This window comes from Bradyrhizobium sp. CCGB12 (genome assembly GCF_024199845.1).
GTDB lineage: Bacteria > Pseudomonadota > Alphaproteobacteria > Rhizobiales > Xanthobacteraceae > Bradyrhizobium.
This window is the reverse complement of record NZ_JANADO010000001.1, coordinates 6,599,890-6,711,693: the sequence shown is the minus strand read 5'-3', so window position 1 is coordinate 6,711,693 and position 111,804 is coordinate 6,599,890. Positions and strand designations below refer to the sequence as shown.

The 111,804-nt window shown below is 64.5% G+C and carries 105 protein-coding genes, 1 tRNA gene, 1 pseudogene and 1 riboswitch (2 of these 108 cut by a window edge); of the genes and pseudogenes, 66 read left to right on the top strand and 41 right to left on the bottom strand.

Annotated features, from left to right (window positions below):
- Nucleotides 1-685, top strand: the 3' portion of a protein-coding gene (locus NLM27_RS30755; RefSeq protein WP_254146840.1) for an ABC transporter substrate-binding protein. 527 nt of this gene lie to the left of the window's left edge; the window shows 685 of its 1,212 coding nt (coding positions 528-1,212); its start codon lies off the left edge, out of view; it ends in the stop codon at nucleotides 683-685.
- A 172-nt stretch (nucleotides 686-857) separates the two neighbouring features.
- On the opposite strand, the gene NLM27_RS30750 is transcribed toward NLM27_RS30755, so the two are convergent.
- Both NLM27_RS30750 and NLM27_RS30745 read right to left on the bottom strand, forming a co-directional pair.
- Complete coding sequence (locus tag NLM27_RS30750; RefSeq protein WP_254146839.1) at nucleotides 858-3,299, bottom strand: hypothetical protein; 2,442 nt, start codon at nucleotides 3,297-3,299, stop codon at nucleotides 858-860.
- 491 nt (nucleotides 3,300-3,790) lie between these two features.
- Nucleotides 3,791-5,056, bottom strand: a complete 1,266-nt coding sequence (locus NLM27_RS30745; RefSeq protein ID WP_254146838.1) for an NAD(P)/FAD-dependent oxidoreductase — start codon at nucleotides 5,054-5,056, stop codon at nucleotides 3,791-3,793.
- Nucleotides 5,057-5,355: 299 nt separating this feature from the next.
- Here NLM27_RS30745 and NLM27_RS30740 point away from each other — a divergent pair, with 299 nt between their 5' ends.
- Complete coding sequence (locus tag NLM27_RS30740) at nucleotides 5,356-6,528, top strand: ABC transporter substrate-binding protein (RefSeq protein ID WP_254146837.1); 1,173 nt, start codon at nucleotides 5,356-5,358, stop codon at nucleotides 6,526-6,528.
- 499 nt (nucleotides 6,529-7,027) lie between these two features.
- On the top strand, nucleotides 7,028-7,255 hold the full coding sequence (locus NLM27_RS30735) for a hypothetical protein (protein WP_254146836.1): 228 nt from the start codon (nucleotides 7,028-7,030) through the stop codon (nucleotides 7,253-7,255).
- A gap of 40 nt (nucleotides 7,256-7,295) precedes the next feature.
- Here the strand turns inward: NLM27_RS30735 and NLM27_RS30730 are convergent, their stop codons facing one another.
- From NLM27_RS30730 to NLM27_RS30685, 10 genes are all read right to left on the bottom strand, one after another.
- The gene (locus NLM27_RS30730) at nucleotides 7,296-9,167 is read right to left on the bottom strand and encodes a bifunctional sugar phosphate isomerase/epimerase/4-hydroxyphenylpyruvate dioxygenase family protein (protein ID WP_254146835.1); all 1,872 of its coding nucleotides are present in this window, start codon (nucleotides 9,165-9,167) and stop codon (nucleotides 7,296-7,298) included.
- The gene (locus NLM27_RS30725; protein ID WP_254146834.1) at nucleotides 9,164-10,222 is read right to left on the bottom strand and encodes a Gfo/Idh/MocA family protein; all 1,059 of its coding nucleotides are present in this window, start codon (nucleotides 10,220-10,222) and stop codon (nucleotides 9,164-9,166) included. The genes NLM27_RS30730 and NLM27_RS30725 overlap by 4 nt, the downstream gene beginning before the upstream one ends.
- On the bottom strand, nucleotides 10,219-10,956 hold the full coding sequence (locus NLM27_RS30720) for an ABC transporter ATP-binding protein (protein ID WP_254146833.1): 738 nt from the start codon (nucleotides 10,954-10,956) through the stop codon (nucleotides 10,219-10,221). Before NLM27_RS30720 ends, NLM27_RS30725 begins: the two co-directional genes overlap by 4 nt.
- 11 nt (nucleotides 10,957-10,967) lie before the next feature.
- A complete protein-coding gene (locus tag NLM27_RS30715) occupies nucleotides 10,968-11,711 on the bottom strand; it encodes an ABC transporter ATP-binding protein (RefSeq protein WP_254146832.1) in 744 nt (247 codons plus the stop codon).
- Nucleotides 11,708-12,706, bottom strand: coding sequence for a branched-chain amino acid ABC transporter permease (locus tag NLM27_RS30710; protein WP_254146831.1), 999 nt, complete (start codon nucleotides 12,704-12,706; stop codon nucleotides 11,708-11,710). Before NLM27_RS30710 ends, NLM27_RS30715 begins: the two co-directional genes overlap by 4 nt.
- A complete protein-coding gene (locus NLM27_RS30705) occupies nucleotides 12,703-13,578 on the bottom strand; it encodes a branched-chain amino acid ABC transporter permease (RefSeq protein ID WP_254146830.1) in 876 nt (291 codons plus the stop codon). The genes NLM27_RS30710 and NLM27_RS30705 overlap by 4 nt, the downstream gene beginning before the upstream one ends.
- A 234-nt stretch (nucleotides 13,579-13,812) precedes the next feature.
- Nucleotides 13,813-14,943 (bottom strand): ABC transporter substrate-binding protein, encoded by a 1,131-nt coding sequence (locus tag NLM27_RS30700; RefSeq protein WP_254146829.1) that lies wholly within the window; start codon nucleotides 14,941-14,943, stop codon nucleotides 13,813-13,815.
- Nucleotides 14,944-14,999: 56 nt separating this feature from the next.
- A complete protein-coding gene (locus NLM27_RS30695) occupies nucleotides 15,000-15,878 on the bottom strand; it encodes a shikimate dehydrogenase (protein WP_254146828.1) in 879 nt (292 codons plus the stop codon).
- Nucleotides 15,879-16,010: 132 nt separating this feature from the next.
- Nucleotides 16,011-16,949 (bottom strand): LysR family transcriptional regulator, encoded by a 939-nt coding sequence (locus NLM27_RS30690; RefSeq protein WP_254146827.1) that lies wholly within the window; start codon nucleotides 16,947-16,949, stop codon nucleotides 16,011-16,013.
- Between the two features lie 221 nt (nucleotides 16,950-17,170).
- On the bottom strand, nucleotides 17,171-17,347 hold the full coding sequence (locus tag NLM27_RS30685; protein ID WP_254146826.1) for a hypothetical protein: 177 nt from the start codon (nucleotides 17,345-17,347) through the stop codon (nucleotides 17,171-17,173).
- A gap of 168 nt (nucleotides 17,348-17,515) precedes the next feature.
- On the opposite strand from NLM27_RS30685, the gene NLM27_RS30680 reads away from it, so the two are divergent.
- From NLM27_RS30680 to NLM27_RS30640, 9 genes are all read left to right on the top strand, one after another.
- Complete coding sequence (locus NLM27_RS30680) at nucleotides 17,516-18,253, top strand: LuxR family transcriptional regulator (RefSeq protein WP_254146825.1); 738 nt, start codon at nucleotides 17,516-17,518, stop codon at nucleotides 18,251-18,253.
- Between the two features lie 86 nt (nucleotides 18,254-18,339).
- The gene (locus tag NLM27_RS30675; protein ID WP_254146824.1) at nucleotides 18,340-18,999 is read left to right on the top strand and encodes an acyl-homoserine-lactone synthase; all 660 of its coding nucleotides are present in this window, start codon (nucleotides 18,340-18,342) and stop codon (nucleotides 18,997-18,999) included.
- A 1-nt stretch (nucleotide 19,000) separates the two neighbouring features.
- The gene (locus NLM27_RS30670; protein ID WP_254146823.1) at nucleotides 19,001-19,219 is read left to right on the top strand and encodes a hypothetical protein; all 219 of its coding nucleotides are present in this window, start codon (nucleotides 19,001-19,003) and stop codon (nucleotides 19,217-19,219) included.
- Nucleotides 19,220-19,507: 288 nt separating this feature from the next.
- Complete coding sequence (locus tag NLM27_RS30665; RefSeq protein ID WP_060737326.1) at nucleotides 19,508-20,425, top strand: branched-chain amino acid ABC transporter permease; 918 nt, start codon at nucleotides 19,508-19,510, stop codon at nucleotides 20,423-20,425.
- Nucleotides 20,422-21,366, top strand: coding sequence for a branched-chain amino acid ABC transporter permease (locus NLM27_RS30660; protein WP_254146822.1), 945 nt, complete (start codon nucleotides 20,422-20,424; stop codon nucleotides 21,364-21,366). The genes NLM27_RS30665 and NLM27_RS30660 overlap by 4 nt, the downstream gene beginning before the upstream one ends.
- Entirely contained in the window at nucleotides 21,359-22,126 is a 768-nt protein-coding gene (locus NLM27_RS30655) for an ABC transporter ATP-binding protein (protein ID WP_166812443.1), read from the top strand. Before NLM27_RS30660 ends, NLM27_RS30655 begins: the two co-directional genes overlap by 8 nt.
- Nucleotides 22,119-22,832, top strand: coding sequence for an ABC transporter ATP-binding protein (locus NLM27_RS30650; RefSeq protein ID WP_254146821.1), 714 nt, complete (start codon nucleotides 22,119-22,121; stop codon nucleotides 22,830-22,832). The genes NLM27_RS30655 and NLM27_RS30650 overlap by 8 nt, the downstream gene beginning before the upstream one ends.
- Nucleotides 22,833-23,087: 255 nt before the next feature.
- On the top strand, nucleotides 23,088-23,867 hold the full coding sequence (locus NLM27_RS30645; RefSeq protein ID WP_254146820.1) for an AraC family transcriptional regulator: 780 nt from the start codon (nucleotides 23,088-23,090) through the stop codon (nucleotides 23,865-23,867).
- A 187-nt stretch (nucleotides 23,868-24,054) separates the two neighbouring features.
- Nucleotides 24,055-26,346, top strand: coding sequence for a TonB-dependent siderophore receptor (locus NLM27_RS30640; RefSeq protein WP_254146819.1), 2,292 nt, complete (start codon nucleotides 24,055-24,057; stop codon nucleotides 26,344-26,346).
- A gap of 675 nt (nucleotides 26,347-27,021) precedes the next feature.
- Here the strand turns inward: NLM27_RS30640 and NLM27_RS30635 are convergent.
- Nucleotides 27,022-28,458: a glutamine synthetase family protein gene (locus tag NLM27_RS30635; RefSeq protein ID WP_254146818.1), complete on the bottom strand. Its 1,437-nt coding sequence runs from the start codon at nucleotides 28,456-28,458 to the stop codon at nucleotides 27,022-27,024.
- A gap of 161 nt (nucleotides 28,459-28,619) precedes the next feature.
- Nucleotides 28,620-29,978, bottom strand: a complete 1,359-nt coding sequence (locus tag NLM27_RS30630; protein WP_254146817.1) for an aromatic ring-hydroxylating dioxygenase subunit alpha — start codon at nucleotides 29,976-29,978, stop codon at nucleotides 28,620-28,622.
- 325 nt (nucleotides 29,979-30,303) lie between these two features.
- On the opposite strand from NLM27_RS30630, the gene NLM27_RS30625 reads away from it, so the two are divergent.
- From NLM27_RS30625 to NLM27_RS30610, 4 genes are all read left to right on the top strand, one after another.
- The gene (locus NLM27_RS30625) at nucleotides 30,304-31,089 is read left to right on the top strand and encodes an IclR family transcriptional regulator C-terminal domain-containing protein (RefSeq protein WP_254146816.1); all 786 of its coding nucleotides are present in this window, start codon (nucleotides 30,304-30,306) and stop codon (nucleotides 31,087-31,089) included.
- A gap of 61 nt (nucleotides 31,090-31,150) precedes the next feature.
- The gene (ybaL, locus tag NLM27_RS30620) at nucleotides 31,151-32,884 is read left to right on the top strand and encodes a YbaL family putative K(+) efflux transporter (RefSeq protein ID WP_254146815.1); all 1,734 of its coding nucleotides are present in this window, start codon (nucleotides 31,151-31,153) and stop codon (nucleotides 32,882-32,884) included.
- Complete coding sequence (locus NLM27_RS30615; RefSeq protein ID WP_254146814.1) at nucleotides 32,838-33,098, top strand: hypothetical protein; 261 nt, start codon at nucleotides 32,838-32,840, stop codon at nucleotides 33,096-33,098. Before ybaL ends, NLM27_RS30615 begins: the two co-directional genes overlap by 47 nt.
- A 111-nt stretch (nucleotides 33,099-33,209) precedes the next feature.
- A complete protein-coding gene (locus NLM27_RS30610) occupies nucleotides 33,210-33,542 on the top strand; it encodes a PRC-barrel domain-containing protein (RefSeq protein ID WP_254123896.1) in 333 nt (110 codons plus the stop codon).
- 21 nt (nucleotides 33,543-33,563) lie between these two features.
- Here NLM27_RS30610 and NLM27_RS30605 read toward each other — a convergent pair whose 3' ends face one another.
- Together NLM27_RS30605 and NLM27_RS30600 are read right to left on the bottom strand one after the other, a co-directional pair.
- Nucleotides 33,564-33,959 (bottom strand): group II truncated hemoglobin, encoded by a 396-nt coding sequence (locus tag NLM27_RS30605; RefSeq protein ID WP_254146813.1) that lies wholly within the window; start codon nucleotides 33,957-33,959, stop codon nucleotides 33,564-33,566.
- A gap of 2 nt (nucleotides 33,960-33,961) precedes the next feature.
- The gene (locus tag NLM27_RS30600; RefSeq protein ID WP_254146812.1) at nucleotides 33,962-34,870 is read right to left on the bottom strand and encodes a helix-turn-helix transcriptional regulator; all 909 of its coding nucleotides are present in this window, start codon (nucleotides 34,868-34,870) and stop codon (nucleotides 33,962-33,964) included.
- A 133-nt stretch (nucleotides 34,871-35,003) separates the two neighbouring features.
- Here NLM27_RS30600 and NLM27_RS30595 point away from each other — a divergent pair, with 133 nt between their 5' ends.
- From NLM27_RS30595 to boxB, 5 genes are all read left to right on the top strand, one after another.
- A complete protein-coding gene (locus NLM27_RS30595) occupies nucleotides 35,004-36,545 on the top strand; it encodes a benzoate-CoA ligase family protein (RefSeq protein WP_254146811.1) in 1,542 nt (513 codons plus the stop codon).
- Between the two features lie 252 nt (nucleotides 36,546-36,797).
- Nucleotides 36,798-37,616: an alpha/beta fold hydrolase gene (locus NLM27_RS30590; RefSeq protein ID WP_254146810.1), complete on the top strand. Its 819-nt coding sequence runs from the start codon at nucleotides 36,798-36,800 to the stop codon at nucleotides 37,614-37,616.
- A gap of 21 nt (nucleotides 37,617-37,637) precedes the next feature.
- Nucleotides 37,638-38,162: a DUF309 domain-containing protein gene (locus tag NLM27_RS30585; RefSeq protein WP_254146809.1), complete on the top strand. Its 525-nt coding sequence runs from the start codon at nucleotides 37,638-37,640 to the stop codon at nucleotides 38,160-38,162.
- A gap of 120 nt (nucleotides 38,163-38,282) precedes the next feature.
- Nucleotides 38,283-39,971: a 2,3-epoxybenzoyl-CoA dihydrolase gene (boxC, locus tag NLM27_RS30580; RefSeq protein ID WP_254146808.1), complete on the top strand. Its 1,689-nt coding sequence runs from the start codon at nucleotides 38,283-38,285 to the stop codon at nucleotides 39,969-39,971.
- 98 nt (nucleotides 39,972-40,069) lie between these two features.
- The gene (gene boxB / locus NLM27_RS30575) at nucleotides 40,070-41,521 is read left to right on the top strand and encodes a benzoyl-CoA 2,3-epoxidase subunit BoxB (RefSeq protein ID WP_254146807.1); all 1,452 of its coding nucleotides are present in this window, start codon (nucleotides 40,070-40,072) and stop codon (nucleotides 41,519-41,521) included.
- A gap of 207 nt (nucleotides 41,522-41,728) precedes the next feature.
- On the opposite strand, the gene NLM27_RS30570 is transcribed toward boxB, so the two are convergent.
- The 3 genes from NLM27_RS30570 to NLM27_RS30560 form a co-directional block, all read right to left on the bottom strand.
- The gene (locus NLM27_RS30570; protein ID WP_254146806.1) at nucleotides 41,729-42,529 is read right to left on the bottom strand and encodes an SDR family oxidoreductase; all 801 of its coding nucleotides are present in this window, start codon (nucleotides 42,527-42,529) and stop codon (nucleotides 41,729-41,731) included.
- A 352-nt stretch (nucleotides 42,530-42,881) separates the two neighbouring features.
- The gene (locus tag NLM27_RS30565; protein ID WP_254144077.1) at nucleotides 42,882-43,919 is read right to left on the bottom strand and encodes an IS110 family transposase; all 1,038 of its coding nucleotides are present in this window, start codon (nucleotides 43,917-43,919) and stop codon (nucleotides 42,882-42,884) included.
- 214 nt (nucleotides 43,920-44,133) lie between these two features.
- The gene (locus NLM27_RS30560; RefSeq protein ID WP_254146805.1) at nucleotides 44,134-45,192 is read right to left on the bottom strand and encodes a polysaccharide deacetylase family protein; all 1,059 of its coding nucleotides are present in this window, start codon (nucleotides 45,190-45,192) and stop codon (nucleotides 44,134-44,136) included.
- 166 nt (nucleotides 45,193-45,358) lie between these two features.
- Between NLM27_RS30560 and NLM27_RS30555 the strand changes: the two genes are divergently transcribed.
- The 10 genes from NLM27_RS30555 (at nucleotide 45,359) to phoB (ending at nucleotide 55,330) form a co-directional block, all read left to right on the top strand.
- The gene (locus NLM27_RS30555; protein ID WP_254146804.1) at nucleotides 45,359-46,753 is read left to right on the top strand and encodes an OmpA family protein; all 1,395 of its coding nucleotides are present in this window, start codon (nucleotides 45,359-45,361) and stop codon (nucleotides 46,751-46,753) included.
- A gap of 2 nt (nucleotides 46,754-46,755) precedes the next feature.
- On the top strand, nucleotides 46,756-47,058 hold the full coding sequence (locus NLM27_RS30550) for a hypothetical protein (RefSeq protein ID WP_254146803.1): 303 nt from the start codon (nucleotides 46,756-46,758) through the stop codon (nucleotides 47,056-47,058).
- 453 nt (nucleotides 47,059-47,511) lie between these two features.
- Nucleotides 47,512-48,567 (top strand): lysylphosphatidylglycerol synthase domain-containing protein, encoded by a 1,056-nt coding sequence (locus NLM27_RS30545; protein ID WP_254146802.1) that lies wholly within the window; start codon nucleotides 47,512-47,514, stop codon nucleotides 48,565-48,567.
- Nucleotides 48,568-48,599: 32 nt separating this feature from the next.
- Nucleotides 48,600-49,901 carry an ATP-binding protein gene (locus NLM27_RS30540; RefSeq protein ID WP_254146801.1) on the top strand — a complete coding sequence of 434 codons (1,302 nt, stop codon included), beginning with the start codon at nucleotides 48,600-48,602 and terminating at the stop codon, nucleotides 49,899-49,901.
- 145 nt (nucleotides 49,902-50,046) lie between these two features.
- Nucleotides 50,047-51,060: a phosphate ABC transporter substrate-binding protein PstS gene (pstS, locus tag NLM27_RS30535; RefSeq protein WP_254146800.1), complete on the top strand. Its 1,014-nt coding sequence runs from the start codon at nucleotides 50,047-50,049 to the stop codon at nucleotides 51,058-51,060.
- Nucleotides 51,061-51,220: 160 nt separating this feature from the next.
- Complete coding sequence (pstC, locus tag NLM27_RS30530; protein ID WP_254148972.1) at nucleotides 51,221-52,210, top strand: phosphate ABC transporter permease subunit PstC; 990 nt, start codon at nucleotides 51,221-51,223, stop codon at nucleotides 52,208-52,210.
- A 1-nt stretch (nucleotide 52,211) separates the two neighbouring features.
- On the top strand, nucleotides 52,212-53,057 hold the full coding sequence (gene pstA / locus NLM27_RS30525; RefSeq protein WP_254146799.1) for a phosphate ABC transporter permease PstA: 846 nt from the start codon (nucleotides 52,212-52,214) through the stop codon (nucleotides 53,055-53,057).
- Nucleotides 53,054-53,872: a phosphate ABC transporter ATP-binding protein PstB gene (gene pstB, locus NLM27_RS30520; RefSeq protein ID WP_254146798.1), complete on the top strand. Its 819-nt coding sequence runs from the start codon at nucleotides 53,054-53,056 to the stop codon at nucleotides 53,870-53,872. Before pstA ends, pstB begins: the two co-directional genes overlap by 4 nt.
- Nucleotides 53,873-53,883: 11 nt before the next feature.
- A complete protein-coding gene (phoU, locus tag NLM27_RS30515; RefSeq protein WP_254146797.1) occupies nucleotides 53,884-54,600 on the top strand; it encodes a phosphate signaling complex protein PhoU in 717 nt (238 codons plus the stop codon).
- Between the two features lie 22 nt (nucleotides 54,601-54,622).
- Nucleotides 54,623-55,330 (top strand): phosphate regulon transcriptional regulator PhoB, encoded by a 708-nt coding sequence (gene phoB / locus NLM27_RS30510; protein WP_008143479.1) that lies wholly within the window; start codon nucleotides 54,623-54,625, stop codon nucleotides 55,328-55,330.
- A gap of 248 nt (nucleotides 55,331-55,578) precedes the next feature.
- Here the strand turns inward: phoB and NLM27_RS30505 are convergent, their stop codons facing one another.
- Entirely contained in the window at nucleotides 55,579-56,091 is a 513-nt protein-coding gene (locus NLM27_RS30505) for a GcrA family cell cycle regulator (protein WP_008541008.1), read from the bottom strand.
- A 469-nt stretch (nucleotides 56,092-56,560) separates the two neighbouring features.
- Between NLM27_RS30505 and NLM27_RS30500 the strand changes: the two genes are divergently transcribed.
- The 3 genes from NLM27_RS30500 (at nucleotide 56,561) to NLM27_RS30490 (ending at nucleotide 59,956) form a co-directional block, all read left to right on the top strand.
- The gene (locus NLM27_RS30500; protein WP_254146796.1) at nucleotides 56,561-57,769 is read left to right on the top strand and encodes an aspartate aminotransferase family protein; all 1,209 of its coding nucleotides are present in this window, start codon (nucleotides 56,561-56,563) and stop codon (nucleotides 57,767-57,769) included.
- Nucleotides 57,769-58,692, top strand: a complete 924-nt coding sequence (gene argF / locus NLM27_RS30495) for an ornithine carbamoyltransferase (protein ID WP_254146795.1) — start codon at nucleotides 57,769-57,771, stop codon at nucleotides 58,690-58,692. The genes NLM27_RS30500 and argF overlap by 1 nt, the downstream gene beginning before the upstream one ends.
- Before the next feature lie 244 nt (nucleotides 58,693-58,936).
- Entirely contained in the window at nucleotides 58,937-59,956 is a 1,020-nt protein-coding gene (locus NLM27_RS30490) for an Hsp33 family molecular chaperone (protein WP_254146794.1), read from the top strand.
- Between the two features lie 226 nt (nucleotides 59,957-60,182).
- Here NLM27_RS30490 and apaG read toward each other — a convergent pair whose 3' ends face one another.
- Nucleotides 60,183-60,575 (bottom strand): Co2+/Mg2+ efflux protein ApaG, encoded by a 393-nt coding sequence (apaG, locus tag NLM27_RS30485; protein WP_254146793.1) that lies wholly within the window; start codon nucleotides 60,573-60,575, stop codon nucleotides 60,183-60,185.
- Between the two features lie 183 nt (nucleotides 60,576-60,758).
- Here apaG and NLM27_RS30480 point away from each other — a divergent pair, with 183 nt between their 5' ends.
- Genes NLM27_RS30480 through NLM27_RS30470 form a run of 3 tightly spaced genes read left to right on the top strand, consistent with a single transcriptional unit; the run spans nucleotide 60,759 to nucleotide 63,778 of the window.
- Nucleotides 60,759-62,000: an OpgC domain-containing protein gene (locus NLM27_RS30480; protein ID WP_254146792.1), complete on the top strand. Its 1,242-nt coding sequence runs from the start codon at nucleotides 60,759-60,761 to the stop codon at nucleotides 61,998-62,000.
- Complete coding sequence (locus tag NLM27_RS30475) at nucleotides 62,000-62,779, top strand: SGNH/GDSL hydrolase family protein (protein WP_254146791.1); 780 nt, start codon at nucleotides 62,000-62,002, stop codon at nucleotides 62,777-62,779. The genes NLM27_RS30480 and NLM27_RS30475 overlap by 1 nt, the downstream gene beginning before the upstream one ends.
- Nucleotides 62,780-62,791: 12 nt before the next feature.
- Nucleotides 62,792-63,778, top strand: coding sequence for an SGNH/GDSL hydrolase family protein (locus tag NLM27_RS30470; protein WP_254146790.1), 987 nt, complete (start codon nucleotides 62,792-62,794; stop codon nucleotides 63,776-63,778).
- Nucleotides 63,779-63,970: 192 nt separating this feature from the next.
- On the opposite strand, the gene NLM27_RS30465 is transcribed toward NLM27_RS30470, so the two are convergent.
- Nucleotides 63,971-65,158 (bottom strand): O-succinylhomoserine sulfhydrylase, encoded by a 1,188-nt coding sequence (locus NLM27_RS30465; protein WP_254148971.1) that lies wholly within the window; start codon nucleotides 65,156-65,158, stop codon nucleotides 63,971-63,973.
- Between the two features lie 74 nt (nucleotides 65,159-65,232).
- A riboswitch (SAM riboswitch) is annotated at nucleotides 65,233-65,312 on the bottom strand.
- Between the two features lie 80 nt (nucleotides 65,313-65,392).
- Here NLM27_RS30465 and NLM27_RS30460 point away from each other — a divergent pair.
- From NLM27_RS30460 to NLM27_RS30445, 4 genes are all read left to right on the top strand, one after another.
- Nucleotides 65,393-66,529, top strand: a complete 1,137-nt coding sequence (locus NLM27_RS30460) for a 2'-deoxycytidine 5'-triphosphate deaminase (protein WP_375142286.1) — start codon at nucleotides 65,393-65,395, stop codon at nucleotides 66,527-66,529.
- Nucleotides 66,530-66,644: 115 nt separating this feature from the next.
- Nucleotides 66,645-67,049: a PAS domain S-box protein gene (locus NLM27_RS30455; RefSeq protein WP_254146788.1), complete on the top strand. Its 405-nt coding sequence runs from the start codon at nucleotides 66,645-66,647 to the stop codon at nucleotides 67,047-67,049.
- A 155-nt stretch (nucleotides 67,050-67,204) separates the two neighbouring features.
- Nucleotides 67,205-68,257 (top strand): hypothetical protein, encoded by a 1,053-nt coding sequence (locus tag NLM27_RS30450; protein WP_254146787.1) that lies wholly within the window; start codon nucleotides 67,205-67,207, stop codon nucleotides 68,255-68,257.
- A 166-nt stretch (nucleotides 68,258-68,423) separates the two neighbouring features.
- Nucleotides 68,424-69,866: an MATE family efflux transporter gene (locus NLM27_RS30445; RefSeq protein ID WP_254146786.1), complete on the top strand. Its 1,443-nt coding sequence runs from the start codon at nucleotides 68,424-68,426 to the stop codon at nucleotides 69,864-69,866.
- Here the strand turns inward: NLM27_RS30445 and NLM27_RS30440 are convergent.
- The 7 genes from NLM27_RS30440 to NLM27_RS30410 all read right to left on the bottom strand — a co-directional run bounded on the left by NLM27_RS30440 (nucleotide 69,863) and on the right by NLM27_RS30410 (nucleotide 73,716).
- Nucleotides 69,863-70,339: a hypothetical protein gene (locus NLM27_RS30440; protein ID WP_254146785.1), complete on the bottom strand. Its 477-nt coding sequence runs from the start codon at nucleotides 70,337-70,339 to the stop codon at nucleotides 69,863-69,865. The two genes, NLM27_RS30445 and NLM27_RS30440, sit on opposite strands and share 4 nt — an antisense overlap.
- A gap of 113 nt (nucleotides 70,340-70,452) precedes the next feature.
- Nucleotides 70,453-70,854, bottom strand: a complete 402-nt coding sequence (locus NLM27_RS30435; RefSeq protein WP_254146784.1) for an SRPBCC family protein — start codon at nucleotides 70,852-70,854, stop codon at nucleotides 70,453-70,455.
- 174 nt (nucleotides 70,855-71,028) lie between these two features.
- Complete coding sequence (locus NLM27_RS30430; RefSeq protein WP_254146783.1) at nucleotides 71,029-71,388, bottom strand: VOC family protein; 360 nt, start codon at nucleotides 71,386-71,388, stop codon at nucleotides 71,029-71,031.
- Between the two features lie 119 nt (nucleotides 71,389-71,507).
- Nucleotides 71,508-71,786: a hypothetical protein gene (locus NLM27_RS30425; protein WP_254146782.1), complete on the bottom strand. Its 279-nt coding sequence runs from the start codon at nucleotides 71,784-71,786 to the stop codon at nucleotides 71,508-71,510.
- 12 nt (nucleotides 71,787-71,798) lie between these two features.
- Entirely contained in the window at nucleotides 71,799-72,158 is a 360-nt protein-coding gene (locus NLM27_RS30420; protein WP_254146781.1) for a hypothetical protein, read from the bottom strand.
- 130 nt (nucleotides 72,159-72,288) lie between these two features.
- Complete coding sequence (locus tag NLM27_RS30415; protein WP_254146780.1) at nucleotides 72,289-73,128, bottom strand: helix-turn-helix transcriptional regulator; 840 nt, start codon at nucleotides 73,126-73,128, stop codon at nucleotides 72,289-72,291.
- Between the two features lie 9 nt (nucleotides 73,129-73,137).
- Nucleotides 73,138-73,716, bottom strand: coding sequence for a methylated-DNA--[protein]-cysteine S-methyltransferase (locus NLM27_RS30410; RefSeq protein WP_254146779.1), 579 nt, complete (start codon nucleotides 73,714-73,716; stop codon nucleotides 73,138-73,140).
- A gap of 173 nt (nucleotides 73,717-73,889) precedes the next feature.
- On the opposite strand from NLM27_RS30410, the gene NLM27_RS30405 reads away from it, so the two are divergent.
- The 12 genes from NLM27_RS30405 to NLM27_RS30350 all read left to right on the top strand — a co-directional run bounded on the left by NLM27_RS30405 (nucleotide 73,890) and on the right by NLM27_RS30350 (nucleotide 85,970).
- A tRNA-Gly gene (locus NLM27_RS30405) sits at nucleotides 73,890-73,963 on the top strand.
- 206 nt (nucleotides 73,964-74,169) lie between these two features.
- Nucleotides 74,170-75,654 carry a metallophosphoesterase gene (locus NLM27_RS30400; protein ID WP_254146778.1) on the top strand — a complete coding sequence of 495 codons (1,485 nt, stop codon included), beginning with the start codon at nucleotides 74,170-74,172 and terminating at the stop codon, nucleotides 75,652-75,654.
- 393 nt (nucleotides 75,655-76,047) lie between these two features.
- Nucleotides 76,048-76,629: a helix-turn-helix domain-containing protein gene (locus NLM27_RS30395; protein WP_254146777.1), complete on the top strand. Its 582-nt coding sequence runs from the start codon at nucleotides 76,048-76,050 to the stop codon at nucleotides 76,627-76,629.
- 52 nt (nucleotides 76,630-76,681) lie between these two features.
- The gene (locus NLM27_RS30390; protein ID WP_254148970.1) at nucleotides 76,682-77,143 is read left to right on the top strand and encodes a GNAT family N-acetyltransferase; all 462 of its coding nucleotides are present in this window, start codon (nucleotides 76,682-76,684) and stop codon (nucleotides 77,141-77,143) included.
- Between the two features lie 92 nt (nucleotides 77,144-77,235).
- Nucleotides 77,236-78,294: a LacI family DNA-binding transcriptional regulator gene (locus NLM27_RS30385; RefSeq protein WP_254146776.1), complete on the top strand. Its 1,059-nt coding sequence runs from the start codon at nucleotides 77,236-77,238 to the stop codon at nucleotides 78,292-78,294.
- Between the two features lie 81 nt (nucleotides 78,295-78,375).
- Complete coding sequence (gene xylB / locus NLM27_RS30380; protein WP_254146775.1) at nucleotides 78,376-79,830, top strand: xylulokinase; 1,455 nt, start codon at nucleotides 78,376-78,378, stop codon at nucleotides 79,828-79,830.
- Entirely contained in the window at nucleotides 79,831-81,153 is a 1,323-nt protein-coding gene (xylA, locus tag NLM27_RS30375; RefSeq protein ID WP_254146774.1) for a xylose isomerase, read from the top strand. It abuts the gene before it with no gap.
- Between the two features lie 12 nt (nucleotides 81,154-81,165).
- Nucleotides 81,166-81,924: an ATP-binding cassette domain-containing protein gene (locus NLM27_RS30370; protein ID WP_254146773.1), complete on the top strand. Its 759-nt coding sequence runs from the start codon at nucleotides 81,166-81,168 to the stop codon at nucleotides 81,922-81,924.
- Nucleotides 81,924-83,006 carry an ABC transporter permease gene (locus tag NLM27_RS30365; protein WP_254146772.1) on the top strand — a complete coding sequence of 361 codons (1,083 nt, stop codon included), beginning with the start codon at nucleotides 81,924-81,926 and terminating at the stop codon, nucleotides 83,004-83,006. Before NLM27_RS30370 ends, NLM27_RS30365 begins: the two co-directional genes overlap by 1 nt.
- Nucleotides 83,007-83,100: 94 nt before the next feature.
- On the top strand, nucleotides 83,101-84,033 hold the full coding sequence (locus NLM27_RS30360) for a sugar-binding protein (protein WP_254146771.1): 933 nt from the start codon (nucleotides 83,101-83,103) through the stop codon (nucleotides 84,031-84,033).
- A gap of 106 nt (nucleotides 84,034-84,139) precedes the next feature.
- Nucleotides 84,140-85,117 (top strand): aldo/keto reductase, encoded by a 978-nt coding sequence (locus NLM27_RS30355; RefSeq protein ID WP_254146770.1) that lies wholly within the window; start codon nucleotides 84,140-84,142, stop codon nucleotides 85,115-85,117.
- Nucleotides 85,118-85,121: 4 nt separating this feature from the next.
- On the top strand, nucleotides 85,122-85,970 hold the full coding sequence (locus NLM27_RS30350; protein WP_254146769.1) for an amidohydrolase: 849 nt from the start codon (nucleotides 85,122-85,124) through the stop codon (nucleotides 85,968-85,970).
- Between the two features lie 187 nt (nucleotides 85,971-86,157).
- Here the strand turns inward: NLM27_RS30350 and NLM27_RS30345 are convergent, their stop codons facing one another.
- The 4 genes from NLM27_RS30345 to NLM27_RS30330 form a co-directional block, all read right to left on the bottom strand.
- Nucleotides 86,158-86,523 carry a nuclear transport factor 2 family protein gene (locus NLM27_RS30345; protein WP_254146768.1) on the bottom strand — a complete coding sequence of 122 codons (366 nt, stop codon included), beginning with the start codon at nucleotides 86,521-86,523 and terminating at the stop codon, nucleotides 86,158-86,160.
- A 150-nt stretch (nucleotides 86,524-86,673) separates the two neighbouring features.
- Nucleotides 86,674-87,024, bottom strand: coding sequence for a RidA family protein (locus NLM27_RS30340; protein ID WP_027575148.1), 351 nt, complete (start codon nucleotides 87,022-87,024; stop codon nucleotides 86,674-86,676).
- Nucleotides 87,025-87,137: 113 nt separating this feature from the next.
- The gene (locus tag NLM27_RS30335) at nucleotides 87,138-88,055 is read right to left on the bottom strand and encodes a PHB depolymerase family esterase (RefSeq protein WP_254146767.1); all 918 of its coding nucleotides are present in this window, start codon (nucleotides 88,053-88,055) and stop codon (nucleotides 87,138-87,140) included.
- 3 nt (nucleotides 88,056-88,058) lie between these two features.
- Nucleotides 88,059-89,717: an FAD-binding dehydrogenase gene (locus tag NLM27_RS30330; protein ID WP_254146766.1), complete on the bottom strand. Its 1,659-nt coding sequence runs from the start codon at nucleotides 89,715-89,717 to the stop codon at nucleotides 88,059-88,061.
- 251 nt (nucleotides 89,718-89,968) lie between these two features.
- Here NLM27_RS30330 and NLM27_RS30325 point away from each other — a divergent pair, with 251 nt between their 5' ends.
- The 5 genes from NLM27_RS30325 (at nucleotide 89,969) to NLM27_RS30305 (ending at nucleotide 94,445) form a co-directional block, all read left to right on the top strand.
- On the top strand, nucleotides 89,969-90,490 hold the full coding sequence (locus NLM27_RS30325; RefSeq protein WP_254146765.1) for a hypothetical protein: 522 nt from the start codon (nucleotides 89,969-89,971) through the stop codon (nucleotides 90,488-90,490).
- A 103-nt stretch (nucleotides 90,491-90,593) separates the two neighbouring features.
- Nucleotides 90,594-90,788 (top strand): hypothetical protein, encoded by a 195-nt coding sequence (locus NLM27_RS30320; RefSeq protein WP_254146764.1) that lies wholly within the window; start codon nucleotides 90,594-90,596, stop codon nucleotides 90,786-90,788.
- A gap of 23 nt (nucleotides 90,789-90,811) precedes the next feature.
- Entirely contained in the window at nucleotides 90,812-91,402 is a 591-nt protein-coding gene (locus tag NLM27_RS30315) for an SCO family protein (RefSeq protein ID WP_254146763.1), read from the top strand.
- A gap of 242 nt (nucleotides 91,403-91,644) precedes the next feature.
- Nucleotides 91,645-92,580 carry a transporter substrate-binding domain-containing protein gene (locus NLM27_RS30310; RefSeq protein WP_254146762.1) on the top strand — a complete coding sequence of 312 codons (936 nt, stop codon included), beginning with the start codon at nucleotides 91,645-91,647 and terminating at the stop codon, nucleotides 92,578-92,580.
- Nucleotides 92,581-92,801: 221 nt separating this feature from the next.
- Nucleotides 92,802-94,445 (top strand): lysine--tRNA ligase, encoded by a 1,644-nt coding sequence (locus NLM27_RS30305; protein ID WP_254146761.1) that lies wholly within the window; start codon nucleotides 92,802-92,804, stop codon nucleotides 94,443-94,445.
- Nucleotides 94,446-94,615: 170 nt separating this feature from the next.
- Here the strand turns inward: NLM27_RS30305 and NLM27_RS30300 are convergent, their stop codons facing one another.
- Entirely contained in the window at nucleotides 94,616-95,269 is a 654-nt protein-coding gene (locus NLM27_RS30300; RefSeq protein ID WP_254146760.1) for a helix-turn-helix transcriptional regulator, read from the bottom strand.
- Nucleotides 95,270-95,563: 294 nt separating this feature from the next.
- On the opposite strand from NLM27_RS30300, the gene NLM27_RS30295 reads away from it, so the two are divergent.
- Entirely contained in the window at nucleotides 95,564-95,908 is a 345-nt protein-coding gene (locus tag NLM27_RS30295; RefSeq protein WP_254146759.1) for a DUF952 domain-containing protein, read from the top strand.
- Nucleotides 95,905-97,002 carry a quinone-dependent dihydroorotate dehydrogenase gene (locus NLM27_RS30290; RefSeq protein WP_254146758.1) on the top strand — a complete coding sequence of 366 codons (1,098 nt, stop codon included), beginning with the start codon at nucleotides 95,905-95,907 and terminating at the stop codon, nucleotides 97,000-97,002. The genes NLM27_RS30295 and NLM27_RS30290 overlap by 4 nt, the downstream gene beginning before the upstream one ends.
- Nucleotides 97,003-97,091: 89 nt before the next feature.
- On the opposite strand, the gene NLM27_RS30285 is transcribed toward NLM27_RS30290, so the two are convergent.
- From NLM27_RS30285 to NLM27_RS30265, 5 genes and pseudogenes are all read right to left on the bottom strand, one after another.
- A complete protein-coding gene (locus tag NLM27_RS30285) occupies nucleotides 97,092-98,471 on the bottom strand; it encodes an MATE family efflux transporter (RefSeq protein ID WP_254146757.1) in 1,380 nt (459 codons plus the stop codon).
- Nucleotide 98,472: 1 nt separating this feature from the next.
- Nucleotides 98,473-99,206 (bottom strand): annotated as a pseudogene (locus tag NLM27_RS30280) (MBL fold metallo-hydrolase).
- A 30-nt stretch (nucleotides 99,207-99,236) separates the two neighbouring features.
- Entirely contained in the window at nucleotides 99,237-99,539 is a 303-nt protein-coding gene (locus NLM27_RS30275) for a DUF6460 domain-containing protein (RefSeq protein ID WP_254123835.1), read from the bottom strand.
- A gap of 277 nt (nucleotides 99,540-99,816) precedes the next feature.
- A complete protein-coding gene (locus NLM27_RS30270) occupies nucleotides 99,817-101,478 on the bottom strand; it encodes a cisplatin damage response ATP-dependent DNA ligase (protein WP_254146756.1) in 1,662 nt (553 codons plus the stop codon).
- The gene (locus tag NLM27_RS30265; RefSeq protein WP_254148969.1) at nucleotides 101,475-102,512 is read right to left on the bottom strand and encodes a ligase-associated DNA damage response exonuclease; all 1,038 of its coding nucleotides are present in this window, start codon (nucleotides 102,510-102,512) and stop codon (nucleotides 101,475-101,477) included. Before NLM27_RS30265 ends, NLM27_RS30270 begins: the two co-directional genes overlap by 4 nt.
- Nucleotides 102,513-102,646: 134 nt before the next feature.
- Here NLM27_RS30265 and NLM27_RS30260 point away from each other — a divergent pair, with 134 nt between their 5' ends.
- The 4 genes from NLM27_RS30260 to pdeM all read left to right on the top strand — a co-directional run bounded on the left by NLM27_RS30260 (nucleotide 102,647) and on the right by pdeM (nucleotide 108,589).
- Nucleotides 102,647-103,573, top strand: coding sequence for a class I SAM-dependent methyltransferase (locus NLM27_RS30260; RefSeq protein ID WP_254146755.1), 927 nt, complete (start codon nucleotides 102,647-102,649; stop codon nucleotides 103,571-103,573).
- Nucleotides 103,574-103,688: 115 nt separating this feature from the next.
- A complete protein-coding gene (locus NLM27_RS30255) occupies nucleotides 103,689-104,918 on the top strand; it encodes an ABC transporter substrate-binding protein (protein ID WP_254146754.1) in 1,230 nt (409 codons plus the stop codon).
- A gap of 234 nt (nucleotides 104,919-105,152) precedes the next feature.
- Nucleotides 105,153-107,735: a ligase-associated DNA damage response DEXH box helicase gene (locus tag NLM27_RS30250; RefSeq protein WP_254146753.1), complete on the top strand. Its 2,583-nt coding sequence runs from the start codon at nucleotides 105,153-105,155 to the stop codon at nucleotides 107,733-107,735.
- Nucleotides 107,736-107,890: 155 nt separating this feature from the next.
- Complete coding sequence (pdeM, locus tag NLM27_RS30245) at nucleotides 107,891-108,589, top strand: ligase-associated DNA damage response endonuclease PdeM (RefSeq protein ID WP_254148968.1); 699 nt, start codon at nucleotides 107,891-107,893, stop codon at nucleotides 108,587-108,589.
- 161 nt (nucleotides 108,590-108,750) lie between these two features.
- Here the strand turns inward: pdeM and NLM27_RS30240 are convergent, their stop codons facing one another.
- On the bottom strand, nucleotides 108,751-109,614 hold the full coding sequence (locus NLM27_RS30240; protein WP_254148967.1) for a LysR family transcriptional regulator: 864 nt from the start codon (nucleotides 109,612-109,614) through the stop codon (nucleotides 108,751-108,753).
- A 99-nt stretch (nucleotides 109,615-109,713) separates the two neighbouring features.
- On the opposite strand from NLM27_RS30240, the gene NLM27_RS30235 reads away from it, so the two are divergent.
- A complete protein-coding gene (locus NLM27_RS30235; protein WP_254146752.1) occupies nucleotides 109,714-110,625 on the top strand; it encodes a DMT family transporter in 912 nt (303 codons plus the stop codon).
- Between the two features lie 12 nt (nucleotides 110,626-110,637).
- On the top strand, nucleotides 110,638-111,411 hold the full coding sequence (locus tag NLM27_RS30230; RefSeq protein ID WP_254146751.1) for an MBL fold metallo-hydrolase: 774 nt from the start codon (nucleotides 110,638-110,640) through the stop codon (nucleotides 111,409-111,411).
- Nucleotides 111,412-111,518: 107 nt separating this feature from the next.
- Here NLM27_RS30230 and NLM27_RS30225 read toward each other — a convergent pair whose 3' ends face one another.
- Nucleotides 111,519-111,804: the 3' portion of a TIGR02186 family protein gene (locus NLM27_RS30225; protein ID WP_375142285.1), read on the bottom strand. 485 nt of this gene lie beyond the right edge of the window; only the last 286 of its 771 coding nucleotides appear in the window; its start codon lies off the right edge, out of view — the gene reads right to left on this strand; its stop codon occupies nucleotides 111,519-111,521.

The window sequence follows — 111,804 nt, the reverse complement described above, 5'->3', positions numbered from 1 at the left end:
CAAGGGCATCGAGGCCGAGGCGCAGAAATACATCGAAGGACACGGCGGCAAGGTGCTGGGCTCGTCCAAGCATCCGCTCGGCACTTCCGATTTCGCGTCCTTCCTGTTGCAGGCGCAGAGCTCGAAGGCGCAGGTGATCGGGCTCGCCAATGCGGGCGGCGACACCATCAACGCCGTGAAGCAGGCCGCCGAGTTCGGCATCCAGCAGAGCGGCCAGAAGCTCGTCGCCTTCCTGCTCTTCATCAACGACGTCCACGGCATGGGCATCAAGGTCGCGCAAGGGCTCCAGCTCATGGAAGCCTTCTACTGGGACATGAACGACGACACCCGCGCGTTTGCAAAGCGCTTTGCTGCGCGTCCCGGCATGAACGGCAAGATGCCGAGCGGCAATCAGGCCGGCGTCTATGCTTCCACGCTGGCTTATCTCAACGCCGTCGCCGCCACCGGCAGCGACAATGCCAAGAACGTCGTGCCCGAGATGAAGAAGTTCAAAGGCAAGGATAGGCTGTTCGGCGACACCGCGATCCGCCAGGACGGCCGCGTCGTGCACCCGATGTATCTGTTCGAGGTCAAGAAGCCGGAAGAGTCAAAATATCCGTATGACTATTACAAGCTGGTCTCGACGATTCCGGCCGATCAGGCGTTCCGCCCGTTGGCGGAGGGCGGGTGTGAGTTGGTGAAGTAGCGGAGGCGTCTCATCCCTTGTGTCCCCAGGGAAGAGAGCTCGCAAGGCGCGAAATGGCTTCACCTCGCCCCGCTTACGGGGAGAGGTCGGATCGCATCGTGCGATGCGATCCGCGTGAGGGGCCTCGGCGGGGCCGTCTCTCACCCTGGGGAACTAGCCGCTCATCCCCTTATCATGCGAACAAGAAGTCCTGGGCGGAGAGCGCGACCTGGCTATGGACGACGAGGTCATTGCCGGCACTGAACGTGATCGTCGTTTCCTGGGTTGTTGGATCGAAGGCCGAGATGTCGAGCTGACTGAAATTCACGATACCCAGCGCCGAGACATCGATCCTGTCGGTTCCCAGGTCTGATCCTGCACCACTGACGCCCTGACCAAAATCCTCGATCGTGTCGTGCCCATTGCTGAAGTTGAACGCGAAGTTGTCGTTTCCGCCTTTGGCATTGCCAAGCATAGTCTGGGCATCGCCCCACATGTCATCGTTTCCCGTGCCGCTGATCAGCGTGTCGTTCCCGCCGCAAGCGTTGCCGGACATCGTTTGGGCATCGCCGATGAGCGTGATGGGGCCTACCTGCTGAGCCGGGCTGGTTACGCTGAGAATGTCGTCGCCGCCATGGGTGTTGTCCGACATGGTTTGAGCGTCGCCTACGAGCGTGCTGGTTCCGAACAATTGCGACGCAATCAGCAGCTTGTCGTTGCCACCGTGGGCGTTGCCCGACATGCTCAAGCCGTCGCCATAGGCCAGAACGGGTCCATCGGGAGTGCCCGTCAAGGTGTCATCGCCCCCAATGGCATGACCGCCTAGCTCACCACCCGCGTCGCCGTAGAAGGTTGTTTCGTTTTCGGTCCCTGCATTGAAGGTGTCATTGCCGCCATGGGCGTAACCGGACAAGTTTCCGCCGGCATCGCCGTAGAACGTCACAAATCCTTGTCCGGCTGTGTCGGTGACCATGTCGTTGCCGCCAACGGCACGATCGCTCATGTTGCCGCCGGCGTCCCCGTAGATGGTGAAGTTGTTCTGAATGCCTGCGAGCTTGAACGTATCATCTCCTCCCGCCGCTTTCCCGGACATGTCCTTACCGGCGTCGCCATAGAGCGTGAAATTGCCACCCGCATGGATGCCAATATCGAAACTATCATCGCCACCGTGAGCAAAACCAAAAATGCTCCCACCGGCATCACCATACATCGTCACCGGCTCGCCGCCGAGCAAAGCTCCGGGACCGGGAAATGGAAACGAGAATGTGTCGTGACCACCGACCGAATGGCCGGACATGTCGCCGCCAGCGTCGCCATACATGCTTATACTGAAGGGAAGGGTAGTGATGGTGACACTGAGCGTGTCGTCACCGCCGTGAGCGTAGTCGGATATGTTCCCGCCGGCATCCCCATACATGGCAAGATTGATGGGCGTCGAACCTGGAGCAATCGACGCGTTCAGCGAGTCATCGCCTCCGAGCGCATATCCGGCGATGTTGCCGCCGGCATCGCCGTACAAGTTCGCGGAGCCGTGTGTTGTCAGCGTATCGTTCCCTCCGACGGCGTGATCGAGCAGACTTTTTCCAGCATCGCCGTAAGCCACGTCGATTCCACCTGGTAAGGTCCGATCGCTGCCTTCGAACGTATCGTTGCCTCCAACTGAACGATCGGACATGCTTCCGCCGGCGTCGCCGTAGAATGTACCCGCTCCAATTCCGGTCTTCGTGAAGGTGTCATTCCCGCCTTTGGCGAAATCGAACATGTTTGCGCCGGCGTCGCCGTAGAAGATGTTCAGGTCTGCCGAAGTAAAGTCGCTCGCGTCATTGAAAGCATCATTGCCGCCCCTGGCGCGATCGGACATGCTTCCGCCGGCGTCGCCGTAGACAAAATTGAAAACATTGGAGCCGCTCACGGTGAAACTGTCGTTACCGCCGGCGGCGCGACCGGACATATTGCGTCCGGCGTCGCCATAGAAGAAATTGTTGCTCTCAAAACCGCTCGTCACGAAGGTGTCGTCGCCGCCACGGGCGGAATTGGAGAGGCTTCCGCCAGCATCGCCATAGAACCGCAAATCCGTGTTGGGGCCCGCCTGGCCGTTGAACTCGTCGTTGGCGCCGACAGCTTGATCGGATATGTTTTTCCCGGCGTCGCCGTACGCAGCGATTTTGTTGGCGCCACCAGCGGTGAAAGTAAACTTGTCAACGCCTCCACGGGCGCGATCGGACAGGTTTTCGCCGGCGTCGCCATAGGTGTTCACCGTTATTCCCGGGTCGAGTGTGGCGGGTAGCTGAACGTTCAGCGTATCGTTGCCCGCTGCTGCGTCGTCGGAGATGTTCGCTCCCGCATCCCCGAAGAGGTTGAGCGTGACAGGATCCAGGTTCGTGGTTGTAATCTGCGCCGTAAGCGCATCATCGCCGCCGGTTGCGTGGTCGGTGATATTCCTGCCGGCATCGCCAAAGAGACTTCCAGAGCCGAATGTCGTAAGCGTGTCATTCCCGCCAGCCGCATGATCGCGCACGTCTTTGCCGGCATCGCCAAAAAGCATGTTGGAAGGGTCCGGCCCGATAAGGGTTTGGTCTCCGCCATGTTGCTTCTTGATGAGAGAGCCGCTGGTGTCACCGAACAGGATAGCCATGTGGTTTCTCCACTTCTTTGCAATGGACGATCCGAAATGAGAGGTGCATCAAGTAAGGGTTACAATGTTTCGTTGATCAATTTAAATCACTTTTTAATAATTTAATGCGCGATTTAAATATATATCTCAATACCTCCGCTGATCCCGATTGCCAAAAACCCCCTTAATGCTGTGGGAATAACCAGTTCCGTCACTGCTCCGGCTGGAGCCACGGACAGCCATTCACCGTCCTTGGTGAAGCGTGGAGTAGCACCGTGCTGAGTAATCTTCGAACCAAGATGGAAAGGTAAGAGGGCAGAGCCGCCCATTGCGCCAAGGAAGTCTAAGAGGCGAGCGACGAGCGCATTCGTGCATTGTATGATGAGCTCGCGCTACTACAGCCCGCTCGTGGCGGACTCCCGGCAAGTCATCGAAAAGTGCAAGGCTGCATAATTGGCGGCTGCGATCCGTGCCGTCGCCGGTACTCTCAGATGCGGCGGCAGTGAGGAAAACTACCCCACCACCTTGCTGCTGCCCTGCGTGATCAGCCGCGCAGCCCGCTGGTCGCGGGCATAGATCCAGAGCCAGCTCAGTGCGACGCTGAGCCGGTGGCGCAGGCCGATCAGGAAGTAGATGTGCGCGATGCCCCAGATCCACCACGCGATGGCGCCGCGCAGCTTGACCTTGCCGAAATCGATCACGGCGAGGCGCTTGCCGATCTGCGCGAGGCTGCCGGCGTGCTTGTAGCGAAACGCGCCCTTGGTCTCTCCACGTAGTCGCGCCCTTATGGTCTCGGCGACATGCTTTCCCTGCTGCTTCGCGGCTGGCGCGATGCCGGGCACCGGCTTGCCTTCCCAGGCGTTGATGTTGATGGTGTCGCCGATCGCGAAGATTTCGGGGTGGCCGGGGATGGTGAGATCAGTCTCCACCTGCACGCGGCCGGCGCGATCGGCCGGCGCGTCGAGCCATTCGGCGGCCGGCGAGGCGCGCACGCCCGCGGCCCAGATTCGTGTCTTTGCCTCGAGCAGCTTGCCGCCGAACACCACGCCCTCGCGATTGATCTCGGTGACGGGCTGCCCCAGCACGACTTCGACGCCGATCTTTTCCAGCGACGCCTGCGCATAGGCCGAGAGATCATCTGCGAATCCCGCGAGCACGCGCGGGCCTGCCTCGATCAGCACAACGCGCGCTTTGGTCGTGTCGATGTTGCGGAAATCGCCGGGCAAGGTGTGGTGCGCCATCTCGGCGATGGTGCCGGCGAGCTCGACGCCGGTCGGGCCGGCGCCGACGATGACGAAGGTCAGCCGCGCTGCGCGCCTGGCCGGATCGGTCTCGCGCTCGGCGCGCTCGAACGCCACCAGAATGTGGCGGCGCAGCGTAGTCGCGTCCTCCAGCGTCTTCAGGCCCGGCGCCCATGCCTCCCATTCGTCGTGGCCGAAATAGGCGTGCCGCGCGCCCGTGGCGAGCACGAGCGTGTCGTAAGGCACCTCGCTGCCGTCGTCGATCAGCACGCAGCGCCTTGCCGCATCGACGCCGTTCACCGTCGCAAACAGCGTCGTCACCTCGCGCCGGTCGCGCATGAGATGGCGGACCGGCCAGGCGATCTCGCTGGTCGCCAGTGAGGCGGTCGCGACCTGGTACAGCAGCGGCTGGAACAGATGATGATTGCGGCGATCGATCAGCGTGATCTCGACCGGCGCGCCTGCGAGCCGGTAGGTCGTCTCCAGCCCGCCAAAGCCGGCCCCGACGATGACGACGCGATGCGGTGTCGTGGTCATGATGCGCCCTCGAATCTCGCTGCTCTTCCTCTTCATTTAAGTGCGGATTGGGCGCCGCGGTCCAATAGCCGTCATCAATCGGGGAATAGGCAGAATGTATCGATATCCCGCGAAAAAGCGCCGCAGCATTGGCCGAAGTAAGTAGAATTATATTTCTTGCCATCCCCGATTAGGGCGAAATATGGTGCAGGGACGGGCGCTGAGCCATTGGCGGCTCGACAGATTTTGCGTTCAATAGAGACAGGCCCGGGGCGGCGATCACCCCGTTTCCGGGACCGATAATAAGGAGGGGAGTGGTTATGAGGACGGCATTCTGGCTGGCGGGCGCAGCGGCGCTGGTGCTGGCAGGTCCGGCATCCGCCGGCGACACCATCAAGATTGGCTTCGTTTCGACCTTCAGCGGCCCGACCGCCGTGATCGGCAACGACATGCGCAATTCCTTCGAGCTCGCGCTCGATCATCTCGGCCGCAAGATGGACGGCAAGCCGGTCGAGGTCATCTACGAGGACGACGGCCAGAAGCCTGATGTCGGCAAGCAGAAGACCGAGAAACTGGTGCAGTCCGACAAGGTCGATTTCATCGTCGGCTATATCTGGTCGAACGTGCTCCTGGCCTCGCTCAAGACCGCGGTGGATTCGCAGACCTTCCTGATCTCGGCCAATGCCGGTCCGTCGCAGCTCGCGGGCGAGCTGTGCTCGCCTTACGTGTTCTCGACCTCCTGGCAGAACGACCAGACGCCGCAGGCCATGGGCCTCTACATGAACCAGAAGGGCGTCAAGAGCGTGTTCCTGATCGGGCCGAACTACGCGGCCGGCAAGGACATGCTCGCGGGCCTGAAGAGCACCTTCAAGGGCGAGGTCAAGGGCGAGGAATACACGGTCTGGCCGAGCCAGCTCGACTTCTCGGCCGAGCTCTCCAAGGCGCGCGCCTCCGGCGCCGAGTCGATCTTCGTGTTCTACCCCGGCGCTGCCGGCGTGCAGTTCCTCAATCAATATGCCCAGGCCGGCCTGAAGAGCACGATGCCGCTCTACACCGCCTTCACGGTCGACGAGCTGTCGCTGCCGCTCCAGAAGGAGAACGCGCTCGGCGTGCCCGGCGCGCAGGAATGGGTCAACGATCTCCCCAACGAGCAGAACAAGCGCTTCGTCGCCGACTACCGCAAGAAGTACACTGGTCTGCGTCCGACCTATTACGGCGCGCAATCTTATGACGCAGCCCAGCTGATCAACAGCGCGGTCGTCGCGGTGAAGGGCGACACCAGCAAGAAGGACGCGATGAAGGCCGAGATGGAGAAGGCCAACTTCAAGTCGCTGCGCGGCGCGTTCAAGTTCGGCAACAACCACATCCCGGTGCAGAGCTTCTATCTCCAGGACGTGGTCAAGGATTCCGAAGGCCAGCTCGCACTGAAGACCGTCGCCACCATCGTCGAGAACGACCAGGATCGTTTCCACGACAAGTGCAAGATGAAGTGAGGTCTCGCTTCTCCCTCTTCCCGCTTGCGGGGAGAGCGTTGGGATGAGGGGGAGTCTCCGCGAATCGGGAGCAACGCTCTCTCAACACGTCATTGCGAGCGCAGCGAAGCAATCCAGAATCCCTCCGCGGAAAGACTCTGGATTGCTTCGCTGCGCTCGCAATGACGATGTGGTGAGGGGGGCGAGCTCCACTTCTTCCTTCCCCGCGGAGAGCCCCTCGCCCGGATTGCATCTTCGATGCATCCGAGCTCTTCCCGCAGGCCGGGAGAGGCGAAGGTCGGCGCCGCCGTCCAGCGCTGCGACCGATTTATGACGGCTTTCGTTCAAGCCGCCTGCGCACGGTCGCGCGGCGGTCCGATTTCAGACTCAAATCCGCCCGCGACTCACTCGAACCTGCCTGCATAAGGCCGGGGGCATGTCCTTGGGGGACTTGCCAATGACTGATAAAGATTTGCCGCACTGCAAGACGCGGAAAATGAATTCGACTGCGGACGACGTTATGTCCGGTGATGCTCTCGAACGTCTGTCGCCACAGCTTCTGGAAGAGTTCGACGACGATGAATCGCCGTCGAACGAAGTCATGCGGTTGCTCGAGGAGAATGCGCGGCTTCGGGCGCTCGCAGTCGAGCTCTCGAACCTGCTCGGCAATCTGCCTGATGGCGAGTGGCGTGCTGCGTTGACGTCAGCGGACGCGATCCGCTCCATTCGCCGAAAGGCCGCGACATAGCCGTTGCAGCGGGGGCGGCGCGACGGCCCCCGCACCCGCTTCACATCCGCGGCACGCTCGCGGGCCGCACTTCGCGGGCTTGCGCCGCGAGCCTGATGCCGGCATTGGCGGCGCCAAAGCCCTGATAGCTTCTCCGCTCGACGATCTCGAAGAAGAAGCGCTCGTCGAAGATGTGGGTGTAGACCTGAAAGAACTCGCCGTCACCCTCGCGGTCGTAGAGGATGTGGTTGGCGCGCAGCTGCGCCATCAGCTCGGGCGCAAGGTCGTATTTGGCTTCGATGTCGTCGTAGTAATTGTCGGGGATGTCCAGGAAATCCGCGCCGCGCTTGCGCATCTGCGCGACCGTCGCAAAGATGTCCCGGCAGGCGAACGCGACATGCTGCACGCCCGAGCCGAAGAATTCCGAGATGAAGCGCGCCGGCAGGGTGCGGTTGGCGGAGGAGCCGTTGAGCACGAAGCGCAGGCTCTGGTCGGCGTTGATGATGGCCTGGCTCTGCACGAGGCCTCTGGGATCGGCGATCTCCATCTGCGGCAAACGCTTGAGGTCGAGAATGCCGGTGTAGAACAGCAGCCAGGACAGCATCTCGTCATAGGGCATCGACTGCGCGATGTGATCGACCGCGAGCAGGGCATCCGCGGCGGCGTCGCTCGCAACGGGCTCGAAATCCGTGTCCCAGTTCTTGCCGGCCTGATCCAGGAAATAGAGCAGGCTGCCGCCGACGCCGTGGATCGCCGGAATCTCCAGTTCGCCCGGCCCGACCGGCTGGTAGAACGTGCGCGCCTTCAGCGCCTCGGCGCGCTGCATGGCAAGGCCCGCATTGTCGACATCGAGCGCGATCGCGCAGACGCCAGGGCCGTGCGTGACGTAGTGCGAATGAGCAAAGCCGTCGGTCTCGCAATTGATCACGAGCTCCACCTTGCCTTGCGACCAGCGCTCCACCGCCTTGCTGCGGTGCTTGCCGCTTCTGCGGAAGCCGAGCTGCGCGAACAGGCGGGCCAGCTCGCCGGCCTTGGTCTCGTTGACGGCGAACTCGATGAAGCCGGTACCGTGGCTCCTGGCCATGGGCGCCAGTGGCTCGCGGACGAGCTTTGGCCAATCCGGCGCGAGCTGGTCTTCCAGCAGGATCAGCGAGCGCAGGCCGTCCACCGCGGTCTGCGCGGCGGAGCCGGCGCGGAACTGGTCGTTGAAGATCTCGAGCGACAGCGGCCCGGCATAGCCGGTTGCTGCGATCGCAGCCATGAACTCGCCGACCGGCAGGTCGCCCTGGCCGGGGAAGGAGCGGAAGTGCCGGCTCCATGACAAGATGTCGAGTTCGAGCTTTGGCGCGTCCGCAAGCTGGACCAGAAAGATCTTGTCAGCGGGGATCGAGGCCATTGCACGGGTCGGAAAGCCGGGCGCCAGCGCGTGAAAGCTGTCGAGGATGACGCCGATCGCGGGATGATCGGCGCGGCGCACGATCTCCCAGGCATCGCGGTAGTCGTTGACATGGCGGCCCCAGGCCAGCGCCTCGTAGCCGACGCGCAAGCCGCGTTTCGCGGCGCGCTCGCCGAGCTCGCGAAAATCATCGGCGGCGCGATCGATGCCGCCGAGCGAAGCGGGCGAGACGTTGGAGCAGATCAGCAGGAGATCGGTGCCGAGCTCCTGCATCAAATCGAACTTCCGCTCCGCGCGGGCAAAATTGCGCGCGCGCTGCGGCTCCGGCATGCCCTCGAAATCGCGAAACGGCTGGAACGCGCAGATCCCGAGATTGAGATCCTTGCAGAGCCTTGCGATGTCGCGCGGGCCTGCGCCGAACGACAGCAAATCGTTCTCGAAGATCTCGACCGCGTCGAAGCCGGCGGCGGCGATGGCGCGGAGCTTTTCGTCGAGGGCGCCTGAGAGGGAGACGGTGGCGATCGAGCGTTTGTTCATGCAGCCTGCTCCATGATTCTGGCCGGCGATACTTTTTGGCCCGTGCGTGCGGCCTCGCTGACGGCCTCGACGACGGCGAGCGTGCCCATCGCGTCCTCGACCGAGATCAACGGCTGCTCGCGGCCGGCGATCACGGCGAGGAAATGCCGGAGCTGCTCGACGAGTGGATCGTATCCAGCGAGTTCGACGGGCCTGCGCGACAGCGGGGCGTGCCAGCCCGGATTTTGGGGATAGGACCACAGCTCCATGGTCGGGACCGAGAGGGAGCCGTTCGTTCCCGCGAAGACGTAGCAGGGCTGATCCTGCCTGGGATAGACCGCGTTCTCGCCCGCGGTCAGCTCCCAGCTCCACGGCGCCGGCGTCGCATCGGAGACCGTCACCGTTCCCAGCGCGCCATTTGCAAAGCGCAGCAGCAGCGCGGCAGTGTCCTCGACCGGGAAGCCGCGCACCTTGTTCGAGGTCAGCGCCTGAACTTCGACGATCTCGCCGCAGACGAAGCGGAGATTGTCGATGTCGTGGATGAGGTTGATCAGCAGCGGCCCGCCGCCGTGCTCGCGCCGCCAGGCGACCTCGAAATAATCGTCGGGCTTCTTCAGGAGCCACAGCCCGACCACGGCGGTGAGCTGGCCGAGTTTGCCTCTCGCCACGGTCTCACGTGCGGTCTTGATGATCGGATTGTGTCGGCGGTGGTGGCCGACCAGCATCGGCACGCCGGTGCGTCTCACAGCCGCGCACAAGCGTTGCGCGGTGGCAACCGTCTCGGTCACGGGCTTCTCGATCAAAGCCGGCACGCCGGCTTCGGCGCAGTCGAGTGCCATCGGCAGGTGCAGCGTGTTGGGCGAGGCAATGACGAGGCCGTCAGGCTTCTCCTCTGCCAGCAAGGCGCGATGGTCCGCGTAGCAGCGCACGTTGCGCGCCAGCGCATACTCTTTCGCGGCGGGCGAGGGGTCCGCGATGCCGGCGAGCACGCAATCCCTGGAGGACTCGATCAATTCAATGTGGCGGCGGCCGATCAGACCGGCCCCGGCCACGGCGATGCGCATTTGCGCGCTCATGCCGCGCTCTCCTCCATGGCGCCGCCCAGGAACAATTGCCCGATGCGGGGATCGTTGAGAATGCGCTTGGCGTCATCGACCATGCGGGTCTGGCCGAGCTCGAGCACGATGCCGATGTCTGAGATTTCCAGCGCCGAGCGTGCGTTCTGCTCGATCATCAGGATCGTGACGCCGCGGTCGCGCAAGCTCTTGAGGATGTCGAAGGTCTGCTGCACCATCAGGGGCGACAGTCCGATCGAGGGCTCGTCGACCAGCACCAGCTTCGGTTCGAGCAGCAGCGAGCGGGCGATCTCGAGCTGCTTCTGCTCACCGCCCGAAAGCGTGGAGGCCTGCTGCGCCGACTTGCGGCGCAATGCCGGGAACAGGTCGAGCGCGGCCTCGATCCGCTTGGGCAGGTCGATACCTTTGTTCGCCGAAACGCCGCCGAGCTCGATGTTATGGCGCACGGACAGCTCGGGGAAGATGTTGCGGCCCTGCGGCACGTAGCAGATGCCGGCATTGAGCAGCGCGCGCTGGCTCAAATTGGTGACGTCGCGGCCGGCAAAGCTGATCTTGCCTTCGCGCAGCCTGAGCAGGCCGAAAATGGCCTTGAACACGGTGGACTTGCCGGCGCCGTTCGGGCCGATGATGGTGGTGATGGTTGCCTGCGGCACGGCGAACGTCGTGCCGTTCAGGATCGTCATCTTGCCGTAGCCGCCGACGAGATTGTAAACCGAGAGGATCGGGTCGCTCATGGTCCGCTCCTTCAATGACCCAGATAGGCTTCGATCACGGCGGGGTTCTTGCGGACCTCGTCCGGCCGGCCCATCGCCAGCACCTTGCCCTCCGCCATCACCATCACGCGCGAGCACAGTGACATCACGAATTCCATGTTGTGCTCGATCACGACGAAAGTGGCGTTCTTCTCGCGGTTGATCGCGACGAGGCGGTCCTTGAGGTCGGCCAGCATCGACGGGTTGACGCCGCCGGCGGGCTCGTCGAGCAGCACCAGGCGCGGGCCGCCCATGAAGGCCATGGCGGCATCGAGCAGCTTCTGCTGGCCGTAGGAGAGTCCGCCGGCCGGTTCGTCGGCGAGATGGTCGAGCTTGAAGAAGCCGATCATCTGGTTGGCGGCCTCGGTCAGCCCGGCATCGGAGCGGCCGACCAGGCGCGAGGCCATGTTGCCCTGGTGCTCCTGTCCGGCGAGGATCAGGTTCTCGCGCACCGAAAGCTTCGGGAACACCTGCAGGAGCTGGAAGGTGCGGCTGACCCCGAGCTTGTTGAGCTCCGCGGGTCGCAATCCCGTGACCAGCTTGCCGTCGAGCTTGACCTCGCCGCCTGATGGCGTGAGCTGGCCGAGGATGCAGTTGAACAGGGTCGACTTGCCGCAGCCGTTCGGTCCGATCAGGCCGAGGATCTCGCCCTCGCGCACGTCGAAGGAAACGCCGTCGACGGCGCTGATGCCGCCAAAATTCTTCTTGATACCGGTGACTTCGAGAACCGCACTCATTGCGCCGTTTCCAGGCGGGATTTTGCGACGGCGCGCAGTGCGGACGCCGCCTTGGTGCGGCGTTCGGCGAGATAGCGATCGAGGATTCCCAGAATGCCGGTCGGTGACCAGATCAGGAGCAGCATCACCGCGACCGCGTAGAGCATCAGATAATACCCTTCCGTGAAGCGCAGCCATTCCGGCAGCAGCACCGCGATCATCGCGCCCAGGAACGGGCCGAAAAAGAAGCCGGCGCCGCCGACGATCACCATCATCAGGAGGTCGAGCGAGAGCGACAGGTTGAACGGCACGGGATCGATATATTGCGTCAGCGGCGCGTAGAGCGCGCCGGCGACGCCGCCGAGCGCGGAGCCGATCGCGAAGGCCATCAGCGTGTAGCGCCGTGTGTCGACGCCGAGCGACTGCGCGCGCAAGGGATTTTCGCGCAACGCCATGAAGGCGCGGCCCCAGGGCGAGCGGATCAGCCACCATACCGCCAGCGACACGATCGCGAGCGTGCCGAGGCAGACATAGTAGAAGGGCAACGGCTTGTTGGTCGCGATGCCGAAGACGTGCGGGCGCGGGATGTTGGAGATGCCGTAGATGCCGCCGGTAAGCCAGCTCTCGTTGCGGAACACCAGGAAGGCGAGGGTGGAGAAGGCGAGCGTGACGAAGGCGAGGTAGTGGTGCTGCACGCGCAGCGCGGGATAGCCGAGCACCCAGCCGACCGCGAAGCTCAAGGCGATCGCGACCAGGATCGCCGCCGGCAGCGGCCAGCCATGCGTGGTCATGATCGCGGCGGCATAGGCGCCGATACCAACGAACGCGCCCTGGGCCAGCGAGACCTGGCCGGCATAGCCGAGCGTGAGGTTGAGCCCCATGGCAGCGATGCTCATCACCGCCCATTGGCTCAGGATGAACAGGCCATAGCGGTTGAAGTTCATGGGGATGACGATCAGGCCGGCGATGACGATCAGGCCGAGCGCGATCTTCAGGGGTTTGCCAAAGCGGATCATACCGTGCGCTCCTCGGCGCGGCCGAGCAAGCCCTGCGGCCGGAACAGGATGACGGCGATCAGGAAGATCATCGGCACGGCAGCGCGATACTGCGTCGAGACATAGGCGGCCGCGAGATTGTCGAGCACGCCGATCAGGAGACCGCCGGCGATCGCGCCGCGCACCTGGTTGAAGCCGCCGACGATCGCCGCGATGAAGGCGGCCTGGCCCAGCACCTCGCCGGAGGAGAACTTTGCGAGATAGATCGGCGTGATCAGCAGCGAGGCCAGCGCGACCAGGAAGGCGTTGATCAGGAAGGTCAGCAGGATCATGCGTTCGACCGGCACGCCGATGATGCGCGCCACCGTCGGATTCTGGGCAGCCGCCTGCATCTGGTGGCCGAGCGAGGTGCGGTTGAGCAGCGTGGTCAGGCCAAGGACGGCGAGGATGGCGACGACGAGCACGCCGATGCTTTGCAGCGATACCGCATGGCCGAGAATGGAGATGTCGCCGGTCGGCACGATCGAGGGGAAGGGCGATGCTTCGGCGCTGAAGAACTGTTTGACGGCTTCCTTGAGGCCGATCGCGAGCGCCATCGTCGCGATCGCGAGCGGCAGCACGCCATGGCGCATCATTGGATCCACCAGCAGCAGCTTGAAGGCGAGGCCGAGCAGGATCATCGACAACAGGATGCCAAGGATGATCGCGAGCCAGAACGGCGCCCCGACATGCATTGCCGCGAGCATCAGGAACGCCGGCAGCATCACGAACTCGCCTTGCGCGAAATTGATGGTCTGCGAGGTCTGCCACAGCAGCGTGAATCCGACCGCGACCAGCGCATAGATCGCGCCGGTGGCGAGCCCCGCGACCAGAAGATCGAACAGATTGGACATTTTCCCCTCTCGTGTCCCTAGCGCTCGCTCTATCGTCCTCCTCGCCCCGTTCTTACGGGGAGAGGGCGGGGTGAGGGGCTCTTTTCACGGGCTCATCTCTCACCGTCTTCGCAGAAGCACCCCTCACCCCGACCCTCTCCCCGCGAAGAGCGGGGCGAGGGAGCGAGAGATCCCTCCCCGCATCCGCCTTCGCTAAAGCTTCGGCGAGACAGGCGCGGGGAGAGGTGAAGAGCTTCACTTCACCTTGGGCAGCACCTGCTTCACTACCTGCTTGCCCTCGACCACCTCGACCAGGAAGCTCTGGCGGTCGATGTCGCCGGTATCGCTGAAGGTGACGTCCATCAGGATGCCCGGCTCGTCCGCGGCCTTGATGGTGAGGCCGTGCAGCGTGTCGGCAAACTTCTTGGGGTCGACCTTGCCCATCTTCTCGGTGGTCGCCTTCACCATGTAGACCGCGAGATAGCCCTTCAGGCCGTTATGATCAGGCACGTAATTGTACTTCTTGGAAAACTTCTCGCGGAACGCCTTGATCAGGTCGACCGGCGCGTCGGTGGTAAGGCCGACATGGCCGCGCGCGCCGTTGGCGGCGTCGCCGGCCAGCTCGATCACCTTCTGGCCGATCAGCGTGGTCTCGCCCATCAGCGGCGCGGTGACGCCCTGGCGCTTCAGCTCCTTGAGGATGCGCGCGCTCTCTTCTTCATTGAGATAGACGAACACGGCGTCGGGATTGGCTGCCTTGATCTTGCCGACGTCGGCGGCGAAATCGGCCTGGCCCGCTTCGGTCGAGAGATCGGCGACCACCTTGGAGCCGAGCCGGTCGAGCTCCTTGACCATAACGTCGCGCCCGCCGCGGCCGAAGTCGTTGTTGACCCAGACCACCGCAACCGTCTTCGCCTTCATCTCGTCGTGGATGTACTTTGCGACCTTCGGCATCGATGACTGCTGTCCGAACGAGGTGCGGAACAGGAACTTGTTGCCTCCTTGCGTCAGTTCGGCGGCCTCGCCACCCATGATCTGCGCGATGCCGGCTTCGGCCGCGAGCGGGGCCGTGACCTTCACTGAGCCGGAATAGCCGGGCCCGAGCAGCACGTAGGGTTCGGCGTCGAGCGCCTTCTGCACCTGCGCGCGGGCGACGCCGGGGTTGGACTGCGAGTCGGCGTGGGTGACTTCCAGCTTGCGGCCGAGCACGCCGCCCTTGGCATTGATCTCCTCGATTGCGAGATCGATGCCGTTCTTCCAGTTGGTACCGACAGTGGCGCCGCCGCCCGAGAGCTCGGCGACGTCGGCGAGCTTGATCGCCTGGGCAAAGGCGCTCGTTGCCGTCATGGCGGTGAGCAGCGCGCCCACGAGTAGCGTTGATTTCATCGTCCTCTCCTCCCGTTTCAAATTCTGTAAGCGGCCTTGTGTCCGGCCGCTTCGTCTCATGCTGCCTGATAGGCGGCACTGCGTGCAGCCATCACGGCATCAAAGGCCTCTCCCATGACTTCGGTCGATGGAGCAAGGCCGGTGAACAGTTCGAAGGCGTCGGCGGCCTGGTAGATCGCGAGCTCGCGGCCGGTCATGATCCGGGCGCCTTTCTCTCGCGCTGCGGCAAGCAGCGGCGTGATCAGCGGCGAATAGACGGCGTCGGCGACCCACAGGTCTGCCCCGAGCAGTACCGTCGGCACTGGCGTGTCCCGGTTCGGCAGCATACCGACCGGGGTGCCGTTGACGAGGCCGGTCGCACCATCGAGTGCATCCTCGACGCTTCCGGCCACCCGCGCGCCACCATGCCGCGCCAACAGCGTGGCGAGTTTTTCGGCGCGTGCCGGCTCGCTGTCGAAGATTCGGAGGTCCGTCACCTTCAGGCTCGCCAGCGCAAAGGCGATCGCCTTGCCGACGCCGCCGGTGCCGATCACGGCCACCGCATTTCCGGAAGAGGCCAGCAGCGGCGCGACGGCGCGGGCAAAGCCTGTCGTGTCGGTGTTGTGGCCGATCAGGCGGCCGTCCTTGACGACGACGGTGTTGACCGCGGCCATGGTTGCTGCAGCCGGTGCCAGCTCGTCGAGCAGCGGGACCACCGCCTCCTTGTAGGGAAAGGTAACGTTTACGCCGGCAAAGCCGAGCCGTCGCACGCCTTCGAGCATCATGGCAAGTCCGGCCGCATCGGCGCCGGCGACCTCGATGAGCTGGTAGTGGCCGCGCAGACCAAGTGCCTCGGCGGCGGCCTCATGCATGGCGGGGGACGCCGAATGCGCGATCGGGGCGCCGATCAGGCCCGTGAGAAGCTTCTTGCTGGCAGCGTATCCGCGCTTCGACATGGTTCGCTATCGTCTCATTGGGAGTGTTCGGTCCCGGCCAATAGCGGGGAAATCCGCGCAATTCCAGCTATGACGATAGCCTTTCCCCCGCCTAACACAATTACCCTTTTATCGGGCAAACCTAACATAATGTTATTTCTTCCGCCCGCGTCCCGGGACGGCCTTGCCGTTGCCGCGGGACGGCTCGACCGCGCGCATCTCGGTGCGCAGGGACTCGATGAAATATTCGACGTGGAGCGACAGCGGCGCGCCGCGCTTCACGGCGATGTAGGTATCGAACCGCGTCGGCTCGGTGATCTTGAGCAGCTCGATCCCGGGATAGCCGCCATGGGCCACCGTGAACTGGTCGATGATGGCGATGCCGAGCCCCGCCTTCACCAGCGCGCAGACCGTAGTGCCGAAGCGCGCGCGGATGGTGATGTTGTAGTCAAGCCGGTTGCGCGCAAAGATCTCGGCCATGATCCGGCCGTAGGGATCGTTGGGATCGATGCCGATCAGCGGATAACGGGTGATCTCGGTGGCCGAGACCTGCTTGCGGCCGGCGAGCGCGTGGCCCGGCGGCACGATGCAATAGAGCTCGCCCGAGGCAAGCGGCATGAAGTCCAGCCCGGAATGCTCCAGCCGGTAGCTCATCGCCACGCACTCGCCGCGGCCGAGCATCAGGTAGTCGATGGCTTCCTCGAGCTTGAGGATGTTGATGTCGATGCCGAGATCCGGATAGCGGCGGCGGACGCGCTCGATCGCGCGCGGCACCATGACCTGCGAGATGCTCGGCACCGAGCCGATGCGCAGCTCCGACAAGCCGCCCCGGCCGATCTTGGAGATGAGCTCGGAGAGGTCGTCGACCTTCTTGTAGACGCCATTGATCTGCTCGAAGATGTTCTCGGCTTCCGGCGTCGGGAAATAGCGGCCGTTCTGGCGCTGGAAGAAGCGGATGCCGAGCGAGCGCTCGGTATATTTGACCAGGCGGCTGATGCCGGGCGCCGAGACGTTGAGCAGCTTCGCCGCGCCGCCAATGGTGCCCGTCACCATCACGGCACGGATCACTTCAACCTGGCGCAGCGTCATCATGTCCTGGGCATCCGAAAGAGGATCTGGCGGCGATCATCTCACGACAGCGGTGCCGTCATCCAGCGGCAAGTGTCCGAGGTAACATGGACGCTGTCTTCCCCTCTCCCACAAGGGGAAGGAAGCTCAGTTTCGCTGTCAGATCGTGTCGACCAAAATCAGCGCGTTCAAATGGAATGGCGGCATCGTCGCGCGATCTGCATCGGCGTCGATTGCTGCAAGCGCTAGCTGGCCGGGCCCTCGGGCAAGAGGCTGTTCACCGACTCCGCGCGCTCGCTTTGCAACACCTCGCGCGCGAACTCGATGATCTTCTGCTTGTTTGCCGTTTGGCGGACGGCGAAAAACACGCGGTTCAATTCCAGGCCGAGCACGCTGTTGAGGGCGATGTCCTCATCTTTCATCGTGGTTTTCCCGCTGCGGACGTGTTCAGGTGTAACTTGACGTCACTTCCTCCACAAGTAGATTAAATCTTCGGAGCAGACGGAACACCGGCAAACTACGGGAGCAGCGAATTGAGGCAGCCCCCAAACCCGTGCTATACGGGAGAGCGAGGTTCAGGAAACGTACCGATGTCCGCCGCAGATGCCGTTGATTATGGCCGGGAGGCGCTCGACTTCATCGAAGGACTCGGAGCCTACACCAAGGTTCCGGACGCCATGGACGCGCTTGCAACCGCGTTCGGCCGGTACGGCTTCGAACATATCATCGTCACGGGCCTGCCGAATCCTGATCAGCGCTTTTCCCAGATGGTGCTCGCCAAAAAGTGGCCGGCGGAGTGGTTCAGCCTCTATACCGAAAAGAGCTACGACCGTGTCGATCCGGTGATCCGCAAATGCCGGCAGACGGTGAACCCATTCGAATGGTCTGAAGCGCCTTACGATCCGGAGTCGGAACCGGGCGCGGTGGAGGTGATGCGGCGCGCCGCCGATTTCCGCATGTCGCGCGGCTTCGTCGTGCCGATCCACGGCTTGACCGGCTATGAGGCCGGCGTCTCGCTCGGTGGCGTCCACCTCGACCTCAATGCGCGCAGCAAGCCGGCGCTTCACCTGATCGGGATGTACGGCTTCGATCATATTCGCCGTCTGCTCGATCCGGCGCCGCATCCGTCGACGCGCCTCACTCCGCGCGAGCGGGAGGTGATCGCCTGGGCCTCGCAAGGCAAGTCCGCGTGGGAGATCGGCGAAATCCTGCACATCACGCAACGCACCGCGGAAGAGCATCTTGCAACTGCCGCGCGCAAGCTCGGCGCTGTCAACCGGACGCATGCGGTCGCGATCGCGATCCGCCACAGAATCATCAATCCCTGAAAACTTCGCCTACTGGGAAATTTCCCAATAGTCGGCTTTGCCGTTTTCGCTGAGGCTCCCCCTCTTTTCGAGCCAAGGGGGAGTTCATGATTCATGTGATTTCTGCCGACAATCGGCACCTCTACGAGGACGTCCTCGAACAGCATTTTCGGCTCCGTCACGAGATCTTTGTCGAGGAGCGGAAATGGGAGGCGCTACGCAAGCCCGACGGCCGCGAGATCGACATTTACGACAATGAGGATGCGGTCTACCTGCTGGCTCTCGAAAATCGCAGAGTCCTTGGTGGATCCCGCCTGTATCCGACCACGAAGCCGACGATGACGAGCGAGATTTTCCCGCATCTCGCCGCGGTGCGCGGTTGCCCCTCGGACGCGCTGGTCTGGGAGTGGTCGCGTTTCTTCGTGTCGCGCGAGCGCCGCGACGGCGCGTTCAATCTGCAATTGATGGCGGCCGCGCAGGAGTTCTGTCTCGACCAGGGCATCGAGCGGCTCTGTCTGGTCATGGAGACCTGGTGGTTGCCACGTTTCCACGACATCGGATTCGTCGTGACGCCGCTGGGATTGCCGGCGCTGGTGGAAAATTCCTGGACCATGGCGGCAACGATCGAGGTCCGCCAGGAGTCGCTGGATGTCGTGCGTGACCGTATCGGAATGACGAGCGTCGTTCAGCAGGACGGTCCGCGGATCGATTGCATTGCCCGTGCCAACCTCCGCGGCCTCCCCGCCGCGCAACGAAAGAGCGCCTGAGATGTCGAACATGATGCGGGACAGCCAGATCATGGCGCAAACCAAGGACGAGAATCTCGGCTACATGTCCGACATGGCGCTCGAACTGGCGCAGATGGCGGAAGACACCGGGTTGGCGACGCTGGCCTATCTGTTCCGGATGGCTGCGCTGGAGGCCTCGACCGCCAACAGCGTGCTCGCCGATCCGGATGATCTTCCCCGGCAGATGACGTCGCACTAGACGCTCACACGCCAACGAAAGTTGCACCCTCCCTCGGTCATCCGGGGGAGGGTATTCTTTTGGGTGCGACAGGACGCCCCATGCTCCGCGGCTGCCTTCTTGCTTCGCGGGGCTGGCCGCATGCGCTGAGATGCAACAAAGTGCATGTTTGGCGTAGAATCGCTCTTGCCTCGGAACGATACTGCCATTACCCATTTTTCCGCCTTGAACAGGCAGGGGGAGCTCTTTCACTGATGGCGACTGTGTTCGAACATCGGCGCGACGCTGCGTGCGCCTGAAAGAGTCTTGATGCTGCTCGTCGTCGAACAGTTCTTGAACGGATTGCAGTTCGGCCTGCTGCTGTTCCTGCTCGCTGCCGGCCTGACACTGGTGTTCGGGATCATGGATCTCGTCAACCTCGCGCACGGCTCGCTCTACATGATGGGCGCCTATTTTGCCGCGACCTTCGCGGCGTGGACCGGCAGCTTCCTGCTCGGTGCGCTGATGGCGCTTGGCGCCACGCTGGTGCTCGGCATCGTGCTCGAGGTCTCGGCACTGCGGCATCTCTACGGCCGCGACCATCTCGACCACGTGCTCGCGACGTTCGGCCTGATCCTGTTCTTCAATGAAGCGGTACGTCTGATCTGGGGCCCGGCAGGCCTTGCGCTGCCGCTGCCGGCCTGGCTTACGGTGCCGGTGCCGATCCTGCCCGGCATCCACTATCCCGCCTATCGCCTCGCCATCATCGCTGTGGCGCTGCTGGTCGCGCTCCTGCTCTATCTCGGCGTGATGCGCACCCGCATCGGCATGCTGATCCGGGCTGGCGCCTCCAACCGCGAGATGATCGGCGCGCTCGGCATCAACATCAAGCTGCTCTACACCCTGGTGTTCGGCCTCGGTGCCGCACTTGCGGGCCTCGCCGGGCTGATGCAGGCGCCGATCCTCACCGTGCAGATCGGCATGGGCGAGAACATTTTGATCCTCGCCTTCGTCATCATCGTGATCGGCGGCATCGGCTCGATCCGCGGTGCGTTCCTTGCCGCGATCTTCGTCGGCATGATCGATACGCTCGGCCGCGCCTTCCTGCCGAACCTGCTGCGGCAGGTGCTGAGCGGCGCCGCCGCCTCTACCGCCGCGCCAGCGCTGTCCTCCATGCTGATCTACCTCCTCATGGCGATCGTGCTGGTGGTGCGGCCGGAGGGGCTGTTTCCGGCCAATCGTCGATGAAGGCTTTCACCCTGAGCAAGGCCGTCACGGCCCTGATGCTGGCGGGCCTCGTGCTGCTGCCGCTCTATTCGCATGCGTCCGGCAACATCTTCATCCTGACGCTGTTCACCCGCATCATCATCCTGGCGCTGGCGGCTGCGAGCCTCAACCTCATCATGGGTTTTGGCGGCATGATGAGTTTTGGTCACGCCGCCTATCTCGGCATCGGCGGATACGCCGTGGGTATGCTAGCGCAAGAGGGTGTGGGCTCCGGGTTCATTCAGTTTCCAGTCGCACTCGCAGCCTCCGCCATCTATGCGCTCGTGATCGGCGCGCTCAGCTTGCGCACCCGCGGCGTCTATTTCATCATGATCACGCTGGCCTTTGCGCAGATGGCCTATTACGTCGCCTCGGGCCTCGCGCGCTACGGCGGTGACGACGGCCTCACCGTCTACAAGCGCAGCGACTTTTCCGGGCTGATCAACCTGTCGAACCGCACGCAGTTCTATTATCTCTGCCTCGCCTGCCTGTTCGCCGTCATCTTCCTGATCTGGCGCATCGTCAATTCGCGCTTCGGGCTCGTCGTGCAGGGCCTGCGTTCCAACGAGCAGCGCATGCAGGCGATCGGCTTCCCCGCCAAGCGCTACCAGCTGGTCTGCTTCGTCATATCGGGCACCATGTGCGGCCTTGCCGGCGCGCTGCTCGCCAACAACACCGATTTCGTCAGCCCGGCCGTGATGTACTGGACCCGCTCCGGCGATCTCATGGTGATGGTGATCCTGGGCGGCATGGGCACGCTGTTCGGCCCGATCATGGGCGCGGTGGTATTCCTGCTGCTGGAAGAGTTCCTGTCGCAGATCACGGAATATTGGGCGCTGATCATGGGCCCGCTGTTGCTGCTCATCGTCCTGTTCGGCCGCGGCGGCATCATGGGTGCGCTCGGGAGGGCTGGCCGTGGCTGAACCCTTGCTCCGCGTCGAGAAGCTGGTGCGCCGCTTCGGCGGCATCATCGCGACCGACAACGTCTCGCTGGACGTCGCCAGCGGCGAGCTGCATGCCATCATCGGCCCGAACGGCGCCGGCAAGACCACGCTGATCAGCCAGCTCACCGGGCATCTCGAACCGCATTCCGGCAGCGTCTCGCTGGCCGGGCGCGACATCACCTATCTGCCGGCCTATCGCCGTTGCGCGCTGGGCCTGGCCCGTTCGTTCCAGATCACCTCGCTGCTGCTCGATTTCACCGCCGCTGACAATGTGGCGCTGGCGGCGCAAGCGCATGCCGGTACCTCGTTCCGCTTCTTCGCCGATGCGCGCAAGGAGAAGGGCCTGCGCGATGCCGCCCATGCCGCGCTCGATCGCGTCGGCCTGTCGCATCGCGCCGACGTCGTGGTGTCCAGGCTCAGCCATGGCGAGCGGCGCCAGATCGAGCTTGCGGTGGCGCTCGCGAGCAAGCCGAAGCTGTTGCTGCTCGACGAGCCGATGGCCGGCCTCGGGGTCACCGAATCCCAGCGCATGGTGAAGCTGCTCCAGGAGCTGCGGAAAGAAGTGTCGATCGTGCTGGTCGAGCACGACATGCCGGCGGTGTTCGCACTCGCCGACCGCATCTCGGTGCTGGTCTATGGCCGTGTCATCGCCTCCGGCGATCCGGCCGCGATCCGGGCGAACGAAGACGTCAAGCGCGCCTATCTCGGCGATCAGCATGTGGTGACGCATCATGGCTGACACGCTGCTCGACGTCGACGGCATCGAAACCTGCTACGGCCTGTCCCAGGTATTGTTCGGCCTGTCGCTGGCGATCAAGCCGGGCGAGATGGTCTCCCTGATGGGCCGCAACGGCATGGGCAAGACCACCACCATCCGCTCCATCATGGGACTGACGCCGGCGCGGGCAGGCGCGATCCGCTTCGCGGGCGCCGAGGTGCGACAGCTTCCGTCCTACAGAATTGCAAAACTCGGTGTCGGCCTCGTTCCTGAGGGGCGCCAGATCTTCCCGAACCTCACCGTGCGCGAAAACCTGGTCGCGGCCGCGGCCGATCGTTTCGGCAGCTCCAATCCCTGGACGCTGGCCGCGATCTACGTGCTGTTTCCGCGCCTCGCCGAGCGCGCCGCCAACATGGGCAATCAGCTCTCCGGCGGCGAGCAGCAGATGCTCGCCATCGGCCGCGCGCTGATGACCAACCCGAAGCTGCTGATCCTGGATGAAGCGACCGAGGGCCTCGCGCCCCTGATCCGCGAAGAGATCTGGAACTGTCTGTCGCTGCTCAAGAGCCGGGGACAGTCGATCCTGGTCGTCGACAAGAACGTCGATCATCTCGCCCGCATCTGCGACCGCCATTACATCATCGAGCGCGGCAAGACGGTGTGGAGCGGCACCTCCGACCAATTGATGGCGGAGCCGGATCTCCAGCACAAATATCTGGGAATCTGACGCGTCCCCTGATCGATCGTCTGCGCCGATCTGCCGCACGCGCTGGCCCGGATCGAACAAACGTCAGTTTCGAAGCTCTCCAAACTGCGCGCAGAGATCTTGAGCGCGCCGTCGCCATCGGTCAAAGAAGCCGCGGTATAAGCGGATGCGATGCGGGACTTTTACAATCAAATTGTCGGATGGCCTGGAGACGAGATCGGTTCCGCAGAGCGAGGCGCTTCAACGGCCGCGCAATGGCTGGATTTCCCGGGCTGCGTGTTTGTCAGAGGCGGGTTTCGAGCCGACGCCGACGAGCCCGCGATCGTAGCGCCGGGCCTGTTCATCTCCGTGGCGTTCGGCGACGGCGCGAGCCGCGGCACTCTGACGCGTGCGCCCGGCGGCGAAAGGCAGATGACGGCAATTGCTGTGCGTGAGGCCGTCGCCACGGGACGCTCGGTCCAGTGTGACAAGCGTCCTGCGATAGGCTTGGCACTCCCCCAGGCCTCCATCGATCGGCTTGGGCTTGGCGACGAGTTTCGGGCGCTGTTCAAGAACGATGAGGCCGGTGCGGCCGTCGTCTCTCTCGCTGCGTCTCCGCGCGTGCAGGCCGTCGCGGCGGAAATGTTCTCGCCGCCGGTCGCCGGAAACGCGGCGCAATTGTTGCTGTCGGCGCATGCCGCCGAGATCGTTGTCCACGCATTGTTCAGCGAGAGCGGCCGGATTGAGGTCGATCCGGCAGCCGATCTTCAGCGGATGCGCTTGCAATCGGTCAAGGAGCAGATGGACGCCGATCTTGCTTACCCCTGGAGCATCGACGAACTGGCGCGGAACGCAGGGCTGAGCCGGCGGTCCTTCAATCAGAAATTCCAGATGGCGTATGGCGAGAGCGCGATCGACTATTTGCGGGCCCGGCGGCTCGATGCCGCACGTGACCTTCTGATTCATCAACGGTTGTCAGTCACCGAGGCGGCCTTTCGGGTCGGCTACGCCCATCCGGCCAATTTCGCGACGGCCTTTCGCAGGCACTTCGGCTATTCGCCCCGCCGCTGTCAGTAGCGGCGAGAGGATTGCGCGCCTGCCGAAATGTTTCGCGATGTGTCTGCGTCGTTCGCGATGAAGTCTCCGTCCGCAATCTTGAAAGGCTCCACCTGGAATCAAAGACGATTTGCGCAGCCGCAAAGGCGGTGCGCGCCCCGATCTGATTACTCCCGGGTTTGCTTGAAGACGGAACTCGGGGAAGGTGATGCGGCGCGACGACGGACAGACGTTCGGTTGGGAACGGGTGGTGAAGGCGGGACTGGGCGTGGCTGGCCTGGGGGTGGTGCTGCATGCAACACCATCGCTCGCACAGGTCTCCGGGACCAATTCGGGATCGACGGCGGGGACATTGCCTCCCGTCACAGTGGAGGCACCGAAGCAGGCGCGCCCGCGTGCCCAGTCTGCCCAGCGCAATTCCCAATCGCAGCGCGGCCGCGTCGCGGCGCAGCGCAATGCCGCATCCGGGCAAGCCAGAAATCCGGACGCGCGCGAGGTAGGTGCCGGCCGCGGTATTTTGCCGAGCGAGAACAGCTATGTTGCGAACAGCAGTTCCGCCGGCACCAAGACCAACACACCGCTGCTCGAGACGCCGCAGTCGATCTCGGTCGTGACGCGCAAGGAGCTCAACGATCGCGCCGTGCAGACGCTGACCGAAGCGGTCGGCTATGAACCCGGCGTCCGCATCGATGCGTCCGGCTACGATCCGCGCTTCGACGCCATCTCGATCCGTGGCTTCGACATCACCTACAATGGCATCTATCTCGACGGCTTGCGCCTCGTCGGTGCCGGTCTCAGCGTGTTCAAGACCGAGCCTTATGGGGTCGACAGCATCACCGTGGTCCGCGGGCCGAGCTCGGCCCTCTATGGCCTCGGCTCGCCCGGCGGACTGATCGACCTCCAGAGCAAGCTGCCGACCAGCCAGCCGTTTCACGAAGTGCAGACGGTGTTCGGCGATCGTGAACGCGCCCAGGGCAATTTCGATCTGTCCGGCCCGGTCGATGCCAACGGTCAGTTTTCGTACCGGCTGACCGGCGTGATGCGCGACGCGAACGTGTTCGTGCCCGGCGGCAAGGACAACAGGACCTACATCGCGCCCGCCGTCACCTGGAAGCCGGATCAATCGACGACGCTGACGATTCTCGGCTCCTATCAAAAGTCGAAGACGCCCGGGTCGATGTTCACTTATTCCACGGGCACCGGCACCACCACGGACATCTACACGGGCAGCCCGTCCTACAACTCGCTCGACCAGGAGCAGGGACGTGTTGGCTATTTGTTCGAGCACGCGTTCAACAACGCCGTGACTGTTCGCCAGAAGTTCCGCTATGTCGATGTCGACGCGGTCACCCGCTATGTCGGCTTTCTCGGCGCTCCCGTGGGCAATGTCGTCTCGCGCTACACCGGCTTAGTTCACGACACGTTGCAATCGGCCATCATGGACAACCAGGTCGAGGCCAAGCTGTCGACCGGGCCCGTGCAGCACACGCTCCTGGTCGGCACCGACTACACCGCGTCGAAGTTCAACGACAGGCAGGGTTTTGGCTTCGGCGTCTCCGATCTCAGCCTGGCCGCGCCGGTCTACGCGCCGGAATCCATTCCCGATCCTGCGATCTCGTCCTCGACGGCGCAGCGGCAAACCCAGTCCGGCATCTATGCCCAGGACCAGGCCAGGCTCGACCACTGGATCCTGACACTGAGCGGCCGCAGCGATTGGGTCCGCACCACCGGTGAGGATCTGTTCGCGTTGACGCGGCAGCAGCAGTCCGATCAGGCCTATAGCGGCCGAGCCGGGCTGACCTACGTGTTCGATTCCGGCGTAGCGCCCTATGTCGCCTATTCGACCTCGTTCTTTCCCAATCTCGGCGTCGATCCCTCGGGCACCTTCTTCAAGCCGACCACCGGCAAGCAGACCGAGGTCGGCGTGAAGTATCAGCCGCTGGGGACGAGGAGCTTCATCACCGCGGCGGTCTTCGACCTGACCCAGGATGGCGGTCTGGTCACGACGGGCACGGGTGTGACGGTCCAGCGCGGCGAGATCCAAAGCCGCGGCTTCGAATTGCAGGGGCTTGCGAGCCTCGGCGGCGGTTTCGACATCACCGCGTCCTACACCTATCTCGACATGGTGACGAAGCAGGCCGCGGACAGCACGACGATCGGCAAGTTTCCGTCCGGCAATCCGCCGCACACCGCGACGCTGTGGGGCAATTACGCCCTCCCGCTGGCCGGCCCGTTCGCAGGCCTCAGCGTCGGCACCGGCGTGCGCTATATGTCCTCGAACTATGGCGATGACGCCAACACGTTCAAGAACAGCTCGGTAACCCTGGTCGACGCGGCGCTGAAATATGATTTCAGCCAGGCGGCGAAGGAGCTGAAGGGCCTCACGTTCCAGGTCAATGCCAAGAACCTGTTCAATCTGCACTACACGACGTGCCAGGTCGGATATTGCTACCGCGGCGCACCGCTGACCGTCATCGCCACGCTCGGCTATCGCTGGTGAAGGCTTGGCGAGCCGATCACCAATAGATCCCGTGGCGGTGCAACTCGCGGACCACGCGGGCCTCGAGCGACGGCGCGCGGCGCTTCGGCTTGGTCGTGGCCTGGGTCGGCGCGGTTGAGGCGGCTGTCGCTGTCGTAGCGGTTGGCGTAGCTGCGGCGGACGGAGCCGAAGTCGTCGTCGTTGCCGTTTGCGTGGTCGCAGGCTGTGCCGCTGCCGGCGACTGCACCGCTTGTGGCGTGCCTGTCGTTGGTGTGGCTGGCTGGTCGTTCGCCGCTTGATTTGCGGTGCTCGCCGCAAGGCTCAGGCTACGCGAGCCACCGGCATCGGCTTGGGTCGCAAGCACTGACATAACGGCGATCAGGATGAGTTTGCGCACGGCCATCCCCGTTATCCGGTCAATCCGTCTTACCTAAATCGCACCCACCGGCCGCTAACGCGCCAGCCGATGCCCGCCAATCTCGATCAGGGTCGTCCGGCAGGACAAGCGATAGATCAGGCTGAACAATTGATCCCACATGATCGAACTCCACTGTTGATCATGGGGCGCCAGCCTAGACCCCGCGTCTTTCCGGCGGTTTTCGTGGCGCGTGGAAAACGGCTTCGTCCGACGGCAGCGAGATGTCGTCGGAACAGGGAGGACGAAGCCGCTTCACGCCGGCGTGAGACCTATCTCCATCAAAACACTTCGAAATATTCGCGGTGCTCCCAGTCGGTCACCTCGGCGAGGAAGCGGTCGATCTCGGCATTCTTGATGTGGGTGTAGTAGTCGACGAACTCAGGCCCGAGCTTCTCGCGGAAGAACGGATCGTCCTTCAGCGCGCCGACGGCGTCGCGCAGCGATTTCGGCAACAGCGGCGCCTTGGCCTCGTAAGGGGTATCGGCCGACGGACCCGGATCGAGCTTGCGGTCGACGCCGTCGAGGCCCGAAAGAATCTGCGAGGCCATGTAGAGATAGGGGTTGGCGGCGGGCTCACCGATCCGGTTCTCCAAGCGCGTTGCGGCATCGCCGGCCGCGCCGAGCACGCGGATCATCACGCCGCGATTGTCGCGGCCCCAGATCGCGCGGTCCGGCGCCAGCGAATAGGAGCGGTAGCGCTTGTAGCCGTTGATGGTCGGGGTGGTGAACACAGTCGACGCACGGGCGTGGTCGAGCAGGCCGGCGAGGTATGAACGGCCGAACGCGCTGAGCGGCTCGCCGCCGTCTTTCGCCATGAACAGATTGTCGCCGCCCGCGCGCGAGACGATCGACTGGTGCAGATGCCAGCCGCTCGCGAATACGTTCGGCAGCTTTGGCCGGCACATGAAGGTGGCGTGATAGCCGTGGCGGCGCGCGATCTGCTTCACGGCTGAGCGGAACAGCACCATGTTGTCGGCAGGCTCGAGGCCCTTCTTCGGAGCGAAGGTGAACTCGCACTGGCTCGGCCCGAACTCGACCTCGACCGAGCGCAAGGGCAGCCCAAGCGCGACGATGTCGCGCCGCAAGATCTCCAGCACCGGCTCCATCTGATCGAACCGCTGCTCGGTAAGATATTGATAGCCGTGGCTGAGCAGGCTCACCGAGGGCGGCGTGCCGGGCTGGCCGGCGTCCTCGGGCCGCATGTGCGCGTCGTCGAGCTTGAAGATGTGGAATTCAACCTCGAGGCCCGCGACGAAATCGTGGCCGCGGCCTACGAGATCATCGAGAACCTTGCGATAAAGCCCACGGGTGGCGAACGGAACGGCGCGGCCGTCGCCAAAATAGAGATCGCACAGCACCCAGCCCGTGGTGGGTGCCCACGGTAGCACGCGAAACGTGCTGGGATCGGCGACCATCAGCACGTCGGCCGCGCCCTCCATCTCCTTCATGCCGAAGCCGCCGCCCGATGTGAACACCGGGAACACCGTGCGGTGCGAGGTGTCCTTGGCCAGCATGGTGGTGGTGATGGAGCAGCCGCTCTCCAGCGAGGCGATCGCTTCCGAGGCGATGATGGTCTTGCCGCGCAAGATGCCGTGCTGGTCGGGGAAGGCGAGGCGGATGACCTCGAGGTTCTTTTCCTCGGCGACACGGCGCATGCGCGTCGCCGCACCCTTCTGTTCATCCGACCACAGCGCATGACGCGCGACGAAAGTCACTTTGGCTGCTCCTCAATCACCGCTGCTCGACGTGTGCAAAACACCTGCCACATCCTCCGTCATTGCGAGGAGCGTAGCGACGAAGCAATCCAGAGTCTTTCCGGAAAAGCAGTCTGGATTGCTTCGCTGCGCTCGCAATGACGGTGGAGAGAGTTTCATCCTCACTCCGCCGCCGTCAGCCGATGCACGTTTTCGGCAATGTCCTTCGGCACCGGAGCCGTCCACGGCGCGCCGCGGCGGCGCTTGACGTCGATTTCCATCCAGTAGGTCTCCCAGCCCCGGGTCGGCCCGATGCCGTCCATGGTCGCCGGACCCTGGATGCTGCGCGCATTGGCTTCGTCCAGAAACAGCATCGGCCTCTCGCCGCCCGAGACCTTCTCGATCTCCTGCCGGAGCAGGCGGCGATATTGCACGATCGCCTTGTCGCTCGAACCGAGATGCTCCTTGGTGCGGTCCTGGATCGCGCCCATGGATTCCACCGCCCACTGGTCGTGGACGTTGATGTCGGTGCCCATGCCGGTATAGGTCGCGGTCTGCTGCTCGTGCGGATCGAAACCGTAATCGTTGCTGCGATTCTTGCGCGAGACGTAGTCGGGCAGCTCGTAGAGCTCGAGGCGCTGCGTGCGCATCTTCTGCTTGTCGACCGCGTTCGCGTAGCTGGTGAAGATCGCGTACCAGTAGCAGTTTTCGTCATCAACCGGCACGTGCCACTGCGTGATCGTCATCTCCGTGCTCATGGGGATGACGAAGCCGTGCGGGAAGAGCTGGTTGGTGACACGCACATGGGTGCGCTCCTCGTCAATCTCGCGCAGCGCGATCAGCCTGAGTCCATATTCGGTGTGCTCGACATTGATGATCGGGCGGTCGTACTCGCGCAGGATTTTTGTCATCGGCAGGTCCGAGCCAGCCGAGGCGCCGCGGAATTGCTTGCCGTAGGCGGTGGAGGTGTCCTCGTCCTCGAAGAAACGATGCAGATAGGAAGCGTGCGCCGGATCGATGCCGACCTCCAGCGCCTGCAGCCAGTTGCAGGCCATGTGGCCCTTGAACGCAAAGGTATGCGTGCCGGGCGCGACGAAGCAGTCGAGCTCCGGGAATGCCGGCGGCTCACCCTCGCCGGGATAGGCCCAGAGGATGCCGCTCTTTTCCACCACGGGATAGGAGCGCTGGCGGATGTTCTGGCAGAGCTTTGAATCCTTCGGCTCGGCCGGCGTCTCGATGCACTGGCCGGTGGCGTCGAACAGCCAGCCATGGAAGGCGCAGCGCAGGCCGCCATGTTCGAGCCGGCCGAAGGCGAGATCGGCGCCGCGATGCGCGCAATGACGATCGATCAGGCCGTAGCGCCCTAGCTCGTCGCGGAACAGGACCAGATTCTCGCCGAGCAGCTTGACGGGGCGGATCGGCCGCGCGCCCTCGAGCTCGTCAACCAAAGCCGCCGGTTGCCAGTAGCTCCGCATCAGCTTGCCGCAAGGGTCCTTGGGGCCGGTGCGGGTGATCAGGTCGTTCTGCTCCTGGCTCATCATGGCGGTTGCGTCCTTCTTGATGAGGATCGTTGTCTATCGGCGAAGCACATTCTTCTTCGCCTCTCCCCGGGTGCGGGGAGAGGCCGGAGCGCATCGCAAGATGCGATCCGGGTGAGGGGGATTCTCCGCGAGGGCAGTTATCACCGTCCCTGTGGAGACTCCCCCTCACCCCACCCTCTCCCCGCAAGCGGGGCGAGGGAGCGTGAGAGCGTGCTCAGCTAACCGAAACTATCCAAAGCGTGTGTTCGCCTATTGAACGAATGGGCGAATTATGACATGCCTTGAAGCGGCAGCAAGCACTATTTTGCAGGATTGTCCCGAGATCATGCCCAAGCTGAAGCGAAGCGAGAGCGACGAGCGCGCGACGGATTTCGTCGAGAGCCTCGACCGCGGCCTGCGCCTGCTCCAGTGCTTCGGCGCCACCGCCGGCCCGATGACGCTGAGCGATCTCGCCCGGGCCGCCGATCTGCCGCGCGCCACCGCGCGGCGCATGCTGTTCACGCTCCAGCGCGGCGGCTACGTCAGCGGCGACGGCAAGCTGTTCTCGCTGACGCCGCACGTGTTGACGCTTGCGGCGTCCTATTTGCGCTCGAGTCAGCTCGTCGCCGTGCTTCAGCCCGTGCTCGATCGCGTCGCGACCGCGGCAAACGAAATCTCCTCGCTCGCCGTGCTCGACGGCGATGATGTCGTGTTCGTCGCACGCAGCAGTCCGGCGCGGATGTTCTCCGGCGGCCTCGAGATCGGCTATCGTCTCCCGGCCTTCTGCACCTCGGTCGGCCGCGCCATGCTCGGCCAGTTCGACGATGCCGAGCTCGCCGCGCGGCTGAACGCGATGACGCGCGAGGCGTTGACGCCGCAGACGGTGACGGACACGAAGGCGCTGCTCGCGCGCATCGCTTCCGATCGCGCGCAAGCCTATTCACTGGTCGATCGCGAAGCCGAGCCGCATTTCCGCTCGATCTCGGTTCCCGTGCAGCGTTACGATAATGTGATCGTCGCCGCCGTCAACATGGGCGCCCACGTCGATCGCGTGACGGAACGGGAATTGATCGATCGTTTTCTGCCGTTGCTGCGCGCCGGCGCAGACTCCGTGCGCTCGCAATTGCTGTGAGCTGCGACCCGCGCGCACAGGTCGCGGTGCGCACCCGTGCTCGCTGTGTCAAAAGGCAAAAATGCCGCATGACACACCTCTCATCGCCACCATCGTCGTTGGACTTGGATTAGCCTTCGTACTTGGAACAATTGCGCAGCGGTTTCGCGTGCCGCCGCTGGTCGGTTATCTTCTCGCCGGCGTTGCGGTCGGCCCGTTTACGCCAGGCTTCGTTGCCGACCAGGCGCTTGCCACCGAGCTCTCGGAACTCGGTATCATCCTGCTGATGTTCGGCGTAGGCCTGCACTTCTCGCTGCAGGATCTGCTCAGCGTCCGCAACATCGCCGTGCCCGGCGCCGTCGTGCAGATCGCGGTAGCGACATTGATGGGGCTCGGCCTTGCGCTGCTGATGGGCTGGAGTGTCAGCGCCGGCCTCGTGTTTGGTCTCGCCCTGTCGGTCGCGAGCACTGTCGTCCTGCTTCGCGCACTGCAGGAGCGGCGTCTGATGGAAACCGACCGCGGCCGCATCGCTGTCGGCTGGCTCATCGTCGAGGACCTCGCCATGGTGCTCGTGCTGGTGCTGTTTCCAGCAATCGCAAGCCTTCAGGGTGCCGTCGCCGATGGCACGCCTGCTTTCGGACCGTTAGCTTCGCAGCTGGGCCTTGGGCTTGCCGGCGTCGTGATGTTGACCATCGTCAAGATCGTCTTGTTCATCGGCCTGATGCTCGTGGTCGGGCGCCGGGTGATCCCCTGGATTCTGCACTACATTGCGCATACCGGTTCGCGCGAATTGTTCCGGCTTGCCGTGCTCGCAATTGCGCTGTGCATCGCGTTCGGAGCGACAAAGCTGTTCGACGTCTCGCTGGCGCTCGGCGCGTTCTTCGCCGGCATGATGCTGCGGGAATCGCCGCTCAGCGCGCGGGCCGCGCAGGAATCGCTGCCGCTGCGCGATGCCTTCGCCGTGCTGTTCTTCGTCTCGGTCGGCATGATGTTCGATCCGATGAGTGTGGTCGGCGAGCCCTGGCCGCTGCTCGCCACGCTCGCGATCATCATGCTCGGCAAATCGCTCGCCGCCTTCCTGATCGTGGTGCTGTTCCGGCATCCGGTCGCGACCGCGCTGACGATCTCGGCGAGCCTGTCGCAGATCGGCGAGTTCTCCTTCATCCTCGCCGAGCTCGGCGTCGCCTCGCAGATTCTGCCGAGGGACGGCCGCGACCTGATCATGGCCGGCGCGATCCTGTCCATCATGCTCAATCCGCTGATGTTTGCGGCCGTCACCTGGCTCGCGCCGCTGCTCGATCCGCGCCGGGACAACCCGCAAGCCACCGCCGTGCCCGAGCCGATCCGCAGCACCGACCTGACCGACCATACGATCCTGATCGGCTATGGCCGGGTCGGCGCGCTTGTTGGCGAGGCCTTGAAGCAACGGCGATGGCCGTTTCTCGTCGCGGAGGTCGGGGAGAGCGCGCTCAAGAAGCTGAAGCAGGGCGGCATCGAGACCGTCATGGGCAACGCTGCGCAACCCGAAATCCTCGGCGCCACCAATCCATCAGGTGCACGGCATCTCGTGATTGCGATCCCCGAGGCGTTCGAGGCGGGGCAGATCGTGCAGCAGGCGCGCGCCGCCAATCCTGATATCCGCATCATCGCGCGGGCGCATGCGGATGCCGAGGTCGATCACTTGAAGGGGCTCGGGGCGGATATCGTCATCATGGGCGAGCGGGAAATCGCGCGCGGCATGATCGAGGAGTTGGAGAGGAGATATCCGGATGCTGCCCAAACTCCCGGTACGCTCGCGGTCGGTTCGGTCGTTTGACGTGATCACGCCTGCGGGACGGATCTACCGGTTTCCGCCGCCGACCTTGTTGCAGCGGCTGCTGCGGTGGGGGCTCGCACATGCGGAAACGGTGGCGATCTCGGCGGCAATCCTGGCCTTGATCTATGTTGCGGGCTTTACCGCCGAGGCCTTGGATCGGTCGATGTTTGACGCATGCAACGATCGGGTCGGGCAGCCCGTTGGAATGTCGTAACCCGGGCAAGCGAACCGATACCCGCGAAAGTGTCGCAAGACACCGGATGTCGCTTCGCTCATCCGGGCTGCAGGCCTATAATCCGCTCAGACAAGTCCAAGGGAGCACGCCATGCAACACACCATGGTTCCCAGTGACCGCGTTGAGCACGTCGCCGTCTATGGTTGCGACGGCAGCAAGCTCGGCACGATCGAGCGATTGATGCTCGACAAGGTGAGCGGAACCGTCGCCTACGCCGTCATCAAGACCGGGCGGCTGCTCGGCACCCATCACCACTACCCCGTGCAGTGGAGCGCGCTGAAATATGATCCGGGACGTCAGGCCTTCCAGGTCGAACTGACGCCGGAACAATTGAGCAGCGGCCCCTGCGAAGTCGATGGCGATGAATTCGACTGGGGCGACCGCTCGCGGCCGTACCAGCATCCGAATTACTGGTCGATTTGATTGGCTCGATCCGGGCTGCGGTCACTGCCTGTTGCGCATCCAGTCGGCGAGGCCGGACAGCGCCTTGTCGAGATCCTGCCGCGCGGCGCTATCTGCCACGGTCTCCTCCAGCGCGCCGCGCATGCAGATCATCCAGGCGTCGCGCTCGGCATCGCCGATGGCAAAGCCGATGTGTCGCTGTCGCAGCCGCGGATGGCCCTTCTCGACGGAGTAAAGCCGCGGGCCGCCGGTCCATTCGGTGAGATAGCGCTTCAGCACGTCCCTGATCAGGCCGAGATCGTCTGCGTGCATCGCGCGGATGATTTTCGCCTCTGGCAGGGTGTCCATGCGCTCGTAGAAGCGATCGACCAGCCGGTCGATCGTGGCGCTGCCGCCGATCCGTTCGAACATGGAGATTGCGACGTCGCTATCGGTCATCTCTACAGCGCTACGCTGCGCAGCCCGAAGCTGCGCGCCTCGTTCTGCAGCACCGGTCGCACCGCATCGATCAGCCGCGCGGCGGCCGCATCGACGGACAGGCCCGCGGTATCCACCACGGCTGTCGCGCGCGAATAGAGCGGCTCGCGGCTGAGCAGGATGTTGCGCAGCTCCGCCATCGCGGAGCGGTCGTCGGCCATCGGGCGAAGGTCGCCCTGGCGGCGCACGCGCGCCATATGCTCCTCGGGTTCGGCCTTCAGCCAGATCGTGTAGAACGAGGTCAGAATCTGGTCGAAAGTCAGCGGCTCCGAGACGATGCCGCCGCCGGTCGCCAGCACCATCAGCTCGTTGCGCGCGAGCAGCTGCTGCAATGCCGCCTGCTCCATGCGGCGAAAGCCTTCCTGGCCGTAGAGCGCGATGATCTCGGCGACCGAGAGGCCGTTCTGCTGCTCGACCTCCTTGTTGAGCTCGACGAAGCTCCAGCCGACCTTCTTTGCCAGCATCCGGCCGAGGGTGGATTTGCCGGCGCCGCGGAGGCCGATCAGGGCGATGCCGCAGAACGGTGCGCGTCGCGGCGCGGTTGCGCTGCCGCCGGCGAGCAGGTCCTTGGCCTGCGCGATCTGCGCCGGCGTCGCCTTGCGCAAGAGATCGCGAAACATCTGCCAGTCCGGCGTCGGATCGGCCGAGGGCAGCAGATCTTCCAGATGCGCGCCCATCGCGTCGGAGACGCGGCGGAGCAGCACGATCGAGACATTGCCCTTGCCGCTCTCGAGCTGCGCGATGTAGCGCTCCGAGATTCCTGATACCTTGGCGAGCACTTTGCGCGACATGCCACGCAGCGCGCGCATGGTGCGCACGCGCTGGCCGAGCTGTTCGAGGAATTGGGATTCGGCGTCGGGACTGTCGGTCATGAGGCTTCTTTAGCGGATGCCAGTAAGGAGGTCCTGCGGCGCGTTTTAATGAAACATAGTGCCTGATGGCATTGACAGCAAGCCGCTGCAGTGTCTTTCTATGAATTATAATTCTAAATTCGGGGAGACGTCCGTGAGCGAGGGATCCTACAATGCGGTGACCTGGCTGCTCGACCGTAACGTCGAGGAGGGGCGCGCCAACAAGCTCGTCTTCGACGACACCGTCTCGCGGCTCACCTATGGCGAGCTCGCGCGCGAGACGCGGCGCGCCGCCAACATGCTGCGCCGGCTCGGCGTCCGCCGCGAGGAGCGCGTGGCGATGATCATGCTGGATACGGTCGATTTCCCGATCGTTTTCCTGGGTGCGATCCGCGCCGGCATCGTGCCGGTGCCGCTCAACACGCTGCTGACGGCCGACCAGTATGCCTACATCCTCGCCGATTGCCGCGCGCGCGTGCTGTTCGTGTCCGAGGCGCTGTACCCCGTCATCAAGGATGTCGTCGGCCGCATGCCCGATCTCGAGCATGTCGTGGTGTCCGGGGCCAAGCAGAATGGCCACAAGCAGCTCACTGAGGAGATTGCCGGTGAGAGCGATCAGTTCGCCACCGCCGCGACGCATCCCGATGAGCCGGCGTTCTGGCTCTATTCGTCGGGCTCGACCGGCATGCCCAAGGGCGTGCGCCATCTACATTCGAACTTGCAGTCGACGGCTGATACTTATGCGAAGCAGGTGCTCGGCATCCGCGAGAGCGACGTCTGCCTGTCCGCGGCAAAACTGTTCTTCGCCTATGGTCTCGGCAACGCGCTGACCTTCCCGATGTCGGTCGGCGCCACCGTGGTCCTCAACAGCGAGCGTCCGACGCCGGCGCGGATGTTCGACCTGATGAACAGGTTCAACCCGTCGATCTTCTACGGCGTGCCGACGCTGTTCGCGGCGATGCTCAACGACGAGACGATGAAGGCCGAGCGCGGTGGCAAGGCGCTGCGCATCTGCACCTCCGCCGGCGAGGCGCTGCCGGAATCTGTCGGCAACAGCTGGAAGGCACGCTTCGGCGTCGACATTCTCGATGGCGTCGGCTCGACCGAGCTCTTGCACATCTTCCTGTCGAACGCGCCCGGCGACATCAAGTATGGCTCGTCCGGCAAGCCGGTGCCGGGCTATGCGGTGCGGCTCGTCAACGAGGTCGGCCAGGACGTCGCCGACGGAGAGGTCGGCGAGCTGCTGGTCGATGCGCCCTCCGCCGGCGAGGGCTACTGGAATCAGCGCCACAAGAGCCGCCGCACGTTTGAGGGACCGTGGACCCGGACCGGCGACAAATACGTTCGCGACGGGGAGGGCCGCTACACGTTCTGCGGCCGCGCCGACGACATGTTCAAGGTGTCCGGCATCTGGGTCTCGCCCTTCGAGGTCGAGAGCGCGCTGATCACGCACCCGGCGGTGCTGGAGGCTGCCGTCGTGCCCGAAGCGGATCCGGAAGGGTTGCTGAAGCCAAAAGCCTTTGTCGTGCTGCGGCCCGGCGCCAAGACAAGCGACCTGCAGGAGATGTTGAAGGAGCACGTCAAGCAGAAGATCGGCCCTTGGAAATATCCGCGCTGGATCGACGTGGTGGACTCGCTGCCGAAGACCGCGACGGGAAAGATCCAGCGGTTCAAATTGCGCGAAGGGGCGAATTGAGCGCAACTGTACGGCATATGACTGACGCCATGGCGGCAAGCTCCGGTGCGCTCCTCCCCCCTTGTGGGGGAGGGCGGGGGAGAGGGGTAGCCCAGCAAACGGTCTGTATTATCGCGCGCCAGATATTCTTCGTCACACCGGGAGTCTCCGTGTGGCACCCCTCTCCCTAGCCCTCTCCCACAAGGGGGGAGGGAACGACTGAGCCAGCGGACGCATCTCGTTCCAACTGCGCGATCGAAGAAGAGTGACAGCATGACCAACCTCACCCCCACCGGCTTCCTCAGCATCGGCAACGCCAGCCTCGAATACAAATGGCTCGCGCCGTTAAATCCGGACGCGCCCACTATCGTCATGCTGCATGAAGGCCTCGGTTCGGTCGGGCAGTGGGGCGATTTTCCGGAGAAGCTTCGAGAGGCGACCGGCGCCGGCATCTTCGTTTATTCGCGCGCGGGCTATGGCCAATCGAGCAGGGTGACGTTGCCGCGTCCGCTCGACTACATGCAGCGCGAGGCGCTGGACGTCCTGCCCAGCCTGCTCGACGCCATTGGCTTCAAGCGCGGCCTCCTGCTCGGCCATTCCGACGGCGCCTCGATCGCGACGATTTATGCCGGCGCGCATCAGGATTATCGGCTAAGCGGCCTCGTGCTGATTGCGCCGCATTTCATCGTCGAGGACGTCTCGGTCCAGTCCATCGCAGCGATCAAGACCGCCTTCGAGACCACCGACCTCAAGGCAAAGCTCGCGCGCTGGCACCAGGATGTCGACAACGCCTTCTACGGCTGGAACGGCGCCTGGCTCGATCCGAAATTCCGTGACTGGGACATCTCCGAATCCCTCGCCTATATCCGCGTTCCCATCCTGGTCGTGCAGGGCGAGGATGATCAATATGGGACACTGCGTCAGGTCGAAATTGCGCAGGAAGAATGTTATTGTCCGGTAGATTTTAAAGTCATTTCAGGCGCGGGGCATTCCCCGCATCGTGAAGCGCCGGGGGCGACGCTTGACGCTATTGAGCAATTTGCAAGAGCGGCCCTGCGCGACGATCAGGGACTTCAGGGACGCGCCGCATGATGTTGCGGAGGCGCACCTTCAATGAGTGTGCCTTCGAACGCGAGCGGGCCGCTGCCGTGGCCGCAATGGGCCTATGTGCCGGGCGAGCCCGGTGCAGCGGACGCCGATTACCAGACGCTGGACCTGGCCAAGACGCTGGTGCCTTCGGCGTTCCGCGGCTATGTGCCGGCGCGCCATCCGGCGCTGCGCTACGGACTTACGCTCAACGACCGCGGCTTTTTCTGGGAAGCGCAGGAGGTGCTGGAGGCGGTGTGGGCCGCAGCACCGCAAGGTGGCCGCGAGCGCATTCTGCTGCGCGCCTGCATCCATATCGCCAATGCCAATTTGCGGCTGCGGATGCAGCGGCCGCGCTCGGCCGTACGCCTGTTCGGGGATGCGCTCGGCGAACTGCGGGCGCTGAACTCGCGCAAGGCGGCTGCGGCCGGCGACGGCTTCGTCGAAACCTTCCCTGTCCCGGCCCTGATCGCGCTGTTGCAAGCCAAGCTCGGCCGTCCAGAGCTCTCCAAGGCTGACTGGATCGGGCTCGGGGCTATCGTGCGGTCGTAAACGTACTCATGAAACAAAGTGCATGTGACGGCCGTTAAGGACTAGACGCGTTCAAAAAGATGCATTATTGTGCATCTAACGCTACGGCGGCAATGTAAAACCAAGCTCAGGGGATGACCCATGGCCGGGGAAGATCGGCGCCTCGCAGGCGGCGCGACATTCATCGATTTCCAGACCGAACCGTCCCGCTACAAGCACTGGAAGCTTGCGGTCGAAGGCAACGTCGCGACGTTGACCATGGACGTCGACGAGAACGGCGGCCTGTTCGAGGGCTATCTTCTCAAGCTCAACTCCTACGATCTCGGCGTCGACATCGAACTGGCCGACGTGGTCCAGCGGCTGCGCTTCGAGCATCCGGAGGTGAAGGTCGTGGTGATGCGCTCTGCCAAGAACCGCGTGTTCTGCGCCGGCGCCAACATCCGCATGCTCGCGGGCTCGACGCATGCTCACAAGGTCAATTTCTGCAAATTCACCAACGAGACCCGCAACGGCATGGAAGACTCCTCGGAGAATTCCGGCCAGCGCTTCATCACTGTCGTGAACGGCTCCGCCGCCGGCGGCGGCTATGAGCTGGCGCTCGCGACCGACCACATCATCCTCGCCGATGACGGCTCGTCCGCCGTGGCACTGCCCGAAGTGCCGCTGCTCGCGGTGCTGCCGGGCACCGGCGGGCTGACCCGCGTCGTCGACAAGCGCAAGGTGCGCCGCGACCACGCCGATTTCTTCTGCACCATCGAGGAGGGCGTGAAGGGCAAGCGCGCCGTGCAGTGGCGCCTCGTCGACGAGATCGCGCCGAACTCGAAGCTGGAGGCCAAGATCGCCGAACGCGCCAAGGAGTTCGCGGCCGCCTCGTCGCGCAAGGGCAGCGGCAAGGGCGTTGCACTGAGCCCACTCAGGCGCATGATCGACGAAAACAGCATCCGTTACGGCTTCGTCACGGTCGACATCGATCGCACGGCGCGCATCGCCACCATCTCGATCAAGGCACCGGAGGCGGCACCGCCGGCCGACATCGACGGCATGATGGCGCAGGGCGCCGCGTTCTGGCCGCTCCAGGTTGCGCGCGAGCTCGATGACGCCATCCTGCACCTGCGCATCAACGAGCTCGAGATCGCGATGTTGGTGTTCAAGAGCCATGGTGACCGCGCCCATGTGCTCGGCAGCGACGCCTTCCTGGAAGCCAACAAGGCGCACTGGCTGGTCAACGAAATCCGCCACTACTGGAAGCGCGTGCTCAAGCGCATCGACGTCACCTCGCGCACGCTGGTGACGCTGGTCGAGCCCGGCTCGTGCTTTGCCGGCACGCTCGCCGAGCTCGTGTTCGCCGCCGACCGCTCCTACATGCTGATCGGCACGCGTCAGGGCGACAACCGTCCGCCGCCGTCGATCGAACTGTCCGCGATGAATTTCGGCTCCTATCCGATGAGCCACGGCCTGACGCGGCTGGAATCGCGCTTTCAGGCCGATCCATCGGACGTGGAGCGCGCGGAGGCGACGCTGGGCACGACGCTCGACGCCGAACAGGCGGAAGAGCTCGGCCTCGTCACTTTCGCGCTCGACGACATCGACTGGGACGACGAGGTCCGGGTCTTCCTCGAGGAGCGCGCCAGCTTCTCGCCCGACAGCCTCACCGGCATGGAAGCCAGCCTGCGCTTCGTCGGCCCGGAGACGATGGAGTCGAAGATCTTCGCGCGCCTGACGGCGTGGCAGAACTGGATCTTCCAGCGCCCGAACGCGGTCGGCGAGGAAGGCGCGCTGCGCCGCTACGGCAGCGGGCAGAAGCCGAAATTCGATATGACGCGGGTGTAGCGAGTAGGGAGTGGCGAATAGCGAATAGGGATTTCCATTCGCTACTCGCCATTCGCCATTCGCAGGAAACGATCAGGTTCAACGCGGGAGAGCTCCCAATGAATATGAACATCATGAACGTCGACTACTCGACCAAGATTCCGAACAACGTGAACCTCGCCGAGGACCGCCAGGTGCTCAAAGCGCTGGAGGGCTGGCATCCCGGCTACATGGACTGGTGGAGCGACATGGGCCCTGAGGGCTTCCAGGAGTCGCTGGTCTATTTGCGCACCGCTTACTCGGTCGATCCGCGCGGCTGGGCCAAGTTCGACTATGTCCGCATGCCCGACTATCGCTGGGGCATTTTGCTGGCGCCGCAGGAAGAGAACCGCGTCGTGCCGTTCGGCGAGCATTATGGCGAGCCGGCCTGGCAGGAAGTGCCGGGCGAGTATCGCGCCATGCTGCGCCGCCTGATCGTGATCCAGGGCGACACCGAGCCGGCCTCGGTCGAGCAGCAGCGCCATCTCGGCAAGACCGCGCCCTCGCTCTACGACATGCGCAACCTGTTCCAGGTCAATGTCGAGGAAGGCCGTCATCTCTGGGCGATGGTCTACCTGCTCCAGAAGTACTTTGGTCGCGACGGCCGCGAGGAAGCCGACGATCTCCTGCGTCGCCGCTCGGGCGATGCCGATGCGCCGCGCATGCTGGGCGCGTTCAACGAGGCGACGCCGGACTGGCTGTCCTTCTTCATGTTCACCTATTTCACCGACCGCGATGGCAAGATGCAGCTGCACTCGCTCGCGCAGTCGGGCTTCGATCCCTTGTCGCGCACCTGCCGCTTCATGCTGACGGAAGAAGCGCACCACATGTTCGTCGGCGAGACCGGCATCACTCGCGTCGTGCAGCGGACCTGCGACGCGATGAAGGAAGCCGGCATCACCGATCCCTCCGATATCGCCAAGGTCCGTGCGCTCGGGGTGATCGACCTGCCGACCATCCAGAAGAAGCTGAACCTGCACTATACGCTGTCTCTTGATCTCTTCGGCTCGGAGGTCTCGACCAACGCGGCCAACGCCTTCAACACCGGCATCAAGGGCCGCTATCACGAGACCCAGATCGAGGACGATCATCAACTCAAGAACGCCACCTATCCGGTGCTCAAGTTCATCAACGGCGAGATCAAGCTGGTCGACGAGCCCGCGCTGACCGCGCTCAACATGCGTCTGCGCGACGATTACAGCCAGGATTGCGTCAAGGGCATGCTGCGCTGGAACAAGGTGATCTCGACTGCGGGCTACGACTACAAGCTGACCTTGCCTAATGTCGCGTTCCATCGCCACATCGGCGAGTTCAAGGACATCCATGCCACGCCCGACGGCATTTTGATCGACGAGGCCACCTGGGCGAAGCGCAAGGACGAATGGCTGCCGTCCGCGAGCGACGGCGACTTCATCGCCTCCCTGATGCAGCCTGTCACCGAAACCGGCAAGTTCGCCTCTTGGATCTCGCCGCCGAAGGTCGGCATCGACAACAAGCCCGGCGATTTCGAGTATGTGAAGATCGAGTCGTAGGGGTTGCTCGCGAGACGCGACGCCCCCGCCAAATACTCACCTGTCGTCCCGGCGAAGGCCGGGACCCATAACCACAGGGAGCAGTTTGGCGAAGATAAGCTGTTCGGTACTCATACCGATCACCGTCGATAGAGTCCGCGGTCTGGGTCCCGGCTTTCGCCGGGACGACGCTGGTGTTCCGCGTGGCTGCCCTATCGCCCCGCGGTCTTACCCCGCAATCTCCAGCCCCGCATTCGCGTACACCACGCCGCCGTCGACGGCGATGGTGTTGCCGACCACGTAATCGCCCGCGCGCGAGGCGAGATAGATCGCCACGCCAGCCATGTCCTCGTCGGTTCCGATCCGCCGCGCCGGGATGCGCTTTGCGACCTCGTCCGCGTGGTCGCGCGCGGCCCGGTTCATGTCGGACTTGAAGGCGCCCGGCGCGATCGCGGTGACGTTGATGTTGTCCTTGATCAGCTTCGTCGCCATGCGCCGCGTCAGATGGATCACGGCGGCCTTGCTGGCGGCGTAGGAATAGGTCTCGCTCGGATTGACGAAGATGCCGTCGACCGAGGCGATGTTGATCACCTTCGCCGGCCGTTCTGCGCTTGCCGCCGCGCGCAGCGGCTTTGCCAGCGCCTTGGTCAGGAAGAACAGCGACTTGACGTTGAGGTCCATCACCTTGTCCCAGCCGCTCTCGGGGAATTCGTCGAACTCCGCGCCCCAGGCCGCGCCGGCATTGTTGACGAGGATGTCGAGCTTCGGCTCCAGCTTGATGATTTCGCCGGCGAGCCTGTCGCAGCCTTCGACGGTCGAGATGTCGATCGGTAGTGCGATGCAGTCGCCGTCATATTGCGCGGTGAGTTCCTTGGCGGTCGCCTCGCACGGGCCGGCCTTGCGCGCGGTGATGTAGACCTTTGCCGCGCCTTGCGCCAGGAAACCGGCTGCGATCATCTTGCCGATGCCGCGCGAGCCGCCAGTCACGACCGCGATGCGGCCTTTGAGTGAGAACAGATCGTTGAACATGGTGCCTCCCTTGGTTGCCGCTGGTTTTGAGCGGGGCCGGGAGGGGAGTCAATCTCTGCCGTCGTCCTGGCGAAAGCCAGGACCCATATGTGGACGGCCCCCGTGGCACAAGAGCTTTGTGAGGTTTGATCGGATCGCTTGCATCCATATGTGCGGCCTGTTGATGCAGCTTTGTAGCCGCTGGCCAAGATGGTTTCCGCAACACGAGTTCCAATCACCGCTGCGACCTTGCTCGGCCAATGGGTCCCACGGATTTGCTCGCGTCTCGGGTCGACCGATCACACCATCTCCTCTGCTCCTGCAGCTCCGGTTCGGTCGGCGGACTAAGTCGCCGGCCGGCCGAATCTCTCAACTACGCGGCAACGGCCATTTGGGCATCGATCCGCGCGCTATCGTAGCTTTCCCCCGTGGTCATCAGTTTCCAGGCGATGCGAGCCATCTTGTTGGCCAGCGCCACTGCGGCCAGCTTCGGCGTCTTGCGCTTCAACAGCTCGATCAGCCAGCGAGGCCCGCGATCTCGGGTTTTGGCCATCTTCACCACCGAGGTTGCCCCGACCACCAGCAGCTGACGTAGCCTCTCATCACCTGCCCGGGTGATCTTGCCGAGCCGGGTCTTTCCCGCAGTGGAATGGTCCTTGGGCGTCAGGCCGAGCCAGGCTGCGAACAGCCGCCCCGAGCGGAAGGCGTGTGGGTCGGGCGCCTTCATCACCAGCGCCGCCGCCGTGACCGGACCGATCCCCGGGATCTGCGCCAATCGCCGGCTCGTGGCATCGGCCCGGTGCCAGGCCAGCAGCTTGGCCTCGACCGCCTTCAGCTCGACCTGCACCTGGTCATATTGGCGAGCCAGCATCGCAAACAGCTCGCGGGCCAGCGCCGGCACGCCTTCGTCCTGGCTGATCGCCGCCAGGAACGCGGCGAGCTTGTCCAGCCCCTTGGCCGCGATCAGACCGAACTCCGCCGCATGCCCGCGGATCGTGTTGGAGAGTTGCGTGCGACGCGCGACCAATTGCTCGCGGACGCCCAGCAGCATCAGTGCAGCCTGCTGCTCCGCCGTCTTCACCGCCACATACCGCATCCGCGGCCGGCTCGCCGCCTCGCACAGCCCTTCCGCATCGCGCCCGTCGTTCTTGTTGCGCGGCACGTAGGGCTTCACCAGCTGCGGCGCAATCAGCTTGAACGTGTGTCCCAGCCGGCCGAGCTCGCGTGCCAAGTGGTGGGCGGCCCCGCAAGCCTCGATCACGACCACCGTCGGCGGCAGCTTGGCAAAAAACTCCAGCATCGCCTTGCGGCTGAGCCGCTTGCGCAACACGACCTGCTCGGAGGCGTCAACGCCATGGAGCTGGAAAATATACTTCGACGTATCCATTCCAATGCGGATAATCTGACCCACGGACGGCTCCTGTGAATGAGTGTGTGACAACCTCATTCTGGCACACTGATGCCGTAGGGGGCCGTCCACCCCATCACCCCAGGAAGCGGTCGTTGAAATGAGCTGTGGCCCGCGCGCTTCGCAAAATGGAAGGCGGTGGTAATGGGTCCTGGCTTTCGCCAGGACGACTGCGGAGTTTGTGCCGATAGTGGAGGACCACAGCGGAGCTTGGGGATCAGGCCGCCGCGATGCGGCGAAAACCGTTCCACATCGCGGTCGCCGCGCCCGAGGTCAGGACCGGCAGAATCCGTGCGTCCTGATAGTTGCCGTTGAGCGAGACACGCGGCAGCGCGGTCATGTGGCCGGCATTCTCGGCGAACAGCATGCCGGGCCGTGTGGTCACTGCGGTCTTGAACCCGGCTGCCGCCGCGAGCGCGAATTCGCGATCGCCCGCCGCTTCACGGTCGCCATAGGGATAGGCGAAATGCAGCACGGGGCGTTCCAGCGCCTGCTCGATCCGGACGCGGCTCGCCGCCATTTCCTGCGTGGCGATCTCTTCGGCCTGTTTGGCGAGATTGCAATGGCTGATGGAATGGGCGCCGATCGTGACCAGGGGATCGGCGGCCAGTGTCTTCACCTCGTCCCAGGACAGGCAGAGGCTGCGGCACAGCGCTTCCATGTCGACGCCGTAAGTCGTGCAGAGGGCTTCGATCTCGCGCTTCAGGTCGTGCTCGCCCGGCAGCGCACGCAGCCAGTCGTGCAGGCGCTCGAACGCCGCCCGCTTGGCAGCGGGCGTCGTCGTATCGAGCCGCAGCGCGGAGTGGCCGATTTTCACGTCGATCTGCTCGGTCTTGGCGATCACCGCTTCCAGTGCGATCCACCACAGACGTCCGGTGCCCTCGGCAAAATCGCTCGCGACATAGACGGCCAAAGGCGCGTCAAATTCGCGCAGAACCGGCAGCGCATAGTCCAGATTGTCGCGATAGCCGTCGTCGAGGGTGAAGGCGGCGAAGCGCCGGTCGAACCGGCCCTGCGCCAGCCGCTCATGCAGCTCGTCCATGCTGACGATGTCGATGTCGCGCGATCGCAAATGGCACAGCGTCGCGCGCAGGAAATCCGGGGTGACTTCGAGATGCCGGTTCGGCTGGAACGCAGCCTCGCGGGCCGGCCGCACGTGATGCAGCATGAAAATGGCGCCGACGCCGGACAGCAATGGGCGCAACAGGTGGTGCGCCCCGCTGAAATAGAGCGCTTCCAGCCCGGCGCGGATGACGTTGTTGCGGAGTTGTTTCATTGCAGGCTGGCCGACCCCCGGGCATTCCACCCACAACTTACGGAAGGACCCTTGAAGAAAAAGTTATTCCAGTTGTCCACGTAGGGCCTCCAGAAGGGCACTATTTCCGGTTTGACAGCCCGCCAAGGGTTTGTTTTGTCTCCGGTTCCAGAGTTCGGGTCGTCGAATGCAGAAGCTTTTCAGGTGGGCCAGCAAATGGTGGCCGGGGCTGATCCCCCTGGCCGTCATGTGGGGATTTGCGGCCTGGAATAACACCTTGCCGGTCGAGGCGGATCTGTCGGCCCGAAGCTCGGCGGCGCTTAAGGATACCGTCCTGGACAAGACCCGGATCGCGGTCGATGGCCGCGATGTCAGTCTTGCCGCGGACGCCTTCTCCGAGGAGGGGCGCCGCGACGCCGTGGCGGCCGTCGAAACCGTCCCCGGGGTGCGGCTGGTCGACGACCGGACCCGCCTTGTTCCCGAGGCCAAGCCCTTCGTCTGGAACGCCGAACGTGACGTGGTGCGGGTGACCCTGTCGGGCTCCGCGCCGCTGCCCTCGATGCGGGCGCGGCTGATCGAGGCGGCGCGCAAGGAAGTCGCCGGTGTCGAGGTGGCCGATCAGATGGGTCTGGCACGCGGTGCGCCGCCACGGTTCGAGGTCGCCGCGATGTTGCTGCTCGACCAGATCAGCAAGCTCAAGGACGGCAAGATTACGATCACGGACACCAAGGTCAATCTGTCGGGCATGGCGCGCGAGCTCGGCGGCCGTGAGGCGATTGCCGCCGCATTGAAGAACCTGCCCGAGGGCTTTTCGATTGCTGCCAACGACGTCAAGGCGCCGCCCTACATCTTCCAGGCCTACAAGGATCCGGTGGCCGCGACGGTGACGCTGACCGGCTACGTGCCGGACAACACCGTCCACGCGGCGATCGCCACCAGCGCCTCGCGAAAGTTCTTCAACGAGAAGGTCGTCGACAATCTCAAGGCCAGCATCGGCGCACCCGGCTCGTTCAACACCGCCGTGGTCGCAGCGCTCGGCGCGCTGTCGCGACTGTCTACCGGCACGCTCGTGGTCTCGGATCGCGAGGTGAAGCTGTCGGGTGATGCGCTCTACGAGGGTGCCGCCAACGACATCCGCGCAGGCCTTGGCAAGGACTTTCCGAAGAACTGGCAATACAAGCCGGAAATCACGGTGAAGCCCGCGGCCGGCCCCGTCGACGGCACCGTGTGCCAGCAGCTGTTCTCGGACCTCCTCGCCAAGGGCAAGATCCGCTTTGCAGCCAAGCGCGCGGACATCGATCCGGATTCCGCGGGCATTCTCGATCATCTGATCGAGACGGCGTTGCGCTGCCCCACAATCAATATCGAGGTCGCCGGGCATACCGATGCCGACGGCGAGGACTCCTTCAACCAGGCTCTCTCGGAGAAGCGCGCGCAGGCGGTGATCGATTATCTGGTCAAGTCCGGCCTGCCCGCCAGCCGGTTCACTGCGGTCGGCCACGGCAGCACGCAGCCCCTCGCCGGCAACGACACGGACGAGGGCAAGGCGCAGAACCGCCGCATCGAATTTCTGGTGAGGTGACGATGCCCTATCTCGTCTCGTTCCATATGGGTTGGCTGATCGGCTCGCTGTTGCTGGGCTTTTGCATGGGCTGGATCTCGGTAGTCCAGCGCGGCAACGGCACCTCCAAGGTGACCGCGCGGTGGCTCGCCGCGCTTGCCGCCGGTCTGGTCGCAGCTTCGTTCGCGCATGTGGTCCCTGGCCGTTTCGGCTATTGGCTCGACCTCGGCCTGATCATGTTCGCCTGCTATCTCGTCGGCTGCACCATCGGCGCGTGGCTGCGCGACCGGGTGGTGTCGCGGACCGCGCCGCCGGCCGCCCTGTGATGTTGCCGTGCACCCTCGCGCGAGGGGACTGGGGTGCGCGTCGCCGCGGCCTTTCGGCGCATCAGAAATCCGTGACCCCGCCGCTGCAATGATCCCTCTTTCAACAGGCGGGCGTGCCCCATAGATTGATGTCGGCTTAAGCCGTCACGGAACATTGTGCCGTCGAAATCATCAAAACTTCATGGCGTCTGCGCAGGATTGAAGGAGATTCGGGTCAAGCCTTGCCGCCGAAAGTGCCAAACCGTGCATCAGGAGCCCGCGACCCTGCCTAAAATATTGAAGGCACGTGTTTTTGTTCGAATTGGCGAATTCCACTTCGCCCGAAAACGCGCTAGTGGAGGGGCAGGGTGCATGCGCGATGCCGGAGCCGGCGGCGAGGGTTCGTTGAGTGCCTGTGTGTCGTCCGCCTGTCTGCCGGCCACCCTGGCCGCTGAAGCGTTGTTCGAGGTCTAGATGCTGGAAGCCATACGCAGGGCGACGTCGTTTCTGCGCCAGAAGCAAATCCTGCATAAGCTTGGAGTTGTGACCAGCATCGCGGTCATCGGCATCGCTTGCTATGTGCTCTACCACATGCTGCGCGGCATCGATCGCAACGAGGTGATCGAGGCGATCAAGAGCACCGAGCCGAGCCAGATTGCTATGGCGGCCCTATTCGTCGCTGCGGGCTATTTCACCCTGACCTTCTACGACCTTTTCGCCACGCGCGCGATCGGCCACGCCCACGTGCCCTACCGGATTAACGCGCTCGCCGCCTTCACCAGCTATTCGATCGGTCACAATGTCGGCGCCAGCGTCTTCACCGGCGGCGCGGTGCGCTATCGCATCTACTCGGCCTATGGGCTGAACGCGATCGACGTCGCCAAGATCTGCTTCCTCGCCGGCCTGACCTTCTGGCTCGGCAATGCCGCCGTGCTCGGCCTTGGCATCGCCTACCATCCGGAGGCCGCCGCCTCGATCGACCAGCTGCCGGCCTGGCTGAACCGGACGCTGGCGATGATGATCATCGTGGGGCTGGTCGCCTATGTGGTCTGGGTCTGGACCCAGCCGCGGGTGGTGGGACGCGGGCCCTGGACCGTGGTGCTGCCGGGCGGGCCGCTGACGCTGCTCCAGATCGCGATCGGCATCGTCGATCTCGGTTTCTGCGCGCTCGCCATGTACGTGCTGGTCCCGGACGAGCCCAATCTCGGCTTCGTCGTGGTCGCGGTGATCTTCGTCTCGGCGACCCTGCTCGGCTTTGCCAGCCATTCGCCCGGAGGTCTTGGTGTGTTCGACGCCGCCATGCTGGTTGGCCTCTGGCAGATGGACCGGGAGGAGCTTCTGGGCGGAATGCTGCTGTTCCGCGTCCTCTATTATCTGTCCCCCTTTGTCATATCTGTAATCTTGCTGACGCTTCGCGAAGTTATAATCGGCGCACGTTCGAAGCGCCTGCAGCAGGCGGCGCTCAAGCTAGACCCCGGCCCGGCGCGTGAGGCCGCCTATGTGAGAGAGCGCAGCGACAGCGGCGCCTGACCAGCGCAAGCCCCAAGGAGAAGCCCTCCCCGATGGCGATCGACGCCCCATCTTCTCCCAACACCCAGCCCTGGTCCGATCGGCTGCGGCACTCGACCATCATCCTGATCGCTGCGGCGCTGGCGCTGTCGGTGCTCGTCTCGCTGGGCGAGCTGTCGGCGCTGCCCGCCGCCATCGTGTTCCTCTGCATTGCGGCGGCGGCGCTGATCCCCTGGCGCCTGCACGATGCCGCCGCATCGCGCGACGACGTCAGGCGCATCAACAACCCGGTCGAGAGTGCGGCGGTGGCCGCCGTCGTCGCCGGCATGCCCGATCCCGCGGTGCTGCTCGACCGCGCCGGTCGCGTCATCCACCTCAACGCCGCTGCCGCTCAGCTCGCGCCGGCGCTGCGCAGGAACGAGCTCGCCCAGTTCGCGCTGCGCTCGCCGGAGATCATCACGGCGCTGCGCGAGGCGATCGCGACCACCGAACCGCGGCGCGCGACCTATCTCGACCACGTTCCGGTCGATCGCTGGCTGGAGCTCATGATCACGCCGGTGCCGGTGCCGACCACCTTCGGCGGCGCCGACAAATGCATGCTGATGACCTTCCACGACCAGACGCCGCTGCGTCGCGTCGAGGAGATGCGGGCCGATTTCGTCGCCAATGCCAGCCACGAGCTGCGCACGCCGCTCGCCGCCCTGTCGGGCTTCATCGACACGCTCCAGGGCCAGGCCAAGGACGATCCAAAGGCGCGCGAGCGCTTCCTCGGCATCATGCACAACCAGGCCACCCGCATGGCGCGCCTGATCGACGATTTGCTGTCGCTGTCGCGGGTCGAGCTATCGGCCCATGTCCGGCCGGACACCCTGGTCGACCTCTTGCCGATCATCCTCCAGGTCGCCGACGGGCTCGAGCCGCTGGCGCGGGAACGCCAGGTCGATGTCGAGACTCATCTGCCGGATGCCCCGGTGATGATCGCGGGCGACCGCGAGGAGCTGCTCCGCCTGTTCGAGAACCTGATCGAGAACGCGCTCAAATATGGCGCCTCGGGCGGTCGCGTCATCGTGTCGCTGACCCCAAGCACGGCCACTGATGGAGCTCAGGAAATTCGGGTCATGGTTCGCGATTTCGGCCCCGGCATCGCGCCCGAGCACCTGCCCCGGCTGACTGAACGCTTCTACCGGGTCGACGTCGGCGACAGCCGCTCGCAGGGCGGGACAGGACTCGGATTATCGCTGGTGAAACATATTCTTAACCGTCATCGCGGCCGGCTTCTGATCGAAAGCGTGCCCCGGCAGGGTGCCACTTTCACGGCCTGTTTTCCCCAGGCCAAGACTCCGGCTCTCACCTGAAAATCAAGCGATTTTAATCGCTTGAGGGTGTCATCCAGCTGTCACGAAACCTTCGTAAAAGCACAGCCGACCGCTCCTAAAGGGGGCGGCGCGGGGAGCGCGATCGGGCGCGGATGGCGCTTCGCTCCCCTGTATGGAGACCAGCATGAATTTCCTCAAAACTATCGTCGCTGCTGGCTTGGTCGCCGCATCGACGACTGCGGCCTTTGCGGCCGACATCACGGGAGCCGGCGCGACGTTCCCGTTCCCGATCTATTCGAAGTGGGCTGACGCCTACAAGAAGGAGACCGGCAACGGCCTGAACTACCAGTCGATCGGTTCCGGCGGCGGCATCAAGCAGATCCAGGCCAAGACCGTGACCTTCGGCGCCAGCGACGCGCCGCTCAAGGCCGAGCAGCTCGAGAAGGACGGCCTCGTCCAGTGGCCGATGGTGATGGGCGCGATCGTCCCCGTGGTCAACCTCGAGGGTGTGAAGCCGGGCGAGCTGGTGTTCGACGGCGAGACGCTGGCCAATATCTATCTCGGCAAGATCACCAAGTGGGACGATGCCGCGATCAAGAAGCTCAATCCGAACGTGAAGCTGCCGTCGGACGCCATCACCGTGGTCCGCCGCTCGGACGGTTCGGGCACCACCTTCAACTTCACCAACTACCTCTCCAAGGCCAGCGCGGACTGGAAGAGCAAGATCGGCGAGGGCACCGCGGTCGAGTGGCCGGTCGGCGTCGGCGCCAAGGGCAACGAAGGCGTGTCGGGCAACATCAGCCAGACCAAGAACTCGATCGGCTATGTCGAGTACGCCTATGCCAAGCAGAACAAGCTGACCTACACCGGTCTCGTCAACAAGGCCGGCAAGCCCGTGCAGCCGACCGTCGAGGCCTTCCAGGCGGCCGCCGCCAACGCCGACTGGTCCAAGGCTCCCGGCTACTACGTCATCCTGACCGACCAGCCCGGCGACAAGTCCTGGCCGATCACGGCGGCGACCTTCATCCTCATGCACAAGTCCGCCACTGACAAGGCGGCCTCGCAGGAAGCCATCAAGTTCTTCCGCTGGGCCTTCAAGAACGGCGGCAAGATGGCCGAGGAGCTCGACTACATCCCGATGCCCGACAGCGTCGTCCAGCAGGTGGAGAAGACCTGGGCTGCCGAGATCAAGAGCTGAGCGCTCGCTCTCGCGTCCCGGACACGGCGCAGCCTGAAGTGCTGCGCCGCTGAGCCGAGCCCACAAGAACCAAGCCCCGGATGGGCGAGCGCCGCATCCGGGGCACGGGGCCAAAAACAAGCGTATACATAAACGGGTACAGGGGATCGGCGTGGCAGAGATGGCCGTTCAGAGCGATGTAATCGACGACGCCGGACCGTATGATCGTGCCAAGGCTTTGAGCGCGTTCAAGCTCGGCGACGTCACCTTCTACTGGATCACGCGGCTTTCCGCGATCTCGGTGCTGCTGATCCTCGGCGGCATCATCATCTCGCTGGTCGTCGGTGCTTTCCCGGCGATGAAGGAATACGGCCTGTCGTTCCTGTGGACGCAGCGCTGGGCGCCGTCGGCCGATCCGCCCGTGCTCGGCGCGCTCGGACCGATCTACGGCACGCTGGTGACCTCGTTCATCGCGATGGCGATCGCCATTCCGGTCGGTCTTGGCATCGCCATCTTCCTCACTGAGCTCTGTCCGCAATGGGCGCGCCGCCCGATCGGCATGGCCATCGAGCTGCTCGCCGGCATTCCCTCGATCATCTACGGCATGTGGGGCTTCTTCGTGTTGGGCCCGTTCCTCGCCAACACCTTCCAGCCTTTCATGATCAAGATCTTCGACGGCGTTCCCGTGCTGGGCGCGATCTTCGCAGGTCCCCCGTCCTATCTCAGCCTGTTCAACGCCGCGCTGATCCTCGCCATCATGGTGCTGCCCTTCATCACCTCGATCTCGGTCGACGTGTTCAAGACGGTGCCGCCGGTGCTGAAGGAAGCCGCCTACGGCGTCGGCTGCACCACCTGGGAAGTCGTCCGCAGCGTGGTGATCCCCTACACCCGCGTCGGCGTGATCGGCGGCGTCATGCTGGCGCTGGGCCGAGCGCTCGGCGAGACCATGGCGGTGACCTTCATCATCGGCAACTCGTTCCGTATCTCCTCGTCGATCTTCGCACCGGGCACCACGATCTCGGCGGCGATCGCATCGGAGTTCGCCGAAAGCGACGGGTTGCACCAGTCCGGCCTGATCCTGCTCGGCCTGCTGTTGTTCGTGCTCACGTTCTTCGTGCTCGCGGCCGCGCGGCTGATGCTGCTGCGACTCGAAAAGAAGGCGGGAAAGTAACATGAACCCGATTTATGCACGCCGCCGCCGCGTGGATGTCGTCATCCGCGCGCTCTGCCTGGCTGCCGCCGCCTTCGGCGTCACCTGGCTCGCGCTGATCCTGCTGACGCTGCTCTACAACGGTCTGGCCGGGCTCAACCTCCAGGTCTTCACCGAAAATACCCCGCCGCCCGGCTCGAACGAGGGCGGCCTGCTCAACGCCATCGTCGGCTCGCTGATCATGACCGTGCTTGGCGTCGGCATCGGCGCGCCCCTCGGCATGTTCGCCGGCACCTATCTCGCCGAGTACGGCCGCAACGACAAGCTGACCTCGGTGATCCGCTTCATCAACGACATCCTGCTCTCGGCGCCCTCGATCATCATCGGCCTGTTCATCTACGGCGCGGTCGTGGTGCCGATGCGCGGCTTCTCGGCGATCGCAGGTGCGCTCGCGCTCGCCGTGATCGTCATCCCGGTGGTGCTGCGCACGACCGAGGACATGCTGCTGCTGGTGCCGAATGCGCTGCGCGAGGCGGCCTCCGCGCTCGGTCTGCCGCGCTCGCTGGTGATCAAGCGCATCGCCTATCGCGCTGCGCGCTCCGGCCTCATCACTGGCGTGATGCTGGCGACCGCCCGCGTCGCCGGCGAGACCGCGCCGCTGCTGTTCACCGCGCTCTCGAACCAGTTCTTCAGCCTCGGCCTGAACAAGACGATGGCGAACCTGCCGGTGACCATCAACAATTTCGTGCAGAGCCCTTACGCCTACTGGAAGCAGCTCGCCTGGAGCGGTGCCCTGCTGATCACTTTGACCGTACTTGCCTTGAATATTGGCGCGCGCATCCTTAGCGCCGAGAGGACCGCAAAATGAGCGATATGTCTATTTCCGTCAGTACGCCCGTTCAGCCCGGCTCGCATCCGCTGCCGGAGGCGCCGGCCAAGGTGACGGTGCGCAACCTCAACTTCTATTACGGCGAGCACCACGCGCTGAAGAACATCAACCTGACGCTTGGCACCAACCGCGTCACGGCGTTCATCGGCCCGTCGGGCTGCGGCAAGTCGACCCTGCTGCGCATTTTCAACCGGATGTACGACCTCTATCCGGGGCAGCGCGCCGTGGGACAGTTGATGTTGGATCAGACCAACATCCTCGACCCCAGGCTGGACCTCAACCTGCTGCGCGCCCGCGTCGGCATGGTGTTCCAGAAGCCGACGCCGTTCCCGATGACGATCTACGAGAACATCGCGTTCGGCATCCGCCTCTACGAGAAGATCTCGAAGTCCGAGATGGACGACCGCGTCGAGAAGGCGCTGCGCGGCGGCGCGCTGTGGAACGAGGTCAAGGACAAGCTCAACGCCTCCGGCCTGTCGCTCTCCGGCGGCCAGCAGCAGCGCCTCTGCATCGCCCGCACGGTTGCGGTGCGTCCTGAGGTGATCCTGTTCGACGAGCCCTGCTCGGCGCTCGACCCGATCTCGACCGCCAAGGTCGAGGAGCTGATCCAGGAGCTGTCCGAGAACTACACGATCGCGATCGTCACCCATAACATGCAGCAGGCGGCGCGCGTCTCCGACAAGACCGCCTTCATGTATCTCGGCGAGCTGATCGAGTTCGACGACACCAGCAAGATCTTCACGTCGCCGAGCGATCGGCGCACGCAGGACTACATCACCGGCCGGTTCGGCTGAGGAGACGGGACATGGGTACTGAACATACCGCTAAGGCCTTCGACACCGACCTCCAGGAGCTCACTCGCCTGGTCGCCGAGATGGGCGGCATTGCCGAGCGCATGATCGTCGACTCCGTCGACGCGCTGATCCGCCGCGACGTTGCGCTCGGTCAGCGCGTCGTCACCATCGACGCCGAGCTCGACGCGCTCCAGAAGCGCATCGAGGAGCGCGCCGTGCTCACCATCGCCCGCCGCCAGCCGATGGCGGTGGATCTGCGCGAAATCGTCGGCGCCATGCGCGTCGCCACCGATCTCGAGCGTATCGGCGACCTCGCCAAGAACATGGGCAAGCGCGTCGCAGCGCTGGAGACGGACTTCCATCCGCTGAAACTGTTCCGCGGCCTGGAGCACATGACCGACCTCGTGGAGCAGCAGGTCAAGTCGGTGCTGGATGCCTATGCCGCGCACGACCTACCGGCGGCGATGGCAGTCTGGAAGGGCGACGAGGAAGTCGACGCCATCTGCACCTCGCTGTTCCGCGAGCTCCTCACCTACATGATGGAGGATCCGCGCAATATCTCGTTCTGCATCCACCTGATGTTCTGCGCCAAGAACATCGAACGGATCGGCGACCACGCCACCAACATCGCCGAGACCGTGTTCTACATGATCGAGGGGCAGGCGATCACCGACAAGCGGCCGAAGGGCGACATGACGACCTTCGCCACGACGGTCCCGAATACCTGATTACGTAAGGAGCGACGACCACATGGGCGCACGCATTATGGTGGTTGAAGACGAGGAAGCTCTCACCGAGCTTCTTCGTTACAACCTCGAAGGCGACGGCTATGACGTGGAGACGGTGATGCGCGGCGACGATGCCGACACCCGCCTCAAGGAACACATCCCCGATCTGATCGTGCTCGACTGGATGCTGCCGGGACTGTCCGGCATCGAGCTGTGCCGGCGGCTGCGCACCCGTCCCGAGACCAAGCAGCTTCCGATCATCATGCTCACCGCGCGCGGCGAGGAGAGCGAGCGGGTGCGGGGTCTTGCGACCGGTGCCGACGACTACATCGTCAAGCCGTTCTCGGTGCCGGAGCTGTTGGCGCGCGTGAAGGGTCTGTTGCGGCGCGCAAGCCCGGAGCGGCTTGCCACCGTGCTCGCCTATGGCGACATCGAGCTCGACCGCGACAAGCGCCGCGTGGCGCGCTCGGGCCGGCCGATTGATCTCGGCCCGACCGAATATCGCCTGCTGGAGTTCTTCCTGGAGCATCCCGGCCGCGTGTTCTCACGCGAGCAGCTGCTCGACAGCGTCTGGGGTCGCGACATCTACATCGACGAGCGTACCGTCGACGTCCATATCGGCCGCCTGCGCAAGCTGCTCAATCTCGGCCGCGAGCAGGACCCGATCCGCACGGTCCGTGGCGCAGGGTACGCGCTGGATGATCGCTTTGCGAAGGCGGAGCAGACGTAAGCTCTTTTGGCGATCTGTCGTCGTCACGCACTCAGGTGTCGTCCCGGACAAGCGTAAGCGCAGATCCGGGACCCATAGCCACAGGGAGTAGTTTGGCGAAGACTCGGAGTGACCACTTCGCGCGACAATTGCGCCCTGTGGCTATGGGTCCCGGATCTACGCGCGCTTGAGGCGCGCTTGTCCGGGACGACACCGAATGTGCGGAGCCGTCATCGCGTGACGGCTGCCGTCTTGATCTCAGAAAATTCTCACCGCGTGCTCGGCTTGGCCGGTGCACGCCGGCGATCCGCGGCCGGCTGATAGGCGACGCGCGAGTGCTGGGCGCAGTAGGGCAGGCCGGACAGCGCCTTGCCGCCGCAGAAGAAGAAATCCGGGCTCGAGGGATCGCCGACCGGCCAGTGGCAGGTCGCCTCGTTCAGCTCCAGCAGCGACAGCCGCTGGCTCATCGGCACCACGTTGTCGTAGGTGACCGGCTCGGCCTCCACCTCGACCTCGAAGGCCTGCGCGAGCGCGGTGTTGCCGCGCGAGATCGGGCGGGTCACTCGCATCATGTGCTGCGCCGGACGCGCCTTGCGCGGCCGGGGCGCGGCCGAGGAAGGACTTTTGGCGCGGCCGGACAGGCCGAGCCTGTGCACTTTGCCGATCACGGCATTGCGGGTCACATTGCCGAGCTCGGCCGCGATCTGGCTGGCCGAAAGTCCGGCCTCCCAGAGCTTTTTCAGCTGCTCGACGCGATCGTCGGACCAGGTCAAAACCGTCATTGCACCCTTTCCCTCGCTGCCGGCCAGCCATCCTGGGGCCTCACAACGAATGCCTAAGCCTTGAAAAACCCGTGCCGCCAGAATCCCTTAAGGCTCGCCGGGCGCGTGACTGACGCCCGAACGTTTACGCCGGTACATAAGGACTCTTGGGATCAGAACCGCTGCACGAGATGTCGTATCTGACAGGCCAAACGCTACAATATGGCGTGACTCCCGCGCAAGAGTCCGCCGACTCGCTTCCACATGTTCCGTGGTGAAAACCCCGCAAAATCGGCACCGCAAGACTACGGATTCAGCGTTTCGCGAGGCTTTTCGGGCGGCATTGACACCCGTCTTGCCAGGCATAAGATAGTGACGCGTGCCGCCCTTAAAAGGCGGCACGTTTCGTTTTCCGGACCGGTCAATGGTGCGCTGCGTAAGGCACGCCAGGCAGGTCTCAACATCCAAGTGCAACATCCAAGTGATGGTCATGACCAACAGCGCCGCGCCGCATCTGCTTCCCGTTTTCGCCAGGACCGACCTTGGTTTCGAGCGCGGCGAAGGCTGCTGGCTGATCGCGACCAATGGCGATCGCTACCTCGACTTCACGTCGGGCGTTGCGGTGAATGCGCTCGGCCATGCCCATCCCGCGCTGGTCAAGGCACTGCAGGAGCAGGCAACGAAGCTCTGGCACATGTCCAACCTGTTCCAGAGCCCCGATGGCGAGAAGCTCGCGGCCCGTCTCTGCAATGAGAGCTTTGCCGACTTCGTGTTCTTCTGCAATTCCGGCGCCGAAGCGCTGGAGGGTGTGATCAAGCTGGTCCGCCATCATCACTTCTCCAAGGGGCATCCGGAACGTTATCGGATCATCACCTTCGAAGGCGCCTTCCACGGCCGCACGCTGGCGACGTTGGCTGCGACGGGATCGGCAAAATATCTCGAGGGCTTCGGTCCGCCGATGGACGGCTTCGACCAGGTCCCGCATGGCGACATCGAAGCCGTGAAGAAGGCGATCGGTCCGCAGACCGCCGGCATCCTGATCGAGCCGATCCAGGGCGAGGGCGGCGTGCGTTCGTCAACGCCCGCTTTCCTCAAGGCGCTGCGTCAGCTCTGCGACGAGAAGGGCTTGCTGCTCGCGTTCGACGAGGTGCAGACCGGCATGGGCCGCACCGGCGATCTCTTCGCCCACAGGCGCACCGGCGTCACACCCGACGCGATGTCGCTGGCAAAGGCGCTCGGCGGCGGCTTCCCGATCGGCGCGGTGCTGGCGACCGCGGAGGCGGCTTCCGGCATGGGGCCCGGCTCGCACGGCTCGACCTTCGGCGGCAATCCGCTCGCGATCTCCGCTGCGAACGCCGTGCTCGACGTCATGCTCAAGCCCGGCTTCTTCGACCACGTGCAGAAGATGTCGCTGCTGCTCAAGCAGAAGCTCGCCTCCGTGATCGATCGCCATCCCGATGTCGTCAGCGAAGTTCGCGGCGAGGGTCTCCTGATCGGCATCAAGGCTGTCGTGCCTTCGGGGGATCTCGTTGCCGCCTTGCGCAACGAAAAACTGCTCACCGTCGGCGCCGGCGACAATGTCGTGCGCTTCCTGCCGCCTCTGATCGTCACCGAAGCGGAGATCGAGGACAGTGTCGAGCGGCTCGAGCGTGCCTGCTCCGCGCTGTCGGCCGGCCAGAGCAAGCGGACGGCCAGCTGATGAGCAAGTCGCCAAAGCACTTCCTCGATATCAACGAGCTCCCGCTGTCGGAGCTCAAGCGCATGCTCGCCGCATCCTCCGCCATGAAGGCGAAGCAGAAGGCGCAGCAGCCGGTCAGGCCGCTCGAAGGCAAGACGCTGGCGATGATCTTCGAGCGCCCCTCGACGCGGACACGGGTGTCGTTCGACGTCGCCATGCGCCAGCTCGGTGGCGAGCCCATCATGCTCACCGGTGCCGAGATGCAGCTTGGTCGCGGCGAGACCATCGCCGACACCGCACGCGTGCTGTCGCGCTATGTCGACGCCATCATGATCCGCATCCTCAATCACGAGGCGCTGCTGGAGCTTGCGGCCCATGCGACCGTGCCCGTCATCAACGGCCTGACGCGCCGTTCGCACCCTTGCCAGGTGATGGCCGACCTCATGACCTACGAGGAACATCGCGGCCCGATCGAAGGCAAGACGGTGGCCTGGACCGGCGACGACAACAACGTGCTGGCGTCGTGGGCCCACGCCGCCGAGCGCTTCAAGTTCCAGCTCAACGTCGCAACGCCCCCGGAGCTCGCACCGAAGAAGGTGATGCGCGACTGGATCAAGGCGACGAATGCGCCGATCGTGCTCGGTACGGATCCCGAGGCCGCCGTGAAGGGCGCCGATTGCGTCGTCACCGACACCTGGGTGTCGATGGGCGACAAGGAAGGTGAACATCGCCACAACGTGCTCAAGCCCTACCAGGTCAATTCCAAGCTGATGTCGCTGGCCAAGCCCGACGCGCTGTTCATGCATTGCCTGCCGGCCCATCGCGGCGAAGAGGTCACCGATGAGGTGATCGACGGCCCGCAATCGGTCGTGTTCGACGAGGCCGAAAATCGCCTGCACGCGCAAAAGGGCATTCTGGCCTGGTGCTTTGACGCGGTGAAGTAGGGCGGCGTAGTCGCATAAAATCGGATCGTCGTCCTGGCGAAGGCCAGGACCCATTACCACCGGCTTTGGTTTGGCGACGATTGGTCATTGCCAGCTCGCGCCACAACTTCTCCCTGGGGCAATGGGTCCTGGCTTTCGCCAGGACGACACTGAGTTTGTTGTATCGTATGTGATCAAATCAGCATCCGGAACACGCCGGCTCACGCCCCCTTCCATTCCCGCTCTCCGACACCAGATAACGCCCATGGTTTCCCAATCCCCTGACATGAAAACCGGGCCTGAAGGCCCGGTTCGCGCACCATCAGCGGTTCCGATCGATGACGCCGTGCTGCCCTACGAGGTCGACGCGCTCGACGTGCGCGGCCGCCTGGTGCGGCTCGGTCCGGCACTCGATGAGATCCTCACCAAGCACGATTATCCCGCCCCCGTCGGCAAGCTGCTCGGCGAGGCCATCGTGCTGTCGACGCTGCTCGGCTCGGCGCTGAAATTCGAGGGCCGCTTCATCCTTCAGGCCCAGACCGACGGTCCGGTGTCGTTCCTGGTCGTCGACTACATGGCGCCGGATCGCCTGCGTGCCTACGCCCGTTACGATGCCGCGCGTCTCGGCGATGCCAAGGATTCGGGCATGCATTCCGGCGCGCTGCTCGGCCGCGGCCATCTCGCCATGACCATCGACCAGGGCCCCGACATGAGCCGTTACCAAGGCCTGGTCGCGCTCGACGGCGGCGGTCTGGAAGAGGCCGCCCACGAATATTTCCTGCGCTCCGAGCAGATCCCGACCCGCGTGCGCCTTGCGGTCGGCGAGGAATGGCGCTCGAGCGACGGCGGCAAGCATCGCTGGCGCGCCGGCGGCATGCTGATGCAGTTTCTGCCGAAAGCGCCCGAGCGCGCGCGGCAGGCCGATCTGCATCCTGGCGATGCGCCCGAAGGCACCGAGGTGCACAGCATCACCGAGGACGACGCCTGGGTCGAGGCGCGTTCGCTGATCGAGACCGTCGAGGACGTCGAGCTGATCGATCCCGAGCTCTCCGGCGAGCGGCTGCTTTTCCGCCTGTTTCACGAGCGCGGCGTGCGCGTGTTCACTCCGCTGTCGCTGAGGGCGCAATGCTCCTGCTCGCGCGATGCGGTCGCCTCCATGCTCAAGAGCTTCTCGTCCGACGATCGCGCCGCGATGGTCAAGGACGACAAGGTCGTCGTGACCTGTGAGTTCTGCAGCTCGGTCTATCAGTTTACGCCGGATGAGGCGGGCGTGGAGAACGCGTAAGCCTATCGTCCGTCATTGCGAGCGCAGCGAAGCAATCCAGGGTCTTTCCGCAGAGGGATTCTGCATTGCTTCGCTGCGCTCGCAATGACGATGTGGAAGCAGCATGCCATATACGCAGACATCGTAGGGTGGGCAAAGCGCAGCGTGCCCACCATCCTCGCACCGCGATTGAAATGGTGGGCACGGCGCGTTGCGCCTTTGCCCACCCTATGGCGGCCCGCCTGCCCTAATTCAACACCCGCTTGTTATCGGGGCTGTCGAGCGAGAACGTCGGCACGTCGATCTCGAAACGTTCGCCGCTTTCGTTGACCATCTGGTAGCGGCCGGTCATGAAGCCGGAAGCGGTCGTGAGCGGCACGCCCGAGGTGTATTCGAAACGCTCGCCGGGGGCCAGGATCGGCTGCTCGCCGACGACGCCCTCGCCCTTCACCTCCTGTTGGCGGCCGGTGGCGTCGGTGATGATCCAGTGCCGCGTCTTCAACTGCACGGTCTCGTCGCCCGAATTGGTGATGACGATGGTGTAGGACCAGAAATAGCGGGAGCGATCGGCCGACGACTGCTCCGGAACAAAGTTCGGCTCGACGGTCACTTCGATCTGGCGGGTCACGGCGCGATACATGGCGGCCATCATAACGAAAAGCGGGCCGGGAACCAAACGCCGCGCTGGGCGGCTTTCGTGACATCGTCCCGCCCGAATTGGATCGGAAGTACGCCCAATGTGATCCGGTGCGCTTTGCGAGACAACGGCCGGACCTGTACACTCCTTGATGCGTCGCGAGTGAGATGAGGGTTTCTGGCCCCGATGACCATTGCCGACCAAGTGACGGGATCGACGATCGCGGGGAACGCGGGCGTAAGGCCGCGAGCGGCTGCGCCGGCCATCACACTGCCGGCCATCGGCGAGCGTGAGCTCCGGCTCGATCTGTTCCGCGGGTTGGCGCTGTGGCTGATCTTCATCGACCACCTGCCAACCAGCCTGCTGACCTGGTTCACCATCCGCAATTACGGCTTCAGCGATGCCACCGAGATCTTCATCTTCATCTCCGGCTACACCGCCGCCTTCGTCTACGGCCGTGCGATGCTGGAAAGCGGCGTCGTCATCGCCACCGCGCGCATCCTGCGGCGCGTCTGGCAGATCTACGTCGCCCACGTCTTCCTGTTCACGATCTTCCTCGCCGAGATCTCCTATGTGGCGACCAGCTTCGAGAACCCGCTCTACACCGAAGAGATGGGCATCATGGATTTCCTCAAGCAGCCCGACGTCACCATCGTGCAGGCGCTGCTGCTGCGCTTCCGTCCCGTCAACATGGACGTGCTGCCGCTCTACATCGTGCTGATGCTGGCGCTGCCGCTGATCCTGTGGTCGATGAAATGGCGTCCCGACGTGACGCTCGGCCTCTCGGTGGTGCTCTACGCGGTGACCTGGGAGTACGACCTCTACTTCTCCGCCTACCCGAACGGCTTCTGGGCGTTCAATCCCCTGGCCTGGCAATTGCTCTTCGTCTTCGGTGCGTGGTGTGCGCTCGGCGGCGCGCGGCGCATGTCGCGCATCCTGGCGTCACCTGTGACGATGTGGATATCGATCGCCTATCTCGCGGCTGCGTTCTATGTGACGCTGACCTGGTATGTGCCGCAACTCGGCCACCTGATGCCGAAGCGCATCGAGCAATGGATGTATCCGATCGACAAGACCGATCTCGACGTGCTGCGTTTCACGCACTTCCTGGCGCTGGCCGCGCTCACCGTGCGTTTCCTGCCGCGGGACTGGCCGGGCCTGAAATCGCGCTGGCTGCGGCCGCTGATCCTATGCGGCCAGCACTCCCTCGAGATCTTCTGTCTCGGCGTCTTCCTGGCCTTCGCCGGCCATTTCATCCTGGCTGAAGTCTCCGGCGGCGCAGCCATGCATGCGTTGATTAGCCTCTCTGGAATCCTGATCATGTGGGGGGTGGCCTGGGTAATTTCGTGGTACAAGCGCGTAGCTGACAAGAGCGGTGCGAAAACCAAAAACGCCGTCGGCAACGCCGATCTGGCGGGAGGGGGCTGATGAAGGCGAAGGTTCTCCTGAGCCTGATCCTGCTATGCGGTGGCCTCGCCGCGCCCACGGCGCGCGCGGGCGATGCTGCGCCTGCTGCCCCGGCCGGGCCCCCCGCGTGCGAATTGCCGTCCTATCTGCTCACCAGCGAAAGCCAGCTTCCCAAGGTCGCGGACGCCGTCAAGGCCGGCAAGCCGCTCGATATTCTGGTCATCGGCAGCCGCTCGACCACGATTCCATCCTCGGAGAGCAGCTCATATCCGGCGCGCATGGAGGCGATCCTCAAGGACAAGCTGCCACCCTCGGAGGCGGTGCACGTCTCCGTAGAAATACAGAGCAAGAAAACGGCAGAGGAGACCGCAGCCACCTTCGTTAAGCTGATGGAAGCAAAAACGCCTACTTTGGTCATCTGGCAGACCGGGACCGTGGATGCTATCCGAGCCATCGATCCCGACGATTTTCGCGGCGCAGTGACCGAAGGGGTTATTGCGTTGCAAAAGGCAGGGGCCGACGTCGTCTTGATGAATTTGCAGTACAGCCCGCGTACCGAAACCATGATCTCGGTGCCGCCATACCTCGACAATCTGCGGGTGGTGGCGCAGGAGCATGACATCCCGCTGTTCGACCGTTTCGCGATCATGCGGCAATGGAATGATCAGGGCCAGTTCGACCTGTTCAATCCGTCCCGCGGCACTGAGCTGGCGAAACAGGTCCATGATTGCCTTGGCCGGGCGTTGGCACAGTTCGTGATCGACGCAGCCCATCTGGAGCCGGCCCAGCAGCAAAATTGAGGTCTAGCGTTAATGAGTTCTCTCCGCCCTTTTTGTTTGAAACCATGGCTGGCTGCGCCCGCGGCGGCGGCGCTGCTGTTGCTGGCGCCCGCTTCGCCGTCTCGCGCGCAGACGCAAGCCGCACAGGCGACGCCCGCGCAACCGGCTGATCCCGCCTCCGCACCGCGGCCCCAAACCACCGTCGCCGCGACGTCCCCCGAACATCGCGGCATCACGGCGCGCGCCATCGACAAGGTGAAGGAGGTCGCAAAGTCCGCCGGCGACATCTTCAGCCGCGTGCCCTGCCTGCCGTCGAAGGGCGGCGCGAAGGCGATGGGCTCGCTACCGCATGTCGCAAGCAAGCTCGTCGCCGGCCAGCCCGTCGTCATTGTCGCGTTCGGCTCGTCGTCGACCGCGGGATTCGGTGCGAGCTCGCCGGAGTTCAACTATCCGAACCGTCTCGCTGCACAGCTGCGCAAGCATTATCCGACCGCCGACATCACCGTCGTCAATGCCGGCGTCGGCGGCGAAGATGCGCCGGAGATGATGAAGCGCCTTCAGACGCAGGTGATCGACGTACATCCGGATCTCGTGATCTGGCAGGTCGGCACCAACGCTGTGCTACGCAACCTCGATCCCGGCGAGACGGCAAAACTGGTCGAGGACGGCATCGGCCGCATCCAGGCTGCGGGCGGCGCCGACATCGTGCTGGTCGATCCGCAATATTCGCCGGCCGTCAACCAGCGCGGAGAGAGCGCCGGCAAGATGGTGAAGCTGCTCGGCAAGGTCGCCGAGCTCCGTCACGTCGGCATCTTCCCGCGCTTCGAGGTGATGCGCGACTGGCACGAGACGCAGTCAATCCCGGTCGAGAGCTTCGTCATCGCCGACGGCCTGCACATGAACGACTGGGGCTATGCCTGCTTCGCCCAGCTGCTCGGCGACGACATCATCCGCTCGGTCGGCCAGATCAAACTGGGTGTGAATGTGCCGGCCGATGTGAGGACGTATCGGCCGATGTAGTGCTTACTGCTTACCCCCCTGGAGGGGGAGGGTCGATCGCGCGAAGCGCGAGCGGGGTGGGGTGATCTCTCCACTCGGGCAGTGCCGTAGGGTGGGCAAAGGCGCAAAGCGCCGTGCCCACCATCCATCGGCATCGAGATCGCAAATGGTGGGCACGCTTCGCTTTGCCCACCCTACGAGACCTCAATCGCCTCACGCCTTCTCCAGCGCCGCGGTCAGATCCTCGATCAGGTCATCGGCGTGCTCGAGCCCTGTCGAGAAGCGAATGAACCCCTCGCTGATGCCGAGCGCGGCGCGGTCTTCCGGCTTCAGCCGCTGGTGCGTCGTGGTGGCCGGATGCGTGACGAGGCTCTTGGCGTCGCCGAGATTGTTCGAGATCTTCGCCAGCTTCAATTCGTTGAGCACGCGGAACGCCGCCTGCTTGCCGCCCTTGACCTCGAAGCCGACCAGGGTCGAGCCGCCGCGCATCTGCTTCTTCACCAGAGCTGCCTGCGGATGATCGGCGCGGCCGGGATAGACCAGCCGCGAGACCTTCGGATGGCACGCCAGCACCTCGGCGATACGCGCGGCGGTATCGGTCTGCGCGCGCACGCGCACGCCCAGCGTCTCCAGGCCTTTGAGCAGGACCCAGGCGTTGAACGGGGAGATCGAAGGACCGGTCTGGCGCATGAAATTGTGGATGTGCTCGGCGATGAAGGCTTCCGAGGACAGGATGATGCCGCCGAGACACCGGCCCTGGCCGTCGATGTGCTTGGTCGCGGAATAGACCACGACGTCGGCCCCTAACGCGAGCGGGCTCTGCCAGATCGGCGTTGCGAACACGTTGTCGACGACGAGCCGCGCGCCGCCCTTGTGCGCGATCTCGGCGATGCCGGGAATGTCGAGCACATCGAGCGTCGGGTTGGTCGGGCTCTCCAGGAAGAACGTCTTGGTGTTCGGCCGCAAGGCCCGCTGCCACTGGTCGAGATCGAGCCCGTCGACCAGCGTGGTCTCGATGCCGTAGCGCGGCAGCAGATCCTGAACGACGTAGAGGCACGAGCCGAACAGCGCCCGCGACGCCACCACGTGATCGCCGGCCTTGAGCGGCGCCAGGATCGCGGTCGTCACCGCCGCCATGCCTGTTGCCGCCGAGCGGGCGGCTTCTGCGCCCTCGAGTTCGATCATGCGGCGCTCGAACATCGCGATGGTGGGGTTGGAGTAGCGCGAATAGATGAAGCCGGGGTCCTCGCCCTTGAACCGCGCCTCGCATTCCTCGGCGCTGTTGTAGACGTAGCCTTGGGTCAGGAACAGCGCCTCCGACGTCTCGCCATATTGCGAGCGCAGGGTGCCGGAATGGACCAGGCGGGTTTCGGGGCGGTAGTTGGCGGTCGACTTCGACATAGGTACCTCCGACATGACCGTCTCGTCGAAAACGGTCACAAAAAAACCGGCCTGGATATCTCCACGGGCCGGGATCACAGAGGTCCCCGGCCTGTTTAGCGACTTATTTAACGTGGCTGCAAGCCGGCCGGCTCAAATCACCACGGGATAAGTGATGCTCATATTCCGCAATGGCCTTTCCGTCAAGGCGTCCATCGGATAGCCGTAAAAGGCTCGTATTTCCCGCATGTCGGGATGCGTTTGACCCCTGATGAGGACCCCCGGTTGAGTTTCACGGTCGCTGCCGACGCCAATGGTATCCTGCCCGACCGCATGATCGCGGCGATGGCGGAGGCGGGCCTCATCCTGCCTGAATACGACTTCGTCGAAAGCCAGATCCAGCCGGCGAGCCTCGATCTGCGCCTCGGCGACATCGCCTATCGCGTCCGTGCCAGCTTCCTGCCGGGCCCGGGTGCCACGGTTGCCGAGCGCATCGACGAGTTGAAGCTGCATGAGTTCAGCCTCGCCGACGGCGCGGTGCTGGAGACCAACTGCGTCTACATCGTGCCGCTGCTGGAAAGCCTCGCGCTGCCGCCGGAGATCGTCGCGGCCGCGAACCCCAAGAGCTCGACCGGCCGTCTCGACGTCTTCACCCGCGTGATCGCCGACGGCACCCGCCGCTTCGACATGATCGGCGCCGGCTATCACGGCCCGCTCTATGCCGAGATCAGCCCGAAGACGTTCCCGGTGCTGGTGCGCGAAGGCTCGCGCCTGTCGCAGGTGCGCTTCCGCACCGGTGATGCCATCCTCAATGCCGACGAACTCGATGGCTTGCATGCCGCCGAGCGCCTCGTCGATATCGACGATGCCGACCTGTCCGGTGGCGTCGCCGTCTCCGTCGATCTCTCCGGCGAGAAAGCGAACGGCTTCGTCGGCTATCGCGCCAAGCGCCACACCGGCGTCGTCGACGTCGATCGTCGCTCCGGCTATGCGGTGGAGGATTTCTGGGAGCCCATCTCTGCCCGCCCCGACGGCAGCCTGATCCTCGATCCCGGCGAGTTCTACATCCTCGCCTCGAAAGAGGCGGTGCAGGTGCCGCCCGACTATGCCGCAGAGATGGTGCCGTTCGATCCCCTGGTCGGTGAATTCCGCGTGCACTATGCCGGATTCTTCGATCCCGGCTTCGGCTATGCCGGCGCCGGCGGGCAAGGCGCGCGCGCCGTGCTGGAGGTACGCTCGCGCGAGGTGCCGTTCATCCTCGAGCACGGCCAGATCGTCGGCCGCCTCGTCTACGAGAAGATGCTCGCGCGTCCCGACGCGATGTACGGCCAGCGCATCGGCTCCAACTACCAGGCCCAGGGCCTCAAACTATCGAAGCATTTTCGGGTGTAGCCCGATCATGTAGCCCGGATGGAGCGCAAGCGTAATCCGGGAGTTCTCTCGCTTGTGGCACCCATCCCGGATTGCGCTGCGCTCCATCCGGGCTACATTCCGGCGAGGTGACGAGATGACCGACGCACTCGACGCCCACATCATCGAAGACGTCGCGGACGCGCTGATCTATTCCGATCGCTCCGGCACGATCATGCGCTGGAATCGTGCGTCGACCGCGCTGTTCGGTTTCGCCGCCGATGAAGCGCTCGGCCAGAATCTCGACCTGATCATTCCCGAGCATCTGCGGCCCGCGCACTGGAAGGGCTTCGAGGCCGCGCTCGCCAGCGGTACGATGAAGCTTGCGGGTCGGCCGACACTGACGCGCGCGCTGCACAAGAGCGGGCGCAAGCTCTACATCGAGATGACCTTCGCGCTGGTGCGTGATGCCGCTGGCGCGGTGCAGGGATCGGTGGCGATGGCGCGCGACGTCACCGAACGCGTCGAGCGCGAGCGCGCGGCCAAGGCTTCACATAATTAAGTCTTCACATAATTAAGGCTTCACCTAACTAAGGCTTGGCAAAATTCGTGATGCGGAATTGACGGGCCGTCGTGCAGGGCGGTCTGCATCTGCGTCAGGTTGCCTGTCACCGGGCGCAGTGACACACTCGATCAAAATAACGATCGGGAGCGAACATGACCGCCGCATCGGATCTCGCGCAGGAAGCCCAATGGAAGCGCTGGCGCGCGGTCGCCGATCTCTATCACGCCTATTTCACCGGTCTCATCCTCACCGTCGTCACGCGGCGTGGCACCGCGGATGCCGCCGAGTTCGTCTTCCGCGTGTTCCGCCGCCAGCAGCAGGAGCGCTTCCTGCTGGGGCTCGAAAAGCTCGGCCTCGATCATCTGCCGCCGGCGGTGGCCGCTGCGCAGTATCACTATCTCTCCAACTGGATCGGCGGCGTGCACGTCGAATACATGTATGAGAGCGACACCAAGGCCTGGATTCGCTATCCGCCGCCGCGCTGGATCTGGAAGGGCACCGCGATCTGCGGGGTGCCCGGCGAGGTCAGCTGCGCAATGCTGCGCGGCTGGCACGCCAACAACGGCGTCGCCCTCGGCGATCTGCGCCTGGGTTTCGTCTGCACCAAGCAGAGCGTCGACGGCCAGGATGGCCTCGAAGGCTACTACCACCAATACGAACACCCGCTCGAGCTCGATCAGCGTTTGGTGTTCGCGCGTCACCTCGAGGCGCCGCTGTTCGACGCGAAGACCGCGCCGGCGCTGCCGGTCGCGAGCTGGCCGAAGCAGCGGCTCGAAAAAGCCTATCGCAACTACGCGATGGAATATGTCCGCACCGCCGCGCCCGTCATGGTGCAGCTGTTCGGTCCGGAAGACGCCGGCTATCTCCTGCGCCTCACCGGCAAGCTGATCGGCATGCAATATTTCGACGAGGTCGCAGCCGCACTTGCGATGAGCCGCGGCGGCGCGGCCGAATTCGCAGCGTTCCTCGGCGCGCTGTTCGCCGCCCAGGATGATGCTGTCGAGACGGTGCAATCGGAGGGCACGTTCGAACTACGCCAGCAGAGCTGGAAGCTGATGGATGACGTCGCCGACCATCATCCGGCCTGCGCTAGCGTGCTGGAAGGGCTGTTCGAAGGGCTGGCCGCGGGATGTGGCCGGCATATTGGCGTGCGCATGCGCACCGCCAAGGGCGGCCGCCCGCCGCTGGTCTGGACGATCGGGTAATTCCACTCGTTGAGATCCGCTGCCGCAGGGCACGCCTGCAGCCAGCGCAGGAGAAATCGCGACGCGGCGTGCTAACAAGCCTCTTGCCGCGCCTTCCGCGCGAAGAATTGTTTGGTACACCAAGTGATTGCCGCGCCGCGAATGGCGCTCGTGCCCCGGAGAGGACATGTCCGACATCGCCGAAATTCCGGTCGATGAACAAGAGCGTCCGTTGCCGCCGCCCCCGCGCCCCGTCAGGAGCGCGCTGACCGACGGCCCGATCCTGCGCACGCTGCTCTCCCTCGCCTGGCCCAACGTCCTCGCGCTGACGGCGGGCACCTGCACGGTAATCGCCGAGACCTCCTATATCGGCCGGCTCGGCGTCGAGGCGCTGGCCGCGATGGCGCTGGTGTTTCCGACAGTGATCCTGACCATGACGATGTCCGGCGGCGCCATGGGCGGTGCGGTGGCCTCCGCGATCGCGCGTGCGCTCGGCGCAGGCGATCGCGAGCGCGCCGGCACGCTCGCCGCGCATGCACTCCTGATCGGTATCACCTTCGGCCTCGTCTTTATGTTTGGCATGCTGATTTACGGGCCAACGGTGCTGGAGATGCTCGGCGGCCGCGGCGATGTGCTGACGCATGCGATCGCCTACACTCAGGTGTTTTTCGGCGGCGCGGTGCTACCCTGGCTGCTCAACACCATGGCTGGTGTCCTGCGTGGCACCGGCAACATGAAGCTGCCGTCGTTCCTGATTCTCAATTCGGCGGCCTGGCAGATCGTGCTCGGCGGCACGCTGGGTCTCGGACTCGGGCCGGTGCCGCAATTCGGCATGCGCGGCGTCGCGGCCGGCGCGCTGATCGCCTATTGCATGAACATCGCCATCATGAGCTGGTATCTGTTTTCGGGCCGCGCGCGCGTGGTGCCGAAGCTGCGAGGCTTGCGTATCCAATGGGCGATGTTCTTCGACATCCTGAAGGTCGGAGCCATCGCCTGCTTCTCGCCGCTGCAATCGGTGCTGACGATCTCGATCTTCACCCACATGCTGGCGAAGTTTGGCACTGCGATCCTCGCCGGCTACGGCATCGGCGCGCGGCTGGAATTCCTGCTGACCTCGATCGCGTTCTCGTTCGGCATCGCCTCGGTGCCGATGGTCGGCATGGCCATTGGCGCCGGCCGCATCGCGCGCGCCCGGCGCATCGCCTGGATCGCAGGGGCGAGCGCCTTCATGGCGGTCGGCGCGCCGGCGTGCCTCGTCGCGATCTTCCCCGATATCTGGGTCAACATCTTCACCGACAGCGCCACGGTGCGCGCGACCAGCCACCAATATCTGTCGACGGTCGCGCCGTTCTACGCCTTCATCGGCCTTGCCTCGACGATGTACTTTTCCTCGCAAGGCGCTGCCAAGGTGATCGGGCCTGTGCTGGCGCAGACCGCGCGGCTGATCTACATCGCAGCTATCGGCTGGTGGCTGTCGACCCACGACGCCACCGCGCAGAGCTTCTTCTGGCTCGCCGCAAGCTCGATGGTTGTGCTCGGTCTGCTGTCTTGCTCCAGCGTGGTGCTGACCCGCTGGGGACCGCGCGAGACGAAACCTGCGATCAGGCCGGCTCTTTCGGCGGCTGACTAGCGGCGCTTGTGGCGGCGATGGCCACCACCGCCGCCGACATTGGCAAGCCGCATCAGCTGCGGGATCATCGCCATCATGTCGCCGCCTCCGGAGCCGCCGAGCATGCCCATGATGTCGCCGCCGCCCACGCCGCCGATCCCAGCTGGCATGTAGCCGCCGCCCATCGGGGTGTAGCCGCCATAGTTCGGCGCACCGAAGCCGCCGAGATTGCCGCCGGACAGGCCACCAAGGCCGCCGCCGCCGTTCTCCATCATGCGACTCATCATCGGGCCCATGGTCTGCATCAGCATGGCGAAGCGGCGCTTGCCCATCTTCGCCTTCATCATCTCCAGCATCGGCGCCATCTGGGTCATCATGTCCTCGCCGGCGGCACCGCCGCCGCCGAGGAACTGCGCCTTTGCCGGCGTGCTCGCGACGGAAAACAACAGCAGCACGGTGGCCGCCTGGCAGATCACCTTGTCCGCACCTCTCATGGCATGCTCCTCGCGTGCGTGGCTCCGCCGGGAGAGCGGAGCCAACCGGACGCACGTCGCCTTGGTTAGGGCTGGCGAGGGCGGAGCTCTGTGAGAAAGCTCACATAGGATGATCAGGCCGCCGCAGGCGGAAACGCCCGGTGCAAGGCGATCACGGCTTCGCCGGTCTGCTCCTGCACATAAGACGCAAGCTCGTTCGGCAACATGTCGATGGTCCAGACCAGGCGGCACCGGGCCTCACCGTCGGCAATCACCTGCACCGAAGCGCTGTAATGCATCAGTCGCTCGTTGTTGATGGCGTAGACGAGACGCTGGCGCGCATCGTCGCAATCGACCAGCACCTCGCGCGCCACCGAGCCGTTGGCGAAGGTGACGATGCGTGCATCGCCATCGCGCGTGCAGGCGGTGACGAAGCCCGGCACCAGCCGCTGATGCAGCGCGCCGAAATCGCGCACCGCATCCCAGACGTCGCGCGCGGGGACGGGGAGGGGAATGTCATTGTGGATGGAAGCCATAATGGTGTCCTTGATTACGTTAGGTGTTGGCCAAAAAATCCGTCGTTGCGAGCGCTAGCAAAGCAATCCAGCGATGTCTCCACGGAGACAGTCTGGATTGCTTCGTCGCACCTGCGCAAAATTGCTGCGCAATTTTGTCGCGCTCCTCGCAATGACGGAGCAAGCGGCAAATGCTTAGCTGCAAACCGCCTCGACATTGTTGCCATCGGGATCGATCAAAAACGCCGAATAATAGGTCGGGCTGTAATCCTTGCGCGGACCGGCGCCGCCATTGTCGCGACCGCCGCTCTTCAGGCCCGCACTGTGGAATGCCTTCACCGCGTCATGATCCCCAGCGCGGAAGGCGATGTGGACGCCGTCGGCCTTCCGCCCCTTGTTGAGATGCAGCCAGAGCGCCGGCTCGCCCTTCGGGCCGAAGCCGGCATAGCCGTCGCCGCTCGAGCACAGGACATGGCCGAGTGGCGCCAGCACAGCGCTGTAGAAGCGCGTGGCGGCGTCGAGGTCGGCAACGCGAAGTCCGATGTGGTCGTACATGTCAGTCTCCATTTGCGAAGCGCGCCGCAACTGGCGCGCGCCGGAGCCGAAGCTAGTCGAGGCGAGGTCGGACGCTCTTGGAAAATCTTGCGCTTGGTGCGGACGGTCGGTTGGCGGGACTAGACCGGGTATCGCCACTTCAAGGCGCGACGCAGCAGCAGGATGGCGATGATCAGGATGCCCGCGAGCGGCCAGAACGGCCACGGAATCGGCCCCTCGTGCCCGAGATGGGCCATGTAGAGGACGAGGCCCAGCAACGTCATCGTGAGGGCCGCAGCCGACCAGTACAGCGGCGAGCGCAGCACACCGGTTGCGGCATGCTCGGCGGCATGTTCGCGAGCTCGCCTCGTGATCCAGTAGAGGAACGCGCAAACGCCGATCGCGAGAATCCATGCCATGGGACTGCCCGGCTAACTCGCCAGCGTCTCCGCCTGCCACCGGATCACCCGCTTCAGGTGATAGACCTGGAACCACATGTTGGTTCCGATCACGCTGACCGTTGCGACGATCAACGCCGTGAGCTTCTGCGGTTCATGAAGGGCGAGGATGAGCAGGAACACGGAAAGCGCCGCCGTGACGGCGAAGCTGGACCAGAGCCCAATGAGGCGCGGTGCAAACCAGGTTGGCTGCCCATCGGGCCCCCATTGCATTGGAATCCTGGGCGAGCTGATTTGGCGGCCGTAATAGACGGCACAGCCAGCGATGAACGCGAGGCCTACGGCAAGCGCGATCAGCGTAGCCGCAATCACGTTATCTGAGGAACTGTCCATCTGCCGGCTCGTCGCACTGAAAGGCGCTGATTCGCTCTTCGGTTGTAGTAGCGCGCGATGTGCCGCGAGCGCCAGTGCTTCGCGCCTGTCTGGTCAACAGACTGTTACCCTGCGATGTGCCCGGCCTGTCTCAGTTGAGGACGAGGCGTTCCCCGAAAATGTTGCGTTCCCCCTTCGAGGCCTGGCGGAACTTGGTCGGCGACACGCCCGCGGCGCGGTGGAAGGTGCGAACGAAGTTGGAGAGATCGCCAAAGCCGACGTCATAGGCGATGTCGGTGACCGCGATGTCCTCATCCGTGAGCAGTCGCGCGGCGTGCCGCAGCCGCGAGCGCACCAGATATTGATGCGGGGTGACGCCGAGCACGCTCGAGAACAGTCGCAGGAAATGGAAAGGGCTAAGGCCCACCTGCCGCGCGGCTTGTTCCAGGTCGACTTCGCCGTGCGAATTGTCGTCGATCCACAGCGCAGCTTCGACCGCGCGCCGACGGTCGCGCGTGGTCGGCGGTGTCTGCTTGCGGGGCTTGCCCGAGGCGACGTCGACAAAACGACCAGCCAGGATGTGACCGATTTCGTCGAGGCCGAGATCGCTATTGCCATCTGCCGCCGTCTGGGCGAGCTCGCCGAGCACCATCAGCTCGGGCAGCGGCGGCGTTGCGCCGACCTGCCAGACCTCGCGACGTCCGCCGAGGGCGTCGACCAGATCCTCACCGAGGAAAAAGGACAGGCAGACGTCGCCGGACACGTGCTCATGCGTGCAGGTGTATTCCTCGCCGGGGGCACCGACCAGCATCGAGCCCGCCACCAATTCGAAGAAGCCGGCGCGGCAATGACAGCCAAAACTGCCCGAACGGACATAGGCGATGGAATGGCCGGCGCGGCACTCCGCAAACGGCGTATCGTCCGGCCCCGCATCGCAGCGAAACTCGGAGACGGTCATCGAACGTGTCGTCAGCAGCGTGGTTGCGTCCATGCCGCGTATCTAGGTAGGCGCGCGGGGCGGGGCAACGGGCAGCAGCACCTCGAACAGCGTCTTGCTGGCGATCGGATGGGCGCCCTCGAGCGCCAGTAGCCGCCGCTTGGAGATCACGCCGCCATAGGGCGAGAGCCGGTCGGTGTAATTGCCGGCCTCCAGCACCCGGTGGCAGGGCACGATCAGCATGTAGGGATTTTTGGCGATCGCCTGCGCCACCGAATGCGCGGCGCCGGAGGCACCCAATGCTTTCGCGATCTCGTGGTACGTTCGTGTCTCTCCGCGCGGGATCGTGCAGGTGTACTCGTAGACGCGCCGGCTGAAGCCGGGCACGCCGCCGGCGTCGAGGCTGACCTCGGAAAAATCGGGATCGTTGCCTTGCAGCAGGCCTCTGATGCCCTCGATCGCAAGCTCTGCATTTTCGGACGGGCGCTGCTCGCGCGCCTCGGGATGGATTGCGAAAATGCGGCGGCGGGTGTCGATCTCCCGCGCCTCCGGCAATTGCACGGAAACCACGCCGGTGCTGCTCCAGATGATGCCGCAGCGGCCGATGGCCGTGTCAAATATCGCGTAAGCACGCCCCACCATGCACACGCCCCACTCAGTGCACGCTTCTCCCCAGACCCGAGATCATAACACCGCCACAATCCGACGCACCCAAAATCTTGCTGGAAAGTTGAGAAGCATGTGGCGTGCGGCGCCAAAGCGCTTGGCGGAACGCGCCGTCTCGGCTAATCAGGATGAGCGCAAGCTGCGCATCCGCGGGCGTAGTTCAATGGTAGAACGGCAGCTTCCCAAGCTGCATACGAGGGTTCGATTCCCTTCGCCCGCTCCAACGTTTGCAATAGTTCAAGCGAACGTGAATTACGTTGCGAAGCAATTTTGTCGGTTTGCCGCGCGGGTTGACAAAACCAGTGGTTGAATGTCGATTTCGGCAAACGGTGACCTGCTCGTCGATCAACAAAACTGCACTAGCTGGGTTTCAGCGAGCTTCTCGAACTGGCGAGGAAAATCTCTTCATCGATAGGTTTGGAGGCGATTATGACGGATCGATCGTTCGTTATCGTGCAAATTTCGGACCTCCATCTCGACGGGAACGGCACATACTCAGGAGCGGTCGACGTCTTAGTTTCGACCATACGCGAGAAGATGCAACGATTCGAAGGCGCGTCGGATCGTATCCTATTGATTACAGGCGACTTGGTAGACAGCCCCTCGGCTAGCACCTTCAAAGAGGCGAAGGGTGCGATCGAAAAATTTCGAGCAACGGGGACGTTCACTGACATTCGGGCAATCGCGGGCAATCACGACGTAAAGAGAATGGGCCTCGTGTTCAAGAACGACGCAATATATCAGGAGCTTTCTCTCCCTCGCCATTCAGAGAATAAATACTACCCGAACTCGGGATTGGACTTGGTCCTTCTAGACTCAAATGGAGCAAGCTTTGCTGCGAAGGGCGAGATTCAGCAAGCTACATACGATGCAATTGTCGCAAATTCTCATAACCTTGCGCTTGGCCTAAAAGATAGCATTCCACAAAGAGCGGGCCAAGAGTTCGCGGTCATGCGCGTCTTAGCCCTTCATCACCATCCGTTGCCGCAGGCGGCGGGAGAAGGGAAGACAGTCTTCGGAATACCTGACGAGCCCCTCATGTATCTCGTGAGCCCTGCCACATTTTTAGCAGCAGCAATTTCTCTCGAATGCAGCCTTATCCTTCACGGGCATCGTCACGTTCAAGGTCTCACCCGCTATTCGATCCCGCGTCATCTCTCTGCTAGAGCTGCAGAAGCCGATGAATTCTGGCAAGACCTTTACGTCCTCTCTTGTCCATCTTCGACAGGACATGGCGGAGATGATGCCGGCTTTAACATCATTCATTTGAATTCCGCTTTCAGGAATCGTCGCGCCCAGTACACTTTAGAAATTACCAGGTTCAATCGCTCTAAGAATGCCGGTGTATTTAGTGCAGTTGATATCGGCCAGCCGAATGGCGTCATTAAGTTGCCGATTGGCCGGGACATCTATCGCGATCCCGCGTTTCAGGTCGCAGTTGAAATGTCTGCTAATACAGAAATGAAAAGGGCCGAGGCAATAAACTACGCACGCAAGTTACTTATTCGTCGCGCTTTCTATGGCAGCACCGAATCCAGTTGGGCGCATGGCCTCTATACGTTCCTGGTAACGTATCACGTTTGGGAAGATCTTCTGAACAAGTTCACAAACGCCGGCTTCGCGCGTGACCTCGATTCCTTCCAAAAGATAAGAATGCGCCTTCAGGAGCTGATCTCTATTTCCAGTGAAGTATTGGGAATAACAGGGCCTGAACTCGATAATTTGCGTTCCAAGCCCCTGATAAACCATGACCGGATTATTGACGACCTTCCTCAAAACCCAGCTCCTGGCGTTGATGTGACCACAGCACAGAAGCGCCGACGCGCGGCTATCCAGGCAATAAACGCGAAAATGAAAGAGTTGGGAGTAGACCTTGGCTTGGGTGCCAAGGCACCCGAGGATGTGCAGGCCTGAATCGGGCGAGGCGCAAGCCAAGGCAATTTTAGCTTTCATATATGGAATCCTCGTCCGTTGGTCCGATGCACTATCGGACGGACAAACGGACGAGGAGCCGGTGCGGTTTGCGGACGCGGCATGAAGATGAAGCCGAAGAGCGCCGGGCGCTATTGCTTCCCAAGCTGCATACGAGGGTTCAATTCCCTTCGCCTGCTCCAAGCCTTCCGATTGATACTTTCATCCCGATTGATATGGAAGACGTCAGCGCGCATTCGCGCGGTGCATAAGTTTCCAATATATTAGCCCCTGTCTTTCGGCACGCACCGTTCGCTCGGCTAAGCTGCTCTCGCTCCGGCGGCTTGCGGTCCGCGTCGCCGGGCAACGCTCGGATGAAGGCCAGGACCAGCACGGATGGACCAGCAAAAACTCGACCGCGCGATCGGTCGGCGCCTGAAGACGCTGCGGACGCAGGCGGGCATCACGTTGAACGAACTCGCGGTGCGGTCCGGCGTCAGCCGGGCCATGATCGGGCGGGTGGAGCGGGCACAGAGCAGCGCGACGGCTGCGCTGCTCGGAAAGCTTTGCGCGGCACTCGACGTGTCGCTCAGCGATGTCGTCGCGCTGGCCGAGAAACCGCCGGAGCGGCTGGTGCGGCTCGCCGACCAGCCGCACTGGCGTGATCCCGACAGCGGCTACCGGCGGCGTCATGCCTCGCCGCCGGATGCGGCAAGCGGCATCGAGATCATCGTCGTCGACCTGCCGGCTGGCGCCCGCGTCTCCTATAGCCCCTGGGGCCGCAACGCCTTCACCCAGCAGCTTCTGATGCTGGAGGGCGCGATCGCCGTGCATATCGATGCCAAGGCGGTGCGGCTGCGCGAGGGCGATTGTCTGGATTTCGACGTGATGCGCGCAGTGATCTTCGAGAACGAGACCCGGCAGGATGCGCGCTACATCATCATCACGCGGCGCGGCGCCTCCTACGGGAAGATGTGATGCTGCCGATTTCCATGAACGTGACCCGACAAGTTGAAACGAGACCCTGATGATGCAGATCCGCACCGGCGACACCCATGATCCCCGCGTCATCGCGCTGCTCGATCATCACGTCACGGCGGCGCGGGCGCAGACCGCGCCGGGCAGCGCCCATGCGCTCGATCTCGCCGGCCTTCGCGCGCCTGATATCGCGTTCTGGACCGGCTGGGACGGCGAGACGCTGGTCGCCACCGGCGCGCTGAAGATGCTCTCGGCCGGCCACGGCGAGGTGAAGTCGATGCACACGCTTCAGACCACGCGCCGGCGCGGCTTCGGCGGCCAGATGCTCCGCCACATCATCACGGAAGCCCGCGCGCGCGGCATCGGGCGGCTCAGCCTCGAGACCGGCTCGTGGGACTATTTCAAGCCGGCGCTTGCGCTCTACCAGGCGCACGGCTTCATCCTCTGCGGTCCGTTTGAGGGCTATGTCGAGGATCCCAACAGCCTGTTCTTGACGCTCGACCTGAGCTGCTGAGGCAAGCGCCGTCCAACCCCTCCGTTTGGAAATGCCGTCACGCCGCTCAAAATGAGTTGCGTACCTCAAAACACCTCTGCTAGCCTTCGGCCATGGCCGAGACGCTCACCCCGACTGCTCTGACGCTGAAGGACATCGCCCGCGAGGCCGGCGTCAGTCTCGCGACGGTCGACCGCGTCCTGCACAACCGGCCGGGCGTCCGGCCGGACACGGTCCGGCGGGTCAAGGCGGCGATCGAGCGCAATGCGTTCCAGCCGCACGTCGCCGCGGCAGAACTCGCACGCGGCCGCGCCCGCCGCTTCGCCTTCGTGATGCCGTCGGGCTCGAATCCGTTCATGCAGCAAATCGAGGCCTATCTTGGCGAAATGTCGGCCTGGCTGTCGGCGCGCCGCCTCAGCGTCGAGATGGTCGCAACCGACGTGTTCGACCCCTCCTCGCTCGCGGCCTCGCTCGAGGCGCTGTCGGGCGATTATGACGGCGTCGCCGTGGTGGCGCTGGATCATCCCGGCGTCCGCGCCGCCATCAACGATCTCGTCGATGCCGGAACCAAGGTGGTGACGCTGGTCTCGGACGTACCGTCCTCGCGCAGGCATCATTATGTCGGCATCGACAACATCGCTGCGGGCCGCACCGCCGGCGCCCTGGTCGGGCGGCTGGTCGGCCAGAGATCCGGCAAGGTTGCGATCGTCGCGGGCTCGCAGGGCCTGCGCGACCATGCCGAGCGCATCTTCGGCTTCAACCAGGTGATGGCGACGGAATTCCCCGGTCTCGGCGTGTTGCCGGTGCTGGAAGGGCGCGATGAGGACGACCGTTCGGAGCAACTGCTGGCGCGGCTATTCGGCCGACATGCGGACATTGTCGGCCTTTATAACGTCGGTGCCGGCACGCAAGGCGTGGCCAACGCATTGGGCGACAGGGCCGCGGGCGATGCTGGCCGCGACAAGCAGGTGATCTTCGTCGGGCACGACGTCACCGCGCTGACGCGGCGGCTGCTGTTGCAGGGTGCGATGGATGCGGCAATCTCGCAGAATCCCGGCCACGAAGCGCGTGCCGCCGTGCGCGTGCTGCTTGCGCTCGCCCGCGGCGAGCCGATCTTGCGCGAACAGGAGAAGATCAGGATCGACATCGTGATGCGGGACAATCTGCCTTAGCGGCAGCAGGATTGCGAAACGGCCATTGCGGAGAAGGCGACTTTAAGCTCGCCCGCCGCAATAGGCGAAAGGGAGGACGAGTTGTATCTCGGAATTGACATCGGCACGTCCGGTGTGAAAGCGGTGCTCGTGAGTGACGCCGGCGCGATTGTCGCGACGGCCGCGCGCGAGCTTGCGTCGTCACATCCCGCGCCGCTGTGGTCCGAGCAGGATCCGGATTCCTGGGTCGGTGGCGCGATCGGCGCGGTCGACGATCTCGCCGCCCGCCATCCGCGCGAGGTCGCGCAGGTCGCCGGCATCGGGCTGTCAGGCCAGATGCATGGCGCGACGCTGCTTGGCGAGGATGGACGGCCGTTGCGACCGGCCATTCTCTGGAACGATGGCCGCTCGCAGGCCGAATGCAGCGTGCTGGAGCGGCGCTGCCCGTCGTTGCACGCGATCGCCGGCAATCTCGCCATGCCTGGCTTCACTGCGCCAAAACTGCTCTGGGTCGCGCGGCACGAGCCAAAAATCTTCGACCGCGTCGCAAAGGTGCTGCTGCCCAAGGCCTACGTCCGCTATCGCCTTACCGGCGAAATGGTCGAGGATATGTCGGATGCGGCCGGTACGCTGTGGCTGGATGTGGGCCTGCGCCGCTGGTCGGCCCTGCTGCTGCATGCCACCGGGCTCGATCTGCATCACATGCCGCGCCTCGTCGAGGGCAGCGAGGTGAGTGCGGTGCTGGCGCCGGAATACGCGCAGCGCTGGGGTATGACTGGAAATGTCGTGGTCGCGGGTGGCGCCGGCGACAATGCGGCGAGCGCGATCGGGCTCGGCGCCATCGCACCCGGCGCTGCCTTCCTGTCGCTGGGAACGTCCGGCGTCGTGTTCCGCGTCACCGATCGGTTCGCACCGGCGCCGGCTCAGGCCGTGCATGCGTTTTGCCACGCGCTGCCCGGCCTCTGGCACCAGATGGGCGTGATGCTGTCGGCGGCGGCCTCGCTGGCCTGGCTGTCCGGTGTGATGGAGACGCCGGCCGCAGCGCTCCTGGCTCCGCTCGGTGAACGCGTCGACGGGCCGAGCCCCGTCAAATTCCTGCCCTATCTCGACGGCGAGCGCACGCCGCACAACGATGCCGCCGCCAGCGGCGCCTTCGTCGGCTTGCGCGGTGCGACCGGGCGCGGACAGATCGTCCAGGCCGTGCTCGAAGGCGTCGCCTTCGCCGTGCGCGACAATCTGGCGGCGCTGAGCGCGGCAGGCGGCTCGATCGCTGAACTCGATCTCGTCGGCGGCGGCTCGCGCTCGCCGCTATGGGCGCAAATCTGCGCCGACGTGCTCGGCATTCCCGTCCACCGCATCGAGGAAGGCGAGGTGGGAGCCGCCCTCGGCGCCTCCAGGCTCGGCCGGCTCGCCGTAACAGGTGAGGATCCCGTGCAGGTTTGCACCCGTCCGCGGCGGCTCGCGAGCTTCACGCCCCGCGCGTCCGTCACCGCGGCCTATGACGAGGCCTATCGTCGCTGGCGCGCGCTCTATCCCGCATTGAAGGAGACTGCTTAAGTGAACGCGTCAGGAAAATTCTTCGATGCAAGCGCACCTGTCGCCTTTGCCGGCAAGGATGCGGACAGCACGTCCGCCTTCCGCTGGTACGACAAGGACCGCATCGTGCATGGCCGCCGGCTGGAGGACCATTTGCGTTTTGCAGTCTGCTACTGGCATTCCTTCTGTTGGCCCGGCGGCGATCCCTTCGGCGGCGAAACGTTCCTGCGGCCCTGGCACCACGGCACCGATGCGATGGCGCAGGCGCGCGCCAAGGCCGACATTGCGTTCGAGCTGTTCCGCCTGCTCGACGTGCCGTTCTTCACCTTCCACGATGTCGATGCGGCGCCGGAGGGCGCCTCGCTCGGCGCGTCCGTCGCTAACCTCAACGCGATCGCCGATCTGTTCGAGGCCAAGATGGCCGCGAGCAAGGTCCGCCTGCTCTGGGGCACCGCCAATTTGTTCACGCATCGCCGCTACATGGCGGGTGCCGCGACCAATCCGGATCCTGAGATCTTCACCTATGCCGCCGGCCAGGTCCGCGCCGCGCTCGAGGTGACGCATCGGCTCGGCGGGCAGAACTACGTGCTGTGGGGCGGCCGCGAAGGCTACGAGACGCTGCTCAACACCGATCTCAAGCGCGAGCTCGACCAGCTCGGCCGCTTCGTCTCGCTCGTCGTCGAGCATAAGCACAAAATAGGCTTCAAGGGCCCGATCCTGATCGAGCCCAAGCCGAAGGAGCCGACCAAGCATCAATATGATTTCGACGTCGCCACCTGTTACGGCTTCCTCGCGCGCTACGATCTTCTCAATGACGTCAAGCTCAACATCGAGCAGAACCATGCCATCCTCGCCGGCCACTCGTTCCACCACGAGGTCGCGCTCGCGGAGGCGCTCGGCGTGTTCGGCTCGCTCGATATCAACCGCGGCGACGATCTGCTCGGTTGGGACACCGACCAGTTTGCGATGAACGTGCCGGAGCTCGCTTTGGTGTTTCACGAGATCCTGAACCGCGGCGGCTTCACCACGGGCGGGCTCAATTTCGATGCCAAGATCCGCCGCCAGTCGATCGATCCTGACGATCTGATTCATGCCCATGTCGGCTCGATGGATGCCTGCGCGCGTGCCTTCCTCGCCGCCGCAGACATGCTGGATGCCGGCGCTCTCGCGGCGCCGCTTGCGAGGCGCTATGAGGGATGGGCAGGACCCGAGGGCCGCGCCATTCTCGGCGGCCAGCGTTCGCTCGCCGATCTCGCCGACCGTGCACTCAATCCCGGCTTCGACCCGCAGCCGCGCTCGGGTCGGCAGGAATATCTGGAATCCCTGGTCAACCGCTATGTGTGAGGAAGTCCGCTGATGGCAAATGCTGACGCGACCCCGGTCCTCGAACTGACCGGCATCGGCAAGGAGTTCGGCGCGATCCGCGCGCTCCACGACGTCGACATGCAGGTCTTCCCGGGCGAAGTGGTCGGCCTGATGGGCGACAACGGCGCGGGCAAGTCGACGCTGGTCAAGATCATCGCCGGCAATTTCCGCCCCAGTCATGGCGAGATGCGTTTTGCCGGCAGCGCGGTCCATTTCAACCGCCCGGTCGATGCTCGCGCCGTCGGCATCGAGGTCGTCTACCAGGACCTTGCGCTCGCGGACAACTTGTCGGCAGCGGCCAACGTCTTCCTCGGCCGCGAGCTGAAGCGCAAATTCGGCCCGCTCGCGCTGCTCGACCACAAGGCGATGGCCGCGCGTGCGCTGGAGCTGTTCGGCGAACTCCGTTCGGAGACGCGCCCCGATGATCTCGTCAAGCAGATGTCGGGCGGCCAGCGCCAGGCGGTGGCGATCGCGCGCACGCGGCTCTCCAACGCGCGGCTGGTGATGATGGACGAGCCGACCGCCGCGATCTCGGTCCGCCAGGTCGAGCAGGTGCTCGGTCTGATCCATCGGCTGAAAGAGCAGGGCGTCGCCGTCATGCTGATCTCGCACCGCATGCCCGACGTCTTCGCCGTGTGCGACCGCGTCATCGTCATGCGCCGTGGCGAAAAGCGCGCCGACAAGGCGATCGGCCAGACCAGCCCAGAGGAAATCACCGCCCTCATCACCGGCGCGAAGGAGGCGGCGTGATGGCCATGCCCTTGGAATCCCCGATCACCTTCTCGAATGTCGGCAAGATCAGATGGTGGCAGCGCGGCATCTTCGCCTCCCAGACCGGCTATGTCCTGCTCGCGCTGGCGGTGCTGCTGGTGATCATGCATTTCGCCAGCCCGTACTTCTTCACCGAAGGCAACATGCAGAACGTGGCGAAGAATTTCTCCTTCATCGCCATCGCCACCCTCGGCGTCACCTTCGTGATCATCACCGGCGGCATCGATCTGTCGGTCGGCTCGATGATGTGCTTCTCGGCCATGATCACCTCGATGGTGATGACCGAGCTGTCGACGCCCGGCTCGCCCGCAGGCTCGCTGTTCGTGCACATGGCGGCCGACGGCAAGACTGTGCTGGCCAATGTGCCGGGGCTGATCCTGCTGGTCTCGATCCTCGCCGGCCTCGGCGTCGCGCTGCTCGCCGGCCTCGTCAACGGCTTCTGCATCGCCGTGCTCGGCCTGTCGCCCTTCGTGACCACGCTCGGCATGCTCTCGATCGTGCGCGGGCTCGGCTATGTCGTCTCCAACGGTCGCGGCAGTTTCCCGGGCGGGCCGGATGCCGATTACTTCTACGCGCTCACCTCCGGTGACGTGCTCGGCGTCCCCATGCCCTTCATCTATCTCGTGATCCTCGCGCTGGCGATGGCCGTGGTGCTGCATCACTCCTCGTTCGGCCGCCACGTCTTCGCGCTCGGCGGCAACGAGAAGGCGGCTGAACTCACCGGTATTCCGGTCGTGCGTGTCAAGATCGAGGTCTATGTGATCTGTGCGCTCGCCGCGGGGCTCCAGGGCATCATCATCTCCGGCTGGCTCGGATCGGCGCCCGCCAACATGGCGACGTCCTACGAACTCAACGTGATCGCGGCGGCCGTCATCGGCGGCGCCAATCTCGCCGGCGGCATCGGCGGTCCGCTCGGGGCCATCGTCGGCTGCGTGCTGCTGGAAGTGATCCGCAACGGGCTCGTGCTGGCGCAGGTCAGTTCCTACTGGCAGCAAACGCTGGTGGGCGTGATCATCATCCTGGCCGTGCTGGTCGACCGCGTGCGCTCGCGGATGACCTGAATCGACGTCGTCTCGGGAAGGCAAAAAAGATGTCGCCTGTCCGCTTCCCGGACGTTTCTCAAGAGGATGGGCGCCAGAGAAGGTGGAGGAGACAATGAGGAAACTTCTTCTTGCCGGCATCGCTGTTGCGATGATGGCAACGCCGGCGTTCGCCGCGAACTACCGCTTCGTGATCGTGCCCAAGGCGATGAACAATCCGTTCTTCGACTTCGCGCGCGACGGCTGCCTGAAGCGTGCCAAGGAGCTCGGCAACATCGAGTGCATCTACAAGGGGCCGGTAGAGCATGAGCCGGCGACGCAGGCGCAGATCATCCAGGATTTCGTCACCCAGAAGGTCGACGGTCTCGCCATCTCGGTCGCCGACGTTGCGGCCATGACCAAGTCGATCGAGGCGGCAACCGCCGCCGGCATCCCCGTCATCACCTTTGACGCAGATGCACCGGGCTCCAAGCGCATCGCTTATATTGGCACCAACAACAAGGAATTCGGCGTCGCGCTCGGCAAGGAATTGCTGAAGATGCGGCCCGACGGCGGCAAATACGCCATGGTCTCGGGCGGTCCCGGCGCCAAGAACCTCGCCGAGCGAGTCGACGGCGTCCGTGAGGCGCTGAAGGGCTCGAAATGGACCGAGGTCGCGGGTTCCCCGACCTTCTGTAACGACGATCCCGCGCTCGCAATCCAGCAAATGACGGATATGCGCACCGCAACGCCGGATCTCGCCGCCATTGTCCCCATCGGCGGCTGGCCAATGTTCGCCCCTGAGGGCTTCAAGGCCTTTGCCAGCAGGAACAAGAAGGAGATCGATTCCGGAAAGTTCACGCTGGTCGTCGCCGATACGCTGAAGATGCAGCTCGAGCTCCTGCGCGACGGCTATGCCAATGCGCTGGTCGGCCAGCGTCCGTTCGAGATGGGCGAGAAGGCGATGGACACGCTGCTCGCCATCAAGAAGGGTGAGAAGGTGCCGGAGATCGTCTACACCGGCCTCGATCTCGTGACCAAGGACAACGTTGCGCAGATGTTGAAGTAGGAGCGCAACCAGCCCCGCGTTCCTGTGTGCCTTCCCCGCTTGCGGTTTCCGCGAGCGGGGGAGATGATTTGGACTGTTGGAAGAAGACTGCTGGAAGGCAATGGGAATGAAACGCTCGCGGCTCGGCTCTCTCGACGTCACCTCACTCGGCCTCGGTTCCGCTCCGCTCGGCGGATTGTTCACCCCCGTCAGCGATACCGATGCGGAGGCGACAATCGCACGCGCCTGGTCCCTCGGAATCCGCTTCTTCGATACCGCGCCGCTCTACGGCTTTGGTCTCGCCGAACGGCGGCTCGGCGCGTTCCTGCGGCAACAACCGCGCGAGTCCTACGTCATCTCGACCAAGGTCGGGCGTCTCTTGCGCGCGCCGGATGGAGCGGCCGCCGAGGATGAGCACTACAAGGGCACGCCGCGCGAGCGGCCGGTGTTCGATTTCAGCCATGACGGCGTGATGCGGTCGATGGAGGAAAGCCTCGCCAGGCTCGGGCTCGATCGTGTCGACGTCCTGCTCGTGCATGATCCCGACGATCACTATGACGATGCCGTCGCTGGCGCCTTCCGCGCGCTGCAGCGCCTGCGCGAGGATGGTACGGTCAAGGCGATCGGTGCCGGTATGAACCAGTCGGAAATGCCGCTGCGTTTTGCCGAGGCCGTACCGGTCGACTGCTTCCTGCTCGCCGGCCGGTACACGCTGCTCGACCAGGGTGCGCTGGATGCGCTGTTTCCGGTCTGCCAGACCAGGAACATCGGCATCCTGCTCGGCGGCATCTACAACAGCGGCATCCTGGCCAATCCGCACAGCGGCGCGAAGTTCAACTATCAGGAGGCCGATGCGGCACTGATCGCGCGTGCGCTCGAGCTCGATGCGCTCTGCCGCAAGCACGGCACGGAGCTGAAGGCTGCAGCGCTCCAGTTCTGCATGGCGCATCCGGCGGTGACAGTCGCGGTGATGGGCGCGCGCAATGCCGCGGAGATTTCCGACAACATCGCGATGTCGGAGAAGGCGGTGCCGCAAGTCTTCTGGCAGGAGCTGCGCGGGAAAAATCTCGTCGATGCCCGGGCGCCGCTGCCAGGCGGAGCGTAGGCCATTGATCATCGACGGCCATCAACATTTCTGGGACCCCGCGCGCGCCGACTATCCCTGGATGGAGGCGCCCGAGCTCGCGCCGATACGCCGCGCGTTCGGGCCCGCCGATCTTGCGCCATTGTTGAAGGCAAACGGCATCGACGCGAGCATCGTGGTGCAGTGCCGCTCCGCGCTGGAGGAGACCGGGGAATTTTTGCGGATTGCGCATGCGACGCCATCAGTGATCGGTGTCGTCGGTTGGGTTGATCTGACCGACGCCTCGCTCGGTGACACGCTGGACCGGCTTCGCGCATTGCCGGGCGGCGACAAGCTGGTCGGCATCCGCCACCAGGTCCATGACGAGGCCGATCCCGATTGGCTGCTGCGCGAGGACGTCCAGCGCGGCCTTACCGCCGTGTTCGCGCACGATCTCGCCTACGATTTCCTCGTCCGTAGTCGCGAGCTGCCGTCGGCCATCGCAACCGCGCAGGCCTTCCCCCAAGCGCGCTTCGTGCTCGATCACGCCGCCAAGCCGCCGATTGCCGATGGCGGCAGCGAATGGTCCGATCGCATCGCAGCACTCGCCGCTTGCGGCAATGTCTGGTGCAAGATTTCGGGCCTGGCGACGGAAGCGGTTTGGAACGATTGGGATGCGGAGCGGCTGCTCCCCTTCGTCGAGCATGCCGCGAATTGCTTTGGCGAGGATCGCCTGATCTTCGGCTCGGACTGGCCGGTGTGCCTGCTTGCGGGCAGCTACGGCGAGATCAAGGGCGCGCTGGAGGCGTGTCTGGCGAGACTTGGGCCCGGTGTGCGGGAGAAGGCGTTCGGTGTGAATGCGAAGGCTGCGTATCGGCTGGCAACTGCAAGCTAAGCGCTGGTCTCTCGCTTTACCCTCCCCTGGAGGGGGAGGGTCGATCGCGCGTAGCGCGAGCGGGGTGGGGTGATCTCTCCACGCGGGCAGTGTTGGATGTGGAGAGACCTTCACCCCACCCCGCTACGCATTTCGCTCCGCTGCATGCGTAACGACCCTCCCCCTCCAGGGGAGGGTAAGAGAGACCTCACGCGCCCGCGGGCACCTGGTCCAGAAATCCCGTCACGCTCCTGATGCGCCCATCCTTCAGCACGGCGAAATCAGTGCCCTTGATCGGGCTGTCGACGCCGTCAGGGCCAAGCCCCCAGCTGAAGCGGACATGGTCGCCATAGCCGTTGGGCTCGCCGATCAGCTTGAACTTGAAATCGGGAAAGCGCTGCTGCACGCCTGCGATCAGCGCGTCGATACCATCAGGGCCGTCGCCCTTCATCAGCGGATCGACATAGCTTGCATCCGCCGTCCAGGTTTCGCTCAGCAGCTCGCGGCGGCGGCTGGTCGTGCGCTCGTTCCAGAGATCGATATAGCAAAGGGCGATGGCGGTATGGTCGGTCATGTCAGTCTCCTTCGATGAAGCCGTGTGCGGCTGACCGTGATCATCGAAGGTTTGCGCGCCCATATCGATTACCTCGGAGGTCATCGATATGTGCACAGAGAAAAGCGCGATGATGGCCTCATCGCGCTTCATTCGCATTGTTTGCGAAAATTACTTCGCCGCGGTCACCATGATCTCGACGGTGTATTGCGGCGCCGCCAGCTTGGCCTCGACGGTGGCGCGGGCCGGCGTGTTGCCCGGCGAAACCCAGGCGTCCCACACCGCGTTCATCTCGCCGAACGTCTTCATGTCGGTGATGTAGATCGTGGCCGAGAGCAGCTTCGACTTGTCGGTGCCGGCCTTGGCGAGGTGACCGTCGATGGTCGCCAGGATGTCCTGGGTCTGCTTCGTCACGCTTTCGCCGGCTGCCTTGTTGGCGACGACACCGGCGAGATAGACGGTGTTGCCGTGCACGACGACCTGGCTCATGCGCGGGCCGGTTTCGAAACGCTGAATGCTCATTTGGGATCTCCTGGTGGATGGCGGCCCTGTCTAGCCCAGCGACCCGCGCTCTGCCACCCCAGGCGCGCATGCGTTGCCAGGCACGCATGCGTTGCCGAATGCGCATGCGGCACCTACGGAAACTGCTTGAAGAACGTCCAGATCGTCTCGGCGCCGTCGATGTCTCCGTTCTGCGGGCCGAGCAGGCGTGCCGCGATTTTCGGGAAGCGGGCATCCGGAGAGAATCCGGGCATGCGGTGGCCGCCATGGTTGATGCGATAGAGCACGACGTCGTGCCCGGTCGGACAGCGCGAACTGATCCGCGTGACCGTGGACTGCTCTGCCGGCGCCCTGTCGGGCATGTCGCTCGCGCCCGCGTCGTCAATCTCGCAGCCGTTGAGCTTGCGCCAGAATGTCAGCGTCTCCTCGGTCGACCAGAACCCGTCTGCGGCAAAATAACTCGATCCGCGTCCGCCCTCGTAAGGCACCAGCGGGTCGGCCGTGCCGTTCATGAGCAGCATCGGCAGTGGCCGCGAGGGATGGCACGTGACGGCCGCCTCCTCAGTGAGGTTCATGATCACGCTGGCGCCCGCCGCAAACAGATCGGCGCGCGCGCAAACCAGCGTCATCGCCATGGCACCGCCGTTGGAGACGCCGGTGACGTAGACGCGCTTCGGATCGGCCGTGCCGTCGGCCACCAGCTTCTCGATGAGCTTTGTGATGAAAGCGACGTCGTCGGTTCCAGGGGGTGGACCACGGAGCGCGGGGCCCGCCTTTGTCCTCGCATCGGCCCAGGCATGGTTGAGGCCATCGGGAAACACCACGGCAAAACCTTCACGCTTGGCGACCTGTGGCCACGCCGTGCGCGCGACCATGTCGGCGCCGCGCTGGGTTTTGCCATGGAGCGCGACCACGAGCGGCACAAGCCGCTTCGCCGGCAGCTGCACGGTGTAGGAACGCTTCACGCCGTTGACGTCGATCGTATCGGCGGATGCCGCGGAGGCGGCGGTCAATGCCGCAACAAGCGCCCCGATCTGCAACCACCGCCGCATGATCTAGCCCACCGCCTTCGCCGCGGCGCGGCCGGCATTGCGGCCCGAGAACAGGCAGCCGCCGAGGAATGTGCCTTCCAGCGAGCGGTAGCCGTGCACGCCGCCGCCGCCAAAGCCGGCGGCCTCGCCGACTGCATAGAGGCCGGGGATGACGCTGCCTTCCTCGCCGAACACGCGGGAGTCGAGGTCGGTCTCGAAGCCGCCCAGCGTCTTGCGGGTGAGGATGTTAAGCTTCACCGCGATCAGCGGTCCATGTGCGGGATCCAGGATCCTGTGCGGCGAGGCGGTGCGGATCAGCTTGTCGCCGATATAGCGGCGCGCATTGTGGATGTTCATCACCTGCGCGTCCTTGACGTAGGGATTGGCGATCTCGCGGTCGCGCGCTTCGATCTGCATCTTGATGTGCTCGGGCCTCAGAAGATCGCTGCCGGCGAGCTTGTTCATGGCGGCAACGAGCTCATCGAGCTTGTCGCGCACGATGAAGTCGACACCATGGCTTTTGAACGCCTCCACCGGCGCCGGGGCACCCTTGTTGGTGGCGCGGCGCAAGGTCATGCGCCAGCTCTTGCCGGTGAGGTCGGGGTTCTGCTCCGAGCCCGACAGCGCAAACTCCTTCTTGATGATGCTCTGGGTCAGGATGAACCATGAATAATCATAGCCGGTGGACATGATGTATTGGAGCTGGCCGAGCGTGTCGGAGCCCGGGAACAGCGGCGCCGGCAGCCGCGTGCCCGTGGCGTCGAACCACATCGAGGACGGGCCGGGCAGGATGCGGATGCCGTGGCGCGGCCAGATCGGTGACCAGTTCTGGATGCCCTCGACGTAATGCCACATGCGGTCGCGGTTGATCAGCCGTGCGCCCGCCTTCTCGGTGATGCCGATCATGCGGCCGTCGACATGCTCGGGCACGCCCGAGATCATGAATTTCGGGGGATCACCGAGCCGCTTCGGCCAGTTCTGCCGCACCAGCTCATGATTGCCGCCGATGCCGCCGGAGGCGACGATCACCGCCTGCGCCTTCAGCGCAAACTCGCCGACGACGTTGCGCGACGAGCTCTTGCCCCGCTCGACGTCGTCGGGGGCGAGAACGGCGCCGCTGACGCCATCCACGGTGCCGTTGGTGATGGAGAGCGCATCGACGCGATGGCGGAACCTGAAGGTGAGCCGGCCGCTTCGGACGGCTTCGCGCGCGCGGCGCTCGAACGGCTCGACGATACCAGGGCCGGTGCCCCAGGTGACATGGAAGCGCGGCACCGAATTGCCGTGACCCATCGCGTCATAGCCGCCGCGCTCGGCCCAACCCACCACGGGAAAGATGCGATGCCCCATCGCGCGCAGCCAGTCGCGCTTCTCGCCGGCCGCGAACGCCACATAGGCCTCGGCCCATTGCCGCGGCCAGAAATCCTCGTCGCGATCGAAGCCGGCGGTACCAATCCAGTCCTGGAGCGCGAGCTCGCAGGAGTCCTTGATGCCGAGCCGGCGCTGCTCCGGCGAATCGACCAGGAACAATCCGCCGAACGACCAGAACGCCTGGCCGCCGAGCGACTGCTCCCCCTCCTGATCGACCACGATCACGCGCTTGCCCGCGTCCGCGATCTCGGTTGCGGCCACCAGGCCGGATAGCCCCGCGCCGACGACGATGACGTCCGCCTGCTCCGTCATGAGTTCCCCCCTGTAGTTGTCCGGATTGAAGCCAGCGGTTGTTGCTGAGATCAAGGGTGGAACGCGTAAGAGTCCGTTAACTTGTTCCAGTTTGGGACCGAAGCGGACTTGGTGCAGCGCCGACGCAACACTGGATTTGAATTTGTTTTGAGCAAGCTGGCGCGCCTAGACAAAACCACTGTTACGACGGACGCTAGCCACGCATCACGAACCTGACACGCAGATTCGAAATCGACTGGGGCGGGGGGACAATGAGGTTTCTGACTGGGGTGCTTGCGACGGTTCTGCTGATCGCTTGCATGGGGGCTTCTCAGGCGGTGGTCCGGATCGCGGACGACCGCGGCGGTCGGATCGGGACCTATGTCGACAAATATCAGGACCTGCGGCAATCGGGTGATACCGTCATCATCGACGGCCTCTGCGCTTCGGCCTGTACCATCGTCCTCGGTGCCATTCCGCGTGACCGCATCTGTGTGACCTCGCACGCGACGCTTGGGTTCCATGCCGCGTGGGACTTCGGCAGCAACGGCCGCGCCATCACCAACCCCGAAGCGACCCAGATGCTCTATGCGATGTATCCGTCGCAGGTGAAGCGCTGGATCTCCCAGCGCGGCGGCCTCACCCCGCATATGCTCTTCCTGAGGGGCAAGCAGCTCCAGGCCATGTACAAGCCATGCTACCTGGACGCGCAGGCTTCGACCAGCAGGCCCTTGCGCCGCGCTCTTCCGCCTCCGGAACAGCTGGAATCCGCCCGGGGCCAGCTGGTTCGCTAATCCCATCGGCACGATTTGACATTGGCCCGCCGGTGCTTGCCCGCCGGTGGGCCAACGCCTATCTGAGAGGCAGGGAACCGGGGCCTTCGCTCTGGTCGTTGCCATGGCTCAACCACTGCACCCAGCCCACCCGGTACAGGACAATTCGCCCACTGCCGGCCGGATGCCGTCCGTGCTGCTGTGGATGGGCGCAGGCCTTGGCGCGCTCGTCGTGGTCGCCGCCCTTGCGCTCTGGTTCCATTATGGCACCCAGGTGTTCTTCGAAATGATCAGGACCGGCTTCGCCGCCTGCTTCTGATCCCGACAGGAAATGTTTCGCCAATGAGCTCCATGGCCCGTCCACTGGTGATCGCAACCGCCTTCGCCGCAAGCCTCGTCGTCGGGTTGCTGATCATGTTCTGGGCCATGGGCGGGGTGAACAAGGTGGCGCAGCCGGCCGCGATCGGCGGCCCGTTCCAGCTCACCGACCAGAACGGCAAGGCCGTCACCGACAAGACACTGAAGGGCAAGCCGACCCTGATCTTCTTCGGCTACACCCATTGCCCCGACGTCTGCCCGACCTCGCTGTTCGAGATCTCGGAGGTGCTGCGCGCGATGGGCAAGGATGCCGACAAGGTCAATGCCATCTTCATCTCGGTCGATCCCGAGCGCGACACGCCGGCGACGATGAAGGACTATCTGTCGAGCTTCGATCCGCACCTCGAGGGCCTGTCCGGCGATCCCGCCGAGACCGCCAAGGTTATCACCTCCTACCGTGTCTACGCCAAGAAGGTCCCGACCAAGGACGGCGACTACACCATGGACCATACGGCACTGATCTATCTGATGGATCGCGACGGGAGGTTCGTCTCGCCGTTCAATTTGAAGCGGACTCCGGAGGAGGCGGCCGCTGATTTGAAGAAGTATCTCTGAGAGGGGGCTGGATCGAGCGGCGAACTCCGCTGCACCTCTCCCGCTGGCGGGAGAGGTCGCGCCGAAGGCGCGGGTGAGGGCTCCATCCTCTGGGGGAGTCTTCGTCGTTGAGGCACTCCCCGACCCTCCCCGCGAGCGGGGGAGGGAGCGCACCGTCCCCTTGGCCGCAATCGGCACTCGCGTTCCCGGCGGGATGGTCTATAAGGCCCTCCGATCTCAACGAAATTCGTTCATTTCGGCCGATGGCTCCGTCGCGACAGGTAAAATCGCCCAAAACCGTGCGCCGGGTCCTGCTTGGGCTGGCGGCTGCCGTCTGCCTGCTCGCAGGGCTAGCCACGGCGAACGCGCAGGCCCCCGCCAAGCGGCCGCCCGAGGCGCCCCAGGCCACGCCGCAAACTGCCCCTCAAGCCGCCCCGCAGGCCGTGCCCGGCTTCTGGGACCCGCGGCGGCGGCCGGAGCGCCCGGACCTGTCGCGCCTGACCGTGATCCGTTTCCTGACCGAGACCGACTATCCGCCGTTCAACTTCACCGGCGCCGACGGCAATCCGGCCGGCTTCAACGTCGACCTCGCACGCAGCCTGTGCGAGGAGATCAAGGTGACCTGCACGGTGCAGATGCGCCGCTTCGAGACGCTGGTCGACGCGCTCACCTCGAACCGGGGCGATGCCATCATCGCCTCGATGGCGGTGAGCCCGCAGCTGCGCGCCCGCGTCGATTTCACCGATCCTTATTACCGGGTGCCGGCGCGCTTCGTCTCGCGCAAGGATGCGGTGATGCCGGAGATCCGCCCCGAATATCTCGAAGGCAAGAAGGTCGGCGTCGTCGCGGGCTCCGCGCATGAGGCATATCTCAAGGCGATGTTCACCGACGCCGAGCTGCACGCCTATCCCAATGACGACGCACTTCGCACGGCGCTTCGCAAGGGCGAGGTCGATTTCATCTTCGGCGACGCCATCTCGCTCGCGTTCTGGATCAACGGTACCGATTCCGGCGATTGCTGCGCCTTCTCCGGTGGTCCCTTCGTCGAGAGCCGCTTCTTCGGCGAGGGCGTCGGCATTGCCGTGCGCAAGGGCAACGACGTGCTGCGCCAGGCGCTGAATTGGGCCCTGTTCCGCGTCTGGGAAAAAGGCCGCTACACCGATCTGTGGCTGCGCTATTTCTCGGTGAGCCCGTTCTAGCTGCGTCGCTGCTTCCCCCGCTGTCATTGCGAGGAGCCCTTGCGACGAAGCAATCCAGACTGTTTCTGCGGAAAGACTCTGGATTGCTTCGCGGAGCCTGTCAGCGGGCCGCGCTTCGCGCGGACCCGTTGGCTCGCAATGACGACGGAGGCGGCTGCTTCGCTCCACAAAATTGCATTCTGCCCGGAAATCGCTATTTTCCGCGGCCCGGAGGCCCCTTGATGTCCGTTACCGATCCGAACATGACCCCGAGCGATCTTCGTGCGCTCGCCGAACAATCCAACGCCTGGCCGTTCGAGCAGGCGAAGGCCATTGTCGCGCGGCTGAAGAAAAGCCCGAAGGACGAGGTGCTGTTCGAGACCGGCTACGGTCCCTCCGGCCTGCCGCATATCGGCACGTTCGGCGAGGTCGCGCGCACCTCGATGGTGCGGCATGCCTTCCGGGTGCTGACCGAGGACAAGATCAAGACGCGGCTACTCGCGTTCTCCGACGACATGGACGGGTTTCGGAAGGTGCCCGACAACGTCCCCAACAAGGACATGCTGGCCGCTCATATCGGCAAGCCGCTGACGCGGGTGCCGGATCCGTTCTCCAACGAATATCCGTCGTTCGGCGCGCACAACAACGCGCGCTTGCGCGCGTTTCTGGATCATTTCGGCTTCGATTACGAGTTCGCGAGCTCGACCGACTATTACACGTCCGGCCGCTTCGACGCGACGCTGCTCAAGATGCTGGCCGCCTACGACAAGATCATGGCGATCATCCTGCCGACGCTCGGCCCCGATCGCCGTGCGACCTATTCGCCGTTCCTCCCCATCAGCAAGACCACGGGTGTCGTGCTGCAAGTGCCGATGATCCGCCGCGACGTCGCGGCCGGCACAGTGACCTATGTCGATCCTGATACAAACCAGGAAGTCGAGACGCCCGTGACCGGGGGCAACGTCAAGTGCCAATGGAAGGCCGACTGGGCGATGCGCTGGGTCGCGCTCGGCGTCGACTACGAGATGGCCGGCAAGGACCTGATCGATTCGGTCAAGCTGTCCGGCGCGATCGCCAGGGCGCTCGGCGCCACGCCGCCCGAAGGCTTCAATTACGAGCTCTTCCTCGACGAGAAGGGCCAAAAGATCTCGAAGTCGAAGGGCAACGGCCTGACCATCGATGAATGGCTGCGCTACGCCTCGCCGGAATCGCTGTCGCTGTTCATGTACCGCGAGCCGAAAGCGGCCAAGCGGCTGTATTTCGACGTCATCCCGCGCAATGTCGACGATTATCAGCAGTTCATCGATGGCTTTGCCAGGCAGGACGACAAGCAGCAGCTCGGCAATCCGGTCTGGCATATCCACAACGGCCATCCGCCGAAGGGCGACATGCCCGTCACCTTCCAGCTTCTGCTCACGCTGGTGTCGTCGTCGAACGCGGAGAATGCCGAGACGCTGTGGGGTTTCATCGGCCGCTACCGCCCCGGCGTGAGCCCGCAGACGCATCCCAAGCTCGATGCCATGGTCGGCTATGCCATCAACTACTACCGCGATTTCGTCGCGCCGACGAAGCAATTCCGCGAGCCCATTGAGGCCGAACGCGCCGCGCTGCAGGATCTGCGCGATGCGCTGTCGCAGCTGGCGCCGGACGCCTCTGCCGAGGACATCCAGAACGTCGTCTATGAGATCGGACGCCGCGAGCCGTTCCTCGACCAGGTCAAGAAGGGCAAGGATGGCCGTCCCGGCGTCACGCTCGACTGGTTCAACATGCTCTACCAGGTGCTGCTCGGCCAGGAGAAGGGCCCGCGTTTTGGCTCCTTCGTCGCGGTGTATGGCGTGCAGAACGCGGTGAACATGATTGACGGCGCGCTGGCGCGGAGCGCGTGAGGGGCGCCTGGTGAACGCGTAGCCTGTCTTCCCAAAGTCGTCCTGGCGAAAGCCAGGACCCATAGCCACCGTCAGATGTGATTATGGGGACTGGAGGTGACCAACTCGCGCTACGATTCCCTCTTGGGGTGATGGGTCCTGGCTTTCGCCAGGACGACAGCGAGTTTGCCTCACTGGCTTGCCCAGACGATCCGCGCCATCCAGGCAACGTCGTTCACCGCGATCGTCCGTGCCGCCTGCGACGCATCGAGCGGCTGCAAGTCCAGCGCCTTGGCCGTGCGGCGCTTCAGCGTCGCGATCGTCACCTCGTCCGTCCTCGTCTTCACCACCACGCGATCGCCCTTGCGGATCGGCGTGCTGGGCGAGACCAGGATGATGTCGCCGTCGCGATAGGCAGGCTGGAGCGCATCGCCGGAAATCTCCAGCGCAAAGGCGTGGCCGTCCTCGGCGGTGGGAAGCGCGATTTCGCTCCAGCCCTTGCCGGCCGGAAAACCGGATTCGTCGAAAGCTGTGCTCGTGCCGGCGAGCGCAAAGCCGAGCAGCGGTACCGAGCGGCCGTCGGCGGCGTCTTCGTCGATCAGCCTTGCAAAGCTGTCGATCGAGGCGCCGGCCGCCGCCAGCGCCTTCGCGATCGATTCGGTCGAGGGCCAGCGCTCGCGGCCGTCCGAGGTGACGCGCTTCGACCTGTTGAAGGTGGTGGGATCGAGCCCGGCGCGCTTGGCAAGGCCGGACGGCGACAGGCCGGCGCGCGCCGCCAGCCGATCCAGCGCGACCCAGATCTGGTCGTGAGTCAGCATCCTCTGCGCTTTGGCCTGCTTGACCATGCAAGGTCCCAGCCCGTCGCAACTCAGGAAAACTATCCTCAAATCAACCGGTTTTCCGTTTTTCGCGCAAGAGGCGACTGCCAAGGCATTTTCAAGCGCAGTGGATACCGGTTCGCTCCCAGGAAAAGCGTCAAAAACAAGAATTTGAGCCCCGTTCCGATTTCATCGGAACGGAATGGGGTCTAACTCTTGAGTTCGGAGGAGGCCGCCTTTACGGTCGCGCCCGGGTTTTGAGGACCCGCACGAGACGAAAAAACCCAAAAGACTCAAAGAGCAAACAGGACTGCGTAAGCGGTGGTCAAGATCTACAAAATCTGTCCGGCATCGGCATGGCGTGAGGCGGAACGGCAGGGTGTCTACCTCGGCAGCGCCGACGATGCGCGCGACGGCTTCATCCATTTCTCGACTGCCGCCCAGGTTCCCGAGACCTTGCGCAAGCACTATTTCGGGCAGCGCGCGCTGTTCCTGGTCGAGGTCGACGGCGATGCGCTCGGCAGCGAGCTGCGCTGGGAACGCTCGCGCAACGACGAGCTGTTTCCGCATCTCTATGGCGAGCTCGATCTCGGCGCGGTGCTCTCGGTGGTGAACCTCAACATGCGCTCCGACGGCAGCCACGACGTTCCGGAGCTTGCCCCGTGATCCGCGCTTTCGACGCCTTTTCGCTGCCGGTGCTGCGCTGGCTCGACCCGGAGGATGCGCATCGTCTGGCGATCCAGGGCCTGCGCTTCCTGCCGCCGGTCAAGCCGCGCACTGATGATCCCAAGCTCGCGGTGCGCGCCTTCGGGCTCAACTTCCCGAATCCCATCGGCATGGCCGCGGGCTTCGACAAGAGCGCCGAGGTGCCGGATGCGCTGCTGCGGCTCGGCTTCGGCTTCGTCGAGATCGGCTCGGTCACGCCGAAGCCGCAAGGCGGCAATCCGCGGCCGCGACTGTTCCGGCTCGAGCGCGACGAGGCCGTCATCAACCGCATGGGCTTCAACAATGACGGCGCGGAAGTTGCGCTGCGCCGGCTCGCCGCGCGCGCGCAGCATGGCGGCATCGTCGGCGTCAATGTCGGCGCCAACAAGGATTCGCCCGATCGCGTCGCCGATTACGTCAAACTGATCGAGACCTTTGCGCCGGTCGCGAGCTATTTCACCGTCAATGTCTCCTCGCCGAACACACCCGGCCTGCGCAATCTCCAGGAAGGTGCGCTGCTCGACGATCTCCTCGCACACGTGATCGACGCGCGCGAGCGTGTCAGGCAGAAGGCCGGCGACACGCCGGTGCTGCTCAAGATCGCGCCCGACCTCAGCCTCGCGCAGCTCGACGACGTCGTGCAGGTGGCGCGCTCGCGCCGGGTCGACGGCATGATCGTGTCGAACACGACCATCGCGCGGCCGAGCACGCTACGCGAGGGGATGCGGGCCAAGGAGCAGGGCGGTCTGTCCGGGCGGCCGTTGTTCCGCCTGTCGACGCGCATGGTCGCGGAGACCTATGTGCGTGTCGAGGGCGCATTCCCGCTGATCGGCGTCGGCGGCGTCGACTCCGGCGGGGCCGCGCTGACGAAGATCCGTGCCGGTGCCAGCCTGATCCAGCTCTATTCGTCGCTGGTCTACAAGGGCCTCGGTCTCGTCGACGAGATCAAGCGCGACCTGACCTCGACGCTACTCCGCACCGGACGGGATTCACTCTCCGAGATCGTCGGCGCGGACGCAGCGACGCTCACGGCGGAAGATTGGCCGGGGATGTAGCTCTTCGCCTCTCCCCGCGTGCGGGGAGAGGCCGGAATGCGCGCGTAGCGCGGATTCCGGGTGAGGGGGACTCTCCGCGAGTCCAACTCTCACCGTCCTTGCGGAGACTCCCCCTCACCCCGACCCTCTCCCCGCAAGCGGGGCGAGGGAGAAGAAAACGTCGCCCTGTATAGCGTCGGATATCTTGCGCCCTGCAAGCCACCGCGCGCGATATAGAACGCGATCAGCGCGCACCACAGCCCGGCATTGCCGAACGACTGTAGCGCCCACCAGACGCCGAAAAAGATCGCGAGTGACACCAGCATCAGATTGCGCATCTCGCGCGCCCAGGTGGCGCCGACATAGATGCCGTCGAAGCCGAAGGCGAATACGCCCGGGATGGGCGCGAGCACGATGAACGGCAGGAACTCGCGCGCGGCGCGGCGGACGTCCTCGCTCGCGGTCATGAAACTGATGATGTTTGGCCCAAACAGTGCGAACAGCGCCGCGACAAACAAGGCGAAGCCGAGGCCCCATGTGAGCACCAGCCGGGTCGAATTCGCAAAGCCCGTAGCGTCTCGCGCGCCAAAGCTGCGGCCGCAGAGCTGCTGGGCCGCGTTGGCGAGGCCGTCGAGGAAAAAGGCGCTGACCAGCAGGAAGTTGTTGAGGACGGAATTCGCGGCCAGCGTGACATCGCCGGCCCGCGCGCCCTTGGCGGTGAAGAACAGGAACACGGCGATCAGCGCCGCGGTGCGGATCATGATGTCGGAATTCACCGCCAGCAGATGCATCAGCTTGGCGCGGTCGAACAGGCGGGCGCGGGGAACGGCGAAGCCGCCGGCCGCATAGCGTCGGCAGACGATGACACCGAGCACGAAGCCCGTCGTCTCCGACAGCAGCGCGGCGATCGCCGCGCCGGCAATGCCGGCGTCGTAGACCAGCACCAGCAAGATCGTCGCCGCCATGTTGATGAGGTTGATGACGACCTGGAGCCCAAGCGCGGGGTTGGCGCGGGCTTGCCCGACCAGCCAGCCGAGCACGACGTAATTGGCGAACGCGAATGGCGATGACCAGATCCGAATCATGAAATAGGTTTTCGCAGCGCGCGTCACGCCGTCGCTGCCGCCCATCAGGTCGAACAGCGCCGAGGTCAGCGGCAGTTGCAGCGCAATCAGCGCGGCGCCGATCAGGCCGGCGACGATGAAGCCGCGCACCAGGATCGCGGTCTGCTCGCGCGCCTCGCCGGCGCCAAGCGCCTGCGCGGTGAAGGCGAGCGTGCTCATGCGCAGGAAGCCGAACAGCCAGAACAGACAATCGAAGATGACGGACGCCATCGCGACGCCGCCGAGCAGGGCGGCATCGTCGAGCCGCCCGATCGCGGTGGTCGAGACCACGCCGATCAGCGGCGTGGTGAGGTTCGCGACCATCGCAGGGCCGGCGATGGCGAACACCTGGCGGGAGCCGATCCTGGGATGAACGGGCGCGTGCATGTCAGAACACGAGCACCATGCCGTCTTCGGCGGCGAGGTGCGCGATGTCATCCAGGCGCGACAGCATGTCGTCGCTCATATGGGTGAGGACGAGGCGTCTTGCGCCGATGGCTGGCAAATGCTGTTCCAAGGTCTTCAGGCTGAGGTGGTTCTTGACCACCTTCTCGTACATATAGGCTTCCGCAATGAAAAGGTCTGCGCCATGCGCCAGCGGAATGAGCGTCTCCGTCCATTCGGTATCGGCGCTGTAGGCGAGCGTGCGGCCCTCGGCCTCGACGCGATAGGCGAGGAATGGCCCGCCGGATTCGCCGTGCACGACCGGGTAGGGCGTCACGGTCACCGCACCGAAGGTTTGGCGTTGCCCGGGCGCGAGCTCGACGACGTTGAGCTCAAAGCGTTGCTTGGACTTCGAGGAGTGCTCGAACAGCGCTTCCATGACCTGCACCAATCGCGTCTCGATGCCTTGCGGGCCCGCGATCGTCAGCGGCCGCGTCCGCCGCGAGAATTGCGCGTCGAGCAGGACAAACGGCAGTCCGCAAAATGGTCGCCGTGGAAATGGGTGATGAGAATGAGATCGATGTCGTTGCGGTCGATCTCGAGCCGCTTCAGCGCCGGCAAAGCCGACGCGGCGCAATCGATCAGGAAATTTGCCACGCGCCCCGAGACGTGGAAGCAGGTGTTGAGCCTGCCGCCGGAGCCGAAGGCATCGCCGCAGCCGACAAAGCGCAATTGCATCGGCTGCGGGCTCCCCATTATTTCCCGGACTTAGCGGCGCGGCGCGCCGAACACGCGCGAGAGCAGCCAGATCGGGATCACGATGACCGCGCCGAGCAGGAAGTAGCGCCACAGCCAGTTCACGGCATCGAAGCCGAGATCCCACAGCCGCTGGAACAAGAGGCGGATGCTGTAGATGATGTTCCAGGGATCGAAGCCGATCGCCGCCAGCACGACGCCGACCAGGATCGAGAGCAGGACCAGGCGAAACGCAACCGCCAGCGGCGAGCCGCCGAGAAAGCGGTTCAGGCCATCGCTGCGGCCGGCCGGCAAATCTCTGACGTCGTGGGCCATCTCAGAAGCTCCTTGGGCGGATTCGACCGCATTATAGGGCACGGCGAGGCACATGGGGAACCCGCAACCGAGCGTCAATCGGGTTACGGGAGTTTAATTCGGGCAAGCGTGAGCCGCGGGCTGGGTGCAACCTCTCCCGCTTGCGGGAGAGGTCGCGCCGAAGGCGCGGGTGAGGGCTCTCGCCTCTGGGGAAATCCCAATGCGGAGACACCCTCTCCCCAACCCTCTCCCGCCAGCGGGAGAGGGAGCGGACTGCCGTTGCGGCGGCATCGTTGCCTCACACCTCAATCTCCGCCGCGTCCGCTTTCAGCATCTTTTCCAGCGTTTCCAGCCTGTCCGCCTCTCGCGGCGGCTTGTCCCAGCGCAAGCGGCTGATGCGGGGAAAGCGCATGGCGACGCCGGATTTGTGCCGCGGCGAGCGCTGCAGCCCCTCAAACGCGACCTCCAGCACCAGCCCCTTGTCCGGCTCGTGCACGACATGGCGGACAGGGCCGAATTTTTCGGTGGTGTTGCGGCGGACGAAGCGGTCGATCTGCAGCAGCTCCTCGTCGGTGAAGCCGAAATAGGCCTTTCCGACCGGCACCAGCTCGTCGCCACCATCGCCGCCGGTCCAGACGCCGAAGGTGTAGTCGGAGTAATAGGACGATCGCTTGCCGTGGCCGCGTTGCGCATACATCAGCACGGCATCGACGATGTGCGGATCGCGCTTCCACTTCCACCATTGTCCCTTCGGCCGTCCCGGCAAATATGGCGCATCGCGCCGCTTCAGCATCACGCCCTCGACGGCGTCGGCGTCCTCGCCTGCGCCGGCACTCTTGGGATCGGCACGCGCGGCGGTGAGCGCCTCCCAGCTTGCGAAGGGGACGGTCGGCGACAGGTCGATGCGGGGATCGCCGAGCTTTGCGACGAAGGTCTCCAACCGTGCACGCCGCTCCGCGAATGGCAGCTCGCGCAGATCGTTCTCGTCATCGCCGAGCAGATCGTAGGCGCGCAAGTGAATTGGAAACTCCTTGATCAGCTTCGGCGAGACGACCTTGCGGTTCAGCCGCTGTTGCAGGACGTTGAAGCTCTGCACGCGTCCCTCGCGCAGGATCAGAAGCTCGCCGTCGATCGCGCCGGGCAAGCGCAGCGACGGCGCGAGATCCGGGAAGCTGCCCGTGATGTCCTCCCCGGTGCGCGAATAGAGCCGCGCCGTGATGTGCCCGCGGTCGTCGCGCCCCGCCACCGCCTGCACGCGGATGCCGTCCCATTTCCATTCGGCGATGTAGTCGGCGGGATCGAGTGCAGCGAAATCCGTGTCCTCGATCGCATGCGCGAGCATCACGGGCCGGAACGGCGCGGGATCGCGATTGACCGGCTTCTCGCCGCGGCCTTCCAGCCAGGCGAACAGGTCGAGATAGGGCGGCGCGAGCCCCGGCCAGATCAGCTCGACCTCATGCGGGTCCTTGTCGCCGAGCGCCGCTGCCGCGGTTTTTGCCAGGCGCGCAGAGATGCCGATACGAAGCGCGCCGGTGACGAGCTTGAGCAGCGCCCAGCGCCCGGTCTCATCGAGCTCGTCGAGCCAGCGCTCGAGCTGCTTTGGCAGCTCGGTCTTGCCGAGCGTACGCAGCGTGGTGACGACCTCGGTCAGCGTCGGAGGCGGCGGGTTGTTGTGGGCGGCCAACGGCGCCTTCGGCCACATCAGCGCCACCGTCTCCGAGAGGTCGCCGACGTAATCGTAACTCAATCCGAACAGCACCTCGTCCGTGCGCGCCGCGATGAGGTCGCGGATCAGCGCGGGCTTGGCATGCTTGAAGCTGAGCGCGCCGGTGAGCGCCGCCAGCGCATAGCCGCGGTCGGGATCGCCGACCTCGCGGAAATAGCCGGTGATCAGCCGCAGCTTGTTGTTGCGGCCGGGCTCGTAGGCGAGGCGGTCCAAGAGTTCGGCGAAGCGGTTCATGCTTCGGCCTCGTCTTGAATTGGCGTCTCGCTCTCCTCCTCGTCGCCATAGCCGACGAGATCGAGCGGCTGCGCCTTCAAGCCTTTGCTTCGGCACCAATGCACCAGCGCGTCTTCCTGGCCGTGGGTGACCCAGATTTCGCCGGCGCCGGTCGCCGCGATGGTCGCGGTGAGGCCATCCCAATCGGCGTGGTCGGAAATCACCAGCGGCAGTTCGATGCCGCGCTGCCGCGCGCGGGCGCGCACGCGCATCCACCCCGACGCAAAGGCGGTGACGGGATCGGGAAAGCGCCGTGTCCAGAGGTCGGATGTCGCCGACGGCGGCGCCAGCGTGATGGTGCCGGCGAGCGCCGCCTTCTTCACGCCCTTCGCCGGTCTGAGCTCGCCGAGCTCGATGCCGCGGCTCTGATAGTAATGCGTGATCGTCTCCATCGCGCCATGGAGGTAGATCGGCGCGCTGTAGCCGGCCTGGCGTAGCAGCGCGATCACGCGTTGCGCCTTGCCGAGCGAATAGGCGCCGACCAGATGGGCGCGCTCCGGAAACAGCGCGACCGAGGCGAGCAGCTTCTTCACCTCGTCCGCGGCATCGCCATGCCGGAATACCGGCAGGCCGAACGTCGCCTCTGTGATGAAGACGTCGCACGGTACCAGCTCGAACGGCGTGCAGGTCGGGTCGGGTGCGTCCTTGTAGTCGCCGGAGGCAACGATGCAGGTGTCCTTGCAGGTCACAGCGATCTGCGCCGAGCCCAGCACGTGACCGGCCGGGTGAAATTTGACGGTGACGTCGCCGAGCCGGATTTCCTCGCCATAGCCGATCGCTTGCGTCGAGCCGGCAAAATTCTCGCCATAGCGCAGCCGCATCATGTCGAGCGTTTCCTGGGTCGCCAGCACCGCACCATGACCGGCGCGGGCGTGATCGGAATGGCCGTGGGTGATCACGGCGCGCTCGACCGGCCGAATAGGATCGATATGGAAGCCGCCGGGCTTGCAGCACAGGCCGGCAGCAGCTGGCAGCAGGATGTCTTGGGGACGCATCTTCGTCATATAGGGAGCAGACACCCCAAGTTCACCCGTCATGCGCGGGCTTGACCCGCGCATCCATCCTTCTAAAGAGTTCCTTTTTTGATGGATTGCCGGATCAAGCCCGGCAATGACAATCGGTTCCTCCAATGCCGCTCCGCCTGTTTCTGACCTCCGGCGATCTCATGGCCGACCGCCGTTTCGAGTTCGCGCGCGACCTCCAGCTCAAGGGTGATCTGCCCGCCGCCGCGGACCTGATCGAGCAGGCGATCGAGCTCGCGCCTGATTTCACCTCGGCCTGGTTCACGCTCGGCGAGATCCGTCAGCAGCTCGGTGAGCGCAACAAGGCGATCGCGGCGTTTCGAGAAGCGCGCCGGTCCGATCCCGAGGATCAGCACGGCGCCGGCCTGCATCTGATGCGGCTTGGCGACGCCGAGATGGCGGAGATGCCCAAGGCCTATGTGCAGGCCCTGTTCGACCAGTACGCGCCGCGGTTCGAGCACGCGCTGATCAACGATCTCGGCTATCGCGCGCCCGCGCTGATCTTCAAGGCGGTGCTGGCCGCGCGCGTCGCCGCGAAGAAGCCAGCCTTCTTCAAGCGCACCATCGATCTCGGTTGCGGCACCGGGCTTGCGGCCGCGGCCTTTGCCAAGCAGGTCGATTACTTCATTGGTATCGACCTGTCGCCCGGCATGATCAAGGAGGCGCGCGCCACCGAGTTTTATGCCGAGCTCGAAGTCGCCGACATGATCGAGGGCCTGCGCACCAAGGCTGATGCCAGCGCGAACCTCGTCGTTGCCGCGGATGCGTTCGTCTATCTTTCCGATCTCGCGCCGGTGCTGAACGAAGCAATGCGCGTGCTCGCGCCCAGTGGCGTGCTCGCCTTCACGCTGGAGACGCATGACGGCAACGGCATCGTGCTCGGCGAAGGCCTGCGCTATGCCCATTCGGCGGAATATGTGCGCAGCGCCATCGCGAAGGCCGGGCTGAAGCTTCTCACGCTGGAGCCGGCCTCGCCCCGCAACGAGAACAATGAGCCGGTGCGCGGCCTCGTCGTCGTCGCCGAGAAAACTTGAGTCTAGGCGCTAGTCGCCTTGCGATTTGAGCGTCATTGCGTCGCAAAGCCGCGACTTCCCACTTGCGAGCCGAGCTGCGATGTCAGCACAATGCCCGCGCTAGGGAGAAACAAAAATGACGAAGAATCCATCACGGCGCGATTTCAGCGCCGGCGCGCTCGCCACCATCGCTGCATCCACCTTGCCGGCGCCTTACGTCTGGGCCGCGGAGAAGAAATATGATGCGGGCGCCAGCGACACCGAGATCAAGATCGGGCAGACCGTGCCGCATTCCGGTCCCGGCTCGCTCTACGGCGTGCTCGGCCGCGTCGGCGAAGCTTATTTCCAGATGCTGAACGAGAAGGGCGGCATCAACGGGCGCAAGATCAAGTTCCTCACCATGGACGATGCCTACAGCGCGCCGAAATGCGTCGAGGCGACGCGGCGCCTGGTCGAGCAGGAGGAAGTGCTTGCGCTCTACGGCTCGCTCGGCACCGCGCCGCAGACCGCCGTACACAAATACCTGAACTCCAAGGGCGTGCCGCAGCTCCTGCTCAACACCGGCGCGTCGAAGTGGAACAACCCGAAGGAGTTCAAATGGACGATGGCGGGCCTGCCGCTCTATCCGACCGAGGCGCGCATCCTGGCGCGCCACGTCGTTGCCGTGAAGCCGAACGCCAAGATCGGCATCCTCTACCAGAACGACGATTTCGGCCGCGACTTCCTGGGTCCCTTCAAGAAGGTGCTGGCCGACGCCGGCGGCACCGCGAAGGTGATCATGGAGCAGACCTATGATCTGACCGAGCCGACCGTCGATTCCCAGCTCATCAACCTCTCGAAGTCGGGCGCCGACGTCTTCTACAACATCTCGACCGGCAAGGCGTCGTCGCAGTCGATCCGGAAAGTGGCCGAGCTCGGCTGGAAGCCGCTGCAATTGCTGTCGGCGGGCTCGACCGGCCGCTCCATCCTCTCCGCCGCGGGCCTGGAGAATGCCGCCGGCATCGTCGCCATCCGCTACAACAAGGAAGTCGGCCTGCCCAAATGGGAGAAGGATCCCGATGTGATGGCGTTCGAGGAGCTGCGTAAGAAATACACGCCGGCGATCGATCCCGACAATACCATCGCCTTCGCCGGCTACGGCCAGGCCGTGACCATGGGCGAGATCCTGCGCCGTTGCGGCGACGAGCTCACCCGCGCCAACGTGCTGAAGCAGGCCTCGAACCTCAACGGCTTCCACTCGCCCTATTTCCTCGACGGCGTCACCTACAGCTACACGCCCGAGGACTACACGCCGATGAAGACGCTGTTCATCTCCACCTTCACCGGCAAGGATTGGGACATCTCCGACAAGCCGATGTCGGAGTAGGGAGACTTTCCTCCCTTCTCCCCGTGTGGGAGAAGGTGGCGCGAAGCGCCGGATGAGGGGTATCTTTCCGCAGTCTCGAAAGAGAATGGTTCGTGGCGCGATACCCCTCACCCGTCTCGCCGCTGCGCGGCGATCCACCCTCTCCCACAAGGGGGAGAGGGGAAGGCGGTGCCCCGCTCTTGAAATCCCGCCCACCCCTCGACGAACCCGACCTCACGGCTTACCTGTCATGCCGTGCCGCCCCGCATCCGCAAGACCCCGGCCGAGCCCGCCGCACTGCTGCCCGACCGCTTCAATGCGTGGTTCGCGGCGCGCGGCTGGTTGCCACGCGCGCATCAATTGGCGCTGTTGGAGAAGGCGCGCGAGGACGCTAGCGCGCTCTTGATCGCGCCGACCGGCGCCGGCAAGACTTTGGCGGGATTTCTGCCGACACTGGTGGAGCTCTCGTCTGATCGAGAGAAGGCCAGCGCGAAGCAGAGCCTCGTCTCCACCGGCCACAGCCTGCAGCGCACCGGCGGCCTGCACACGCTCTACATCTCGCCGCTCAAGGCGCTCGCCGTCGACATCGCGCGCAACCTCGAGCGTCCCATCGCCGAGATGGCGCTGCCGATCAAGGTCGAGACCCGCACCGGCGACACGCCGGTGTCGCGCCGCCAGCGCCAGCGGCGCTATCCGCCGGATGTCCTGCTGACCACGCCGGAGCAGCTCGCGCTGCTGCTGTCCTCCGACGACGCGCCGTTCCTGTTCTCATCGCTCAAGCGCATCGTGCTCGACGAGCTGCACGCGCTGGTGACGTCCAAGCGCGGCGATCTGCTCTCGCTTGGTCTGGCGCGGCTGTGGAGGCTGGCGCCGCAGCTGCGCGCGATCGGCCTGTCGGCGACGGTCGCCGAGCCGGATCAGCTCGCGCGCGTCCTGGTGCCGCAAACCGACGGTAAGGAAGCTGCCGCCGACATCGTCGTCGCCGGCGGCGCGGCGCCGCCTGAGGTCGAGATGCTGGATACAAGCGAGCGGCTGCCCTGGGCTGGCCACAGCGCGCGCCATGCGCTCCCCGAGATCTACGAGCTGATCAAGGCGAACAAGACCACGCTGGTCTTCGTCAACACCCGCAGCCAGGCCGAGATGCTGTTCCAGAATCTCTGGAGCATGAACGACGACGGCCTTGCCATCGCGCTGCATCACGGCTCGCTCGACGTCGCCCAACGCCGCAAGGTCGAGGACGCCATGTCGGCGGGACGCCTGCGCGGTGTAGTCTGTACCTCCTCGCTCGACCTCGGTGTCGACTGGGGCGATGTCGATCTCGTCGTCAATATCGGCGCGCCAAAAGGCTCCTCGCGCCTGATGCAGCGCATCGGCCGCGCCAATCATCGCCTCGACGAGGCCTCGCGCGCGGTGCTGGTGCCGGCCAACCGCTTCGAGGTGCTGGAGTGCCGCGTCGCCATCGATGCCATCGCCGAAAATGCGCAGGACACGCCGCCGCTTCGCACCGGCGCGCTCGACGTGCTCGCGCAGCACGTGCTCGGCTGCGCCTGCGGCGAGCCGTTCCTCTCCGATGACCTCTACCGCGAGGTCCGCACCGCCGCGCCTTACGCAAATCTGTCGCGCCAGGATTTCGACGACGTCGTCGATTTCGTCGCCACCGGCGGCTACGCGCTGAAGACCTATGAGCGCTTCGCCCGCATCAAGCAGGACAAGGAGGGCCGCTGGCGCGTCGCCAATCCAAAGGTGCGGCAGAGCTACCGCATGAATGTCGGCACCATCGTCGAGGACGACATGCTGAAGGTGCGTCTGGTGCGCTCCCGCGGCGGCGGTGCAGGAAAAGCAGGCGGCTCGACGGGCGTGATCGCGCGCGGCGGCAGGCTGCTCGGCGAGATCGAGGAAGCCTTCATCGAGGGCTTGAGCCCGGGCGATACCTTCGTGTTCTCAGGCGAGGTGGTGCGCTACGAGGCTCTGGTCGAGGACCAGGTCTATGTCTCGCGCGCGCATGACAAGGACCCGAAGGTGCCGTCCTACATGGGTGGCAAGTTCCCGCTCTCGACCTATCTTGCCGAGCGCGTGCGCCGGCTGCTCGATGACGGCCGCGCATGGGGTGGCCTGCCGGAGCAGGTGCGCGACTGGCTGTCGCTGCAAAAGGACGTCTCGCGCGTGCCCGCGGTGCGCGAGCTCCTGGTCGAAAGCTTTCCGCGCGCCAACAAGCATTATCTCGTCTGCTATCCCTTCGAGGGGCGCCTTGCGCATCAGACCCTCGGCATGCTGCTGACGCGCCGGTTGGAGCGCGCCCGCGCGCGGCCGCTCGGCTTCGTCGCCAATGAATATGCCGTGGCGATCTGGGGGCTCGGCGATCTCTCCTTCATGATCCGCGACGGTCGGATCGACCTCAACGCGCTGTTTGATCCTGACATGCTCGGCGACGACCTCGAAGCCTGGCTCGCGGAATCCGCCTTGATGAAACGCACCTTCCGCAATTGCGCGATCATCTCCGGCCTGATCGCGCGCCGCCACACCGGCGAAGAGAAGAGCCGCCGCCAGGTGCTGTTCTCGACCGATCTCGTCTACGACGTCCTGCGCAAGCACCAGGCCGATCACGTCCTCTTGCGCGCCGCGCGCGCCGATGCCGCCACCGGCCTGCTCGATCTGCGCCGTCTCAGCGACATGCTGATGCGCATCCAGGGCCGCATCACGCACCGGGAACTCGACCACGTCTCCCCGCTCGCCGTCCCCGTGATGCTGGAAATCGGCCGCGAGTCAGTTTATGGCGAAGCTGCAGACGAGCTGTTGGCCGAGGCCGCCGACGAGCTGGTCAAGGAAGCGATGTCGTAGACGGCGAGAATGTATTTTCGGGGCGCAGCTCAATCCACATCGTCATGCCCGGGCTTGTCCCGGGCATCCACGTCTTTCTTGCGATGCCAAGAACGTGGATGGCCGGGCATAGGCGAGCGGAAGCGACGCCGTTCTTCGAACGGCTACGCCCGGCCATGACGCAGCATGTTGCGCTATCGATTACATCAACGGGCGGACTGGATGTCGCTGGCATCGCACTCCACGCCGATCTCTCCGGCGCGCTGTTCTGGGAAGAGCAGCGCCTGCTCGTCGTCTCCGATCTGCATCTGGAGAAGGGTTCCAGCTTCGCCACGCGCGGCGTGCTGCTGCCGCCTTACGACACGCTGGCGACGCTCAGCCGCCTTGCTGCTGTCATCTCCCGCCATGATCCACGGATCGTCATCGCGCTCGGCGACAGCTTTCACGATCGCACCGCCCATGAACGCCTGTCCGCAGAGGATCGCGACGCTGTCGCCGCGCTCCAGTCGGGCCGCGACTGGATCTGGATATCAGGCAATCACGATCCCATGCTGCCGCGCGACCTCGGCGGCACCGTCGCTGACGAAGTTGCGATCGGCCCGATCACCTTCCGCCATGAGCCGACCGGCGCGCACGGCGAGATCGCCGGGCATTTGCATCCCAAGGCCCGCGTCTCCGCGCGTGGCCGCTCGATGGAGCGCCGCTGCTTTGCCAGTGACGGGATGCGCGCCGTGATGCCCGCCTTCGGCGCCTATGCCGGCGGCCTCAGCATCCGCGACGCGGCGTTTGCAAAAATCTTTCCGGCCAACGGCTTTGTCGCCCATCTGCTCGGCGACCGCCGCGTCCATGCGATTGCAGCGTCGCGGTGTTATTGAAGCGGGCGTTTCGTAGGGTGGGTTAGCGGAGCGTTCGTGCGAAGCACGGTACGCTCCGCGTAACCCACCACTGTCTTTCTCCGCGGATGCAAAAGTGGCGGGTTACGCCGAGCGGCTGGCGCTTCGCGCAGCCGCACGGCTAACCCACCCTACGCATCCCATCACGCTGCCTTCGCCTGCACATCGTCGCAAAACTCGGCGAGCCGCTCCGCAAGCCGCAGCGTCGCGGGGCTGGCGCCGGGGGACGCCATCAATGCGACCTCCGTGCGGTTGATCGGCGCGAAGCCGTCCTTGGCGGTCAGGACGCGGTGGTCGGACTGGATGGCCATCTCCGACAGGATGCTCAGCCCCATGCCGGCGGCGACCGCGGCCTGGATGCCGGAAAGACTGGATGACGTGTAGGCGGTGTGCCAGGCGCGGCCCGCGCTTTCCAGCGCGTGGATGGCGCCGGCGCGATAGATGCAGCCGAGCGGAAAGCCGATCAGCGGCACGGACGCCACGCCAACGTCGATCGGATGACTCTTGCTGGTGACCCAGTGCACCCGCTCGGGCCACACCGCGATGGCGTCCTTCGCGCCGGCCTCGCGCTTGTAGAGCGCAAGGTCGAGCTCGCCGCGTTCGAGATCACGGGCCAGATGCTTGCTCTGGTCGGCGCGCACGTCGAGCCGCAGGCGCGGATGCGAGCGCGAGAATGCGCCCAGCAGCTTTGTCAGCCGGTAGGCCGCAAAATCCTCGGGAATGCCGAGCCGGATCGCGCCTTCGCCGCCCGGCTGGCGCAGCACGTCGCGCGCCTCCTCGGCGAGCGAGAGCAGCCGCCGCGCATAGGACAAGAGCCGCTCGCCGGCCTCCGTGGGGCGCACGTCCTTGCCGTCGCGATGCAGCAGCACCTGGCCGACATCCTCCTCCAGCCGCTTGATCTGCTGGCTGACGGTCGATTGCGTGCGGTGGACACGCTCGCCGGCACGGGTGAAGCCGCCGGCCTCGACCACCGAGACGAAGCTGCGCAGCAGCTCGAGATCGAGCATATCAGCCTCCATTCAAAAATCCACTGATCGGAAGTTAATCATTTAATTTCCAAATGACAAGCCGCCTCCCTAGATCGAGGGCTCCAGGAGAATGCCCTCATGTCGCTCGCCCCTTCGATTTCGGTTCCCCGCAGCCGCTTCAATACGCTGCCGCTTGCCATCGGCCTGTTCTGCCTGCTCTGGAGCTACGCCTTCGTCGCCGGCAAGATCGGCGTCACCCATTGTCCGCCGCTGATCCTGCTCGCCGCGCGCTTCTCGCTGGCCGGTATTTTGATCTTGGGCGCAACGCTGATCCGCGGCGATGGCTGGTCGCTGTCCTGGCGCGATGTCGCGATCTTCGCCGTGCTCGGCATCGCCAACAACGCGTTTTATCTCGGGCTCGGCTATACCGGCCTGCAATCGGTCTCCGCCGGCCTCGGCGGCCTGATCGTCTCGGCCAATCCGGTGTTCACGGCGGCGCTCGCCGCGCTTCTGCTCGGCGAAGGCATGACCTGGCGCAAGGCGAGCGGCCTCCTGCTCGGAATCATCGGCGTGACCGCGATCGTGTGGCATCGCCTGTCGGTCGGCACCGACAGCCTGCACGGCATCGTCTTCACGCTGGCCTCGCTCGCCTCGATCGTTGCCGGCACCATCCTGTTCAAGCTGCTCGCGCCCAAGGGGTCCTTGTGGATCGGCAACGGCGTGCAAAACCTCGCCGCCGGCATCGTGCTGACGCCGGTCGCGTTCACCTTCGCCGATGTCCATGCGATCGACTATACGCCGGGCCTGATCGGCGCCTTCGCCTTCCTCGTGCTCGGCGGCTCGATCCTCGCCTACTGGCTCTGGTTTCATCTCCTGAAAGTGTGTGGCGCCACCGCCGCCAGCGCCTATCATTTCCTGATGCCGCCGCTCGGCATGCTGTTCGCGTTCCTCGTCCTCGGCGAGCATGTCGAGGCCCGCGATCTGCTCGGCATCATTCCGGTCGCGCTCGGCATCTACCTGGTGACGCGCCCTGCAAAGCCCGTCTCCTAACAGGAGTTCACCATGCCCGTTTCCATCACGCTGATCGGCGGCCCCACCGCACTGATCGAGATCGACGGCTTTCGCCTGCTCACCGACCCGACCTTCGATGCGCCCGGCGCCTATCAGCTGCCGCATGTGAAGCTGGAGAAGACGATCGGCCCTGCCGTGAAGCCCGACGCGATCGGCCCGGTCGATGCGGTGCTGCTCAGCCACGACCAGCACTCCGACAATCTCGACAATTCCGGCCGCGAATATCTCTTCAAGGTCAAGCGCGTGCTGACGACCGAGGCGGGCGCGAAGCGCCTCGGCGGTCATGTCGAGGGCCTCGCGCCCTGGAGCATCGCGCATCTCCGGGACGGCGACGGCAATTCGCTGACGATCACCGCGACGCCCGCGCGCCACGGCCCGGCCGGCATCGAGCCGCTGTCGGGCGACGTCATCGGCTTCGTGGTGTCGTCGAGCCGGAAGGACACGCGTCCGGTCTATATCAGCGGCGACACCACCTGGTTCGACGGGGTCGCCGAAGTCGCGCGCCGTTTCAAATGCGGCGTGGTGCTGCCCTTCGCGGGCGCGGCGCAGACGCGCGGGCCGTTCCATCTCACCATGGACACCAACGACACCATCGAGACCGCGCGCGCCTTCCCCGACGCGATGATCGTGCCGGTTCATACCGAAGGCTGGGCGCATTTCCGCCAGAACGGCGAGGATCTGCGCAAGACCTTCGACGTGCTCGGTTTCGGCACACGGCTGCGCCTGCTGGAGCCGGGCGTGCCGACGGTGGTCGAGGCGCCGTGATTGCGCCACCCGTCATTGCGAGGAGCCCTTGCGACGAAGCAATCCAGACAATTTCCGCGGAGGCAGTCTGGATTGCTTCGCTGCGCTCGCAATGACGGCAAACGCAGCTAATCCTTCCGGAACACGATCGACGCCATCCATCCCGACATCAGCGCCATCGCCACCGTGGCGAGGCCGTAGAGAAGGCCGTGCTGGCGCGCGCTGGTGGCGACGAACTGCTCGAATCCGATCTTGACGATCTCGAACGCGGTCTCGGTCTTGCCGATGAATGCACCGTTCGCAAACAGCTTGATCTCGACCTCATAGGTCCCGATCGGCACCTCGCCCGGCAACGGAATGCCGGTGCGGAACAGCGTCGGCGTCAGGAACGTCACCGCGCTCGCATCCTCGCGA

What these genes read in the sequence shown, in the direction of transcription:
- NLM27_RS30750 (WP_254146839.1), bottom strand. Translation starts at nt 3,299, where the DNA reads ATGGCTATCCTGTTCGGTGACACCAGCGGCTCTCTCATCAAGAAGCAA.
- NLM27_RS30745 (WP_254146838.1), bottom strand. Translation starts at nt 5,056, where the DNA reads ATGACCACGACACCGCATCGCGTCGTCATCGTCGGGGCCGGCTTTGGC.
- NLM27_RS30740 (WP_254146837.1), top strand. Translation starts at nt 5,356, where the DNA reads ATGAGGACGGCATTCTGGCTGGCGGGCGCAGCGGCGCTGGTGCTGGCA.
- NLM27_RS30735 (WP_254146836.1), top strand. Translation starts at nt 7,028, where the DNA reads ATGTCCGGTGATGCTCTCGAACGTCTGTCGCCACAGCTTCTGGAAGAG.
- NLM27_RS30730 (WP_254146835.1), bottom strand. Translation starts at nt 9,167, where the DNA reads ATGAACAAACGCTCGATCGCCACCGTCTCCCTCTCAGGCGCCCTCGAC.
- NLM27_RS30725 (WP_254146834.1), bottom strand. Translation starts at nt 10,222, where the DNA reads ATGAGCGCGCAAATGCGCATCGCCGTGGCCGGGGCCGGTCTGATCGGC.
- NLM27_RS30720 (WP_254146833.1), bottom strand. Translation starts at nt 10,956, where the DNA reads ATGAGCGACCCGATCCTCTCGGTTTACAATCTCGTCGGCGGCTACGGC.
- NLM27_RS30715 (WP_254146832.1), bottom strand. Translation starts at nt 11,711, where the DNA reads ATGAGTGCGGTTCTCGAAGTCACCGGTATCAAGAAGAATTTTGGCGGC.
- NLM27_RS30710 (WP_254146831.1), bottom strand. Translation starts at nt 12,706, where the DNA reads ATGATCCGCTTTGGCAAACCCCTGAAGATCGCGCTCGGCCTGATCGTC.
- NLM27_RS30705 (WP_254146830.1), bottom strand. Translation starts at nt 13,578, where the DNA reads ATGTCCAATCTGTTCGATCTTCTGGTCGCGGGGCTCGCCACCGGCGCG.
- NLM27_RS30700 (WP_254146829.1), bottom strand. Translation starts at nt 14,943, where the DNA reads ATGAAATCAACGCTACTCGTGGGCGCGCTGCTCACCGCCATGACGGCA.
- NLM27_RS30695 (WP_254146828.1), bottom strand. Translation starts at nt 15,878, where the DNA reads ATGTCGAAGCGCGGATACGCTGCCAGCAAGAAGCTTCTCACGGGCCTG.
- NLM27_RS30690 (WP_254146827.1), bottom strand. Translation starts at nt 16,949, where the DNA reads ATGATGACGCTGCGCCAGGTTGAAGTGATCCGTGCCGTGATGGTGACG.
- NLM27_RS30685 (WP_254146826.1), bottom strand. Translation starts at nt 17,347, where the DNA reads ATGAAAGATGAGGACATCGCCCTCAACAGCGTGCTCGGCCTGGAATTG.
- NLM27_RS30680 (WP_254146825.1), top strand. Translation starts at nt 17,516, where the DNA reads ATGTCCGCCGCAGATGCCGTTGATTATGGCCGGGAGGCGCTCGACTTC.
- NLM27_RS30675 (WP_254146824.1), top strand. Translation starts at nt 18,340, where the DNA reads ATGATTCATGTGATTTCTGCCGACAATCGGCACCTCTACGAGGACGTC.
- NLM27_RS30670 (WP_254146823.1), top strand. Translation starts at nt 19,001, where the DNA reads ATGTCGAACATGATGCGGGACAGCCAGATCATGGCGCAAACCAAGGAC.
- NLM27_RS30665 (WP_060737326.1), top strand. Translation starts at nt 19,508, where the DNA reads ATGCTGCTCGTCGTCGAACAGTTCTTGAACGGATTGCAGTTCGGCCTG.
- NLM27_RS30660 (WP_254146822.1), top strand. Translation starts at nt 20,422, where the DNA reads ATGAAGGCTTTCACCCTGAGCAAGGCCGTCACGGCCCTGATGCTGGCG.
- NLM27_RS30650 (WP_254146821.1), top strand. Translation starts at nt 22,119, where the DNA reads ATGGCTGACACGCTGCTCGACGTCGACGGCATCGAAACCTGCTACGGC.
- NLM27_RS30640 (WP_254146819.1), top strand. Translation starts at nt 24,055, where the DNA reads ATGCGGCGCGACGACGGACAGACGTTCGGTTGGGAACGGGTGGTGAAG.
- NLM27_RS30630 (WP_254146817.1), bottom strand. Translation starts at nt 29,978, where the DNA reads ATGATGAGCCAGGAGCAGAACGACCTGATCACCCGCACCGGCCCCAAG.
- NLM27_RS30625 (WP_254146816.1), top strand. Translation starts at nt 30,304, where the DNA reads ATGCCCAAGCTGAAGCGAAGCGAGAGCGACGAGCGCGCGACGGATTTC.
- ybaL (WP_254146815.1), top strand. Translation starts at nt 31,151, where the DNA reads ATGCCGCATGACACACCTCTCATCGCCACCATCGTCGTTGGACTTGGA.
- NLM27_RS30615 (WP_254146814.1), top strand. Translation starts at nt 32,838, where the DNA reads ATGCTGCCCAAACTCCCGGTACGCTCGCGGTCGGTTCGGTCGTTTGAC.
- NLM27_RS30610 (WP_254123896.1), top strand. Translation starts at nt 33,210, where the DNA reads ATGCAACACACCATGGTTCCCAGTGACCGCGTTGAGCACGTCGCCGTC.
- NLM27_RS30605 (WP_254146813.1), bottom strand. Translation starts at nt 33,959, where the DNA reads ATGACCGATAGCGACGTCGCAATCTCCATGTTCGAACGGATCGGCGGC.
- NLM27_RS30600 (WP_254146812.1), bottom strand. Translation starts at nt 34,870, where the DNA reads ATGACCGACAGTCCCGACGCCGAATCCCAATTCCTCGAACAGCTCGGC.
- NLM27_RS30590 (WP_254146810.1), top strand. Translation starts at nt 36,798, where the DNA reads ATGACCAACCTCACCCCCACCGGCTTCCTCAGCATCGGCAACGCCAGC.
- NLM27_RS30585 (WP_254146809.1), top strand. Translation starts at nt 37,638, where the DNA reads ATGAGTGTGCCTTCGAACGCGAGCGGGCCGCTGCCGTGGCCGCAATGG.
- boxC (WP_254146808.1), top strand. Translation starts at nt 38,283, where the DNA reads ATGGCCGGGGAAGATCGGCGCCTCGCAGGCGGCGCGACATTCATCGAT.
- boxB (WP_254146807.1), top strand. Translation starts at nt 40,070, where the DNA reads ATGAATATGAACATCATGAACGTCGACTACTCGACCAAGATTCCGAAC.
- NLM27_RS30570 (WP_254146806.1), bottom strand. Translation starts at nt 42,529, where the DNA reads ATGTTCAACGATCTGTTCTCACTCAAAGGCCGCATCGCGGTCGTGACT.
- NLM27_RS30560 (WP_254146805.1), bottom strand. Translation starts at nt 45,192, where the DNA reads ATGAAACAACTCCGCAACAACGTCATCCGCGCCGGGCTGGAAGCGCTC.
- NLM27_RS30555 (WP_254146804.1), top strand. Translation starts at nt 45,359, where the DNA reads ATGCAGAAGCTTTTCAGGTGGGCCAGCAAATGGTGGCCGGGGCTGATC.
- NLM27_RS30550 (WP_254146803.1), top strand. Translation starts at nt 46,756, where the DNA reads ATGCCCTATCTCGTCTCGTTCCATATGGGTTGGCTGATCGGCTCGCTG.
- NLM27_RS30545 (WP_254146802.1), top strand. Translation starts at nt 47,512, where the DNA reads ATGCTGGAAGCCATACGCAGGGCGACGTCGTTTCTGCGCCAGAAGCAA.
- NLM27_RS30540 (WP_254146801.1), top strand. Translation starts at nt 48,600, where the DNA reads ATGGCGATCGACGCCCCATCTTCTCCCAACACCCAGCCCTGGTCCGAT.
- pstS (WP_254146800.1), top strand. Translation starts at nt 50,047, where the DNA reads ATGAATTTCCTCAAAACTATCGTCGCTGCTGGCTTGGTCGCCGCATCG.
- pstC (WP_254148972.1), top strand. Translation starts at nt 51,221, where the DNA reads ATGGCCGTTCAGAGCGATGTAATCGACGACGCCGGACCGTATGATCGT.
- pstA (WP_254146799.1), top strand. Translation starts at nt 52,212, where the DNA reads ATGAACCCGATTTATGCACGCCGCCGCCGCGTGGATGTCGTCATCCGC.
- pstB (WP_254146798.1), top strand. Translation starts at nt 53,054, where the DNA reads ATGAGCGATATGTCTATTTCCGTCAGTACGCCCGTTCAGCCCGGCTCG.
- phoU (WP_254146797.1), top strand. Translation starts at nt 53,884, where the DNA reads ATGGGTACTGAACATACCGCTAAGGCCTTCGACACCGACCTCCAGGAG.
- phoB (WP_008143479.1), top strand. Translation starts at nt 54,623, where the DNA reads ATGGGCGCACGCATTATGGTGGTTGAAGACGAGGAAGCTCTCACCGAG.
- NLM27_RS30505 (WP_008541008.1), bottom strand. Translation starts at nt 56,091, where the DNA reads ATGACGGTTTTGACCTGGTCCGACGATCGCGTCGAGCAGCTGAAAAAG.
- NLM27_RS30500 (WP_254146796.1), top strand. Translation starts at nt 56,561, where the DNA reads ATGACCAACAGCGCCGCGCCGCATCTGCTTCCCGTTTTCGCCAGGACC.
- argF (WP_254146795.1), top strand. Translation starts at nt 57,769, where the DNA reads ATGAGCAAGTCGCCAAAGCACTTCCTCGATATCAACGAGCTCCCGCTG.
- NLM27_RS30490 (WP_254146794.1), top strand. Translation starts at nt 58,937, where the DNA reads ATGGTTTCCCAATCCCCTGACATGAAAACCGGGCCTGAAGGCCCGGTT.
- apaG (WP_254146793.1), bottom strand. Translation starts at nt 60,575, where the DNA reads ATGTATCGCGCCGTGACCCGCCAGATCGAAGTGACCGTCGAGCCGAAC.
- NLM27_RS30480 (WP_254146792.1), top strand. Translation starts at nt 60,759, where the DNA reads ATGACCATTGCCGACCAAGTGACGGGATCGACGATCGCGGGGAACGCG.
- NLM27_RS30475 (WP_254146791.1), top strand. Translation starts at nt 62,000, where the DNA reads ATGAAGGCGAAGGTTCTCCTGAGCCTGATCCTGCTATGCGGTGGCCTC.
- NLM27_RS30470 (WP_254146790.1), top strand. Translation starts at nt 62,792, where the DNA reads ATGAGTTCTCTCCGCCCTTTTTGTTTGAAACCATGGCTGGCTGCGCCC.
- NLM27_RS30465 (WP_254148971.1), bottom strand. Translation starts at nt 65,158, where the DNA reads ATGTCGAAGTCGACCGCCAACTACCGCCCCGAAACCCGCCTGGTCCAT.
- NLM27_RS30460 (WP_375142286.1), top strand. Translation starts at nt 65,393, where the DNA reads ATGCGTTTGACCCCTGATGAGGACCCCCGGTTGAGTTTCACGGTCGCT.
- NLM27_RS30455 (WP_254146788.1), top strand. Translation starts at nt 66,645, where the DNA reads ATGACCGACGCACTCGACGCCCACATCATCGAAGACGTCGCGGACGCG.
- NLM27_RS30450 (WP_254146787.1), top strand. Translation starts at nt 67,205, where the DNA reads ATGACCGCCGCATCGGATCTCGCGCAGGAAGCCCAATGGAAGCGCTGG.
- NLM27_RS30445 (WP_254146786.1), top strand. Translation starts at nt 68,424, where the DNA reads ATGTCCGACATCGCCGAAATTCCGGTCGATGAACAAGAGCGTCCGTTG.
- NLM27_RS30440 (WP_254146785.1), bottom strand. Translation starts at nt 70,339, where the DNA reads ATGAGAGGTGCGGACAAGGTGATCTGCCAGGCGGCCACCGTGCTGCTG.
- NLM27_RS30435 (WP_254146784.1), bottom strand. Translation starts at nt 70,854, where the DNA reads ATGGCTTCCATCCACAATGACATTCCCCTCCCCGTCCCCGCGCGCGAC.
- NLM27_RS30430 (WP_254146783.1), bottom strand. Translation starts at nt 71,388, where the DNA reads ATGTACGACCACATCGGACTTCGCGTTGCCGACCTCGACGCCGCCACG.
- NLM27_RS30425 (WP_254146782.1), bottom strand. Translation starts at nt 71,786, where the DNA reads ATGGCATGGATTCTCGCGATCGGCGTTTGCGCGTTCCTCTACTGGATC.
- NLM27_RS30420 (WP_254146781.1), bottom strand. Translation starts at nt 72,158, where the DNA reads ATGGACAGTTCCTCAGATAACGTGATTGCGGCTACGCTGATCGCGCTT.
- NLM27_RS30415 (WP_254146780.1), bottom strand. Translation starts at nt 73,128, where the DNA reads ATGGACGCAACCACGCTGCTGACGACACGTTCGATGACCGTCTCCGAG.
- NLM27_RS30410 (WP_254146779.1), bottom strand. Translation starts at nt 73,716, where the DNA reads ATGGTGGGGCGTGCTTACGCGATATTTGACACGGCCATCGGCCGCTGC.
- NLM27_RS30400 (WP_254146778.1), top strand. Translation starts at nt 74,170, where the DNA reads ATGACGGATCGATCGTTCGTTATCGTGCAAATTTCGGACCTCCATCTC.
- NLM27_RS30395 (WP_254146777.1), top strand. Translation starts at nt 76,048, where the DNA reads ATGGACCAGCAAAAACTCGACCGCGCGATCGGTCGGCGCCTGAAGACG.
- NLM27_RS30390 (WP_254148970.1), top strand. Translation starts at nt 76,682, where the DNA reads ATGCAGATCCGCACCGGCGACACCCATGATCCCCGCGTCATCGCGCTG.
- NLM27_RS30385 (WP_254146776.1), top strand. Translation starts at nt 77,236, where the DNA reads ATGGCCGAGACGCTCACCCCGACTGCTCTGACGCTGAAGGACATCGCC.
- NLM27_RS30370 (WP_254146773.1), top strand. Translation starts at nt 81,166, where the DNA reads ATGGCAAATGCTGACGCGACCCCGGTCCTCGAACTGACCGGCATCGGC.
- NLM27_RS30365 (WP_254146772.1), top strand. Translation starts at nt 81,924, where the DNA reads ATGGCCATGCCCTTGGAATCCCCGATCACCTTCTCGAATGTCGGCAAG.
- NLM27_RS30360 (WP_254146771.1), top strand. Translation starts at nt 83,101, where the DNA reads ATGAGGAAACTTCTTCTTGCCGGCATCGCTGTTGCGATGATGGCAACG.
- NLM27_RS30355 (WP_254146770.1), top strand. Translation starts at nt 84,140, where the DNA reads ATGAAACGCTCGCGGCTCGGCTCTCTCGACGTCACCTCACTCGGCCTC.
- NLM27_RS30345 (WP_254146768.1), bottom strand. Translation starts at nt 86,523, where the DNA reads ATGACCGACCATACCGCCATCGCCCTTTGCTATATCGATCTCTGGAAC.
- NLM27_RS30340 (WP_027575148.1), bottom strand. Translation starts at nt 87,024, where the DNA reads ATGAGCATTCAGCGTTTCGAAACCGGCCCGCGCATGAGCCAGGTCGTC.
- NLM27_RS30335 (WP_254146767.1), bottom strand. Translation starts at nt 88,055, where the DNA reads ATGCGGCGGTGGTTGCAGATCGGGGCGCTTGTTGCGGCATTGACCGCC.
- NLM27_RS30330 (WP_254146766.1), bottom strand. Translation starts at nt 89,717, where the DNA reads ATGACGGAGCAGGCGGACGTCATCGTCGTCGGCGCGGGGCTATCCGGC.
- NLM27_RS30325 (WP_254146765.1), top strand. Translation starts at nt 89,969, where the DNA reads ATGAGGTTTCTGACTGGGGTGCTTGCGACGGTTCTGCTGATCGCTTGC.
- NLM27_RS30320 (WP_254146764.1), top strand. Translation starts at nt 90,594, where the DNA reads ATGGCTCAACCACTGCACCCAGCCCACCCGGTACAGGACAATTCGCCC.
- NLM27_RS30315 (WP_254146763.1), top strand. Translation starts at nt 90,812, where the DNA reads ATGAGCTCCATGGCCCGTCCACTGGTGATCGCAACCGCCTTCGCCGCA.
- NLM27_RS30310 (WP_254146762.1), top strand. Translation starts at nt 91,645, where the DNA reads ATGGCTCCGTCGCGACAGGTAAAATCGCCCAAAACCGTGCGCCGGGTC.
- NLM27_RS30305 (WP_254146761.1), top strand. Translation starts at nt 92,802, where the DNA reads ATGTCCGTTACCGATCCGAACATGACCCCGAGCGATCTTCGTGCGCTC.
- NLM27_RS30300 (WP_254146760.1), bottom strand. Translation starts at nt 95,269, where the DNA reads ATGGTCAAGCAGGCCAAAGCGCAGAGGATGCTGACTCACGACCAGATC.
- NLM27_RS30285 (WP_254146757.1), bottom strand. Translation starts at nt 98,471, where the DNA reads ATGCACGCGCCCGTTCATCCCAGGATCGGCTCCCGCCAGGTGTTCGCC.
- NLM27_RS30275 (WP_254123835.1), bottom strand. Translation starts at nt 99,539, where the DNA reads ATGGCCCACGACGTCAGAGATTTGCCGGCCGGCCGCAGCGATGGCCTG.
- NLM27_RS30270 (WP_254146756.1), bottom strand. Translation starts at nt 101,478, where the DNA reads ATGAACCGCTTCGCCGAACTCTTGGACCGCCTCGCCTACGAGCCCGGC.
- NLM27_RS30265 (WP_254148969.1), bottom strand. Translation starts at nt 102,512, where the DNA reads ATGCGTCCCCAAGACATCCTGCTGCCAGCTGCTGCCGGCCTGTGCTGC.
- NLM27_RS30260 (WP_254146755.1), top strand. Translation starts at nt 102,647, where the DNA reads ATGCCGCTCCGCCTGTTTCTGACCTCCGGCGATCTCATGGCCGACCGC.
- NLM27_RS30255 (WP_254146754.1), top strand. Translation starts at nt 103,689, where the DNA reads ATGACGAAGAATCCATCACGGCGCGATTTCAGCGCCGGCGCGCTCGCC.
- pdeM (WP_254148968.1), top strand. Translation starts at nt 107,891, where the DNA reads ATGACGCAGCATGTTGCGCTATCGATTACATCAACGGGCGGACTGGAT.
- NLM27_RS30240 (WP_254148967.1), bottom strand. Translation starts at nt 109,614, where the DNA reads ATGCTCGATCTCGAGCTGCTGCGCAGCTTCGTCTCGGTGGTCGAGGCC.
- NLM27_RS30235 (WP_254146752.1), top strand. Translation starts at nt 109,714, where the DNA reads ATGTCGCTCGCCCCTTCGATTTCGGTTCCCCGCAGCCGCTTCAATACG.
- NLM27_RS30230 (WP_254146751.1), top strand. Translation starts at nt 110,638, where the DNA reads ATGCCCGTTTCCATCACGCTGATCGGCGGCCCCACCGCACTGATCGAG.